This window comes from Mesorhizobium sp. WSM4983, assembly GCF_029625765.1.
In the GTDB taxonomy this organism is placed as follows: Bacteria; Pseudomonadota; Alphaproteobacteria; order Rhizobiales; family Rhizobiaceae; genus Mesorhizobium.
This window is the reverse complement of sequence record NZ_JARTVM010000010.1, coordinates 1-111224: the sequence shown is the minus strand read 5'-3', so window position 1 is coordinate 111224 and position 111224 is coordinate 1. Positions and strand designations below refer to the sequence as shown.

Sequence of the window (111224 nt, the reverse complement as noted above, 5' to 3'; positions counted from 1 at the left end):
GGCCGACGCGGTGTTCGATGTGATCCGTGACGAGAAGCTTGCGGTGCCGTTCACGCGGAAGGGCTGGATCCAGGCCGCGCACACCGAGACAGCGCTGGAGGCGGCGGCGAACCGGGATCGGCAATGGCGGGCGCGCGGCGCCGACGTCAAGCTGCTCGACCGGGCCGAGATCGCCGCGATGACCGGCGCCAAGGGCTATCTTGGCGGCTGGCTCGACCGCCGCGCCGGCGTCATCGATCCGCTGTCCTACACGCTCGAGCTTGCCCGCGTCGCCTCGGACGTCGGCGTCGGGATCGCCGAACAGCAGCGGGTGGTGAGGCTCACCAAGGAAGCGGGCGTCTGGCGGGTCTCCACGCAAGGCGGCGCCGAACTGCGCGCGAAGGCGGTCGTGCTCGCCACCAACGCCTATACGGACGGCCTGCTCCCCGGGCTTGCCCGGACGATTGTGCCTCTGCATTCCTTCCAGATCGCCACGGCGCCGCTGCCGGCCGAGCTTGCGGCAAGCATCCTGCCCGGCGGCCAAGCCGTTTCCGATTCCCGCCGCATCTTGGTCTATTACCGCAAGGGCCCTGACGGCCGGATGGTGTTGGGTGGACGCGGCCGCATGGCCCTGCCTTCAACCGCGGCCGACTGGGCCCATTGCGAACGCGCGCTGCTGCGCCTCTATCCGGCGCTTGCCGGCATCGCCGTCGAAAAGCGCTGGTTCGGCCGTGTGGCGATGACGCCGGATCATCTCCCGCACCTGCATGAGCCGGAAAAGGGCCTGCTCGCCGTGGTCGGTTGCCAGGGCAGGGGCGTCGGACTGATGAGCGCGCTGGGCAAGCGCATGGCGGGTTACCTCGCGACCGGCGATGTCAGTCGATTGCCTTTCCCGCTGTCGCCGATCCGGCCGATCCCGTTCCACGCCTTCCGCCAGGTCGGCGTTGCCGCCACCATCGCCTGGTATCGGATGCTGGATGCCTTCGAGCGCTGAAGTTGAACGCGGCAGCGCATCACCGATTTAGCTTGACAGTTTCAGGAATATGAAAAATCATTAGCTGATTTCAAAAATCCGATGGGCAGCTAGGAGATGTCCACCATCGTTGCAGCGCGACCATCGCCGGAAACCCGCATCTCGCCGGTTTTCCGCTTTGCCATGCTGTTGCCCGGCGGGGTGGTCACCTTCTTCCTCATCCTCTTTGCCCTCGGCCTTGTGCTCTTCCTTGCCTTCAGGAGCAATGACGGCTCGCTGCTCGGCGCCGGCCTGACGGCGGCAAACTTCGTAACTGTGGCCACCGATCCGCTCTACTGGACGGTGACGCTGCGCTCGCTGGTCATCGCCGGCCTGGTGACGCTCGCCACCGTCGCTACTGCATATCCGGTCGCCTACTACCTCGCCTTCCATGCCGGCCGCCGGCGCAACCTGCTGCTCTTCCTGGTCACGCTGCCGTTCTGGACCAGCTACCTTTTGCGTGTCTTTGCCTGGAAGATCGTGCTTGCCTATAACGGCGTCCTGAACTCGGCTTTCATCGAAAGCGGCCTCTGGTCGGAGCCGATGCTCGCCTTCCTCAACACGCCGGCCGCGGTGGTGGTGACGCTTGCGCACGCCTACGCGCCTTTCGCCATCCTGCCCATCTACGTGGCGCTGGATACCATCCCGAAATCGCTGCTCGAAGCCGCCTCCGATCTCGGCGCGCGCCCGTTCACATCGTTCCGCCGCGTCGTGCTGCCCAATTCGATGCCGGGCGTGCTGGCGGCGGCTCTCGTTGTCTTCGTGCCGACCGTCGGCGACTATGTCACGCCGGCTATGGTCGGCGGCCCGGCCAGCACCATGATCGGCACGCTGATCCAGTCGCAATTCGGCAAGGCCAATGACTGGCCGTTCGGCGCGGCCCTGTCGGTCTGCGTCATGCTGGTCATCCTGTGCGTGGTCCTGGTCGCGCGCGGCGCCGACCGCCGGTTTGGCAGCCGCACATGAGCGCGGCGCGCAAAGAGGCAAATGCGGGCGGTCGCTGGCTCGGCCTCTATGTGCTTGCCTATCTCGTCTTCCTCTATCTGCCTATCCTTTTGATCCCGCTGTTTTCCTTCAACGATTCCATCCAGGCGGCGTTTCCGCTGCAGGGCTTCACGCTCGGTTGGTACGAGACCCTCTACGGCAATCCGGTGCTGTCCGGCGCTTTGGCCAACAGTCTCGTCATCGGTGTCGTTGCTGCCTCGGGGGCAACGCTTTGCGGCATCACCGTTTCCTATATGGACCTTTACGGCCGCTCGCCGCTCGCGGCTACGATCAGTGCCATAGCCCGGCTGCCGATCCTGATCCCCGGCGTCATCGTCGGCATCTCGCTCTTGATCCTGGTCAATCTCATTGGCCTCGGCCCGTCGCGCGTTGCAATCGTGCTCGGCCATATCCTGGTGGCGCTGCCGACGACGGTGGTGGTGATGCGCAGTCGATTCGCCGCGATCCCAAAGACCATTCGCGAGGCGGCGCTCGACCTTGGGGCGTCGGACTGGACAACGTTCCGGCGCGTCATGCTTCCGCTCAGCCTGCCGGCGGTGCTGTCGGCCTTCATGCTCGCCTTCCTGACCTCCTTCGACGAGTTCATCGTCGTCTTCTTCCTCGCCGGCACCGAGCCGACGCTGCCGCTCTACATTTGGAGCCAACTGCGCTTCCCGCGTTCGCTGCCGACGGTGATGGCGCTCGGAACGGTGATCCTGGCCGTGTCCTTCGTCATCGCCACCCTCGCCGAGATCCTGCGCCATCGCGGCCTCGGCGCCGCGCGCCGCAATCTAGCCTGAACCACAACAAAGAAAGAGGAGAACGAAAATGACAGTCCACCTGAAATCGATCACGGGATACAAAGCCCGCGCAGGCCTAGCCGCACTCGCCCTGGCGCTGTCGTCGACCGTCGCTTTGGCTGCCGACAAGCTGCAATATTTCACCTGGTCGGGCTACGAGCTGCCCGACTTCAACAAGAGCTTCCTCGCCGCGCATCCGGACGGCGTCGAGGCGACGATCTTCGGCGATGACGACGATGCCTTCACCAAGGTCAAGGCCGGCTTCCGGCCCGACATCGCCCATCCCTGCTACGACAAGGTGGCGCGCTGGAACAAGGAAGGCCTGCTGCAGCCGATCGACACCAAGCGCATCAAGAACTGGGATTCGATCTTTCCGGTGTTCAAGAACCTGCCCGACCTGCAGGCCGGCGACGGCAAGGTCTGGATGGTGCCGTGGGACTGGGGCAACACCTCGATCCTCTACCGGACCGATCTGGTGAAGAACCCCGAGGCGAGCTGGAACCTTTTGTGGGACAAGCAATATGCCGGCCGCATGGCGACCATCGACGCCGTGCACGACACGCCGATCGTCGCGGCACTTCTGGCTGGCGTGAACCCCTTCGACATGACGCCGGAGCAGATGGAAAAAGTCGCGGCGAAACTGCGCGAGCAGCGGCCACTGCTGTCGAGCTACACCACCGACATGACCTCGGTCGAGCAGGCGCTGGCCAGCGGCCAGTTGGTCGCCGCCATGACCTGGAACGCGTCGGCCACGTCGCTCAAGAAGCAGGGCGTGCCGGTCGAGTTCATGAAGCCGAAGGAAGGCATGCTCACCTGGGCCTGCGGCTTCGTCATGCTGAAGGACGCCAAGAACGTCGATCTCGCCTATGACTTCATCAACAGCCGGCTCGACGCCGATTCGGGCAAGTACCTCATCCAGTCCTACGGCTATGGCAGCTCGCTTTCGACCGCCTTCGCCGGCGTGTCGAAAGACGAGCTGGACAAGCTGCAGCTGCCGGCGGATCCCGACGTGATGCTGAAGAGCACGATCTTCACCGGACCGATGAAGCAGAACGACGACGTCGCCAAGATGTTCGAGAAGGTGAAAGCCGGCGGCTGAGCGCACTTGCCTTCTCCGCCTGTGGGAGAAGGTGGATCGGCGCGCAGCGCCGAGACGGATCAGGGGTGATCCAGGGAACGCCGACGTCTCACTTCGCTGGAGCACCCCTCATCCGTCGCCTTCGGCGACACCTTCTCCCACAAGGGGGGAAGGGGGGGCCTGGCGGCGCTGCGCCGCACCGGTGGAAAGACAACAAGGACTATTTGATGGACATTGTTGACGAAGCAAAACCGAAGGACGATGCCGACGTGCGTGTCGGCCGGCGCGTGCGGGCGCTGAGGCTCGAGCGCAAGCTGTCGCTGGCCGAGCTCGCCGCCAAGGCCGGCATATCGATCGGCGCGCTCAGCCAGATCGAGCGCGGCATGTCCTCCCTGCGCGTCAAGGTGATCTGGCCGCTGGCCGCCGCCCTCGACATCGAGCCCTCGGCCCTGATCGCCGACGGCGATGAAGCGGTCAACGACCTCTATTGCGTGCGCGCCGACAAGCGGCGCGCAATCCCGGTCAAGTCCGAGGGCATCGCCAAGGCGCTGCTCTCGCCGCCCGCCGCCACACTCACCGGAATGCTGGTGACGGTCGAGGCCGGCGGCGGCACCGCCGAAGCTTATGCCCATGCCGGCCACGAATTCGGCTTCGTGATGACGGGCGAGGTCGAGCTGGTGGTTGACGCCACGGCCTATGTGCTGAAGGCCGGCGACAGCTTTGGCTTCAAGAGCACGCTGCTGCATGCCTTCCGCAATCCGGGCGCCGAGCGCTGCCAGATCCTGTGGGTCAACACGACAAAACCCTCCGAGGTGCGCGATGGCGCCTGACGCGCTCGTTCGTCTAGAGAACGTCTCGAAGGTCTTCCCGGGCGGCGTGGTCGGGCTCGATGCGGTCGATCTCGACATTGCGGCGGGCGAGTTCCTGACCCTGCTCGGCCCCTCAGGCTGCGGCAAGACGACGAGCCTGCGCGTCATCGCCGGCTTCGAGAGCCCGACCAGCGGCAACGTGCTGCTCGAAGGCGGTGACATCACCGGTCTGAGGCCCTTCGACCGTCCGGTCAACACCGTCTTTCAGGACTATGCGCTGTTCCCGCATATGGACGTCGCGGCGAATGTCGGCTTCGGCCTCTCGCTGCGCAAACTGTCCGGCACCGAGCAGGCCAAGCGCGTCGGTCAGGCGCTTGACATGGTCGGCCTAGCCGACAAGCTGCGCGCCCGCATCTCCGAACTGTCGGGCGGTCAGCGCCAGCGCGTCGCGCTTGCCCGCGCCATCGTCTGCGAGCCGCGTGTGCTCTTGCTCGACGAGCCGCTGTCGGCGCTCGACGCGCATCTGCGTGAGCAGATGCAGGTCGAGCTCAAGCGACTGCAGTCCCGGCTCGGCACCACCTTCGTCATGGTCACGCACGACCAGACCGAGGCGCTGTCGATTTCCGACCGCATCGTCGTCATGAACAAAGGCCGCATCGAGCAGATCGCGCCGCCCGCGACGCTTTACGACCGTCCGGCGACGCGGTTCGTCGCCTCCTTCATCGGCACCATGAATCTTCTGCAGTCACGCTTTGTCGGGCGCGACGGCGAGCGGCTGCGCTTTACCGCCGGCGAGCTGCCGCTGGTGGCCATACCGGAGACCGGCGAGATACCGGCTGTTGGCGACGCACGCACCATCGGCGTTCGTCCGGAGGATCTTGTGGCGGCCACCGAGGCCGCCGAAGGCACCGCGCCGGCGCGGGTGAGTGGCATCGTCTTCCACGGTCGCACGTTGCGCCTTCACGCCGAACTGGGGCAGGGGACTGCAATTGTCATCGATGCTCCACGCCGCGCCGACGGTTTTCGATTCAGCATCGGCGACGTAGCGCACGTCAGCCTGCGGCGTGGCGCCAACTGCCCTGTGCTCTCGAACTGATCGCCGGCCTCACGAAGCCTTGGCGAAAAAGCCCTGATAATCGGACTTGGCCTGCAGCAGGCGCAGGATGTTCTCGCGCGAGCCGCGCACATGCGCGCGAGCGCGCTCGCCGGCCAAAGCGACATCACCGGCGCAGATCGCGTCGACGATGCCCGTATGCTCCTCGCGGGTGAGCTTCCACTCGTCCAGCCACAGAAGCTCGGTCCACACATATTGCTGGCATTTGTCGAGGATGCCGCAAAGCATGCCGTGCAGCATCTCGTTGCCGCTGATCTCGGCGATCACCCGGTGCAGATCGATGCCGACCTGCAGCTCCTCAAATTTCTCTCGTGTGCTGCGGTCGGGGATTGCCGCCAGCCGTTCGCATTCGGCGAGCATGTCGCGCAGCCGCGCCTTGTCGGCGGCGGTCGCGTTCGCCGCTGCCAGCTCGGTCGCGCGCCCGTCGAGCAGCTCGCGAATGTCGAAGGCCTCGCGGAACATGGTCAGGTTGAACTCGGCAACGATATAGCCCTGGCGCGGACGTCCGATCACCAGGCCGTCGCGCTCGAGACGGTTGAAGGCTTCGCGCACCGGCGTGCGGCTCACCTTCAGGCGCTCGGCGATCTCGTTCTCGGTCACGCGGCCGCCTGGCGGGATCTGGCCGGTGAGGATCAACGCCTTCAGCTTCTCGAACACCGAATCGCGCAGCGTGTTCTTTCTCTCCTTGCTCAAGCGTCCCGCCTCCAACGGTCAGTCACGGATTCGCAGTCTAGTGCCTTTTGGCTCCTGCTTGAAACAGGGCCGTGTCAAACGCTCCCGACCCGAAGCCTCAACTCATCGCCGCCCAAAATACGCTCGGCACATGTTGACATCGGCTTCCGGAGAATTACACTCAAAATTGTATACAAATTCGCATACCAAATCAACGATAATGGGAACACCGGTTGGAGAAGCGAAAATGACGAAGAGACTTTGCATTCACGGTCTGGCCGTAGCCGGCCTGCTGGCCTCGGCCGCCGTTCCGGCCTCGGCCGCCGACACCATCACCGTCGCCTCATGGGGCGGCACCTATCAGGAGGCACAGACCAAGGCCTTCTTCGATCCGACGGCCAAGGAGCTCGGCATCACCATCAAGCAGGACACCACCAACGGCCTCGACGACGTGCGCCTGCAGGTCACCGGCAATGCGGTGAAATGGGACATCACCGAGCTTGGCGCCGACGAATGCGCGCGCGGTTCCAAGGAGGGCCTGTTCGAAAAGCTCGACTACAACGTCATCGACAAGAGCGGCATCAACCCGAAGCTCGTCCATGACGACTGGGTTGGCATCTCTTATACGTCCGTCGTGCTGATCTACCGAACCGATGTTTTCGGCGACAAGGGACCGAAGACCTGGGCCGATTTCTGGGACGTGGAAAAATTCCCGGGCCGGCGGGCGCTCTCCGGCAGCCAGGCGACGGAGACACTGAGCGTCGCGGCGCTCGCCAAAGGCACTCCGATCGACAAGGTCTATCCGGTCGACATCGACGGCGCGCTGCAATCCGTCGACAAGGTCAAGGGTCACATCGACGCTTGGTGGACCTCGGGCGCGCAGGCCATGCAACTCGTCAAGGACGGTGAGGTCGATATGGCGAGCATCTGGAACGGCCGCGCCGGCACCCTGAGGAAGGAAGGCGCACCTGTCAGCTTCTCCTTCGACCAGGGTGTGCTTACCGCCGACTGCATGGTCATCCCGAAGGGCTCGAAGAACAAGGACCTCGCGATGAAAGCGCTGGCCAAGTTCGTCAGCCCCGACCTCCAGGCCAATCTGCCGCTCTATGTCGACAACGGCCCGGCCAACGAGAAGGCCTTCGAGACCGGCAAGATCCCGCAGGAGCGCATCAAGGACATCAACTCCGCGCCCGACAACGTCAAGAAGCAGGTGCTTCAGGATCCCGAGTTCTGGCGCGACAACCTCGTCGAGGCGACGGAGAAGTTCAACAACCTGATCCAGCAATAACGACTGCGCGGCGGAGCGGCGCGACGAGGCGCTGCTCCGCCGCGCTATCAATGATCCGGAGTTGAAGGAGATGCTCTTGTCTCTTGCGCCGACAGCGCTTCCCATCGGCATCCACGGTATCGAGAAGCGCTTCGGCGCGCTCTCCATCCTGAGCGATCTCAGCCTCGATATCGCGGCCGGTGAATTCCTGACGCTGCTCGGTCCGTCGGGGTCGGGAAAGACCACGCTGCTGATGATCCTGGCCGGCTTTGTGCGGGCCAATGCCGGCTCGATCAAGGTCGGCGGCGAGGAGATCATCACCATGCCGCCACACAAGCGCAACATCGGCATGGTGTTCCAGAACTATGCGCTGTTCCCGCATATGAACGTCTTCCACAACATCGCCTTTCCGCTGAAGCAGCGGCGCGTATCGGCGGCGGAAACGGCCGAGCGTGTCGAGCGGGCGCTGGACCTGGTGCAGCTGAAAGGTCTCGGCGAGCGCCGCGTCGACCAGCTTTCGGGCGGCCAGCGCCAGCGCGTGGCTTTGGCCCGCGCCATCGTCTTCGAGCCGCGCATCGTGCTGATGGACGAGCCGCTGTCGGCGCTCGACAAAGGCTTACGCGAGCACATGCAGATCGAATTGCGCAACCTGCATCGGCGGCTCGGCATGACGACGGTCTACGTCACGCATGACCAGCGCGAGGCGATCACCATGTCCGATCGCATCGCGGTCATGAATGCCGGACGCATCGAGCAGATCGACCAGCCCGAGGTGCTCTACGCCCGGCCTAAGACGAAGTTCGTCGCCGGCTTCATCGGCGAATCCAATTTCATCCCGGTCGAATGCCGCAACGGCAGCGTCTGGTATGAGGATCGGAAGCTGCGCATGAATGACCCGGCGCCGTCCGCCGGTCGGCACTTGATGGTGGTGCGGCCGGAGAAATTGCGGCTGCTCGCCGACGCGGATCAGGCACGTCCCGTCAACGCGCTGCCGGCAACGGTCGGCGATGTCATCTATCAGGGCGACAGCTTCATCTGCTATGCGACGCTTCGCGACGGCCGCCAGGTGACGCTGCGCGACTATTGTCGCAGCGACGTGCTGGCGAAGCTGCCGGCGCCGGGCGAGCCGATCGCGCTCGGCATCGATGCCCAGGACGTCGTGCTGGTGTCGGATCAATGAGCGTCGGGTCCGCCAGTCTTGGTCACGCCGTCGGGCAGGGCGGGGAACTCAACGCCTGGGCATTGCGCTCGGATGCCAGGCGCCAGGCGCTGGGGCTTCTGGCGCTGCTGTCGCCCGGGCTGTTCCTGGTATTCGCCGTCATCATCGTACCGATCGGCTGGCTGTTCTGGTTGTCCTTGTTCGACGAGAGCGGCCAGCTCAGCCTCGCCAATTACGCGCGCTTCTTCGAGCAGGCGTCCTACATCAAGACTTTCGCGACCACCTTCAAGGTTGCCTTTGTTGTCACCGGCGCCTGCGTGCTGTTCGGCTACCCGCTGGCCTATATGCTGTCGCAACTGCCGCGCCGCGCCGCCTCGATCTGCCTGATCTTCGTCATCCTGCCGTTCTGGACCTCGGTGCTGGTGCGCACCTATGCCTGGCTGGTCATCCTGCAGCGCAAGGGGCTGATCAACAATTGGCTGATCGATCTCGGCGTGATCGCCCAGCCGCTGCCGCTCGCCAACAATTTTGCCGGCGTCGTCATCGGCATGACCCACATCATGCTGCCCTTCCTGGTGCTACCGCTCTATGCTTCGATGAAGACCATCGATGTCGACTGCCTGCGCGCCGGCATGAATCTCGGCGCCAGCCCCGCCGCCACCTTCCGGCAGATCTTTTTCCCGCTGTCGCTGCCGGGCCTCGCCTCCGGCGTGGTCATCGTCTTCGTGCTTTGCCTCGGCTTTTTCGTCACGCCGGCGCTGATGGGCGGCGGCAAGGTCATCATGTGGGCGATGCGCATGGAGCAGGCGACCAGCCTCTACTCGAACTGGGGCGCGGGAGCTGCGCTCGGCGTCGTGCTGCTTGCCGTCACGCTGGCGCTGCTCGGCTTCTTCCAGTGGCTGCTCGGCGCGCGCGCCACCGGCGTTTGGAGCCAGCGATGAGCGCCGAAAGCAGCCTGCCTATAACGCATTGGCAACGCCTCTGGCTCTATCTGCTGGGCGGCCTCGTCATGCTGTTTTTGATCGCGCCCTCGGTGATTATTGTCATCATGTCCTTCTCCGGCTCGACGCTGCTGCAGTTCCCGCCCGAGCAATGGTCGCTGCGCTGGTATGAGAGCTATTTCGGTTCCGTCGAATGGCGCGACGCCACCATCGTCTCGGTGAAGGTGGCGGTGATGACCGCGATCGTGGCGACGCCGCTCGGCACCGCAGCTGCCTATGCCATCAACGCCGGCACGCTCAGGCTGACCGGCGCCATCAATGCGCTGCTCACGGCGTCGCTGATCATTCCGGTCATCCTGATCGGCATCGGCACTTTCTTTCTCTATGCCCGCATTGGCCTCAACAACACGCTGACCGGCCTCGTCATCGCCCACACCGTCCAGGCGTTGCCGCTGGTCGTGCTCACCGTCCTGTCGGGGCTGCGCTCTTACGACATGAACCAGGAGACGGTGGCGCGCAGCCTTGGCGCCGGCCGCTTCGCGGCCTTTTTCCAGGTGACCATGCCGCAGTTGCGCTTCTCAATCGTCTCGGGCGCGCTCTTTGCCTTCATCACCTCCTTCGATGAGGTGGTGGTGTCGCTCTTCATCTCGGGCGGTGAGACCACGACGCTGACGCGCCGCATGTTCAATGCATTGCGCGACCAGATCGATCCGACGATTGCCGCCATTTCGACTTGCCTGATCGTGCTATCGATCGTCTTGTTGTCCGCCGCCCAGCTTTTCGGCCGCGGACGTTGAGAATACAGGGATACCTCGAACAGAATGCGTGATTTCCAGTTTCCAGGCCGCTCGCCGGTCCGCGCCACCGAAGCCATGGCCGCGACCTCGCATCCGCTCGCCACACTTGCCGCCATCGACATGTTGCGGTCCGGCGGCAACGCCATGGATGCGGCTGTCTGCGCCGCGGCCGTGCAGGCGGTTGTCGAGCCGCAATCCACCGGCATCGGCGGCGACTGCTTCGTGCTCTACTGCCCGAAGGGAGAAGGCAATGTGATCGCCTTCAACGGCTCCGGCCGCGCGCCCCAGGCCGCTACGGTCGACTGGTATCTGGAGAGAGGTTTCAGCGAGCTGCCGAAGCAGGGCGCGCACGCGGTCACCATTCCCGGCGCCGTCGACGCCTGGTGTCGGCTGTTGGAAGACCATGGCCGAAAGGGCATAGCCGAAGCGCTCGCTCCCGCCATCCATTACGCCGAACAAGGCTACGTCGTACACGACCGCGTCGCCTTCGACTGGGAGGATCCGGAAACCGACCTGTCGGCCGACGAAGTGGCGGCGCGCATTTTCCTCCCGGGCGGCAAGCCGCCAAAGCCCGGCGACGTGCATCGCCAGCCGGAACTGGCGGAAACGCTGCGCATCATCGCTAAGCGCGGCCGCGCCGGTTTCTACGAAGGCGCTGTTGCGGAAGACATCGTCGGTCGGCTTCGCCAACTCGGCGGCCTTCATACGCTGGACGATTTCGCCGCGACGAAGGGCGACTACAAGACGCCGGTCAGCACCTCCTATCGCGGTCATGACATCCACCAGATGCCGCCGAACAATCAGGGCCTGACCGCGCTATTGATGCTGAACGTGCTCTCAGGCTTCGATCTCGGCGCGCTTGAACCGAATGGCGCAGCGCGCCTGCATCTGGAGATCGAGGCCGGCCGGCTGGCCTATCGCGACCGCGACAACCTGCTCGCGGATCAGGATCACGTTGCGGTGCCGGTGAAGGAACTCCTCTCCATCGCCTATGCCGACCGGCTGCGCGCCGAGATCGACCGGGAACGCGCCATGACGCATTTGCCGCGCGTCGATTTGCCGGGCAGCGACACGGTCTACATCACCGTCGTCGACCGCGACCGGAACGCGGTGAGCTTCATCAACTCGACCTATTATTCCTTCGGCAGCGGCGTCGTCGGTCCGAAGACCGGCGTCGTGCTGCAGAACCGCGGCACTTCGTTCCGGCTCGATCCGAAGCATCCGAACGCAATAGCGCCGGGCAAGCGGCCGATGCACACGATCATGCCGGGCATGATGGTGAGGGACGGCCGTGCCGTGATGCCCTTCGGCGTCATGGGCGGCGGCTATCAGCCCTTCGGCCATGTCCATCTTTTGACCAACATGATCGACTTCGGCATGGATCCGCAGCAGGCCTTGGATGCGCCGCGCGTCTTTTACAATCACGACGTCGTGGAAGCCGAGCGAAGCGTGCGTCCCGATACGGTCGAAGGCCTGCGCCGCCGCGGCCATCGTGTTGTCGAGCCAGACCATCCGCTCGGCGGCGGGCAGGCGGTGCTCATCGATTGGGAAAAAGGCACGCTGACCGGCGCCTCCGATCCGCGCAAGGACGGCTTGGCGCTCGGATACTGAGCAGCCCTTTGCTGGACATCGGCCGATCGTTCGAAACATAGTCTGGAACCATGACAACAAGCGAAAAACCCTTTGATCTTGCTCATCGCCTCGCGCCCGGCGCCGAAGATGCGCCAGCCATCGCCGCGCCCGACCGGACAGTCCTCTCGCATGTGGGGCTGCGCAGTCTGATCCAAGAGACCGTGAGCCGGCTCAACACGCTCGGCATCGGGCGTGGCGACCGCGTTGCCATCGTGCTGCCGAACGGCCCGGAGATGGCAACGGCCTTCATCGCGGTCGCCGCAGCCGCGTCCACAGCGCCGCTCAATCCAGCCTACCGGGCCGACGAGCTCGATTTCTATCTGAGGGACATCGGCGTCAAGGCGATCCTTGTCGGCAAGGACGAGCAAGGACCCTCGGTCGAAGTTGCCGAACGCCTCGGCATTGCGGTGCTGCGGCTGGCGGTGCCTGAAGGCGCGCCGGCCGGCATCTTCACCATCGAGGGCGGCCCGGTCGGGCCGCCGGTTGCCTCCGGCTTGGCTGAAGACAGCGACACCGCTCTCCTTCTGCATACCTCCGGCACTACATCGCGGCCGAAGCTGGTGCCGCTCAGCCACGCCAACCTCGCCGCCTCGGCCGCGCATATCGGCGCCACGCTGGGCCTGGGCTCGGCCGACCGCTGCCTCAACATCATGCCGCTGTTTCACATCCACGGGCTGATCGCGGCGGTGCTGTCCTCGCTCGCCGCCGGCGCCAGCGTCTTCTGCACGCCGGGCTTCAACGCGCTGCGCTTTTTCCAATGGCTCTCCGAAGCGAAGCCAACCTGGTATACGGCGGTGCCGACGATGCACCAGGCGATCCTGCCGCGCGCCGCGCGCAATCCCGGGCAACTGGCCGAAGCGAAGCTGCGTTTCATCCGCTCGTCGTCGGCCTCACTCCCGGCGCAGGTCATGGCAGAGCTGGAGGCGACTTTCGGCTGTCCGGTGATCGAGGCCTACGGCATGACCGAGGCTGCGCACCAGATGGCGTCCAACCGGCTGCCACCCGGACTGCGCAAGCCGGGCAGCGTCGGCGCCTCGGCCGGACCGGAAGTGGCCGTCATGGCGCCGGATGGAAGGCTGCTCGAGCCCGGCGAGATCGGCGAGATCGTCATTCGCGGCCCGAACGTCACCGCCGGCTACGAGAAGAATCCGGACGCCAACGCCAGCGCCTTCGCGCATGGCTGGTTCCACACCGGCGACCAGGGCGTGCTGGACGAGGACAATTATCTGCGCGTTACCGGCCGGCTGAAGGAGATCATCAATCGCGGCGGCGAAAAGATCTCTCCGCTCGAGGTCGATGGCGTGCTGATGGATCATCCGGCGGTGGCGCAGGTCGTCACCTTCGCCATGCCGCATGACAAGCTCGGCGAGGAAGTGGCTGCCGCTGTCGTGCTGCGGGAAGGCCAGAGCGCCAGCGAGGCCGACATTCGCGGCTTTGCCGCGACTCGGCTCGCCGATTTCAAGGTGCCGCGCAAGGTGGTGATCCTGGACGAGATCCCGAAGGGCGCCACCGGCAAATTGCAGCGCATAGGCCTCGCGGCAAAACTCGGTTTGAGCTGATGCGCATTACAGTCTTCGGCGCCGGCGCCATCGGCGGCTATCTCGCCGCCAAGCTGGCGATTGCCGGCCGCGTCGATCTGTCGATCGTCGCGCGCGGCGCGCATCTCGAAGCGATCGAGGCCGATGGCCTACGCCTGATCGAGGACGGCAAGGAGACGATCGCCCGGGTGAGAGCAGCGGCCACGGTCGAAGAACTCGGTATTCAGGATTACGTGGTGCTGGCGCTGAAAGCGCATTCTCTGGCGCCGGCGCTGGGCGAGATTGCACCGCTGCTGGGCGAGGGGACAGCCGTCGTCACCATGCAGAACGGCGTGCCCTGGTGGTACTTCTACAAGGCCGGCGGCGCGCTCGAAGGCACGCGGCTTGATGCGGTCGATTCCGGCGGAAGGATCTGGGAGACCATCGGGCCCGGCCGCGTCATCGGCTCGGTCGTCTATCCGGCCGTCGAGGTCGATGCGCCCGGGCGGATCCGCCATGTCGAGGGCACGCGCTTTTCGCTCGGCGAGCCTTCGGGCGAAAAGAGCGAGCGGGTGAGTGTGCTGGCGCGCGAGATGGTCAAGGCCGGGCTGCAGGCGCCGGTCCGCGAGGACATACGTTCGGAAATCTGGGTGAAGCTTTGGGGCAATCTTTCGTTCAACCCGATCTCGGCGCTGACCGGCAGCACGCTTGCGGCGATCGTCGCCGATGAAGGCACGCGGGCCGTCGCCCGCGCCATGATGCTGGAGGCGCAGGCGATTGGCGAGCGCCTCGGCGTGCGCTTCCTGATCCCCGTCGACCGGCGCATCAAGGGGGCCGGCGACGTCGGCGGGCACAAGACCTCGATGTTGCAGGACCTCGAACGCGGCCGCCCGATGGAGGTCGACGCGCTGGTAACGGCAGTGCAGGAGCTTGGCCGCCTGACCGGCCAGCCGACGCCCGCCATCGACACCGTGCTGGCGCTGGTGCGCCGGCTGGCGATCCAGCGCGGCTGCTGTTAGCAGACCGGCATTCGATCCTGACACGATTTGTCAGCTACCGACGCTTGGGCGATGGCAGGTCACGAGGGAGCTCCCTATCTCGGGTCTGTCCAAACCGGGAGGAAATCATGACCACTGCCGAAGTCGCCAAGCATTTCACCGAACTCCTCAAGCAGGGCGACAGCCGCGGCGCTGCCGCGAAATACAATGCCGATAACATCGTCAGCTACGAGGCGATGGAAGGGCCCATGGCCGTTTGCAGCGGCAGGGACGCCGTAAAGCAGAAGGGCGAATGGTGGGAAGCGAACCATGAGGTTCACGGCGGCTCGGTCGAGGGCCCCTACGTCAATGGCGACCAGTTCGCCTTGCGCTTCACCTTTGACGTGACGCCCAAATCTACCGGCGAACGCGTCAAAATGGATGAGGTTGGCCTCTATACGGTCAAGAACGGCAAGATCAGCGAAGAGCGCTTCTACTATTGAAGCCGATCGGCGTCTGGCATTCCGAATCTTCGTTGCAGGATCTGAAAATCAGACATGGCGGCCAAGATGATATTCCGGCCGCCATGGAGAGCGCCAAATCGTCTTCACGTAGTCACGCTGGCAAAGCGGGCAAGGCAAGCCTAGGATTCGGCCAGATTCGCAATCCATCCGCCCGAGGTCCGAATTGACGATCACCATGTACGGCATCACCACCTGCGACACGATCAAGAAGGCGCGCGTCTGGCTGGAGAGCCGCGACCTTCCCTACCGCTTCCATGACTATCGCGCCGAAGGGATCGAGGCGGAAAGGCTGAATGGCTGGGTCGATAAGGTCGGCTGGGAGAGACTGCTCAACAAGGGCAGCACGACTTTTCGCGAACTGCCGGAGAAGGATAAGGAAGCGCTCGACGAGAAGAAAGCGAAGAAGCTGATGCTCGCCAAGCCCACTATCATCAAGCGGCCCGTGCTGGAGGTGGGTGGCCGCATCTTGGTTGGTTTCAAGCCGGATGTTTATGAAGAGGCGGTGAAGTAGGATTCGGCAGGCGCGGCACACTATCCCTCGTCATCCTAGGGCGAGCAACGAGCGAAGCGACGCGCGCAGACCCTAGGATTCCATGCCGCGACGCTAAAGCGTTGTGGCGGTTTAAGAGTTCTGCTCCGTTGCGTCCTTCGGTGACAGTCACGGCATGGATCCTCGGGTCAAGCCCGAGGATGACGACGAGAGACAGGTTACTCCCTCCGCAAATACCCCATCAACGCCACCGCATTGTTATGCGCCTCGTGATGCGCGCCGAAGAGCAGCGTCACCTTGCCGTGGCGCAGCAGTTCTCGCAGGTGCGCCACAGCCTCCTCGTTGCCGTCCAGCTCGGCGCAGTACCGCTTCTGGAACTCCGGCCATCGTTCGAGATCATGCCCGAACCATTTGCGCAGTTCGGTGCTCGGCGCGATCTTCTTCAGCCAAAGGTCCAGCGCGGCGTCCTTCTTGGAGACGCCGCGCGGCCAGACGCGGTCTACCAGCACACGCTGGCCATCGCTCCTCTCCGGCGCTTCGTAGACGCGCTTTACCGCCACGTCCAAGGCTGTCTCCGCGTCGGGTCTCTCAGGCCCACTCGCCCTTGCGCATCACCGGCACGCGGCTGCCGTCCTTGCCGACGCCGTCGATGTCGATCTTGTCCGAGCCGATCATCCAGTCGATGTGGATGAAACTCTTGTTGCCGCCGCGCTCGGCAATCTCGTCCTGGCTGAGCGAGCCGCCGTTGACGAAGCACTTCGAATAGCACTGTCCGAGCGCGATGTGGCAGGCGGCGTTCTCGTCGAACAGCGTGTTGAAGAACAGCAGGCAGCTCTTCGAGATCGGCGAGGAATGCGGCACCAGCGCCACTTCGCCGAGCCGGCGCGCGCCCTCGTCGGTGTCCAGCACCTTCTTCAGAACGTCCTCGCCCTTCGAGGCCTTGGCCTCGACGATCCGACCGCCCTCGAAGCGCACCGAGATCTCGTCGATCAGCGTGCCCTGGTAGGAGAGCGGCTTGGTCGAGGAGACATGGCCTTCGACGCACCTCGCATGCGGCGTGGTGAAGACTTCCTCGGTCGGGATGTTCGGATTGCAGGTGATGCCGTTCTTCGCCGTCGAAGCGCCGCCCATCCATTCATGACCTTCCGCCAGGCCGACGGTGAGGTCGGTGCCCGGTCCGGTGAAATGCAGCGCGTGGAAATTGTGCTCGTTCAGCCATTTCGTGCGCTCGGCCAAGGCCGCGTTGTGCGCCTTCCAGTTGCCGATCGGATCCTCGACATCGACGCGCGAGGCCGAGAAGATCGCGTCGGCGAGCCTCACCACCGCGACATCGTCGGGCTCGCCCGGGAACACTTGGCGAGCCCAGGCAACATCCGGATATGCGACGATGTTCCAGTTGATGTCGAAACCGGTGATCTTTTCGAGCGCCGGCTGGTACGCCATCGAATTCGCCTTGTTGGCCCGCGCCACCTTGGCCGGGTCCTGCGCCGACAGCAGAGACGGATCCTCGCCGCGCACCGCAAGCCGCGCCGCATTGTTGGCGAAGGCTTTCGCCATGCCTTCGTAAAGCCAGCCGGCGGCGCGGTCGAAGCCGGCGTCGGCGCCATAGCGGAAACGCGCCAGCGTGATCTCGTCGTCGTTGAAGATCGGCGTCACCAGCCCGGCGCCGGCCTTATAGGCATGCTCGACGATGCGCCGGGTCAGCGGCAGCGCCGCGATCGAGGACGTCAGCACCAGGTCCTGTCCCGGCTGCAGCTGCAGCCCGACCTTGACGGCGACTTCGGCCAGCCTGTCGAGCTTCACCGGGTCGATGGTTGCCGAGACGCCGCGCGAATGTGTGGTCATGATCCTGCCTGCCGTGATTGTGGGGTCTGATCCTTACATAGACCGCTGCGCCCGGCCTTTCCACCGCGATCGACTGGGCCTCCAGGCATGATCGCGAAAAGTGCATGGCGGCGTTCGGACAAGATCATGCTCAAACGAGCTCAGGCGGCGCTGTCGAGTGCCCGGAACTGCGCCTTGGTCGCTTCGATCTCCTCGCGGACCCAGGCCTTGAAGTCGCGCACCTTTCGGCTTTCGCTTTTGGTGGCCGAGGTCACCATCCAGTAGCCGAGCCCGCTTTCAGCTCGCACGCCGAAAGGGGCGACCAGCCGGCCATCGGCCAGCGCATCGGCGGTCAGCAATTGCCAGGCGAGCATCACGCCATGGCCGGCGATTGCAGATTCCAGGCAGAGCATCGGATCGGTGAAGCGCGCGCCTTTTTGGAAAGTGACCGGCTCGACGCCGGCCGCCTTGAACCAACTATCCCAGCTGATCATTGCCCGCTCGTCGGTGATGGCGCAGGTCCGCGCCAGGTCCTCGATCGAGTTCAGCTTGGCCGCGATCGCTGGTACGCAGACCGGAAACACTTCCTGCGCCAAAAGCAGTTCCGCGTTTACTCCCGGCCAAGCGCCGTCGCCCATCCGAATCGCAATGTCGATATCGGAATGGTCGAGATCGGCGAGCCTGCCTGAAGCGTCTATGCGCAAGAGCACGTTGGGATGGCGGGCAAAATGCCGCGACAGCCTGGGCAACAGCCATTTCGAGGCGAAGGCGGGCGCCACCGACACCACCAGGGTGCATTCCGTTGCCTCGTCGGCCAACGCCACCGCTTGCGCAAGCTCGCGGAAGCCGGCGCTCAGCCGGGCCGTGAAAACGACGCCAAATTCCGTCGTCACGAGTCCGCCGGACGTCCGCTCGAACAGCGCCTGCCCCAGCTGTTTTTCCGTGCGCTTGATCTGCTGGCTGACGGCGCTGACCGAAACATTGAGTTCGGCAGCCGCCGCGGCAAGCGATCCAACGCGGGCAACGGTTTCGACGGCACGCAAGCCATTGAGGTGGACACGGTTCAGGATCGTCATCCAGTTTTTCTAAACTTGCTGGTCTCAAATCTCAATTGAAACGTGCCGAAGAAAAGCGGATTCTAGCGAGGCAAACCGGGCTTGGAGGCAGGTCGATGAAGATTTTCTCTTTGCTGAAGGGGCTTTCCGGCGCTGAGCCAAGACAGGCTTGGCAGGACGACGGCGAGATTGCCCGCTGGACGGTCGATCCTCTGTCGCATCCGGTGCTGGACTCCATGTCGGAGCGCGAGCTCGGCGATATGCCGTTCCGGCTCACGGCCGGCCGCACGGTGTACGAGACGGCTTGCCGCTGAAGGCGGGCCAAGCCGGCCTGGCCCAACGCAATCGCATTGTTTCGCACTTGCACACATTTATGCTGCGCTGCAATGAAAGCCGCTTCGCCATCTCCCTTGCGCCTTGCCCTCGCCGGCATGACGGCTCTCGCCGTCGCCATGGGCATCGGCCGCTTCGTCTACACGCCGATCCTGCCCGGCATGATGGAAGAGTTGCACCTGACGCCGGCAGACGCCGGCTGGATCGCTTCCGCTAACTATCTCGGCTATCTCATTGGCGCGCTCGCCGCGGCCAGCGGCTGGGCGCATGGCCGCGAGCGTCTGCTGATGTTCGCAAGCCTTGCCGCGAGCGCCGTGCTCGCGGCTCTGATGGGACTGAACGAGACGATGGCCGCTTTCCTCGCCATTCGTTTTCTCGCCGGCCTGGCCAGCGCCTTCGTCATGGTTTTCATGTCGTCGATCGTCTTCAGCCATCTTGCAAAGGCAGGCCGCGGCGATCTGCAAGCGCTGCATTTCGGCGGTGTCGGCCTGGGCATTGCGGCGTCCTCGGCGCTGCTGGCCATCCTCGTCACGGCCCATGCCGGCTGGCCCGCGGGCTGGCTATGGTCGGGAGCAATTTCCGCTGTCGGCCTGCTCCTCGTCGCGATCCTCGCGGGCTCCGCCACGCCCGCCAATTGCGTCGATGGGCCTGAACCGGCGTTGCCGAAGGATAGAGCGCTGACGAAGATAATCCTTGCCTATGGGCTGTTCGGCTTGGGCTATGTGGTGACGGCCACTTTTCTGGTCGCCATCGTTCGCCAGGACGGCGGCGGACGTGTCTTCGAGGCCTCGGTCTGGATGATCGCCGGTCTTGCCGGCTTCCCCTCGACCTGGTTCTGGCAAAAGCTCGCCGCCAGGATCGGGCTTTATACGGCCTATGCCGTGAGCTGCCTGGTCGAAGTGGTCGGCGTCATCGCCAGCGTCGTCGTCAAAGGTTTCAGCGGGCCGCTTCTGGCTGCCATATTGCTCGGCGGCACGTTCATCGCCATCACCGCGTTCGGCCTGCAGGCAGCAAGGCAGCTTGCGCCGCAGGCGCCGCGCCGCATCTTCGCGGTGATGACCGCCGCCTTCGGCCTCGGCCAGATCATCGGTCCGATTGCCGCCGGCTTGCTCGCCCAGGCCTCGGGCAATTATGTGCTCGCCTCGATCATGGCGGCTGCCGCTCTGCTGGTCTCCGGCGTCGTTGCCTGGTCGGCTGCACCAAAATCGCCATGATTTGTGGTCTTGTTCGGTGCCGAGCGCCGGGCCGGGCATTTTCTTTCCCAGTAATGTGTGACCTTATGCCCGCCGAACAGCAACGCCGCTGATTTGCGGTCAGACCGAGGAAACCCGCCACAGTGTTCGTATCCTTCTTCCCGCAGCCGAAGCTTTTCTTCACCTCGGCCGCCCTCTGGAGCCTTGCGGCGATCCTGTTCTGGTTCTTCGGCGGCGAACAGCTGGGCGCCATCCTCGGCATGCCGCCGGCGGCTGCGGGTGCGCCGCCCATCATCGGCATCGCGGTTCTATGGTCGAAGCCGTTCTTGTGGTTCTACATGTACTTCGTGGCCTGTGTGGCGATCTTCTACGCGTTCTGGAGCTGGTATGCTCCGCATCCGTGGCAGAACTGGTCGATCCTGATGACCGCCGTCATTCTCTTCTTCATCTATTTCAACGTGCAGGTCAGCGTCGCCGTCAACAACTGGTACGGACCTTTCTTCGATTATGTCCAGGGGCTGATGTCGGGAACGACGCCATCGACTGACATCGAGTTCTACAGGGGGTTGGCCGACTTCTCCTGGCTGGCGCTGGTCGGCATGAACGTGCAGGTGGTCAACGCCTTTATCGTCAGCCACTGGATCTTCCGCTGGCGCACGGCGATGAACGACTACTTCATGGCGAACTGGGGCCGGCTGCGCCACATCGAGGGCGCTTCGCAGCGCATCCAGGAAGATACGATGCGCTTCTCGCAGATCATGGAGGACCTGGGCTCGAGCTTCGTCCAGTCGATCATGACCCTCATCGCCTTCCTGCCGGTGATGATCCAGCTGCAAGCGCACATCACCGAGTTGCCGATCCTGGGCGCGGTGCCGCAGCCCCTGGTCGTTGCCGCGCTGGGGTGGTGCATATTCGGCACGGCCTCGGTGATGCTCGCCGGCATCAAGCTGCCGGGCCTCCAGTTCCGCAACCAGCGCGTCGAGGCCGCCTATCGCAAGGAACTCGTCTACGGCGAAGACCATCCCGACCGGGCGCAGCCGGCGACGACGACGGAACTGTTCGACAATGTGCGCCGCAACTACTTCAGGCTCTATTTCCACTACATCTATTTCAACGTCGTCCGGTACACCTACCTGCAGGCCGACAACATCTTCTCGCTGCTGATCCTCGGGCCCTCGCTGGTTGCGCACAAGATCACCTTCGGTGCGCTGAACCAGATTTCGAACGCCTTCGGCAAGGTGACGAATTCGCTGCAGTTCCTGTTGAATTCCTGGTCGACCATCGTCGAGCTGCAGTCGGTGCACAAGCGCCTGCGCGCCTTCGAGGCGACGCTGGAAGGCGAGCCGCTGCCAGACATCGACCAGCGTTATCTCGCGCGGCAGAGCGCGGAGGATCCGGCCTGAACTCGGAACAATTGCGGAGCGCCTTTCCGTCCGGAATTGCGCCCAGGCAAGAGTTGGGACGGGGCGGCTCAGCCGCCCACGGCAACCCGTGCATCGCCGGAGCGCTGCCGCTCGATATAGTCGCGGAAGCTGATGCATTCGACCTGCTCCATGACGCAGACTTCACCGGCAACGCGCTCCAGCGCGTTCCAGTAGGCGCCGGCATTCATCTGCGTGAAGTGGAAGCCGAGCCCCAGCGGAAGTCGTTTGCCGTTGTATTGCGCATCGAAGGCTGCGCGAAACGCCCGATAGGCGCGGTCGGCGAACACGCCCGCCATCGACGGCTTCTCGAAGTCGCCCGAATGGCGAACATAGAGGTTGTAGTCCATGGCGACCACCCGCTTCGACTTCGGCCCTTCCGGAATCTGCGGCAATGCAAAGCGGGTGGTGCCGTTCTTTGCGCGCGGCAGGGCAGGGCCGTTCGAGACACCGCTTGCGTCATATTGGAAGCCGGCCTTGGGCAGCGCTTCGTAAAGCGCCTTGCCGGTCGAGAGGTACGGCGCGCGAAAACCGATCACGGCATGGCGGGCGAATTCACGCCAGCCAGAGGGCTCGGGCGAAATGCCGTTGATCGCATAGGCGTTTTCGAGGACGCGGCGGAACGCTGAGAACTCGGCCAGCCAGTCGGCCTTGCTCCAGCCCTTGCCGTCGAAATGTCCGCAGCCATGACTGCCGATGTCGTGACCTTCGGCGGCCGCGAGCCGGATCTGTTGCAGCCGGTCCGCGACATCCTGCTCCGAGGCGGCGAAGCCGATATTCGATTTGCCTGCACCCTTGCCGGGCGCGACGTACTCGGCGCGCGTTTTCGGCGAGAGCAGGAAGACGCAGGACAGAAAATACGTGAAATGCGCGCCGGTGCGCTTTGCCAGCGCGCGGCTGCGCTCCCATTGCGAGATCTCGCGTGCGCTGTCGAAGGAGATAAGCACGATCTGCTTTGGTTTCGCCGCCATCGGTTTCGGCGGATCGGCAAGCCCCGTGCCAACGGAGCCAAGCCAGGCGAGGCTGAACGCAAGGACGCGGAACGAACGTGGCACTGGCAACCTTTTGGGCAACCTTTGGGGCTGTAGGAAAGCCGTCTATCGCCCAAATGTAGCATCGATGCGTTCCGGCAAGGCCTGTGGGGCACTGGGAGCCTCCGCCGATTTTCCGGCGATCCCTCTTCCATGCCGACGAAATTTCGCTAAAACGCGGGGCTCAAGAAGCGCTCCGTTCCGGGGCCGCAATGGTTTTTGATTGATGTCGGACGACAGTTTTATCCGCGAAGTCAACGAAGAGATTCGTCGCGAGCAGGCGCAGGCGCTGTGGGACCGCTTTGGTCCGGCCCTGCTCGGTGCCGCGATCCTGATCGTGGTGGCGACAGCCGCCTTCGTCGGCTACCGCTACTGGGACGAGACCCGCGCCAACCGGTCGGGCGATGCCTTCTCGCAGGCGCTCAAGCTCGCCAATGACGGCAAGAACGACGAGGCGATCGCCGCCCTCGATCAGCTGGAAAAGAATGGCTATGGCGCCTATCCGCTGCTCGCCCGCATGCGGGCCGCGACCGTCAAGGCCGACAAGGGAGACGTCGACGCCGCCGTCAAGGATTTCGATGCGGTCGCGGCCGACAGCGCCATTCCCGCAGGCATCCGCGACATGGCGCGATTGAGAGCGGCGCTGCTGCTGGTCGATCACGGCTCGTTTGCCGATGTCTCCAGCCGTGTCGAGGCGCTCACCGCCGACACCAATCCGCTGCGCAGCTCGGCGCGCGAGGCGCTCGGCCTTGCCGCCTGGAAGGAAGGCAAGTCGGCGGATGCGCTGAAACTGTTCGACCAGATCGCTTCGGATGACGGCGCCCCGCGCAATGCGCGCCAGCGGGCGCAGTTGATGTCCGAGCTGATCCGCGGGTCGGGCAACGCTTCGTGACCCCGGATGACGTTCAAAGTCGCCATCATCGGCCGGCCTAATGTCGGCAAATCGACTCTTTTCAATCGGCTGGTGGGAAAGAAGCTGGCGCTTGTCGACGACACGCCGGGCGTGACGCGCGATCGTCGCGTCCATGCCGCCAAGCTTTACGATCTTCACTTCGACGTCATCGACACCGCCGGCTTCGAGAATGCGGCGGCCTCGACGCTGCCCGGCCGCATGCGCCAGCAGACCGAGATCGCCATCCGCGAGGCCGACCTGATCTTCTTCACCGTCGATGCCAAGTCGGGCCTGATGCCCGACGACCGGACCTTCGCCGACGTGGTCCGCAAATCCGGCAAGCCGGTGGTGCTGGTGGCCAACAAGGCGGAAGCGCGAGGCGCGCAAGGCGGCATGCTGGAAGCCTGGGAACTCGGCCTCGGCGAGCCGATCCCCGTCTCGGCCGAGCATGGCCAAGGCATGCCCGATCTGCGCGATGCGGTGATCGCGGCACTCGGCGAGGAACGCGCCTTCGGCGAGGACGCGCAACAGCCGGGCGATGAGATCGCCGTGAGCGAGGTGCTTATCGGCGAGGATATCGCCGACCCCGACGCCGAGCCGGCCTATGACGAGACCAAGCCGCTGCGCATAGCCGTGGTCGGCCGCCCCAATGCCGGCAAGTCGACGCTGATCAATGCGCTGATCGGCGAGGAGCGGCTGCTGACCGGACCCGAGGCCGGCATCACCCGCGATTCCATCTCGGTCGACTGGGACTGGCGCGGCCGCCGGATAAAGCTGTTCGACACCGCCGGCATGCGGCGCAAGTCCAAAGTCCAGGAAAAGCTCGAGAAGCTTTCGGTGCAGGATGGCCTGCGCGCTATCCGCTTCGCCGAGATCGTCATCATCGTGCTCGACGCGACCATCCCCTTCGAGAAGCAGGACCTGCAAATCGCCGACCTGATCATTCGCGAGGGCCGCGCGCCGGTGATCGCCTTCAACAAATGGGATCTGATCGACAACCCGCAGGAGCTTCTGGCCGAGCTGCGCGAAAAGACCGAGCGGTTGCTTCCCCAAGTGCGCGGAATTCAGGCGGTGACGGTCTCTGCCGAGACCGGGCGCGGCCTCGATCGGCTGATGGACGCCGTCATCAAGACGCACAAGGTCTGGAACAGCCGCGTCTCGACCGGCAAGCTCAACCGCTGGCTGGAAGGCATTCTGGCGCATCATCCGCCGCCCGCCGTCGCCGGCCGCCGGCTGAAGATCAAATATGTCACGCAGGCAAAAACCCGGCCGCCGGGTTTCGTCGTCTCCTGCTCGCGCCCGGACGCGATGCCGCAATCCTATGTCCGCTACCTCTCGAACAGCCTGCGCGAGGCTTTCGACATGCCCGGCGTGCCGATCCGCATGGCGCTGCGCACCTCGGAGAATCCTTTCGCAGGTCGGGCGAAGAAGCGCTGAGCCCTTTGTGGGAAAGGGTCGGCAGCGCCCCTCCCGTCGTCATTCACGGGTCTGTGCCGTGTCGCTTCGCTCCTTGCTCCGCTCGAGGATGAAGAATAGCGTGGAATCCTACGCGACCGCTCGCAAGCCCTCGCCGAAACGCGCTCCCTCCGGCAGCGTATCCAGCGCCGCCTCCAGCAATATCTCTGCCAGCCGTGCCGCCACCGGATCGAGCTCGGCATCCTTCTGGTGCAGATGCAGCGCCATCATCGGCAGGAGTGGCAGCCCGAGCACGCCCGGCGCGATCGCCCTGACAGTGGCTGGCAGGCCGATATCGGTGCGGATCGTCAGCCCGAGACCCGCGGCGACCGCCGCCCAGATGCCGCCGAGGCTGGGACTCGAGAACGCCATGCGCCAGGCGAGGCCGGCGCGGTCGAGCGTCTCGGTCGCCACGGTGCGCAGCAGGCATGGCGCCTCGAACAACACCAGCGGCAGCGCTTCACCATCGTGGCCGGCTTGCATCGGTTTCGCCGGGCCGATCCAGCGCGCCTGCACCTCGGCGACATGCCGGCTGTAGGGCAGGATCGTGCCGTCGTGCCAGGCCAGCGCGATGTCGAGGCTGCCTGAGACGACGCGCTCGGCGAGCTCATGGCTGCGTCCGATCCGCGCTTCGATCCGGACCTTGGGATGCGCACGGGCAAACCGGCCGAGCACCTCCGGCAGCACGGCCTCGCCGAAGTCCTCCTGCAGGCCGAGCCGCACCCAGCCTTCCAGCTCGACGTCGCGGATAGCTGAGGCCGCCTCGTCATTGAGCTCGATGAGACGCCGCGCATAGCTGAGCATCGTCTCGCCGGCTTCGGTAAGCGCCAGGCCGCGCCCCGCCTTGCGGAAGACCGGGGTCGCCGCCTGTTCTTCCAGCTTCTTCAGCTGCGCGCTGACGGCAGAGGTCGAGCGGCCGAGCCGCTCGGCCGCCTTGGCGAAACTGCCAAGCTCCATGCCGGTGACGAAGGTCCTGAGCACGTCGAGGTCGAATGTGACGCGTCGCATGAGATCGTCCTTATTTTCAGGATTATCGATCAAAAACTTGCTGATTTTCTGGATGAAGCTATGGCGCTACATCCGACCGGTCAAGACCGATCGACCGGCGCAGAGGGAATACGAGATCATGTCCGCCATCGTAACTCGCAACGATTGCCGTCGGCCCGCGGCAGGCGCCGCCGCTTCGGCTGGCCGCGCCTTCGGGCCCACCCATCGATGGAAAGTGCTCGGCATCGGCGTCGCCGCCAATGCCGGCTTCTCCGCTACCTTCTCCGGCATCCCGGCGACGGCTGTGGTGATGCGCCAGGGTTACCATCTCGACAATGCCTCGCTCGGCGCTGCGCTCGGTCTGCTCGGCCTCGGCGTGGCGCTCAGCGAACTGCCCTGGGGCGTGCTTACCGACCGCTGGGGCGACCGCCGCGTGCTGCTGACCGGGCTCGGCGCGACCGCCATGTGGCTTTTTGCCATGGCAATCCTCGTCGTGCCGACGAAAACAGCCGCTCCCGGTGTCGTGCTGCTTTCGGCCAGCCTGCTCGTTGCAGGCCTGCTCGGCGGCAGCGTCAACGGCTCCAGCGGCCGCGCCATCATGGGCTGGTTCGGCGAAGACGAGCGCGGCTTCGCTATGAGCATCAGGCAGACGGCGGTGCCGCTTGGCGGCGGGCTCGGCGCGCTCGTCCTGCCGTGGCTAGCCTTGGGCTTCGGCTTCGCCGCCGTCTTCGGCCTGCTGGCGGCTCTCTCCGCGCTCTCGGCTTGCTTTGCCCGGCGCTGGTTGCACGAACCGCCGACGCAAGGATACGCGCATGCCGCCGCCGTCACGACCGGCCCGGCGCCGCTGCGCAACATCGAGGTCTGGCGCATCTCGGCAGCCATCGGCCTGCTCTGCTTCCCGCAGGTGGCGGTGCTCACCTTTGCCTCCGTCTTCCTGCACGACTTTGCCGGCACGGGCACATGGGTGACCAGCGCCACCCTCGCCGCCGTGCAGACGGGCGCCATGGTGATGCGTGTCTGGAGCGGCCGCTACACCGACCGCCACCGCAACCGAAGGCCGTTCCTGAGGTTCTGCAGCGCGCTGAGCGCGCTGGCCTTCCTGGTGCTATGGGTTCTGGCCATCGCTGCGGCCAGGCAGCCGTCGCTGCTGTTGCTCCTGCCCCTTATGGTGATCGTAGCCGGCATCTGCGTATCGGCCTGGCATGGCGTTGCCTATACCGAGCTTGCGACACTTGCCGGTGCCGGCCATGTCGGCACCGCGCTCAGCCTCGCCAACACTCTGGTCTTTGTCGGCTTCTGCCTGGTGCCGATCGCCATTCCCTGGCTTCTGCTTCTCTTCGCATGGCCGGGCGTGTGGCTGGCGGCCGCGATCTGCGCGGCGATCGCATGGCCGATTTTTCTGCGCACGGCCTGACGTTTTCGCCGGCTTTCCACAGCTGGCGGAGGCCGGCTTATCTGCAACATGAAAAAAACACGATCGGTGCCGTTAACCCCCCATCAAGGTTAATGCTTCATTTTGGCTCTCCGGGGTCAGTAGCGTTTCTGGAGAGTTCCGTGCATCGACGCGTTCTTACGCGGCTCGTCGCCGCCGCCGTTGCGAATAAACGTTCCTTCCTTCCTCCTTTGGTTCTGGGGCTCGGCTTCTGGGTCGGCTTTCCGTCCGTCGTCGCTTACCAGGATATGGCAAGCCTCGTGTCCGGGCTGGAGTCGCCCAGCCATCGCTGGAATGCCTATGTCGAAAAATCCGTCGCCGGCTCGGTGCATGCCGCCGAGATGCCGTTCGTCGATTCGGCCGCCACGGGCTCGATCTCCGGCTCCGGCGTGGACCTGCCTGGCGTCGGCACGGTGGCGCTCCGCGGCAAGGGCAATGTCGCCGGCGCTACGCCCGATGAGGACCGCGTCGTGCGCGCCGACAAGAAGGGCCGCCTCGTCCAGGTGTCGCCCGTTGCGCCGCCGAAGAATTTCAGCGCCGGCTCCATCTTCGAGCGCACCTCCTCGCTGCTCCGTCCGGCGATGGACAGCGGCCTGAAGCTGACTTTCGCCAAGCCCGGCATCAAGGGCAAGGAAATCCAGATCGCCCAGGCCTTCCACATCCGCGAGGACAAGAAGCCCGATCCGGATTTGCCGGCGGCTCTCGTCGCTCTCGTCAACAACGACAAGCCGGACATCCTCGCCACCGCCTATGCCCAGTCGGCGCCGGACTATGCCAAGGCCTCGCCCTTTGAGGCTCTGCTGCAGGACGATCCGAATGACGGCCGCTTCATCCCGCCGATGGGCAAGGGGGATCACGCCTGGATGCAGAATCCGCTGCCTGCGGCCGTCTTCTCCAAGCCGGAACAGGAATGCCTCGCCAAGGGCATCTATTTCGAGGCGCGCAGCGAACCGGTGCGCGGCCAGGCCGCGGTGGCGCAGGTGATCCTCAACCGCGTCCGCAACCCTGCCTATCCGAAGACGATCTGCGGTGTCGTCTACCAGAACGACAACTGGTTCAACCGCTGCCAGTTCTCCTTCGCCTGTGACGGCAGGAAGAAGCGCATCAACGACGCGGTCGCGTACAAGACCGCCCAGGATGTCGCCATGGCGGTGACCGCCGGCAAGATCTTCATCCCCGAGGTCGGATCCTCGACGCATTACTACGCCAATTACGTCCATCCGGGCTGGGCGCGCGCCATGCAGCGCATGACCAGGATCGGCCTGCATATCTTCTATCGCACCTATGGCGGCGGCTGGAGCTGAGCCGTTTAGGCGGCTCGAACTGAGCCGCTTGATCGGCACCCCGCGGCAACGCTCTTTCTCGTTTGCTGCGCGCACCGATCAGCGCGGCTTGTCGCCCGGATTCGCGCCGAGTCCTCGCACAGGCGTGACGGGCACGATGTCGCACCCGGATAAGCCATTGATTTGAAAGCGGAAAATACATCGCTTTGAAGTTCGGCCCGTGGCTTGACGGGCGCGGACCCGCTAACTATGTTGCCGGCGACTTTAGAAGCGGACGGACGGTGATCGTCTGCCCGGGCAGGGGGGTTGCGATGGCCGACAATAACGGGCCAGACGGAACCGGAGAAACCGGCCGCGGCAGGCAGCCAGAAGCCACCATCCGCGACGACGAACTTGAGCGCCGCCGGCGCGAGCTTGAAGCATCGCTTGCATCAAGACGCACGGACCGGCTCGAGGGGAAAGACGAAGCGAAAGCTGCGACCGGTTACGGTCAGGCCCTGAAACTGTCCAGCGAGTTCATCGCCGGAGTGGTGGTTGGTGTCGGCCTGGGCTGGATCATCGACCGCTTGGCGGGAATCGCGCCCTGGGGTCTGATCGTCGGCCTGCTGCTGGGTTTTGGCGCCGGTATACTCAATGTCCTGCGTTCGTCGGGACTTGCATCGGAATTCGGCCAGGGCGGCAAGCCGCCCGAACCGAAGGACTGAAGTAAGGCGCCGCAAGGCGCGAAAGAAACTTAAGAAGCCGGTTGTGGCTTTGACGGGGATTTAAAGTGGCTGCTGCTGACCAGGTCGATCCGATCCACCAGTTCCAGATCCATCCGATCATCCCGCTTCATATCGGCGGCTACGACATTTCTTTCACCAACTCCGCTCTGTTCATGGTCGTGACGATCGCCGTCGCTTCCGCTTTCCTCTACATGAGCACCGCCAGCCGCGCCCTCATTCCTGGCCGCCTGCAGTCGGTCTCGGAAATGGCCTATGAGTTCGTCGGCAACATGCTGCGCGATGCGGCGGGCAAGCAGGGCATGCAGTTCTTCCCGCTGGTGTTCTCGCTGTTCATGTTCGTGCTGGTCGCCAACCTGATCGGCCTGTTCCCTTATTTCTTCACCGTCACCAGCCACATCATCGTCACCTTCACGCTGGCGATCCTGGTCATTGGCACCGTCATCGTCTACGGCTTCGCCAAGCACGGCCTCGGCTTCCTCAAGCTGTTCGTGCCGCATGGCGTGCCTGGCTATCTGATGCCGCTGGTGGTGGCGATCGAAGTCATTTCCTTTGTCTCGCGTCCGGTCAGCCTCTCCGTTCGTCTTTTCGCCAACATGCTGGCCGGCCACATCACGCTGAAAGTGTTTTCGGGCTTCGTCGTCAGCCTCAGCGCGCTGGGTGCGGTCGGCATCGCCGGCTCGGTCCTGCCGCTCGCCATGGCGGTTGCCCTGACGGCGCTGGAACTGCTGGTCGCCTTCCTGCAGGCCTACGTCTTCGCGGTGCTGACCTGCATGTATCTGAACGACGCTCTGCACCCGAGCCACTGATCGATTTTCACCGGCGCCCCGGCGCCAGCATACCCAACGTACCAACCGCAACGATTACGAAAACCACAGGAGTTTTGAAATGGACGCAACTGCAGCAGCTGCTATCGGCGCTGGTATCGCCTGCATCGGCATGGGCGGCGCCGGCATCGGCCTCGGCAACATCTTCGGCAGCTATCTCTCGGGTGCGCTCCGCAACCCGTCGGCCGCTGACGGCCAGTTCGGCCGCCTGATCTTCGGCTTCGCCGTGACCGAAGCGCTGGGCATCTTCTCGCTCCTCATCGCGCTGCTGCTGGTCTTCAGGTAAGAACCACGCGCTGACGAAAGGGGCCGCATGGTGCGGCCCCGCCGTATGGACAGGGGAATGAGATGTTCGTGACATCTGCCTTTGCGCAAGAATCCGCGCCGGCCACGGCCGAGGGCGATACGCATGCGGGCACCGCCGTGCCTGCCGAGGAGCATGGCACGTTCCCGCCGTTCAATGCCGAGACCTTCCCGTCGCAGATCCTGTGGCTCGTCATCACCTTCGGGCTCTTCTATTTGTTCCTGAAGCGGGTTGTGATGCCGCGCATCGGCGGTATCATCGATGTCCGCAACGATCGCATCACCCAGGATCTCGACCACGCCGCCAGGCTGAAGGGCGAGGCGGACGCTGCCGTTGCCGCCTATGAGCAGGAATTGGCGGAAGCCAAGGCCAACGCCAACAAGATCGGCCAGCAGGCGAGCGACGCCGCCAAGAGCGAAGCCGAAAGCACGCGCAAGAAGCTCGAGGCGGAACTCGAGAAGAAGCTCGGCGAAGCCGAGGCGAGCATCGCCTCGATCAAGGCCAAGGCGATGAAGGAAGTCGGCACCATCGCCGAGGACACCACGTCGGCCATCGTCGAGGCGCTGGTCGGCGGCAAGACCGACAAGGCCGAGATTTCGGCCGCGGTCAAATCCGCGACCCGGTGAGGAGGCCATCATGGACGCCACATCACTTGCCACGCTCTGGGCCACCATTGCCCTGATCATCTTCCTCGGCGCCGTCATCTATCTGAAGGTGCCGGGCATGCTCGCAAAGTCGCTCGATTCCCGCGCGGCCAAGATCAGCAGCGAACTCGAGGAAGCGCGCCGCCTGCGCGAAGAGGCCCAGCAGCTGCTCGGCCAATACCAGCAGAAGCGCAAGGAAGCCGAGAAGGAGGCCGCCGACATCGTCGCCGCCGCCAAGCGCGAGGCCGAGCTCCTTGCTTCCGAGGCGCATAAGAAGACCGAGGACTACGTCGCCCGGCGCACGGCGCTTGCCGAGCAGAAGATCAGCCAGGCCGAGCGCGAAGCGATCGGCGAGGTGCGTGCCAGCGCCGTCGACATCGCCGTCGAGGCCGCCCGTGCGCTGCTTGCCGCCAAGGTCGACGCCAAGGCCGGCGCCGATTTGTTCAAGTCGGCGCTGCAGGACGTGAAGGCCAAGCTGAACTGAGCGGCTCTGCCGTTGCTGACATGAAGCCGCCTGGGCAACCCGGCGGCTTTTTTGTTTTGGGCGCGAATAATCTTCCCCCTTGAGGGGGAGATGTCGCCGAAGGCGACAGAGGGGGCCGTTGCGCGTAGAGCTCAACCCCTTGTGCGACTAAGAGGGCGTTGGCGCTTCACGCGCGACGACTCTCAGCCTGCCTTCAAGAGGGGAGATTAATCTATTCCCTCGAAGCTCTCTTCCGCTTCCGCCACCTCGACGCCGCCAAACCGGAACGGTGCGAACGACGCCCTATGCAGTCGCGCCACCGGGCCATGCGCCTCGATCGCGGTCCGGTGGCGGACCGTCGCGTAGCCCATATGCATTTCGAAGCCGTAATGCTCATGATGGCCGCCGCAGCCGCACATCATGCGGTCGCGCATCACCTTGGCGATGATCGAGGCGGCGGCGATAGATTGCGAGCGCTGGTCGCCCTTGATCAGCGCGCGTCCCTCGCAGGTGAGCCCTGGCGGCACGTCGCGGCCGTCCGCCAGCGCCAGTTTGGGCGGCAGCGACAGTCCGGCGGCGGCGCGGCGCATGGCTTCCAGGCTGGCTTTCAGAATGTTGCTGTTGTCGATGCCTTCGGCGCTGATCGAGGCCATCGAGACGCTGAGCGCCGAGCCCAGGATTTTGAGGAACAGCGCCTCGCGCTGCAGATGGGTGAGGCGCTTGGAATCGTCGAGCCCTTCGGGAATGTTGGCCGGGTTGAGCACCACGGCCGCGGCCACCACCGGACCGGCAAGCGGCCCGCGGCCCGCCTCGTCCATCCCCGCTACCGGCCACAGCCCCTCGGCCATCGCTTTCGTTTCAATCGAGAAGTCGGGCTTCTCGACCATTTCGAAGAGAAGCGGAGAATCGGAACGCGCGCGAGCCATGGTGCGGCGAGGTTCGCATCGGCTCCGATTCTCCGCAAGTCCCTCCGGGTCGGATGGGGCGTCGGACCGGGAGGGCACCGTCTCACGGCCGGGGGACTGGGCCGGACGGGATTCTTGAGCAATTCCAGGAAGAGTGCGTAGCGGGCCTTCCGTACGAAGTTACATCAAAACAGAGGTTAGCGGATCGCAATCCGGGCGCAAAACTCTGCCTCCCGAGTTGCCTTAGCCGCCGGCCTTCGCGGCCGGCATCATCTTCACAGCAGCATCAACTGCTCGCCGACGCCGGAGCCTGCGACGAATTGGTCGGTCCGAAGCTGCCGCCGCTCGGCATTGAGGCCGAGCCGCTTGGCGGCGATCTCGAAGCGCCGGCCGATCTGCCAGGCATAGGGTCCGGCGCCCTTTATGCGCCTGCCCCATTCCGAATCGTAGTCCTTGCCGTCGCGCATCGAGCGGATCAGCGACATCACATGCCGGTAGCGATCCGGATAATGGCGCAAGAGCCAGTCCTTGAAGATCGGCGCCACCTCGAGCGGCAGACGCAGCACGACATAGCCTGCCTCCCTGGCGCCGGCGGCACGCGCCGAATCGAGGATGCGCTCCATCTCCGGATCGGTGAGGCCGGGAATGATCGGCGCCACCATCACTGAGGCGGGGACGCCGGCATCCGAAAGCTGCCTTATCGCTTCCAGACGCTTTGTCGGCGTCGAGGCGCGCGGCTCCATGGTTCTCGCCAGCATGCGGTCGAGCGTCGTCACCGACAGCGCCACCTTGGCGAGGCCGCGTTCGGCCATGCGCGACAGGATGTCGATATCGCGCGTCACCAGTGCCGACTTGGTGACGATGCCGACCGGATGGCCGCGCGCCTCCAGCACCTCCAGGATCTCGCGCATGATCCGGTATTGCTTTTCGATCGGCTGGTAGGGATCGGTGTTGGTGCCGATGGCGATGGTGCGCGGCTGGTAGCCGGGCTTCGACAATTCCCTGTCCAGCATTCGCGCCGCATCGGGCTTGGCAAAGAGCTTCGATTCGAAATCGAGCCCCGGCGACAGGCCCATGAAGGAATGCGTCGGCCTGGCAAAGCAGTAGACGCAGCCATGCTCGCAGCCGCGATAGGGATTGATCGAACGATCGAAGGAAATGTCCGGCGACTCGTTGCGCGTGATGATGGTGCGCGGCTTCTCGACCTGCACCTCCGTCTTGAACGGCGGCAGTTCCTCCAGCGAGTTCCAGCCATCGTCGAACACATGCCGGCTGACCGGCTCGAAGCGGCCGGACGGATTGATGCCCGCGGAGCGTCCGCGATTGCGGTCCGGCCGCACGCGCATGCCGCTCTGTTCTATCATTGCATTTGCCATCTCGGCTCTGCCTGCTCCGAAAGCGGCAATGTCGGCGCGCACGATCTGTTCCATTTTCGCCCTCTCCCAGGGACTGTCGGCAGGCTGTCGAATCGCTCTGTTCATGAAACTATTCCTATTTTGCCAATGAGAACAAAGCAAGAACTTTTTCGTTCAGAACGCGCATCTGGCGCAGCGCCGCGCTTTCCGCTATTCGGCTAAAATGCTCAGCGTCCTCATCGAAACCAGGAACGACGAAGAAGGCCTTGCCCGCACGCTGGCCTCGCTGATCGGCGGCGCGGTCGAGGGCGTGGTGCGCGACGTCATCGTCTGCGACACCGGCTCGACCGACCAGACGCATCGCGTCGCCGAGCATGCCGGCTGCCACCTCGTCGCCGGCGGCATCGCAACAGGCATCGGCCAGGCCAAGGGCGACTGGCTCCTGCTTCTGGAACCCGGCGCCCGGCTCGCCGAAGGCTGGATCGACGACGTCGTCGCTCACGCGGCGAGGCAGACGATGCCGGCGCGTTTTTCACGCGCCCGCGGCAATCGCACGCCGTTTCTGGTCCGGGTTTTTTCGGGCAACCGGGCTCTGGAGGAAGGGCTTGTCATCAGCAAGCGCCAGGCCACGGTGCTGGCGAAAAGCGCCCGCAGCGCCGAAGCCCTGGCGCGCGGCCTCGCCACCAGAAGGCTGATTGCCGAAATCTGGGTGGCGCCGCCGAAGTGAGCGCATGCCCTCCTTCTCTCCAGAAGGCGAAAAGAGAGAAAAAGGCCGCGAACTTTGCCGGCCCATTCTATTGTGCATTGCACAAAAACCTGCAGTGGATTAGCATCTGCTTGAAGCGGGACAATCGGGATTGGGTGACGATGAAGCGGCAGACGGCTGGCGCTTCGTCGGACGCCATGCATACGAGGAACCCGATGAACCTTGGTACTCCAGACAATTCAGGCGCGGCCAGCCTGGAGGCGATCGCTCGTAATGGCAGCCTGTTTAGGCGCATCGCCGTGCGCATCCCGACCTATCTGAAAGATCTACGCGAAAATCCGGCCTGGCTGCCGATGTTCGTGCTGGCGCGCACCATGCCGGGGCGCCGCATGCACTGGCTAGGCGCCAGACGCGTTCGCCCGCTCGACAATGCGGGAGAGACGATGTTTGCCGGCGTCGATCGCGAGGCGGTGGTCGCGGCGCTTCGCTCCGATGGACTGTTTTCGGGGTTCACGCTGCCGTCGGCGATCCATGAGGAGATCGCCGTTTTTGCGCAACGCACGCCCTGTTTCGGCAATTTCGACCGCCGTCTCGAATTCATGCCGGGCGACCATGCCGAGGCGGAGAAGCGTTTCGGCCGCTCGCTGCTCAGCGGGCATTATTTCGAACGCATTCTCGATTGCCCGGCGGCGCTTGCCATCCAGCGGGATCCGCTGCTCCTCGAGGTCGCGCAGCACTATCTCGGCGGCCAGGCGAAACTGATCACGACGCGCGTGTGGTGGAGCTTTCCGACCGGCAAGGCCTCGGATGCCGACAAGAATCTCGCCTCGCTCGGCAAATACCATTTCGATCTCGACGATTGGCGGATGCTGAAATTCTTCTTCTATCTGGTGCCGGTCGACGCCGGCACCGGCCCGCATGTCTATGTCCGCGGCAGCCACAGGCGCCGCGCGCTCAAGCACCAGCTCACGCTTCTGGTCGGCCACCCCGCGGAAGACGTGCTGGACGTCTACGGTCCGGAAAGCGCTGCGACGCTGACGGGCGAGGCGGGCCTCGGCTTCGTCGAGGATCCGTTCGGCTTCCATATGGGAACGGTGCCGACGCATACGCCGCGGCTGATGATGGAAATCGGCTTCGGCGTCTCGCGGCCGTCGCGCCGCCGCTTCCACGGCGAGCCGGTCATCCGCTGAGCCGGACGGGGCCGCTACTCCGGCTTGCCGCCGCGCCTGAGGTGCTCGTCCAGCCGCGGCATGATCTCGACGAAGTTGCAGGGCATGTGCCGGTAGTCGAGCTGCGCCTTGATGATGCCGTCCCAAGCATCCTTGCACGCGCCGGGCGAGCCCGGCAGCACGAAGATAAAGGTGGCGTTGACGACGCCGCCGGTCGCCCGGCTCTGGATCGTCGATGTGCCGATCTTGTCATAGGAAATCCGGTGGAAGACTTCCGAAAAGCCGTCCATGCGCTTTTCGAAAATCGGCTCCAGCGCTTCCGGCGTTACGTCGCGGCCGGTGAAGCCGGTGCCACCCGTGGTGATAACGACGTCCACCGTTTCATCCCTCGACCAGGCGAGCACTTTTTCGCGGATCTTCTCGCGGTCGTCGGTGACGATGTCGCGAGCCACCAGTATATGGCCAGCCTCTGCGATGCGGTCGGCCAATATCTGCCCGGATTTGTCCTCGGCCAGGCTGCGCGTGTCGGAAACGGTCAGCACCGCGATGCGCACCGGGATGAAGGGGCGGCTTTCGTTGGCCATCAGTCGGTCTCCATGCTGCGCGTCGCGGCCACGAACCAACCGGGATGGCGGCGGCGGATGTCGATCGCCGCGCGCTTGGCGACATTGCCAGTCTCGAACAGGCCGAAGCAGGTAGCGCCGGAGCCCGACATGCGGGCAAAGGCGGCTCCCGCTTTTTCCAGCGCCTTGAGCGCATCGCCAATCGCCGGTTGGATGGCGCGAGCGGCAGGTTCGAGATCGTTCCGCGTCGTGTCCAGCCAATTGCGTATGCCGTGAAAATCGAGCCGGCCGGGCAGCGGCGGCAATGCCGCATTGTCAGGTCCGGAAAGCGCCTTGAATACTTCGGGTGTCGAAACGGCGACGCCCGGGTTGACGAGGACCAGCGCAAGCGCCGGAAACTCCGTCAGCGGCGACAGTTCATCGCCGATGCCGCGCGCAATGAGCGGCCTTGCCTTGAGGCACATCGGGAGATCGGCGCCGAGCGTCAGCCCGATCCGCGCCAGCCCCGCCTCCCCGATGTCGAGCTCCCAGAGGCGCGAAAGGCCGTTGAGCGCCGCCGCCGCGTCGCTCGAGCCGCCGCCGACGCCGGAAGCGACCGGCAGGTTCTTCTCCAGCCGGATGGCGACTGGTGGCGCCTGTTGCGCGCCGGCTTCCCGCCGCAACGCGTCGCGCGCTTTGAGTACCAGATTGTCGCCATCGATTGGCACGCCGGCGGCGAAGGGACCAGACGCCGAGAACGCATCGTCTTGCGCCAGCTCGATCTCGAGCCGGTCGCCGAAGCGCGTGAACACGGCAACGCTGTCGAGTAGGTGATAACCGTCGGCGCGCCGTCCGGTGACGTGCAGCGCGAGGTTGATCTTGGCAGGCGCAAGCCATGTCCGGGACTTGGCCTCGGCCTCCAGAATGTCGGCTGCTGGCGAGATGGTGTTCAGTCCTTAGCCAGACGGTACTCGCCGGTCTTCGGATCCTTGACCAGCGTTCCCATCGTGCCGTTGGCCGCCTGCTTCTCGGTGCGCCGGATCTTGGCCGTCACGCGCTCGGCCTCGCGTACGAAAGCGCGATAACCGAAATAGGCGGCGGCGCCGACGACAACGAAGAAAATGATCTGCGGCATCTCACAACTCCTCCCGCGTTTCTCGCGGCAAGGCCGGCCGGATGGGTCGGTCAAGCGGCCATGCTAGACGCAATCATGGCTTTTTCAAAGCCCGAAGCGCGCCCACAGCGCGCGCTCTTCCGCCGCATCGATGACGCCGCTGGCCGCGGCCGCGGCGATGTCCGGCGCCGAAAAACGCGATCCGAACAAGCCGAAACGGCCGAAAAGCCCGCGCGGCGCGGTGATCAGCCTGAGCTGCGTCTTTTCGCCGAAACGGGTCTTGAGCACGCTGCGCATGTCGCCCAGCGCATCGACGAGGCCGAGCTCGAGACCCTTTTTGGCGGTCCAGAACAGTCCGGTGAACAGATCCGGGTCGTCCTTGAGCTTGGTGCCGCGCCGTTCCTTGACGAGATCGATGAAGGTCTCGTGCACTTCGAGCTGCAAGGCTTTCAGCCGCTCGACGTCTTCCCTCTTTTCCGGCTTGAAGGGGTCGAGCACGGCCTTGTTCTGGCCCGCGGTGTGGACGCGCCGCTCGATGCCGATCTTCTTCATCAGCTCCGGGAAGCCGAAGGAGGCGGAGACGACGCCGATCGAGCCAACGATCGAGGAAGGGTCGGCGAAGATCTCGTCGCCGGCGATTGCGATCATGTAGCCGCCGGAGGCCGCCACATCCTCGATGAAGACGAGCACTCGTCTGTCCTTCTCTGCCGCCAAGTCGCGGATGCGCTTGAAGATCAGCCGCGACTGCACCGGCGAGCCGCCCGGCGAGTTGATCGAAATCGCAATCGCCGGCGCGTCGAAGCCGAACGCCTTCTCGATGAGCCCGGCCGTCGAGGCGAGCGACAGGCTTGGCCGGAACTGGCCGCCGCCGGGCATGATCGTGCCATGCAGCCGGATGACCGGAATGGTGACGACTGTCGAGCGCCAGGATTTCGGCAGCAGGCGGTTGAAGAAGCGTTTCACGAAAGCTTGTCTCCACAAGAGATGCTAGAGCAAGGTCAGACCTCATCCTTGCTCCCGGGCATGTAGGAATTCGCCGCGCAACGGCAATGCCGCATCGCCGGCCTCTGATCAATCGCCGAACAGCGACGCCAGCCCGTTGTTGATCATTTCGGTCCGCTCCGTCGGCTCGTTGCCGGATGCGCCGTGCAAGGTGAGCGGAGGCCGGATCGACAGTTTTCCGCGCGCGCCGAGCACCGCCCTGACGACGATGCGGATCGCCGCCGCGTCTGGGCGCGGGTGCACGCAGAGCATCTCGGCATCGCCGAAGCGGCCTTCCATCGCATCCAGGATGGCGACAAGCTGCTCCGGCCGCGCAATCGCCGCCAGTCCGCCGCGCGGCTTGACGACGGCGGCCGCACTTCTGATCCAGCGCTCGAACAGGCCGTCCTCCGCGACATGCGCTTCTCTGCGCAGCGCGTCCGGCGTTGCGCGGTCTTGTGCCGCGTTGAAGGGCGGGTTCATGACGACGAAGTCGAACGAATTGTCGGCAAGTCCGGCTCCGTGCCGTGCCCGTCCCGCAAGCGTGACGTCGGCCTTAAGCACCGAGGCGCGGTCGCCGAGATGCGCGTTGCCGGGGTGGGCAAGCGTGGCGGCGGCAAAGGCCGCCATCTCCTCGGAACGCTCGACCAGAACCGCGTGTGCCTCAGGGCAGCGCGACAGCACGGCGAGCGTCGCCGCACCGGCGCCCGCGCCGAAATCGGCGAGCCGGCCGGAAAAGCCGGACGGGACGGCAGCAGCCAGCATCATGGCGTCCATGCCGGCACGGTGGCCTTGTCGCGGCTGCACCAGCCAGAAGCGCCCGCGATGGAAGGCGTCGACCGTGTGGGCCGGCGTGTCCGGGGCGAGGGCGGTTGATGCTGCCATTATTGCCGGCGGATCTCGTTCTCGATGCCGGCATCCTTCAGGATGCGCCGCGCGGCATCGGCTTTCTCGGCATCGACCATGACGCGCCTGGGCAGGATGCCGATCGATCCGTCGAGCACGCTCATGTTCTGGTCGGCGACGAAGCAGGCGATGCCGGCGTCGCGCATGAGCGATTCGACGAAGGAGATGAGGACGGCGTCGTTGGTGCGGACAAGCTCGATCATGGAATGAAAATCGCAGGTTGCGGCGCTCATGTAAACGCCGGGGCCGCCCAGCGCCAGCCAAACCGCGCCAATTCGCCTCTTGCCGTGCGCGGTTGTGCCGACCTAGAGTCCCACCGGGACCAGGGTGTTGTCGGGCGCGTCAATGAGACGGGAGTGATCGTGGTGGGTGTCGTTCTGAATATCGAAGGCAAGCGGGAACCTGCTTCCATCCAGGATCTCATCGACCTGACGGCAGCCGACATGGGACGGGTCAACGAGCTGATCCTGTCGAAGGCCGGCTCCGACGTCGAGATGATCCCGGAGGTCGCCAACCACCTGATCTCGTCCGGCGGCAAGCGGCTGCGGCCGATGCTGACGCTCGCCGCCGCCCAGATGTTCGGCTATGCGGGCGAGGGGCACGTCAAGCTCGCCACCGCAGTCGAATTCATGCACACCGCGACGCTGCTCCACGATGACGTCGTCGACGAGAGCGCGCTTCGCCGCGGCAAGAAGACGGCGCGCATGATCTGGGGCAACCAGGCGAGCGTGCTGGTCGGCGACTTCCTGCTCGGCCAGGCTTTTCGCATGATGGTCGAAGTCGGCTCGCTGGAGGCTCTCGACATCCTGTCGAGCGCCGCCTCCATCATCGCCGAGGGCGAGGTGATGCAGCTTGCGGCTGCCAAGAATCTGGAGACCACCGAGGACGAGCACTTCGCCGTCATCAAGGCCAAGACCGCCGCCCTGTTCTCGGCCGCCGCCGAGGTCGGTCCGGTGATCGCGCTCGCTTCCCGCACCGACCGGGCGGCGCTGCGCTCCTATGGCATGAATCTCGGCCTTGCCTTCCAGCTCATAGACGACGCGCTGGACTATGGCGGCTCCAGCAAGGACCTCGGCAAGAATGTCGGCGACGATTTCCGCGAGGGCAAGGTGACGCTGCCGGTGATCCTCGCTTATCGGCGGGGCACCAAGGCCGAGCGCACCTTCTGGAAGCGCGCCATCGAGGAAAATGTCGCCGACGATGCCGGGCTCGAAAAGGCGATCGGTCTGATGACCCGCCATGGCGCCATCGCCGACACGATTGGCCGCGCCCGTCACTTCGGCGAGATCGCCCGCGACGCGCTCGCGCCGCTGGAGGCGACGCCGCAGAAATCGGCGCTGATCGACGTCATCGATTTCTGCATCAGCCGCGTCAACTGAGCGCCTGTCGGTTCTTCTTGGCATCGCCTGGCGTCCGCCGGGCGGGCGCCTGTGATTCCGCTCTGGCCGTCTCGACAAACGGCAGCTCAGCAAATTATCTATAAAACATGGCCACCACAGAGGACACGATCGCCGTCCGCATCAGCAAGGAACTGGCGGACCGCATCATTTCGGGCGTTATCGAGCCAGGATCGCGGCTGCGCCAGGACCATGTCGCTGAGGAATTCGGCACCAGCCACGTGCCGGTGCGCGAGGCCTTTCGCCGCCTCGAGGCGCAGGGTCTGGCGATCAGCGAGCCGCGCCGCGGCGTGCGTGTGGCCGCTTTCGACCTCGGCGAGGTCAGGGAAGTGGCCGAGATGCGCGCGGCGCTCGAAGTGCTGGCGCTGCGCCACGCCGCGCCGCATCTGACGCCGGCGATCCTCGACCGCGCCGAGGAGGCGACCAAGGCGGGCGACAAATCCCGCGATGTCCGCTCCTGGGAGGAGGCCAATCGCACCTTCCACCGCTTGATCTTGACGCCCTGCAACATGCCGCGCCTGCTTTCCACCATCGACGACCTGCATGCCGCAAGCGCGCGTTTCCTGTTCGCCGCCTGGCGCTCCGAATGGGAGACCCGCACCGATCAGGATCACCGGGCGATCCTGAGCGCGCTGAGGCAAGGCAACACGGAATCGGCCGCCGCCACGCTCGGCCGGCATGTGCAATGGATCGGCCAAAAACCGGTCAAGACCGCTTCCGGCAGGACTCGCGACGCCTTTGCCATTGTCGGCTAACGCGAGAACGCAGACACAGCTGCCTTTCTGCGCTCAATCGCACTCAAATGTCGGTTTTGCGCGCCCCAGAACCCGGTGAACGGCTCAGCTTCTTCGCTCCTGCGATCTGCCTCCGCGAAGGCAGCGCTTGCCATCTCCGCAAAAATATGGATTCGATAATAGATCGATTGCAGGAATTATCTATAATTTCAACTCAACCAGGGACCTCACCGTGACAAACATCGCCGTTTCGACCCGCCAGTCTTCCTTCAGCCCGCTCCAACTGCACAGCCGCTCCGTTGCCTGGCAGTTCGGCGCCGTCGTCCTCGGCTCGCTGTTCCTGGCGCTGTCGTCCTACATCGAGGTGCCGATGGTGCCGGTTCCGGTGACCATGCAGACCTTCGCGGTGACGCTGGTCGGTGCGCTCTATGGCTGGCGCTTCGGCGCGCTCACCATCGCGGCCTGGCTTGTCGAGGGTGCCGCCGGCTTCCCGGTTCTGGCCGGCGGTGCGGCCGGCGTGCAGCATTTTATGGGCCCGACCGGCGGCTATCTCTTCTCCTTCCCGATCGTCGGTGCGATCGTCGGCTGGCTGGCCGAGCGCGGCTGGAACGGCAATCGGGTGATGCTTGCCTTCGCCGCCATGCTCATCGGAAACCTTCTCTGCCTGGTTCTCGGCACGGCCTGGCTTGCCGCCATGATCGGCGCCGAGAAGGCCATCACCTTCGGCTTCCTACCCTTCATTGTCGGCGGCCTTCTGAAGTCGGCGCTGGGCGCCGCGACGCTGAAGCTCTTTTCCACCTATCGAGCCGAACCGCGCGACCGCTCGTCAAAGACGCAATGACTGTCAGGCTGCGCGCCCATCATCTGCTCTGCCTGCTGACCTATGTCGGCAAAGGCTACTCGCCCGCCTTCACCGCCAACTACGACAATGTGGTGAAGCGGCTGGGCGAGGGCGAGGCGGTCCTGATCGTGTCCGGGCCGGACGACATCTGCGCCCCGATGCTGGACGAGCGCGAGCCGCACTGCCTGGGCGAAGGCGCCGCCGAGCGCGACGGGCTCGGGGCGCGCGACGTCGGCGCTCTCCTCGGCCGGCCCGTCCGGGCCGGCGACCGGCTCGTGTTGGATGCCTCCAGCCTGGCGCCGATGCGCAAGGCGTTTTCCGCCGGCCTGACGCGTCAGGCGTGCTCGGGCTGCGAATGGTCCGACCTGTGCAGCGCGGTTGCCCTCAGCGGATTCCAAGATACGCGTCTTTAGGCGGCGCTGTCTGCGGCTTCCCGCGCCGGACTTTTTGGATGCACGCCGTATTTTTTAAGCCCGATGATTGCATTGTGATTCGCTGCGGATTGAAGCCTGACCCCAAAAAGGCCATGCTTTGTCGGGAAAACATCGACTCTATGGGCGGTCCGCCAAGGGGGGATCGCGTCTGGCTGAAAGGGATACAATGCGGCAAGGACGTGCGCGCTGGCTGACGAGGCTGGCATTTTTAGCGGGTGTGGCGCTGTCGGTGCTGCCTGCCCATGCCAAGGAAAACTCCCAACCGGTCCAGATCACGTCCTTTTCGGGCGCCTATCTTGCCGCCCATATTGCCGAAAGCGACAACGATCTCGACAATGCCATCGCCTATTACAAGCAGGCGCTGGCCTTTGCCCCCAATGACACCGAGCTGCAGCAGAGCCTCATGCTGGCGCTGGTCGCCCAGGGCCGCTTCGAGGAATCGCTGGTCTATGCCGACAAGCTCAAGGAAGTTCCCGATGTCGAGCGCTTCTCGCGTCTGGCGCTTGCCGTCGATTCCTTCCACAAGAAGGACTACGCCAAGGCTCAGTACTGGCTGAAGCTGTCGCTCGAATCCGATCTCGACCGGCTGCTCTCCGGCGTCATGGACGGTTGGGCCAAGGAAGGCGCGGGCGATGCCTCCGAGGCGATGGCTTCGATCGACAAGCTGAAGGGGCCGGACTGGTTCGGCCTGTTCAAGTCCTTCCATCGCGCCCTCATCGCCGACGCCGCCGGCCTTTCCGCCAAGGCCGATGAGATCTATGCCGCCACCCTGGCCGATACCGCCGCCGGCGGCTCCGCGCCCGAGACGTGGATGCGCAATGCCCAGGCCTATGCCTCGTTCCTCGCCCGCAAGGGCGACAAGACAAAGGCGATGGCGGTGCTGAACCAGGCCGAAGCCTTCGCGCCTGGCAAGCTCGAAATCACCACGCTGCGCGACAGGATCAGCAAAGGCGACAAGATCGAGCCCCTGGTCGCTACCCCGGCCGACGGCGCCTCGGAAATCCTGCTCGACCTCGCCACCGCGCTCAACCGTGGCGGCGGCGAGCCTTTCGTTAGGCTCTATCTGCAATATGCGCTGGCGCTGAAGCCGGACAGCGACGCCGCCCTCGTGCAGCTGGCCGCCGTCGCCGAGCAGCTGAAGGACGGCGAAGGCGCGATCGCGCTCTATCGGCGCATTCCGGCCTCCTCGCCATTGAAGGAGCTTTCTGAGCTGCAGCTTGGCCTGAACCTTGCCGACATCGACCGTCACGACGAAGCCATCGCGCATCTCAAGGGCTACGTCGATGCGCACCCGACCGACATGCGCGGCTACCTGGCGCTTGGCGGCGTCTACTCCTCCAAGGAGGACTACCGTTCGGCTGCCAATCTCTACGACAAGGCGGTCGAACAGCTGAAGACGCCGACTGCCGCCAACTGGAACATCTTCTACCAGCGCGGCATCGCCTATGAGCGGTTGAAGGAATGGCCGAAGGCCGAGCCCAATTTCCGCAAGGCGCTGGAGCTGCAGCCCGACCAGCCGCAGGTTCTGAACTATCTCGGCTATTCCTGGGTCGACATGAACACGAACCTCAAGGAAGGCCTGGCGATGATCCAGAAGGCCGTGGATCTCAGGCCAAGCGACGGCTACATCGTCGACTCGCTTGGCTGGGCCTATTACCGCCTCGGCCGCTTCGACGACGCCGTGCGCGAAATGGAGCGCGCCGTGTCGCTGAAGCCCGAGGATCCGGTTCTCAACGACCATCTGGGCGACGCCTATTGGCGCGTCGGCCGCAAGCTGGAAGCGACCTTCCAGTGGACCCAGGCACGCGACCTGAAGCCGGACCCGGATGTGCTCGCCACCTTGCAGCAGAAGCTGCTGAAGGGCCTGCCGCCGATCGAGTCCAACACGGCGCAGGAAACGCCGAAGGTGAAACCGGTCCCGCCCGCGGCGCCGAAGGGCTGAGGCGCACATTTCTGCAGTTTGGCGGGGCCCTTGGGAGCCCCGCAACGTTTCAAAACATCTTGCGGTAGACGACGAACCCCGAGCGCTCGCCGATCCTGTCATAGAGCTGCATGGCGGTGTGGTTGGTCTCGTGCGTCAGCCAGTAGACGCGACCCGAGCCCGCGGCTTTGGCGCGCTCGTAAACGCCTTCGATCAGCGCCCGGCCGACGCCTTGGCCGCGCGCGGCTTGTGAGGTGAAGAGATCCTGCAGATAGCAGTTCGGCCCGATCGCGGTGGTCGAGCGGTGGTAGAGATAATGGACGAGGCCGAGAAGCTTGCCGTCGCGCTCGGCCACCAGAGCATGCACCGGCTCGTAAGCGTCGAAGAAGCGCGACCAGGTCATCCGGGTGATCTCGCCGGCAAGCGCGGTCTCGCCCGAGCGGCCGTAGAATTCGTTGTAGCCGTCCCAGAGCGGCAGCCACTGCTCGTAATCCTGCTGGGTGACGGGGCGGACGGTGAGTTGACCGAGCATGGCGGGAACCTTTGTCGTTGCGGCTCGCCGAAGCAAACGGCCCGCGTGAGCGGCCGGCAATGGGCCACCCGCCGGCAAAGCGTTCAACCTCTCCTCGATGCGGCGCCCTGCCTTGACGCTTGCCGGCCCGGCAACTAGGGAAAGCCCACTCCCAGCGCTTTCCGAGGCCGCCGTGACCGTCGAGATCCCTGCCCACATGCATCCCAGCCGCTCCTTCCAGGGGCTGATCCTGACCTTGCACAACTACTGGGCAGCTTACGGCTGCGTCATCCTGCAGCCCTACGACATGGAAGTCGGCGCCGGCACCTTCCACCCCGCCACCACCTTGCGCGCGCTCGGCCCGTTGCGTTGGAACGCGGCTTACGTGCAGCCGTCGCGCCGGCCGAAGGACGGCCGCTACGGCGAGAACCCGAACCGGCTGCAGCATTACTATCAATATCAGGTGATCCTGAAGCCGAACCCGCCGAACCTGCAGGAACTCTATCTCGGTTCGCTGGAAGCCATCGGCGTCGATCCGCTGCTGCATGACATCCGCTTCGTCGAGGACGATTGGGAAAGCCCGACGCTGGGTGCCTGGGGCCTCGGCTGGGAGTGCTGGTGCGACGGCATGGAAGTGTCGCAGTTCACCTATTTCCAGCAGGTCTGCGGCATCGAATGCGCGCCGGTGGCGGGCGAGCTCACCTATGGGCTCGAGCGCCTCGCCATGTATGTGCAGGGCGTCGACAATGTCTATGACTTGAATTTCAACGGCCGCGAGGGGCCTGAGAAGGTCACCTATGGCGACGTGTTCCTGCAGGCCGAGCAGGAATATTCGCGCCACAACTTCGAATTCGCCAACACGGCGATGCTGCTTCGGCATTTCGAGGACGCCGAAGCCGAGTGCAAGGCGCTGCTCGCCGCCGGCGCGCCGGCGTCGAACGACAATTCGTCGATGCACCGTCTGGTTTTCCCCGCCTATGACCAGTGCATCAAGGCCAGCCACGTCTTCAATCTGCTTGACGCCCGCGGCGTGATTTCCGTGACCGAGCGCCAGAGCTACATTCTGCGCGTGCGCAACCTTGCCAAGGCTTGCGGAGAGGCGTTCCTGCAGACGCGCGCGGGCGGCCTGGCGACTTAGCCCAAAGTCACGCTGGCGATCTCGGCGGCGGCTGCCGTCGGCAACGTGATCTGGACTGTCGCGGCATCGATCGTCCGCAGTGCCTGTCGCACGCCCGGCATCGAGAATGTGCCATGCATCTGGGCGGCGAAGCAGGCGCTCAGTGCCAGGATCTGCAGGATTCTCGATGCCGTCTTCATGGTCGTGCAGCCAATAGTTCTCCGTCTGAGCGTTGGTCGCTTCAGCACTGTGTTTGGTTCATGGGGTGTCTGTTCCTATGACGGGTGGGCTCGTGTCGTCCCGACAAAGAACTGAAAATTTCCTGAAATAGCTCGAACTGCCGACCGGCAGGCAGGGTGACAGGCGCGAGCCGAGTTGCTATGCGCCCTCTACTTCCCCCTTGATGGGGGAGGTCGCCACGAAGCGGCGGGTGGGGTGACGGGCGCTTCCCTATGCCAAACTTGATCGGTTCAAGCTGCAGTCCGCACGAAGCGTGCGCGCGGCAATGACCGAGGAGGAACGCAGGCTGTGGCGGCACCTCTGGCGTATTCCGGTCGAAGGAACGCACTTTCGTCGACAAGCGTCGGTTGGCGGTTACTATCCTGACTTTATCTCCCATCGGCTGAAGCTGATCATCGAGGTGGATGGCTTCCAACATGGCTTTGATGGCCAGCAGAGCCATGATGCAGTCCGAACGAGATGGTTTGAGAGCCAGGGCTATCGCGTCGTCCGCTTCTGGAACCACGAGATAAAAAACGAACTGGATTCCGTTCTCGATACAATCTATGCGGCTGTGGAAAAACGAAAATCACACCTTGGTCTGCGCGATGGTGCCGAAGGTGCTGGCGGCTGAAACGCCGCCACCCCACCCCGGCGCTGCGCGCCGACCCTCCCCATCAAGGGGAGGGTAAGGAGCTAACTGATGCCTGACCTACTCCTAGAACTCCGCTCGGAAGAAATCCCCGCGCGCATGCAGCGCAAGGCGAATGGCGATCTTCGCAAGATGCTGACCGACGGCTTGGTCGAGGCGGGTCTGACCTATGAGGCGGCGCGCGAATACTGGACGCCGCGCCGCCTGGCGCTGGACGTGCGCGGGCTGACGGCGCGCTCGAAGGACATTCGCGAGGAGATCAAGGGCCCCTCGACCACCGCGCCCGACCAGGCGGTGCAGGGTTTTCTGCGCAAGGCCGGCCTTTCGTCGATCGCCGAGGCGCATGTCCATTCCGATCCCAAGAAGGGCGACTTCTACGTCGCCCACATCTCGAAGCCGGGCAGGGCGGCGGAAGAGATCATCGCAGAGCTGGTGCCGGGCATCATCAAGAACTTTCCCTGGCCCAAATCGATGCGTTGGGGCGCGGCCTCGGCCAAGCCCGGCTCGCTGCGCTGGGTGCGGCCGCTGCAATCGATCGTCTGCACCTTCGGCCCGGAGACCGAGGAGCCGGTGGTGGTCGACTTCGAGATCGACGGCATCCGCTCCGGCAACGTCACCTACGGCCACCGCTTCCATGCACCGGGCCCGATCACCGTGCGCCGCTTCGACGACTATGTGGCGAAGCTCGAAGCGGCCAAGGTCGTGCTTGATGCCGACCGGCGCAAGGAGATCATCCTGGCCGATGCCCGCAATGTCGCCTTCGCCAACGGCCTCGATCTCGTCGAGGACGAGGGCCTGCTGGAAGAGGTCTCTGGCCTGGTCGAGTGGCCGGTCGTGCTGATGGGCGAGTTCGAGCAGGATTTTCTCACCATCCCGGCCGAGGTCATTCGCCTAACCATTCGCGCCAATCAGAAATGCTTCGTCACGTCGCGCCCAACCTCCCCGCTAGAGGGGGAGATGTCGGCGAGGCCGACAGAGGGGGGTGCCGTCCCGCCGTTCTCTCAGCGCGAGGCACTCCCCTCTGCCCTGCCGGGCATCTCCCCCTCAACGGGGGAGATTGGCCAATCGCCACTCTCCGACCGCTTCATCCTGGTTGCCAATATCGAGGCGAAGGACGGCGGCAAAGAGATCGCCTACGGCAATGGCAAGGTGGTGCGGGCGCGTCTCTCAGACGCCCTCTATTTCTGGAAGACCGACCAGGGCGACCTGCCCGACCTCGGCACGCTGCAAGAGTCGGCGGCGAAGTTCGAGCTGGATCTAAAGAAGCCGCTCGACCAGCGCATGGCGCGCCTTGACCATCTCAATGTGACCTTCCATGCCAAGCTTGGCACGCAGGGCGCCCGGGTCGAGCGCATCAAGCGGTTGGCCAAGGAGCTGGCGCCGACGGTGGCGAAGTCGATCTCCCCGCTTGAGGGGGAGATGGCCGGCAGGCCAGAGGGGGTCGCTTCGGCTGGTGCGACGCATTCTGGCCTTTCGAAGAGGGAAGAGGTTGGCACTCCACGCGAGACGACCCCCTCTGTCGCCTCTGGCGACATCTCCCCCTCGAGGGGGGAGATTACCGCGCTCGTCGCCCGCGCCGCGGTGCTCGCCAAGGCCGACCTGCAGACCGAGGTGGTAGGCGAGTTCCCGGAATTGCAGGGCGCCATGGGCCGCAAATATGCGCTGCTCCAAGGCGAGCATCCGTCGGTGGCCGCGGCCGCCGAGGAGCACTACAAACCGCAAGGCCCGTCCGACCGGGTGCCGACCGACCCGGTGTCGATTGCTGTCGCGCTGGCCGACAAGCTCGACACGCTGACCGGCTTCTGGGCGATTGATGAAAAGCCGACAGGCAGCAAGGATCCGTTCGCGCTCAGAAGAGCTGCACTCGGCGTGGTCCGAATCCTGATCGAGAACCGCATTCGCCTCGGACTGACATCGGTCTTCGCCAACGCCTTTGCGAGCTTCGCCGGCGATGCCGCACAAATTTCGGATCTCCTAGGCTTCTTGCATGACCGCCTCAAGGTATATCTCCGCGAAAGCGGTGCACGATACGATCTTATCGACGCCGTCATCACGCCGCAGTCCGACGACCTTCTGCAGATCGTTCGCCGCGTCGAGGCGCTGGGCAAGTTCCTCGACACGGAGGATGGCAAGAACCTGCTTGCCGGTACCAAGCGCGCCGCCAACATCCTGGCTGCCGAGGAGAAGAAGAAAACACGGGTCGCCGAGATTGTTGAGCCGGCGCTGTTCCGCGAGGATGCGGAAAAGAAGCTGTCTGCCGCGGTGAATCAGGCCGAGAAGGAAGCCGGCCAAGCGATTCAAAACGAAGATTTTTCCGCCGCCATGCTGACGCTTAGCGTCTTGCGTGAACCGGTTGATTCATTCTTTGAAGGGGTTCTCGTGAATGATGAGGACCAGGCCGTGCGCGCCAACCGCCTGGCCCTGCTTGCTCGCATCCGCGCCGCCACCGACCAGGTCGCCGATTTTTCAAAGATCGTCGGCTGACAGCCAGAATGCCGGTCGGAAGCTGCATGCTCCGTAAGGCGCGGAAGACCGTCGCGCCTACATCGCCTTGCTGAACCGCGGCGGCGTCGAGGCAGCTTCCGGTTGGACTTCCGGTTGGGTCTCGCCGTCAGACGCGGTTGCCGTCGTGGCGGGGTTGTTCTCGGAAGCGTTGGTATCGCCGTTGGCGGCAGCCTGAGCCGTGCCGTTGGGGGGCGTGGCCGCAGCCGTGCCGTTGGGAGGCGTGCCGGCGGGCGCGGTGCCGTTTGCCGGTGTCGCGGCCTCCTTGGCCGGGGCAGTCGCCGCGGGCGTCGCCGAGGCGCCGCCGACGATGCCGCCGCGAATGATCGTCGGCGGCTGCGCGTGCCTCTGTCCGGATTTCTCCGGGATCGCGGCCACTTTCTCATCGGTGACGGCTGGCACCGGCTCGCCGAGCGCCACAACTGACGGTGTAGCCTTGCCGGGCTCGATCGCGGCCAGCCTGACAATGGATGGCGTCGAGGTCGCCGCGCCGAGCACGACGATGGACGAAGCCTGTGCCAAGCCGCTCGTCGTCAGAAGACCGATAACGACCGCTCCTAGAGCAATTCCAGGAAAGAGACGTAACAGCTTTCCGTCCGCAATTGCATCAAAGCAAGGCATACGCATCACGACAGCTCTCCGAGCCCACCAACCGGAAATCCGCACCCTAGCGTCGGCGAATTGATGCCGGCTTGCGCGGAAACTTAACATTTTAGGGATTGATAAATCGCCAATGCCCGCCCTTGCCCCTGCTTCCACGCCGTATTACGGGACCGGCATGTTCAGGATCGGTGGTGAATTTGGCTGAGATACTTGGCGTCGGCGAGGCGATGGAAAGGGCGCTGGCGCTGCTCGAAGGCGGCGATGTTGTCGCCATCCCGACCGAGACCGTTTACGGACTGGCAGGTGACGCCACCAATGGGGCTGCCGTGGCGCGTATCTTCGAGGCCAAGGGGCGCCCGCGCTTCAACCCGCTGATCGCCCATGTCGCCGACCTCGCCATGGCAAACCGCATTGCTACATTCGATCTATTGTCAACAAAGCTGGCGGAAGCTTTCTGGCCCGGTCCGCTGACGCTGGTGTTGCCGCAGCGCGCGGAAAACGGCATCCATCCGCTCGTCACAGCCGGGCTTGACACGATCGCGCTGCGCATGCCGAGAGGCTTCGGCGGCGAGCTGATCGCGAGATTGGGCCGGCCGCTCGCGGCGCCGAGCGCCAATTCCTCCGGCAGGATCAGCGCCACGACGGCCGAGGCCGTGTCGGCCGATCTCGGCGGGAAGATCAAGCTGGTGGTCGACGGCGGCGCGACGCCCGTCGGCCTGGAATCGACCATCGTCAAGATCGAGGACGGCAAGCTGCGTCTGCTGCGACCCGGCGGCATCGCTGCCGGGGACATTGAAGAGGCGGCCGGCGCAAAGCTGATGCGCGGTGCTGCCGGAATCCAGGCGCCCGGCATGCTCGCCTCGCATTACGCGCCCGGCGCATTGATGCGGCTCAACGTCGGCAAGATCGCAAGCGGCGAGGCGCTGCTCGCCTTCGGCCGCGCTCGCGCTGAAGGCTGGCAGGATGCCGTGGCGCTGCGCAATCTTTCCGAGGCGGGGGATCTGCGGGAGGCCGCCGCCAATCTGTTCGCCTATATGCAGGCGCTCGACCGCAGCGGCGCGCCCACTATCGCCGTCGAGCCGATCCCGGCCGACGGCTTGGGCGAGGCGATCAACGACCGGCTCGCGCGCGCCGCCGCCCCGCGTGACAAGATCGACTGAGCCTATCTCTTTGTTTTGACGCAATTCCGGACGGAAAACCGCTTCACACTTTTCCTGGAATTGCTCTAGGTTTGGGCGCATGAACGACCAGCCCTTCGACCTCGATCCTGCCCTCATCGACCGCTTCGCTGCCATCGTCGGCGACAGATACGCGCTGCGCGATCAGGCTGACATCGCGCCATACATCACCGAACGGCGCGGCCTCTGGCATGGCCGGACACCGCTGGTGCTGAGGCCAGGCAGCGTCGAGGAAGTGAGCCGTATCATGCGGCTCGCGACCGAGACCGGCACGCCGGTCGTGCCGCAGAGCGGCAACACCGGGCTGGTCGGCGCCCAAGTGCCGGACAAGTCCGGCCGCGACATCGTGCTCTCGCTGTCGCGGCTGAACCGCATCCGCGAAATCGATGTCCTGTCGAACACCATCACCGCCGAGGCCGGCGTCATCCTGCAGACGCTCCAGGAAGCGGCCGACGCTGCCGACCGGCTGTTCCCGCTGTCGCTTGCAGCCCAAGGCTCCTGCCAGATCGGCGGCAATCTCTCTTCCAATGCCGGGGGCACCGGCGTGCTTGCCTATGGCAATGCGCGCGAGCTTTGCCTTGGCGTCGAAGTGGTGCTGCCGACCGGCGAAGTGTTCGACGATCTGCGCAAGCTGAAGAAGGACAACACCGGCTACGATCTGAAAAACCTCTTCGTCGGCGCCGAGGGCACCCTCGGCGTCATCACCGCCGCGGTGCTGAAGCTCTTTCCGAAGCCGAAGGGCAGGGAGGTTGCCTTCGCCGGCCTGTCGTCGCCCCAGGCAGCGCTCTCGCTGTTCAGCTTGGCGATGGATCGCGCCGGTGCTTCGCTCACGGCTTTCGAGCTGATCGCCAAACGGCCTTACGACTTCACGCTTAAGCATGGGCAAGGGATCACCCGACCGCTGGCCGATGACTGGCCGTGGTATGCCCTGATGCAGGTCTCTTCAGGTCGCTCGGAAGAAGATGGCAAGGCGCTGATCGAGGAGATTCTTTCGGCCGGCCTCGAGCAGGGCATCGTCGGCGATGCGGTGGTGTCGGCAAGTCTTGCCCAGGGCGACGCCTTCTGGAATTTCCGCGAGACGCTGCCCGAATGCCAGAAGCCGGAGGGCGCCTCGATCAAGCACGACATCTCGGTGCCGATCGCCTCGATCCCGGAGTTCATCGAAAAGGCGGCAGGCGTGGTCCAGACTGTCTGTCCCGGCGCCCGCGTCGTCTGCTTCGGCCACATGGGCGACGGCAATCTTCACTACAACATCTCTCGCCCGCTGGATTGGCAGGACGACCCGTTCCTTGAGCTCTACCACCCGATGAACAAGGCCGTGCACGATGTCGTGCGTTCCTTCCAAGGCTCGATCTCGGCCGAGCACGGCATCGGCCAATTGAAGCGCGACGAGCTGATCGCCACGGCCCCGCCAATGGCGATCGATCTGATGCGCCGGGTGAAGGCGGCCTTCGACCCGGCCGGCATCATGAATCCCGGTAAGGTTATCTAATTCTTCCAACATCTTGTGGCTGGTCGCATTCCGATAACCATCGGCTCCGATCAGCAAAATTTAACTGACTTTCTTAAGCGCGGCGGTAAGAAGCGAGCGCTAATGTTTCCCGCATAACGAGGCCGGAAAAACCGGCCCGGAGAGAACCGGAAAACGGCCCTCAGGAGAAACAGGAAGGCATTCGATGAACACTGGACTGAAGCCAGTCTGGGCGGGGCGCAACATGCGTCTCGACCCGTTTCGCCTGCCGCAGATGGTAAGCTATGCCACGCGCGACGACTATGGCGATGTAACCTTCACCATCGACCCGCGCGGCGCCGTCATTCGCCGCACGCTGGAGATGAGCGGCGTGCCGGCGATCATCGCGCTGCCCGCCAATGCCTTCCGTGGTGTCGCCGCCCGCGCCATGGAGGATCCGGACGGCAATGTCACCGTGACTTTGGAACTTCTGCACAATGATCCGATGCTGTCGGTGCCGCTTTTGGTCGCCGACGATCTCGACGACGTCGCCGCCGACTGGCGCGCCTGGGCCGACGCCTATCGCCTGCCGATGCTTCTGATCGAGGCCGACGGCGTCGCCCGCACGCTGGAGGAATCGCTGGGCGCCGCAATCAAAGCGCTGCCGCCGCAGGAACGCCGCCAGGGCCGTGTCTCCAACATGCGCCGCCCGCGCTTCCTCGCCCGCCGCAGGACCGGCAATCTCGGCCTGCGTCTCGCCGTCGGCGGTGAGGAGATTATCGCGCGCGAATAGCAGCGACCCTTCCCTTCTCCCCCCTGTGGGAGAAGGTGTCGCCGAAGGCGACGGATGAGGGGTTCTCCAGGAAACGCCGAGCTCTCACTCCGCTGAAACACCCTCAACCGTCTCGGCACTGCGCGCCGATCCACCCTCCCACGACAAGGGGAGAAGGAGAGGCGCTACACCAGCGGCTTCAGCACCACCCAAAACGCCCCGCCGATCAGCCCCAGAAAAATCAGCCAGCCGACCTGGTTGTTCGACTTGAACAGCTTCAGGCACTGATCGGGATCGTTGATGTCGAGCCGGATGATCTGGCGCGCCATATGCGCGCCGGCGGCAATCAGCCCGGCCAGCGCCGGCATCGGCACTTGAGCCGAGGCAAAGGCGATGGCGAAGCAGGCAAGCGTGCCGCCATAGAGCCCGATGAGCCAGGTCTTGGTGTTGTCGCCGAACAGGCGTGCCGTCGAGCGCACGCCGACGATGGCGTCGTCTTCCTTGTCCTGATGCGCGTAGATCGTGTCGTAGCCGATCACCCACAGGATCGAGCCGATATAGAGCATGATGGCGGGGCCATCGAGATCGCCGAACTCGACCGCCCAGCCCATCAGCGCGCCCCAGGAGAAGGCGAGCCCGAGCACGAATTGCGGCCAATTGGTGATGCGCTTCATGAACGGGTAGATCGCGACAATGGCCAGCGAGGCGATGCCGAGCGGAATGGCGAAGCTGTTGAACTGCAAAAGCACTGCGAGCCCGACCAGCGCCTGGATGATCAGAAACGCCCAGGCCTGGCGGCGCTTCACCTTGCTGGCCGGCAGCGGCCGCGAGCGGGTGCGCTCGACCTGGTTGTCGATGTCTTCGTCGACGATGTCGTTGTAGGTGCAGCCGGCGCCACGCATGGCGACGGCGCCGATGAAAAACAGGAACAGGTACCAGGGCGCGGGCAACAGCGTCAGCAGCGGATCCGTCGGCCGCGGATAGGCGCTGGCCGCAAGAGCCGCCGACCACCAGCAGGGCCACAAGAGCAGCTGCCAGCCGATCGGCCGGTCCCAGCGCGCAAGCTGCGCATAGGGCCACAGCCAGCGCGGCAGCACCCGGTAAACCCAATGGCCGCTCGGCGCGTCCGCGACGCGGCCCTGGGCTGCTTTCGACTGGATGGTTTCCATCGTGCTGGAGTGGCAGCAGCGATGGGCGCCGTCAAGCAGCCGCGTTGTCGCTCAGGCAGTGAAAACATCGTGACTGGCGAACCATGCTTTCGCTGTCTCGATGAAGGCGAGTGCCGCCTTCGATAGGCGCAGGCGCGCGTCGTGGGCGAGAACAATGCGCTGCATGGGAAGCACATCAAGCCCGTTGAGAAGTTGCGCGAGGACTGGTTCCCTGTCGTTTTCCGGAGCTGAGTCGACTTTGGATTGGGCCGGGCGGGATCGGTTTCCCATCGGCAAATTGCCTCATTGCGTCTTGATGTGGGCAATCTTCCCGTGTGCAATCGCCCCCCGAAACGCCAAGATGCCTTGACCCGTCGCCCTTGGACCAATAGCGGGTTCGGGGAGACGATCAGCAAGAGGTGGCCATGAACGTTCTTCTTCTCGGCTCCGGCGGCCGCGAACATGCGCTTGCCTGGAAGATCGCTGCGTCGCCGCTGCTGACGAAGCTCTATGCTTCGCCCGGCAATCCCGGCATCGGCCGTTTCGCCGAACTGGTCAAGCTGGACATCGCCGACCACTCCACTGTGGCCGCCTTCTGCCAGGAGAAGAAGATCGACCTCGTCGTGGTCGGTCCGGAAGGGCCGCTGGTGGCTGGCATTGCCGATGATTTGCGCGCCTGGGGCATCCGCGTCTTCGGCCCCTCCAAGGCGGCGGCGCGGCTCGAAGGCTCGAAGGGCTTTACCAAGGATCTTTGCGCCAAGTTCAACATCCCGACCGCAGCCTATGGCCGCTTCGGCGATCTCGCCGCGGCCAAGGCCTATGTCGAAAAGATGGGCGCGCCGATCGTCATCAAGGCTGACGGCCTTGCCGCCGGCAAGGGCGTCACCATCGCCATGAAGCTGGAGGAGGCGCTTGCCGCGCTCGACGCCTGTTTCGACGGCGCTTTTGGCTCCGCCGGCGCCGAGGTCGTCGTCGAGGAATATCTGACCGGCGAGGAGGCGAGCTTCTTCTGCCTCTGCGACGGCGCCACCGCGCTGCCCTTCGGCACCGCGCAGGACCATAAGCGCGTCGGCGACGGCGATACCGGTCCGAACACCGGCGGCATGGGCGCCTATTCGCCGGCGCCGGTGATGACGCCCGAGATGACCGAGCGCACCATGCGCGAGATCATCGAGCCGACGATGCGCGGCATGGCCAATCTCGGCGCGCCTTTCGCCGGCATCCTCTTCGCCGGTTTGATGATCACCGACCAAGGCCCCAAGCTGATCGAGTACAACACCCGCTTCGGCGATCCCGAATGCCAGGTGCTGATGATGCGGCTGAAGGACGACCTGCTCGTCCTGCTCAACGCTGCCGTCGACGGCCAGCTCGCGCATATGTCGGCGCGCTGGAGCGACGAGGCGGCACTGACCGTGGTGATGGCGGCGAGGGGCTATCCCGGCACGCCGGAAAAGGGCTCGGTGATCCGTGGTCTCGACGAGGCCGCCAGCGACGGCGCCGAAATCTTCCACGCGGGCACCGCCATCAACGGCGGCGCGCTCGTCGCCAATGGCGGCCGCGTGCTCAACGTCACGGCAACCGGCACCACCGTCGGGGAGGCACAGAGACGAGCTTACGCCGCGCTCGACCGCATCGACTGGCCGCAGGGTTTCTTCCGCCACGACATCGGCTGGCGCGCCGTCGAGCGCGAGCAGACCGGCAAATAGGACATTTCACCGTTTCACGGAAACGGCGAAATGTCGTGTCTCTTTGTTTTGACGCAATTTCGGACGGAAAACCGCTTCACACTTTTTCTGAAATTGCTCTAATCAGGCAGCCTTGCTTTTGCCCGGTCGCGCCCAGGCCGGCAACCAGTCGCCATGCGCTGCAAGCAGGTCGTCGACCAGCGACCAGATCTGATCGAGATCGAGCTCGGCCGCCGTGTGCGGGTCCATCATCGCCGCGTGGTAGATGTGCTCGCGGCTCTCGCTCATCAGCGCTCGCACCGTCAATTCCTGAACATTGATGTTGGTGCGGATCAGCGCCGTCAGCTGCGGCGGCAGCTCGCCGATATAGGTCGGCTGGATGCCGGAAGCATCGACCAGGCACGGCACTTCCGCCGCGCAGTCTAAAGGCAGCGAGGTGATGCAGCCATTGTTGCGGATATTGCCGTAGATGACCGACGGCTCGCCGGTCCACACCGAGTTCATGATCGAGGAGGCATATTCCTTTGACTGCTCGACCTCGATCCGGTCGGCCGAGCGGTAGGCCTCCGCCTGACCCTTCCAGCGTTCGATCTGCTCGATGCACCGCTTCGGATATTCGTCAAGCGGGATGCCGTATTTCTCGATCAGGTCGGGGCGACCTTCCTTGATGAAATAGGGCGTGTATTCGGCGAAATGCTCCGAGCTTTCGGTGACGAAATAGCCGAGCCGGGTCAGCATCTCGTAGCGCACCTTGTTGGGGCAGCGCGGGTTCCAGCCGGGCTTCGGCGCGCGGCCTTCGCGATAGGCGCGGACAAGGTCGGGATAGAGGTCGCGGTAGGAGCCGTCCGGCTGGCGATGCTCGAACTTGAGGTAAAACGCCATGTGGTTGATGCCAGCTGCGCGGTAGCGGATCTCCTCATAGGGAAGGTCGAGGTCGTGCGCCAGCTCCATCGCCGTGCCCTGCACCGAATGGCAGAGCCCAACCTGTTTGATCTGGGGGAATTTCGCGGCGATCGCCCAGGTGTTGATCGCCATTGGGTTGACGTATTGCAGCATGATCGCGTCGGGGCAGACGGCGAGCATGTCCTCGCAGATCCTCCACAGATGCGGCACCGTCCTCAGGCCCCGCATGATGCCGCCGACGCCCAGCGTGTCGGCGATCGTCTGGCGCAGGCCATATCTCTTGGGCACCTCGAAGTCGGTGACGGTGCAGGGCTCGTAACCGCCGATCTGGAAGGCGACGACGACGAAATCGGCACCGGACAGCGCCTTGCGTTGGTCGGAATAGGTCTCGGCCTTCGCCTTCACGCCGAGGGTCGCGATCAGCTTGTTGACGACGATGGCGCTCTCTTCCAGCCGCTGCGGGTTGATGTCCATCAAAGCGATCGTCGCGCCCGACAGCGCCGGGCGCTGCAGCACGTCGCCGACAATGTTCTTCATGAACACCGTCGAGCCGGCGCCGATGAAGGTGATCCTGGGATTTCTTGCCACTGTGAGCCTCCGGAATATGGTCACGCCACGTCGAAAGCGGCCCGGACGAGCCGTTCGGTGTAGGCGGTCTTGGGACTGGTGAGGACCTCGTCTACGGGCCCCTGTTCGACGATCTTGCCGTGCTGCATGACGATCACGCGGTGGCAGAGCGCCCGCACCACCTTGAGGTCGTGCGAGATGAAGAGATAGCTCAAGCCGCGCTCGTCCTGCAGCTTGCGCAGCAGGTCGATGATCTGCGCCTGGACGGAAAGATCGAGCGCCGATGTCGGCTCGTCGAGCAGGATGAATTCCGGCTCCAGTGCGATGGCCCGCGCGATCGCGATGCGCTGCCGCTGGCCGCCCGAAAATTCGTGCGGAAACCGCGACAGGATATCGCCGGGCATGCCGGCGCTGACCAGCGCCTCACGCACCCGCTCGATCCGCTCGCGCCGTGTGGCCCCGATCCTGTTCACGACCAGGCCTTCCTCGATGATCTGGCCGATCGTCATGCGCGGGTTGAGCGAGGAGAACGGATCCTGGAAGACGATCTGCATGCGCGAGCGCAGCGGCCGCATCTCGGCGCGCGTGAGATCCTGGATCGGCTGGCCGTCGAAACGGATCTCGCCGCGCCTGGCGTCGACCAGCCGAAGCAGCGCCTGGCCGAAAGTGGTCTTGCCGGAACCGGATTCGCCGACCAGGCCCAGCGTCTCGTGACGGCAAAGTTTGAGGTCGAGATCGTCGACCGCGACCAGCTCGCGCCAGTCCGGCTTCAGGAACGTACCGTGCCGCAGCGTGAAACAGACGCGCACGCCGTTCGCCTCGAGGATCGTGCTGGACTTTTCGGGCAGCGGCTTCGGCCGGCCGTGTGGTTCGGATGCGAGCAGCCGCTTTGTGTAGGGATGCTGCGGATCGGCGAAGAGCCGCTCGGTGACGTTATGCTCGCGCATCTCGCCATGCTGCATGACATAGACATAGTCGGAGAATTTGCGCACGACGGCAAGATCGTGCGTGATCAGAACCACCGCCATCCGCATTTCTTTCTGCAGATTGCGGATCAGGTTGAGGATCTGCGCCTGGACGGTGACGTCGAGCGCGGTGGTCGGCTCGTCGGCGATCAGTACATCGGGCTCGTTGGCCAAGGCCATGGCGATCATGACGCGCTGCCGCTGGCCGCCGGAGAGCTGGTGCGGATACTGCTTGAGGCGTGCTTCGGGTTCGGGAATCTGGACATGCCGCAAAAGCTCGAGCGCTCGCGCCCAGGCCTCTTTGCGGCTCACCTTGCGGTGCACCCTGATCGCTTCGACGATCTGGCTGCCGACCGAATAGATCGGGTTGAGCGAGCTCATCGGCTCCTGGAAGATCATCGAGATGCGGTTGCCGCGCAGCTTGCGCCGGGCGCTCTCGGCGAATTTCAGAATGTTGTGTCCGAGATAGTCGACGCTTGACGTCGGCGATACCGTTGCCCGCCGCGACAAAAGCCCCATGACGGTGCGCGCCGTCACCGATTTGCCGGAACCGGATTCGCCGACGATCGCGATCGTCTCGCCGCGATAGAGCTGGAACGAGATGTCCTTCACCGCCTCGACGATGCCGTGCTCGACCTTGAAGGCGACTTCGATGTTGCGGGCGTCGATGACCGGCTGGTCGTGGCGTCCGTCATGGTCGAGCCGGACGGCGGGAGCGAAGGATTGGGCAAGCGCGATCGTCGTCATTCCTGCCACCTCAATAGGGATCGACGGCATCGCGCAGGCCGTCGCCCAACGCGTTGAAGGCAAAGACCGTGATCAGCACGAAGCCGACCGGCGACAGAATCCACGGATAGGTGCCGATGACCGAATAGGTCGCGGTGTCCTGCAGCATCAGGCCCCACGAGATCAGCGGCGGCTTCACCGCGAAGCCGAGGAAGCCGAGGAAGGATTCCAGAAGCACCACCGTTGGGATCGCCAGCGTCACGGCGACGATCACATGGCTCATCACATTGGGAAAGATGTGCTGGATGATGATCCGCCGATCGGTGGCGCCCACCGCCATGGCCGCGCGCACATAGTCGATGCGCGCCAGCGCCAGCGTCTTGCCGCGTACCTCGCGCGACATCTGCGCCCAGCCAAGCGCCGACATGACGATGATGACGAAGGCGAGAAAGACATTGGTCGGCGCGGTGACCGGGATCAGCGTCGTCAGCGCCAGGTAAAGCGGCAGTTGCGGGAAGGCGAGCACCAGTTCGACGAAGCGCTGCATCCAGACATCGAACCGGCCGCCGAAATAGCCGGACACCATGCCGACACTGGTTCCGATCAGGGTGATGATGAAGACCACCGTCAGCGCGATCATCAGTGAGACGCGCGAACCATGGATGGCGCGCGACAGCACATCACGGCCGAACTTGTCGGTGCCGAGGAAATGCACCGGCTGGCCGTCCATCGAGCCGAAGAAATGCCGGTTCGCCGGGATGAGGCCGAAGAGTTTGTAGGGCGCGCCCTCGACGAAGAAGCCGAGCAGTCGTGGATGATCGTAATCGGGGCCGACGATCGGCTGGAAGGTCACGGGGTCGAGGTCGGTCGATTCGGCCAGCGCGTAAATTCTTGGCCGCGCGACGAAGTTGCCGTCCTTGTCGTGAAAGCTAGCCATCTGCGGCGGCGCGAAGGCGATATCGGTCGCTTTCGGGTCGAGAGGCGCGAGGAATTCCGCGAAAAGGGTCATGAGAAGCAGCAGCACCACCAGGCACAGCCCGGCCATGCCGGTCCAGGAGCGCTGCAGCCGTCGCCAGACAAGCGCGATGTAGCTCTCGTTGCCATGCGCGGCCGAAATCGCGGCTCCTTCGGCGGGTGGCGGGGGTGAGGGATCGCGGGCCAGCATCTAGTGCTCCCCAAACTGGCGCACGCGGGGGTCGAGCAGGACCAGCAGCATGTCGGCGATGATGTTGCCGACGATCAGCGTCGCCGACAGAACCATCATGAAGGTTGCCGTCACATAGACGTCGCCCACCGCCATCGAGCCCACGATCGCCGGCCCGACGGTCGGCAGCGCGAAGATGATCGCCGTCTCGATCTCGCCGGTCAGCATGTAGGGCAGCACCACGCCTTGATACATGACCAATGGATGCAGCGCGTTGGGCACGGCATGGCGCATCACGACGGCGCCGCCGGTCAGGCCCTTTGCCTTCGCCGTCTCGACATATTGCGCGTTGAGCGTGTCGAGCAGGTTGCCGCGCATGACGCGCATATTGTAGGCAAGGCCGCCAAAGGTCGCGATCGCCACCACCGGCCAGACATGCTTGACCAGGTCGAGGAATTTCGCCCACGACCATGGCGCGCCGCCATATTGCGGCGAGAAGAAGCTGCCGATCTCCGACACGTTGAACTGGAAGACCAGCAGGTAGACGATGATCAGCGCCATCAGGAAGCGCGGCACCGTCATGCCGAGGAAGGAGATGGCCGAGAGCGTCGAGTCGATCCAGGAATACTGGCGGGTCGCCGCCCAAATGCCGAGGCTTATGCCCAGCACCGAGGCGAGCAGGTGGCAGACCAGCGCCAGGAGCAGCGTGCGCGGCAGGCGCTCGCCGACCACGTCCGCCACCGGCCTGTTGTAGTAGAGGCTGTAGCCGAAATCGCCGCGCGTGACGATGCCGCCGATCCAGTTGAGATACTGAACGGGCAGCGGCTTATCGAGGCCGTGTTCTTTCCCGTAGGCCTGGGCCTGTGCATCCGCCTCGGCATAGGAGGCGCCGCCCTGGTTGATGAGCTGCGATTTGATGTAGTCGGCATAGTCGCCCGGCGGCGCCTGGATGATGGCGAAGGTGACCAGGCTCAAGATGGCGAGCACGGGAAGCGCCGACGCTATGCGCATGAGCAGGAATCGCAACATGGATGGTCGGCTTCCTTTGCTGGCCGGTCGCGCCTTGGGCGCACCGGAGATTTGGCTTTGTCCGGCCGCGCCAGCTGGCGCGACCGGAGTTCTCTTCGTCAGGGAGGTTAACTAGTTCATCGGCCCCTTGTCTCCGGGCTTGCCGGGAAGCTCGTCGGGGAAGAGCTCATATTTCGCCTGTTTGTCAGCTGCGACGAAGACGCGTTCGCGGATGATCGAATCCTCGGCCCAGTTGAACATGAAGATCGGCGTTCCCTGCGGGATGTTGGAGAAGCGCTTGTTGACGATCAGCGCGCCGGGATATTCCGTCAGCCCGACATTGTAGACGTGCTCGGTCGAGATCTTCTGGAACTTCTTCATCAGGTCGGCGCGCTGGTCGTTGTCCTGCGTCGTGACGAACTTGTTCACGATGTCGACGAGGTCCTTCTCGAACGGCATCAGATCGACTTCGCCGCTTTCAGGCGCGCGATGGTTCCAACTGGTCTTGGGACCGACCGGAGCGAGTTGCTCCGTGTTCTGCACAACGGAGGTGAGCTCCTGGTCATTGCGCCGGATCAGCCAGTCGAAGCGGCCGGAATACTGGATCGCGTCGCGCTGCGTGCCGTTGACCCCGTTGAGCACGACCCTCAGCCCAAGCTTCTCCATCTGCGCCACGACGCCCTCGGCAAGGCTCTTGTCGGTGGTGTAGTCATTGTTGACCAGCATCACGATCTCGACATTCTTGCCGCCGGCGGTGCCCGCCGGGAAGTTCACGAAGCCGTCGCCGTCGGTATCCTTGAGACCGGCCTTGGCGAGCTCGGCCTTGGCCCCTTGGAGATCGAACGGGTAATAAACCGTCGACTTGCGGTCATAGAAGCTGGTGCCGGAGGAGAAGCCGCCGGGATAGATGGCGGTGAACGGTCCCTTGACCAGCGAGTCGCCGAGCGCCTTGCGGTCGATCGCCATGGTCACGGCCTTGCGGAAATCCTCGTCGCGGTTCAATTCGCGGATCGCTTGGCCTCGCTCGTCCGGGTTGCCCCAGCCATTGGCGGAAAAATTCATACGCAGATTGTAGCCGATGAGCCGCGGACCGAAGGCAAGCCGTGCCGGCGCGTTCTTGTCAGCCGCGCGCTTCAGCGAGGCGACGAAGTTCTCGGGCTGCTCGAGATTGGAGAAGTCGCCCGAGCCTGCGACGGCCTGGACGTCGCGATCTGCCCAGGTCGAGAGCTTGTATTGCAGCTCGTTGAGATATGGCAGTTGGTTGCCCTTCTCGTCGACCTTCCAGTAGTAAGGATTGCGCCGCATGACGATGATGTCGTCCGGGCGGTATTCGACCGGCACCCAGGCGCCCATCACCGGCATGTTCATGTATTCGGGCGGGAAGGCGTTCTTGAACTGGTCGTAGGTGTTCTTCGAATATTTCGGATGCTGCGGCTTCAAAATGTGCGCCGGGCCGGGGCAGAAGGTGCCGTAGGCCATTGCGTAGAGATATTGCCTCGGAAACGCTTCCTTGAACGTCCATTCGACGGTGTAGTCGTCGATCTTCTTGAGCGTCGTGCCGACGCCGAAGGTTTCGGGCGTCGCCCCGTTGAGCGGCGACACGTTGGGGTCGACGACCTCGTCGTCCCAGTAGAACATGACGTCGTCGGCGTTGAAGGGCACGCCGTCCGACCATTTGGCGCCTTCGACGAGATGCATGGTGAGCTTGTGGCCGTCTTTCGACCATTCCCAGCTCTTGGCGAGGTTCGGCAGCGGCTCGGTGTCCTCGGCGTCGACCTGGAACAGCGGCGCGGTGCGTGTCAGGCATTCGGAAAGCGCGATGTCGATGCCGCCCCAGCCTTGCGTCTGGCCGGCACCGTAGTTCCAGCCTTCCGGCCTGCCGCCGATGACATGGCGCATCGTGTCACCATAGACGCCGATGCCGTCCGGCATGTTGGCGGTCTTGAAGACCAGCGGTTCCTTGGGCAGCCTGTCCTTGAGCGGCGGCAGCTTGCCGGTCTTGACGTATTTCTGCGTCACCCAGTCCGGCTCGTGGTAGTCGGGCAGCGCCTTGAACTCCAGGATGGAGTCGCGCGCCACATAATGGATCTTGCCCTCGGCCGGGAATGTCGCCGGCTCGGGCGGGATCGTCGGTTCAGAAGCGAAAGCGGTGAGCACCGGAATAGAAACGCCGAGCGCCAGTCCGGCGGCAATGCCAATTCTATGTAAGTTTCTCATTGTCTCCTCCCAGATGTTTTGAACGTCTGCTGCTTGCCCGCCGCTTGATCTTTATTTTGGGGGCCGTTTTCGGCTGATCTGCCTCCTGCAGGTCCGCCTGCCCGAAATCTCAGCCGGCCTGTTTCAGTCCCGCCTTTTCGGCGCGCAGTTCCTCGATCGAGCGCACGTTGCGCCGCGCCGCGCCCGCCCATTCGCGGGTCTTGACCTTCGACTTCGCAAGCCGCTCCTTTGCCGCCGGCACAGCATCGGCATATTGCGGCAGCCAGGCGGCCTGGGCGACGACCATCTCGTCCACCATCTGCCAGACCTCCTCCGGCGTCGACACCGCGCCGACCAGCGGATCGTGCAGCATGGCGAGCTTCAAGAGATCGATGTCGCCGGCGATCGCGGCATGCACCGACATGCGCTGGACGTTGATCGATGACATGCACGTGGCGGCGCATGCCTCCGGCAGTGTGATGCCGGCGGCCATGTTGATGCCGAAGCGATCGACGAAGCCGGGCGACTCGATGATGGCGTCCTGCGGCAGGTTGGTGATCACGCCGTTGTTCTTGACGTTGAAATGGCCGCGGTAGACGCGGTTTGTTTCCAGCGCCTCGAGGATGTGGCTGGCATGCTCGTTGGAGCGTTTGGCCGGGTCGATCGGCTTCGAAGCCGCTTCGAGGAACTGCGGATACTCGGTCTCGAACCAATTGCGGGTCTCGGTCGAGTAGCGCAGATAGCCGCCCGTTTCGCCATGGATCCAGTCCGACATGTCGATCCAGCGTGTGATCTCGTCGGGGCGTTTGCGGTACCACGGCAGGTATTCGGACAGATGCCCGTTGCTTTCGGTCGAATAGACGCCGAAGCGCTTCAGCACGTCGATGCGCAGCTTCTCCTGCTTCGAATAGACCGGGTGCGCTTCGAAGGCGGCGACCAACTCGTCCTTGCCGATCGCGCGGCCGTTCAGTCTGAGCTCGATGAACCAGGTTTGGTGGTTGATGCCGGAGCAGACATAGTCGAGCTCCCTGGGCGATTTCGCGCCGAGCACCTCGGCGATCTGTTCGGCGCCGTGCTGCACGCCGTGGCAGAGCCCGACCGTGTCAACCTTGCCGTATTCGATCGCGGCCCAGGTGTTCATCGCCATCGGGTTGGCGTAGTTCAGGAACTTGGCGTCGGTCTCGGCTACCTCGCGGATGTCCTTGCAGAAGTCGAGGATCACCGGGATGTTGCGCTGGCCGTAGAGGATGCCGCCGGCGCAGATCGTGTCGCCGACGCATTGGTCGATGCCGTATTTCAGCGGGATGCGGATGTCGTCGGCATAGGCTTCGAGACCGCCGACGCGCACGCAGCTGATGATGTAGCGCGCGCCTTCCAGCGCCTTGCGGCGGTCGGTCGTCGCCGTCACTTTGGTCGGCAGCCCGTTTGCTTCCACGATCCGATCGAGGATCGCCTGGATCATCCCGAGATTGTGCTCGCTGATGTCGGTCAGCGCGAATTCGATGTCCTTGAATTCGGGCACGCAGAGAATGTCGGTGAACAGCTTCTTGGTGAAGCCGACGCTGCCGGCGCCAATAATAGCGATTTTGAAGCTCATCACCTTCACCTCGATCCAATCGAATGTTAGGCAAGGAGCAGCAAGGGAGGATATGGCCGCGCGCCGGCAGGCGCGCTCGCCATGTGGAGCCGGAAATCCAGCTCTTTCTCCTCCCGCCCGCTCCTCGACCGCGGGTCTTTCCCGTTCTTGAGTGAGCCGGATTATGCGCTTATTCGCCAGCGCGGCCAGAGAAGGATTATGCTTTCGAGGGTAATTTTGTGCTGCAGGATCTGATCGCCAATGGAAAGCTGATGCGCACGATTTCGCTGCCGCGCGGGCGCCAGCGCCTGCACGCCATGCCGACCAGCACCGGCTACGAAGTGCGCGAGGACGAGACTTACGACTGGGACGGGCGAAAGCGCGGCCAGACCCCGTTTACCGTGCTCCAGCATACGATCAGCGGCACCGGGCGATTGCGCTATGAAAGCCGCAATTACCGCCTGCAGGCGAACGATACGCTGCTGGTGCTGGTGCCGCACAACCATCGCTACTGGCTGGCCAAGGGCGACCGGTGGGAATATTTCTGGATCTCGATGAACGGCGAGGAGGCACTGCGCGTCCACAAGTCGATCCTCAGCGTCTCAGGTCCCGTGTTCCGGCTGCAGCCGGCAACCATCGATCACCTTGCCGATTGCAGCCTGCGGCTCATCAAGGGCGCCGCCTCGCCCGGCGCGGCGTCGGCGATCGCCTATGAGGCGGCGATGGCGCTTTACGACGATGTCTTCGGCTCGCACGCCTTCGCCGAAAAGCAGAGTGCCATGCAGCCGGTCATCGATCACATAAGCGCCAATCTCGACAAGCCGCTGCCGGTGGCGGAGCTGGTCGAAATCAGCGGCCTCAGCCGCGCCCATTTCTCGCGCTGCTTCGCCGAGAGCGAAGGATTGCCGCCGGCCGAATTCGTCCTGCAGCAGCGGCTGCAGCGCGCCGCCAAGTTGCTGACCAAGGCCGATTTCCTGCCGGTAAAGGAAGTCGCTGTTCTGTGCGGTTTCGACGACCCCAACTATTTTTCCAAGGTGTTTCGCCGCTGCTACGGCATCACGCCCACACAGTTCCGCACCACCGGCATGTATGCCAGCCTGGGCAATCATCGTTGACGCTGCCGTTGACTACTGCCTGCGGTGGTCGAGCGTCGTCGATGCAGTGCTGACCGGATCGGCGGCCGCGAAGGCGGCGTCGAGCTGTTCGGGCGTGCGCTGTCCGGCTCGTTTCCAGGCGACATATTGCACGATGCCGAAGCTCGGGCGCTGCGGCACGGTCTTGACCACCGGCATTCGGAATCCGTCGCGGAATTTCTCCCAGCGCGCGCCGAGCACCGCGACCATTTCCTCGATGGTCGGCGGCGTCGCCACATCGGCATAGGTGATGGTGACCTTGCCGGCGAGGCCCGCTTCGCGCGGGATCGGCACCGGGATCGAGGCGAGGTAATCCGCCGGCACGTCGATCAAGCCGCCAAAGGCCCATTGCTGGCGCAACGCATCGGCTTTCATCGGCGCGACGCTGACGTCGATGTCGTTGGGCGTGCCCGGCACGCGATAGGGGCAGCTGAAGCGGCCGCAATTCGCCTTTGCCGCGAACTGCCAGAGCGCGTAACCCTGCCAGTTGCCCATCGGGAAATGCACGTCGATGTCCGGCTTGTAGCGCGCATACCAGAGCGGCAGCCGCGACAACAGCCGGTAGGTGTAACGGTTGTCGGCGATGTACTGGGCGGTCTTGCCGTTCGAGTAGAGCACCGGGAAGCGACCGAGGCGGCGATGCACCTGGCGCACGAATTCTTCCGCGTCCTCGAGCGACATCCATTGCGCGGGATCGATGCCCTCGATGTCGAGGGCAATGAGATCGTCCGGCGCCGGCTCGGCGAAATCGATGAAATTGTTGGCCTGCTCGACCGGATTGCCGGGGCGGGCGAGGTGATAGGCGCCCCATTTCAGGCCGAGCGCCTTCGCCACCACCTTGCGCGTCTGGAAAAGCTCGCGCGTCACCGCATGGCGCTTCCACAGCGCCTTGCAGAGCTTCTCCTCTGTCTCGTCGCCGAAGCAGAAATAGGGCGGCGGCAGCCCGTCGGACGCCTTGTTGATGAAGCCGACGATGCGCTTGTCGGTGGCAAGCTCAGCCCAATCGATGGAGTTATATTCGTAGGCGTCGATCACCAGCGCGCGGTCGGCATTCTTCCACGGCTCGGAGAAATCCGAGGCCTTTGCCGCCGTGCCCAGCGCAACCGCAGCCGCGAGAAGCGCCAGGCGGCGAAGAGGGCGCGCCGGCTTTTTCAATCAGGGTGTCCCCACTGACCAGAGGACGATCCTGAACCGCTATGGTTAAGGAAGTGCTGTCAACCCGCGCGCCGGAACAGCGACTGAATCTCGAACTGATCGGGCCCGGCTCCTGCGGCAGCGTGCCGTCGGCCGGCGCGCTTCTTGTGACGCGCCAGCGACCATTCTGGTGGTTCACCGGTGGGAAGGGACCGGGCCATGCCACGGCCTGTCCGCAAGTACGACCAGGGATCCACTCGGGTCCCCTTCCCACTTCAAACCAGACACCGGACCAACACACACGATCCTCGGGTGGTACGCGTCCGCTTCGCTCCCGCTCCACCCGTGGATGACGAAGTCTACGCTTGCAAAATCCGCGTGTTTGACGTTTACGTAAAAAGAAGGGCGTAGGCCGCCCGAAGAATGGATGGCCTCGCTTCGGCTGCGCGACTACGGTTGGCCGCACTGGAGGAGAAGCAGGCACGATGTATCGCGCACCGGTCGAGGACATCGCCTTCACGCTGAAGCAGGTGGCCGGCCTGAAGCCGGCGCTGGACGCCGGCACCTTCGGCGACCTCGGCGAGGACCTGGTCGACGCGATCCTGGCCGAGGCCGGGCGCTTCGCCAGCGAGGAGGTTGCGCCGCTCTACAAGATCGGCGACGAGCATGGCGCGGTGCTTGTGGATGCCGCCGTCACCACGCCGCCGGGCTGGAAGGAGCTTTACCGGCGCTGGATCGAAGGCGGCTGGAACGCGCTGTCCGGGCCGGCCGAATATGGCGGCCAGGGCCTGCCCACCATGCTCGGCGTCGCCGCGCTCGAAATGTGGAACTCCGCCGCCATGGCCTTCGGCATCGGTCCGACGCTCACCATGGGCGCGGTCGAGGCGCTCGACAAGCACGCCTCCGAGGCGCTCAAGGCCAAATACCTGGCGAAGCTCGTCTCGGGCGAGTGGATGGGCACGATGAACCTGACCGAGCCGCAGGCGGGCTCGGACCTCGCCGCTTTGCGCACGCGTGCCGAGCCTGCCGCCGACGGCACCTACCGCATCTTCGGCCAGAAGATATTCATCACCTATGGCGAGCACGATTTCACCGACAACATCGTGCATCTGGTGCTGGCGAGGCTGCCCGACGCGCCCGCCGGCACGCGCGGCATCTCGCTCTTCCTGGTGCCGAAGTTCCTGGTCGATGACGATGGCTCGCTCGGCGCCCGCAACGACGTCTTCTGTTCCGGCCTCGAGCACAAGCTCGGCATCCATGCATCGCCGACCTGCACCATGATCTATGGCGACGGTTTTGAGGGCATGAGGCCCGGCGCCATCGGCTGGCTGGTCGGCGAGGAGAACAAAGGGTTGGCCTGCATGTTCACGATGATGAACAACGCTCGTCTCGCGGTGGGCATGCAGGGCGTTGCGGTGGCCGAAACCGCCACGCAGAAGGCGATCGCCTATGCCAATGAGCGCCGGCAGGGCAAGGCATCTGATTATTCAGGGTCCGGCATGGCGCCGATCGTCCGTCACCCGGACGTGCAGCGCAATCTTCTCACCATGCAGGCGCTGACGCAGATCGCGCGTGCTATCGCCTATACCTGTGCGCACGCCATCGACCGTGCCCGTGTCGCCGAGGGCGAGGCCGCCGCCAACTGGCGCGACCGCGCCAATCTCTTGACGCCGCTGGCAAAAGCCTTTTCAACCGATGTCGGCGTCGAGGTCGCTTCGCTGGGGATCCAGGTGCATGGCGGCATGGGCTTCATCGAGGAGACGGGCGCGGCGGCGCTCTATCGCGACGCCCGCATCGCGCCGATCTATGAAGGCACCAACGGCATCCAGGCGATCGACCTCGTCTCGCGAAAACTGCCGCTCGGCGGCGGCGCGCACGTGCATCGCTATATCGGCGAATTGAAAGCGATGGCCGATGCGGTGCGCACCTCCAACATCGAAGGTTTTGGCCGCACCGCCGACAATCTCGATCGCGCGCTTGCCGATCTCGACGAGGCAACGCGCTTCTTGCAAAGGCTGTTGGCCGACGGCAAGGCCGATGCCGCGATGGCCGGCGCCACGCCCTATCTGCGCCTAATCTCGCTCGCCGCCGGCGGCGCTTATTTGGCGCAAGGCGGCCTAGCCGACCGCGGCCGCGTCGCGCTTTGCCGCTTCTTTGCCGAGAACCTCCTAGGCGAGACGCGCGCGCTCAAGGAGCGCGTCATCGACGGCGCCGAAAGCCTCGCCGCCGCCGGCAAGGCGCTGATCGCCTGAACAGCCAGTCAGCCGAAGGAACCGACCGTGACCGACCATATCCTCATCGAGCGCTGGGGCGCCGTGCAGATCATCCGTATGAATCGGCCGGACAAGAAGAACGCGCTGACGCGTGCCATGTATGCGAAAATGTCGGCCGCCCTTTCTGAAGGGGATGCCGACCCGACCGTTCGCGTCCATGTCTTTCTCGGGGTGCCCGGTGCCTTTTCTTCCGGCAACGACCTTGCGGACTTCCTGGTGATCGCCACCGGCGGCGAGGGGGGGAATGAGGTGTGGGATTTCCTGATGGCGCTGGCCAAGGCGGAGAAGCCGATGGTCTCGGGTGTCGATGGCATAGCGGTGGGCATCGGCACCACGCTCAATCTGCATTGCGACCTGACCTTCGCCACGCCGCGAACGCTCTTCCGCACGCCCTTCGTCGACCTCGGCCTCGTGCCGGAGGCCGGCTCGAGCCTGCTCGCGCCGCAGGTCCTCGGCCGCCAGGGCGCCTTCGCGCTGCTCGGTCTCGGCGAAGGTTTTTCGGCTGAGCGCGCCAAGGCCGCCGGCCTGATCTACGATGTGGTCGCGGAAGACGAGCTGGAAGGCACGGTGCTGGCTGCGGCGGCCGAGATCGCCGCCAAGCCGCCGCAGGCGCTTAAGATTGCCCGCGATCTGATGCGTGAGCCGCGCAAGGAAATCGTCGCCCGCATCAAGGTCGAGAGCGAGCATTTCCGCGAGCGGCTGAAGTCCGACGAGGCGCGCGCGGCGTTGACCGCCTTCATGACCCGCAAGAAAGGCTGAACTCTTCGCTCTCGGCGATCTCAGGGGTAGAGCCGCGTCTTGTCCCAGCCGCCGGCGTCGTTTCTCGAGAACACGATGCGGTCATGCAGCCGGAACGGGCGGTCGTGCCAGAACTCGATCGTCTGCGGCAGGATGCGGAAGCCCGACCAGTGTTTCGGCCGGGGGATTTCGCCGATCGCATAGCGCGCCGTGTATTCGGCCACCGCCTTCTCCAGCGCGAAACGGCTTTCCAGCGGCCGCGACTGTTTGGAGGCCCAGGCGCCGATGCGGCTGCCGCGCGGCCGCGTCGCATAATAGGCGTCAGCCTCGGCGTCGCTGACGATCTCCACCGGCCCGCGCACGCGCACCTGGCGGCGCAGCGATTTCCAGTGGAAGCACATCGCCGCCTTCATGCTGCCAAGAATCTCGCGGCCCTTGGCGCTCTCGAAATTCGTGTAGAAGACAAATCCCCTTTCGTCGAACCCCTTGAGCAGCACCATCCGCACATCCGGCATGCCGTCGGCGTCGACGGTTGCCAACGCAACGCCGTTGGGGTCGTTGATCTCGCTCTTGACGGCGTCGTCCAGCCACTCGGCAAACAGCCGGAACGGCTCCAAAGCCTCGGCGAAGTCACCGCTTGTTAACTCGCTTTCGTTCATAGTTTTCCAAATTTTTAACGTTGCGGGAGGAGTTCGCCGATTGTCGCGTATCGCGCAAGCTTTTGACAGCGGGCAATGGAGCGTTATTGCTTCGGCCAGCGCCAAGGCTGCGTTGCTGACATTGGCGCTTCCGCTCGCGGCCTGTGGCGCCGGCGGCTTCAGCCTCGAGAAGGCGGAGGTTGACCGCTCGATCATCACCTCCAGCGCGCCGTCCGCGCCCGCCGTGCCGGCAAGCAGCGACAACGACTCGGACCAGACCACGATCGGCAATGCGGTGTCTTCCGCCGACATCCAGGAGCTCGGCGGCCAGGCGGTGCCATGGGCCAATGCCGGCACCGGCTCCCGCGGCTCGATCACCGAGCTGGTGGAACTCAAGGATGGCGGCTTGACCTGCCGCCGCTTCAACGCGACGCGGGAAAGTTTCGACGGCGTCGCCATGTATCAGGGCGAGCTGTGCATTGCCGACGCCGGAGGCTGGCGCATGCAGGAGTTCAAGGCGCTCTAATTTCAGTCTCCATTGGCATCTTGCACCACTGGAATTTCTTCCTATGCGAGCGCATATAGAGGGCAACTGTGGACCCAATCTCTCTTTCAGGCAGGAAGCATGCGCGACCCCTATGAGGTGCTGGGCGTTGCCAAGAACGCCTCGGCCAAGGAAATAAAATCGGCGTACCGCAAGCTCGCCAAGCAGCATCATCCGGACCAGAATCCGAATGATCCGAAGGCGAAAGAGCGTTTTGCGGCCGCCAACCAGGCCTATGAGATCGTCGGCGACGAGAAGCGCCGCGCAGCTTACGATCGCGGCGAGATCGACGCCGACGGCAAGCCGAGATTCCAGGGCTTCGAGGGCGCGGCCGGTGGCGATCCGTTTGCCGGATTCCGCCGTCAGCAGGGCCCCGGCGGGGCGCATTTCGAATTCCGCACCGGTCGTCCGGGCGGCGATCCTTTCGACGGCAACAGCGACATCTTCAGCCAGATCTTCGGCGAGGCCTTTTCGGGTGGGCGCGGTCCAGGCCGTGGCGACCGTCGCCAGCCGGTCCAGGCGCCTGACCTCAATGTCACGCTGGACATCACCGTCGAAGAGGCGGCCACCGCGGAGAAGGTGACGGCGATGTTCCCTGACGGCCGCAAGATGGCGGTCAAGCTTCCCACCTATGTCGAGGAGGGCCAGACCATCCGCCTGAAGGGTCAGGGCGAGCAGGGGCCCGGCCAGCCGGGCGACGCGCTGGTCAAGATCCACATTCGCCGCCATCCGCGCTATCGCATCGAGGGCCGCGACCTGCATGTCGACCTGCCTATCGAACTCGCCGACGCGGTGCTCGGCGCCAAGGTGGCCGTCGAGACGCCGACCGGCAAGCTCGCGGTCAACGTTCCCGCATGGTCGAGCTCGGACAAGGTGTTGCGCCTGAAGGGCAGGGGCCTGCCGGAAAAAGTAGGTGGCCATGGCGATCTCTACGCCCATGTGCGGCTGATGCTGCCGGAGGGTGGAGACGCCGATCTCGAAGCCCTGATGCGTAAGCGGAAAGGCTGATCGAAGCAGTTTTCTCCTCAAGCCAGTCTGTTATCGACGCTTGAAGGGGCCCTGTGCCTGTGCGATAGGGCTCCACAAAGCAGACATTCTTGCGGAGAATTGCGCACATGGCGGGTGGACAGGGCCTAATGGCCGGTAAGCGAGGCCTCATCCTTGGCGTCGCAAACAATCGGTCGATCGCTTTCGGCATCGCCAAGGCTTGCGTCGATCACGGCGCCGAAATCGCGCTGACCTATCAGGGCGAGGCGTTCAAGAAGCGCGTCGAGCCGCTGGCGGCGGAACTCAACGCGCATGTCGCCGGCCATTGCGACGTGACCGATCCGGAAAGCCTGGACGCAGTCTTTGCCGACATCGCCAAGCACTGGGGCAAGCTCGACTTCCTCGTCCATGCCATCGCCTTCTCGGACAAGGACGAGCTGACCGGCCGTTATGTCGAGACGACGCGCGATAATTTCCTGCGCACCATGGATATTTCGGTGTTTTCCTTCACCACCATCGCCAAGCGCGCCGAGCCGCTGATGAGCGAAGGCGGCTCGCTGCTGACGCTGACCTATTACGGCGCCGAGAAGGTTATGCCTCACTACAACGTCATGGGCGTCGCCAAGGCGGCGCTCGAGGCCAGCGTGCGCTATCTGGCCGTCGACCTCGGCTCCAAGAAGATCCGCGTCAACGCCATCTCGGCCGGCCCGATCAAGACCCTTGCCGCCTCCGGCATCGGCGACTTCCGCTACATCCTCAAATGGAACGAGTACAACGCGCCGCTTAAGCAGACGGTGACGCAGGAAGAAGTCGGCGATTCCGGCGTCTACTTCCTGTCGGACCTGTCGCGCGGCGTGACCGGCGAGGTCCATCACGTCGATTCCGGCTACCATGTGGTCGGCATGAAGGCGGTCGACGCGCCCGACATCTCGACCGTCAAGGACTAGTTCTCTCCGCCTGTCTATTCGTCCAGGCCCTGGCCCGACCTCCGGAGACCTGATGTATCCGCTCGTCTACATCGCCCGCCACGGCCAGACGCAGTGGAACGCCGAGGGTCGGCTGCAGGGGCAGGCAGACACCGATATCAACGAACTTGGCCGCGAGCAGGCGACGCAAAACGGCCGACGGTTGGTGGACCTTATCGGAAACGCCGCGGATTTCGATTTTGTCGCCAGCCCGATGCGCCGCACGCGTGAGACGATGGAACTGATGCGCGCGGCGATGGGTCTCGACCCGCTCGCCTATCGCACCGATCCGCGCTTGGTGGAGCTAAGCTTCGGCGACTGGCAGGGTTTCACCTTTGCCGAACTCGAAAAGCGTGTCCCGGGTTCGACCAAAAGCCGCCGCGCCGCGAAGTGGGATTTCCAGCCGCCCGGCGAGGGCGCCGAAAGCTACGAGATGCTGCTCGAGCGGATAAAACCCTGGTTCGACGCGCTTCGCCAGCCGACCGTCTGCGTCACCCATGGGGGGGTCATGCGCTGCTTCTTCCGCTTCGTCACCGGCATTTCCAAGCAGGAAGCCGCCAGCCTCGACATGCCGCAGGACCGCCTGCTACGGCTCGAGGGGCGCAGCCTGGAGTGGCTGTAGGGCCTGCATTTTAGGCCGTGTGTTGGAGGTCGGCCGAAGGCCTCGAACGTCGCCGTCCTGGAATCTGCGTTGCGTCGCTGCGCCCCTTGCTTCGCTCCAGGATGACGAAGCCTTCGGCGCTCCGGACAATTGCCAAGGTGTCCTCTACCAACGCACTGCGCCGTCCGCCAAGACCTCGCAACGCAGATGATTCTAGTCGCTGTCCGGCAGCTGCATATCGGTCACGACATTCTCGCCATTGGTCACGTCGTAGGCGAGGACGATATCCATGCCGGGCTTCAGCGCGTCGAGATCGGTTTCGGCGTTGAGCTTGTAGGACTTTCCGTCGTCCAGCGTCAGCGTCAGCGTGTCCTTGTCGACCTTCTTGATCAAGCCTTCGGTCTGGCCGGCGAACGCGGCAGCGGTGGAAATGAGCAACATGGCGCAGGCGGCGCCAATCAGGGTACGCATCGTCGTCCTCTTTGGTCATTGCGCCGGCATGAGCAACGGCGGATCCTCAACGGCGGATGGAAGAGAGCAGAAACCAACCGAATGTGTCAAAACTAAATCCTCCAGATCACAGATTGATGCATCCGATCACCGTTTGACCGCTGTGGAAAACGCCAATAGAAGGCACGCTTGAACCGGCGAACCGGGTCCGCGCCGGGCAGGGCGTTTTTTCCATGTCTCACAACACCTTCGGCCATCTTTTCCGCGTCACCACCTGGGGTGAAAGCCATGGCGCCGCTCTTGGCTGCGTTGTCGACGGCTGCCCGCCCGGGATCCGCTTCAAGCGCGAGGACATCCAGGCCGAGCTCGACCGGCGCCGCCCGGGCCAGTCGCGCTTCGTCACCCAGCGCCGCGAGCCGGACGAGGTCAAGATCCTCTCCGGCTTCATCCTCGGCGAGGACGGCGAGACGATGATCACCACCGGCACGCCGATCTCGATGCTGATCGAAAATGTGGATCAGCGCTCCAAGGATTACGGCGAGATCGCCCGCCAGTACCGGCCGGGCCATGCCGATTACACCTATGAGATCAAATACGGGTTGCGCGACCATCGCGGCGGCGGCCGCTCCTCGGCGCGCGAGACAGCAGCCAGAGTGGCGGCCGGCGCGCTGGCACGCAAGGTGGTGCCGGGCATGGTGGTGCGCGGCGCCCTGGTCTCGATGGGTGAAAAGTCGATCGATCGCGCCAATTGGAACTGGAATTTCATCGGCGATGCGGAAAACCCGTTTTTCACCCCCGACCCGGCCTCGGTTCCGGTCTTTGCCGCCTATCTCGACGGCATTCGCAAGGCCGGCTCGTCGGTCGGCGCGGTGATCGAGATCGTCGCCGAAGGTGTGCCGGCGGGCCTCGGCGCGCCGATCTATGCCAAGCTCGACCAGGACATCGCCTCCGGCCTGATGTCGATCAACGCCGTCAAGGGCGTCGAGATCGGCAACGGCTTCGAAGCCGCTCGCATCACCGGCGAACAGAATGCCGACGAGATGCGGATCGGCAATGACGGCAAGCCGGTGTTTTTGTCCAACAATGCCGGCGGCATCCTCGGCGGCATCTCGACCGGCCAGGCGATCGTCGCACGCTTCGCCGTCAAGCCGACCTCCTCGATCCTGACGCCGCGGAAATCGATCGACAAGGACGGCAAGGACGTCGAGGTCATGACCAAGGGCCGCCACGATCCCTGCGTCGGCATCCGCGCCGTGCCGATCGGCGAGGCCATGGTTGCGTGCGCGATTGCGGATCATTATCTGCGCCATAGAGGACAGACGGGAAGGGGAGGAGGGCAGTAAGGCAGCAGGAGAGTATGTTACGTCGCATTCGGCGACGCCAAACTTTTTCCGTTCCCCTACTCCCTTACCGTCCTATTCCCCAAGCGAGCTAGCGAGCGTCCATGCCATACGACCAGAAGAAGATCGTCGAAGCGATCCGCGCTTTCGAGCGCGGCGAGATCGTCGTCGTCATGGACGATGATGGGCGCGAGAACGAGGGCGACCTGATCGTTGCCGCCGTCCACTGCACGCCGGAAAAGATGGCCTTCATCGTCCGCAACACCTCCGGCATCGTCTGCACGCCGATGCTGCGCGAGGACGCAAGGAGGCTAAACCTTGCGCCCATGGTGGCCGACAATGATTCCGCCCACACCACGGCTTTCACCGTCAGCGTCGACTTCAAGCACGGCACCACGACGGGTATTTCGGCGGACGACCGCACGCTCACCGTGCGTAACCTCGCCAATGGCAATGTTGGTGCCTCCGACTTCGTGCGGCCCGGCCACATCTTCCCGCTGATCGCGCGCGAAGGCGGTGTCTTGATGCGCTCGGGCCATACGGAAGCCGCGGTCGACCTGTGCAAACTCGCCGGGCTGCCGCCGATCGGCGTCATCTCCGAACTGGTCAACGACGACGGCACCGTCAAGCGTGGACCTGAGGTGCAGGCTTTCGCCGCGCAGCACGGGCTGAAGCAGGTTTCGGTCGCCGATCTCATCGCCTATCGCCAACGCAAGGAAACGCTGGTCGAGCGCGTCGCCTGCTCCGACATCGAGACGCCCGGCGGCAAGGCGCAGGTCTTCACCTACACGCTGCCCTGGGATTCCATGCACCATGTCGCGGTCGTCTTCGGCGACATCCGCGACGGCGAGGAGGTGCCGGTGCGGCTGCATTCGGAAGACGTCGTCACCGACGTCTTCGGCACCAGCCACCGCTTGGACCACATCATGAAGGCGATGGGCGAGCGCAAGCGTGGCGTCATCGTCTACCTGCGCGAAGGCTCGGTCGGCGTCGCCCATCAGGAGCGCAAGCGGCCACAAAGCGGCGACCGCGAGGATCACGAAGAGGCGCGCCGGCGCGAGAACGAGTGGCGCGAGATCGGGCTCGGAGCGCAGATCCTCAAGGATCTCGGCATCTCCTCGATCAACCTGATCGCCTCGCGCGAGCGCCACTATGTCGGGCTCGAAGGATTCGGCATTCACATCGCCAAGACGGAAATTCTCTGACGTTTCGGCCGACAGGGCGACGGAGAAAAACGATGGCCGCGCCATTGCCTGTCAGCCAGCAGACCGAACGACTGCTGCTGCGCCGGCCCAAACAGGCGGATCTGGAGTTTCTGGCCGATCTTTTCTCGCGCCCCGAACTGGTGGCGCATCGCCCCGACCCGAAGCCGGACACGCCGCAGCAGAGTGCCGCAAGGCTCGCTCGCGACATCGATCATTGGGACAGGCGCGGATTTGGTCGCTGGGCGGTCGAAGCCAACGAGAGGCTGATCGGCTTCGGCGGTGTCACCTTATCGAGCGATTTCGATGGGCTGAACCTGTCCTATCATCTTCATCCCGAGACTTGGGGGCATGGCTACGCGACGGAACTGGTCCGGGGGACCTTGCACGCGGCTTTCGGCCCCTTGCGCGCCGATCGGGTGATCGCACTGGCGCGTCCCGCCAATCCGGCATCGCGGCGCGTGCTGGAGAAATGCGGCTTCGTCTTCGAGCGGGAGATCATGCTCCATGGCGCGCCGACGGGGCTTTACGCATTCCCGTCGGCGAAGTTCGTTCGACAGCAGGACGTATAGCCAGCCAGAGCCGGATGCATCGGTATCATCCAGCCGGAGCAATCGCCGCTTCGCATTCATTCGGGTCGCAGTCCGGCGTCGCCAGCCGACACTGGCCGGCGAGCACGGTGACCAAAGCGACTGAGCCTGCCGCCACCGACACCCAGAACCCGTTCTGCGGTCCAAAAGTGTCGACCATCCAGCCGGCGGCGAAGGAGCCTAGCGCCATGCCGATGCCGATCCCGGTGGCCACCCAGGTCACGCCTTCCGTGAGCATTGCCGGCGGCACGTGGCGTTCGATCAGGCCAAAGGCGGTGATGAAGGTCGGCGAGATGGCAACGCCGCTGACGAAGACGGCTAGCGCCAGGGTCGGCACCGTGTCGGCAAAAAGCAGCGGCAGCGTGGTGAGCGCGATGACGGCGACCGCTATCGCGAGTTGGCGTTGCAGCGGCGTGCGCAAACTGAGCGCGCCGACGATGATGCCGAGCACGAAGGATCCCAGTGCATAGACGCCGATGACGAGGCTGGCTGCTTCGGGCTGGCCGAGCTCTTCGGTAATGGCAACGGTGGTGACTTCCGTGGTTGCGAAGGTCGCGCCGACAAAGATCAGCGCGATGGTGATGATCTGCACCGGCCGCAGGCGGATCGCCGAACCGGCCGCGCCATCCTCGGCCGGACGGATGGGCGGTTCCGTCGAACGCTGCAGCAGGAATGCCGCCGAGCCGAAGGCGAGCAGCAAGGTGCTCACCACCATCCCGGCTTCCGGGAACAGCGCGGCACTCAAGCCTACCGACAGCGATGCCCCAGCGACATAGACCAGCTCGTCCGCGGCCGATTCGAAGGCGAAGGCGGTATTGAGCTCGGGGCGGTCGCGAAAAATCTCGGTCCAGCGCGCCCTGACCAGCGCCGGGATGCTGGGCATTAACGCGGCAAGCAGCGCGGATAGGAACAAGGTCCACACCGGCCAGTGCTGGTTGGCCGCGACGATCAAGGTTGCGAAGGCAAGCACCGAGACAAGTGTCGTCGGCACGGCAATCCGGCTCTGGCCGAGGCGGTCGACCAGCCGCGAGACCTGCGGCGACAGGAAGGCGTTGAATAAAGCGTATGTGGCCGAGACCGCGCCGGCCAGCCAGTACTCGCCATGCGTTTGCGACAGCATCGCCACAATGCCGATCGGCGCCATGGCGATCGGCAGCCGCGCGATGAAGGCTGCCGCGGCGAAGCTCTTCGTGCCAGGAGCCCGAAAGATTTCCGAATAGGGGTTTCGCATGGTCCTGTTCCTCGACAAGGGAAGGCGCCGCAATTACATACGCAGCGTATGAATGTCAGATAGTTCATACGTCGCGTATGTCAATTAGCATACGACGCGTATGTGAATAAGGCCAGGAGCCATGCACAAACCCCGCAAGGAGATGATCGCCGAAACGCGCGCCAAGCTGATCGCGGCCGCGCGCCATGCCTTCGGCACGATCGGCTATGCCAAGGCCTCGATGGACGATTTCACCGCTTCGGCGGGTCTGACGCGCGGCGCGCTCTATCATCATTTCGGCGACAAGAAGGGGCTCCTGCAGGCAGTGATCGCCGAGATCGACGCCGAGATGGCGGCGCGGGTGAACGAGGTGGCCTCGCGGGCGCCTACTCGCTGGCAGCATTTCGTCGACGAATGCACCACCTATATCGAGATGGCGCTTGAGCCGGAAATCCAGCGCATCATGTTCAGGGACGGCCCGGCCGTGCTCGGCGATCCGGCTCAGTGGCCCAACGCCAGCGCCTGCACGGCTTCAATGGCCGATCACCTGTCAAAGCTGCAGGAGGAGGGCGTCGTCGTTCCCGATCTCGATCCCGAGACCGCAGCGCGGCTCATCAACGGCGCCAGTAGCCAGGCCTCGCAGCGCATCGCCAATGCCAAGGATCCGGAAGCGACGTCGAAGAAGGTTGTGGCGGCGTTCAAGCAGCTGCTGGAAGGCCTGAAAACCAAATAGCATCCGGTCGCGGCGTTCCGGGCAATCACTCGGGTCCGCGCTGCCTCAGACAATTGTCCCCCGCTCAAAATCCCTCCGACATTGACTTTGGCAGGAGCGAGCGCATCCTCTCCCGCCAATTCTCTGAGGCGGAGGGTCGGGGCCATGTGGGACTTCAGCATCGGCCGGTCGGTGTCCATCATGATGCGGACGTGGCCGTTCATCGTCTTTCGCATCATCGTCTATTTCGGCATCACGGTGGCCTACACAACAGCGACCGGCACCGGCGCCAGCGTCGGTTACGGCGTCGGCCACATCTCGACCGATCCGGACGGGCCGATGTCCTTTGCCTTGTGGGGTGGGGTCGTCGGCTTCGGCGTGGTCTCGATCGCCGTCTACTGGATCCGCGAATACATTCTCTATGTGCTCAAGGCCGGCCATATCGCCGTCATGGTCCATCTGATCGACGGGCAGGAAGTTCCCGACGGCCAGGGCCAGATCGCCTATGCGCGCGAAGTGGTCACGAAGCGCTTCGCCGAGGCCAACATCCTTTTCGTCGTCGACCAGCTGGTGAAAGGCGCCATCCGCGCCATCACCGGGCTGATCGGCGGCATTGCTGCGTTCCTACCCATTCCAGGCTTGAGCGGTCTGGTGAGCTTCATCAACACCGTCATCCGCCTGTCGCTGACCTATGTCGACGAGATCATCCTCGGCTACAACATCCGCACCAATTCCAACTCGCCTTTCGAGACCGCCAGACAAGGCGTCGTGCTCTATGCGCAGAACGGCAAGTTGATGGTCAAGAACGCCGTCTGGCTGGCGGTGATCATGTGGGGTGTTTCCTTCGTCATCTTCCTTTTGATGCTGGCGCCCGCCGCCGCGATCCTCTGGGCCATGCCGGGCCAGCTTGCCGGCTGGGCCTTCGTGTTGGCCATCGTCTTCGCCTGGGCCTTCAAGGCGGCTTTCATCGAGCCCTTCGCCATCGCTTCGCTGATGCAGGTCTACTTCGCCACCATCGAGGGCCAGGTCCCCAATCCGGAATGGGACCGGCGCCTGGCCGAAGCCTCGTCCAAGTTCAGGGAATTGCGCGACAAGGCGCTCAGCCCCTTCGGCGGCTCGCGCTGGGATTCGCCAAGGACCGCTTGACTAGAGTCAGAGGAGATGCCCCGCCAATGGAAGGATCGCCGCCAGCATCTGGCGCGAACGCCAGCCTAGCAGCGGCCTTGTCAAGCTACTTGGGCGCCGCGAGTGCTCGGGCGAGCTATTCACGTGCAGGGCTGGCGTCAGGAGTGCTTGAGTTAGCGCGGTCCATATGCGCCCCAGTAACGCCACCGGCAGGTAGCGTATCGATGTTTGACGCCGCAGAGAACACCGTCGACGATCAACGCTAGATCGCCGATGCTCGGCTTCTATCGAGATAAATTTGTCGCAACCGCCGGGTGACTACGCCCGGCAGCCCGTTGCCGATCGGCGCACCATCCATCCTGACCACCGGGTTCACCAGCCCGGATGATGACGTTGAAAACGCCTCCGTCGCAAGTCTGGTCTCTACTACCGTGAATGGGCGCTCCTCCACCCGCAGATGAAGTTCACTTGCGCACTGCAGAACGACTGCCCGGGTAATCCCGTGCAGGATATCGCTCGAGAGATCCCGCGTGACGATCGTCCCATCCGAAGTCACGATATGGGCGTTGTTGGAAGAGCCTTCCGTGACGTAACCATCCCTCACTAGCCATGCGTCATCGGCGCCGCGTGATTTCGCCTGCATTTTGGCCATGGAGGGATACAGGAGTTGCACCGTTTTGATGTCGCAGCGCCGCCACCGGAGATCTTCCACGGTTATGACGTGCTGACCGCGTATGGCGACCGGATTTTCGACAAGTGCCTTCTCTTGTGTGAAGAGCACCACGGTGTTCGGCGTATCCCGAGTAGGAAATATGAAATCGCGGTCGGCCGCGCCCCGGGTGATCTGCAAATAGACAAGTCCCTCGGATACATTGTTCCGTCCAATGAGCTCCCTGTGGATCTTCAAAAGATCTGCTTCGGTCAGGGAGAACGGCATATCGAGCTCACGGAGCGATCGCCGCAGGCGCGCCATGTGACTGGCAAAATCGACGAGCTTGCCATCAAGAACGAGCGTGACCTCATAGACTCCGTCGGCGAACAGGAAGCCCCGATCGAAGACCGAGATACGGGCCTCGCTTTCCGGTAGATAGGATCCACTCACATAGACTTGGCGCATTGATAGACCTCAAAAATGCAGACCACGCTCACGGCCTTGAGCGAAACTATTGAACTCTTGTCAGGGTGCAGGCCTAGGCAGCTTCAAGCGCAATAGCGGCGCTGCCATCCTGCACCCCTCGACTGCGAAAACGCTATTCGCCAGACAGCAGGCGGCTAAGGTCAGGCACAGCCCCGAGAAATTCGTCGGTTCACTCCACAGCGCTTCGCAGCGCGGCGACAAAGGCATCAAGATCGCGCTTAAGCATGTAAATGTGTGGCGAAACCCGCAAACCCTCGACGTGCTCGACCTTGCGGTATTTCACGTGGACCTGGTGTTTCTCGCGAAGGTCGCGCTCGAGTTGCTGCATGTCGATGCTGTCGATCGAAAACAGACTTATCGCAGCGAGGCTGTCCGTGTCGGTCGGCGTATGGAGCCTGAAACCGGGAATGTCCTGGACGAGACCTACCCAATATCGGGTGAGTTCGCGCAGTCGCGCATGCATCCGTTCCGCGCCGATCGCCTTGTGGAATTGAATTGCGGGCGCGATTCCTGCCTGGACAGCGGAATTGTAGGTGCCGAGATTCCAATGGTCGAACCTGTCTATGTGCACCGCGGGCTGGTCGAAAGGTGCAAGCAATGGCCAGGTGGTATCGATCCGGCGTTCGCTCACGACCAGCATACCGTTGCCGATAGGAGCACCGAGCCACTTGTGCAGGCTGGTGACAAAAAAATCGCAATCGAGTTCGCGGAAGCTGACCGGCATCTGAGCAAAAGTCTGGGCACCGTCGACGACGGTCATGATGTCGCGCTCCCGCGCGATTTCGCAGAGCCGGTTCACCGGCAGGACACGCCCGTTCCAGTGGTACATGTGAGTCAGCTGCAGGACGCGGGTACGCGGGGTCATCGCCTGAACATAGGATTCGATGATGTCGTCGTCGCTGTCCATGAGGTCGAAGGTGCAGTTTACAACCTCGATGCCCTCGCGCTGTTGCCGCTGCAGCCAGCCCGCACGAACGCTGGGGTAGTCCCAAGGCGAGATCAGCACTTGATCGCCCTTAGTCAGCGGTATTCCGAAGATCGCTGTCGAAAGACCCTCCGACGAATTCCGGTTCAGCGCGATCTCTCCGGGGCTGCAATCGATTAGTTCCGCCAGCTCGCGTTTGATATGAGGAAGTGCTGTGTCGAGCTTGCTCCACATATTGTAGTCGGGATTGCGACTGATGAAGCGGTAGGCGTCAATCGTCGCTTCCTCGACAACAGTCGGTGGGGGACTGACCGCGGCGTTGTTCAAGTTGAGGAATGGTTCTTGCGGCGGGTATTTTGCGCGGATGCGCTCCCATTCCGCTTCGCCCTCATGTTCGGCGGACCGATCTATTGCAAAAAAGTTCATGGGAACGCGCCGGGTCTCATCTATCGCCCGACAATAAGCGCCGAAGCCCAGCTCAATCTGCCTATTCACATGAGAAGACAGAATTTAATTCCGAACGCCGGTGAATTCACCAGACGTTGAAGCCCGAGAACTACATCGCTTGGCACAGGGTTAGCAGTGAGGAAGCGAGTGCGGAGATCCGGCCCAACCACGCCAAGAAGAACCGTCACGTTGTCAAGCGATGCGCGAACAATCCCCGGTTTTCTGAGAGCGGGCAACGACGGTCAGGCCTGCCAATGCGCCATTGCGCAAACGCGGAGCGCGATGGCGCGTTGCGGTTGGTGCGGGTCTATGGAACGCCGAGCGGTTCTAAGGCTTCAATCGTTCTCCGAGACGAGCGATCGCCGATTTGAGCGGCGCCTCGCCGGCGCCGCAAAAGGTCTCGCTCATCACCAGCTCGGGCAGCGGCAGGCGCTTGCCCCAGCCATGCGCTTCGAGGTCGGGCCTTGGAGCGAATTCCGAGACGCGGCCGACGCAGAGATAGGCGATCGGCGTGACGTGCTCGGGGATCGACAGCAGTCGCTTCAGCGCTTCGGGCTCGATGATGCTCACCCAGCCGACCCCGACGCCTTCCGCCCGCGCCGCGAGCCAGAAATTCTGCACCGCGCAGACGGTGCTGTAGAGGTCCATCTCCGGATTGTGCCAGCGCCCGAGCGGCGAGTTCTTCGAGCGCTGGCGGTCGCAGGTGATGCACAGGTTGAGCGCGCTTTCGCAGATGCCCTCGAGCTTCAGCTTGCGGTAGAGCGCCTGCCGGTCCGCCTCGATCGCCGGCAGTTCCTGTTCGCGCGCGGCCAAAAACAGGTCGCGCACCTGCCGCCGCCTTGTGGCGTCCCGGATGACGATGAAGTTCCAGGGCTGCATGTAGCCGACCGACGGCGCGTGGTGTGCCGCGGTGAGCAGCCGCGCCAAAACGCCGTCTTCGAGATCGTCGGCAAGGAAATGGCTGCGCACGTCGCGCCGGGTGAACATGGCCCGGTAGACGGCGTCGCGCGCCAATTGGTCAAAGTCATCGCCGCCGGCGGCGGCTGTTCGTGCCTGCATCGCTTGTCCCCTTGCGATAAGCAGTCCTCCGCCTGACCATGCGGATGACCATGTCTGCCGGGCCGGTCTTCTGGCTCGGGATCGACCCGCATCCGGCGCCTTCCCGTCTGGGACAGTGGCGTTTGCCGGCGCGGTCCCCCTCACAGCGTTGGGCACGCCACGGATTTCAACCGTGTTCCCGATTCTCCCGCGTTGCGGGCACCAGGCAGCGACGCGACCTTATCGCGAAGCCGAAGCCGGGCCAATGCCGCCAGCGACACGATTGGGCGCGATTTCCCCAATCATTCGGCGCTGGAACATGGCTATCCGTGCGACAGGTGCCTAGATTAGGCGCCATGACCACTCGTCTTTACACTCATCCGGTATTCCTGGAACACCTCACGCCGCCCGGCCACCCCGAGCGGCCCGACCGTTTGCGCGCCATCGAGCGCGTGCTCGACGACGAGGCTTTTTCGGCCCTCGACCGCGTCGAGGCGCCGGAAGGCGACGAGGCGACTATCCTTTACGCGCATCCGGAGGATTTCGTCGGCCGTGTCCGCGCTGCGATTCCCGAGACGGGGATCGTCTCGATCGATGCCGACACCAGCGCCAGCCCGAAAAGCTGGCAGGCCGCGGTGACGGCGATCGGCGCGGCGAACGCCGCCGTCGACGATGTGTTCGAGGGCCGTGCCGCCAATGTCTTCGTTGCCGCGCGTCCGCCGGGCCATCACGCCGAAAAAGCGACCGCGATGGGCTTTTGCCTGTTCAACACCGCGGCGATCGCCGCCCGTTATGCGCAGGAGAAGCACCAGGCCGAGCGCGTCGCCATCGTCGATTGGGATGTGCATCACGGCAACGGCACGCAGGACATTTTCTGGGACGATCCGTCGGTGCTCTATTGCTCGACCCACCAGATGCCGCTCTATCCGGGCACCGGTGCCAAGAGCGAGACCGGCGCCGGCAACATCGTCAACGCGCCGCTTGCGCCGAGCACCGGCAGCGACACGTTCCGCGACGCCTTCCTGTCGCGCGTGCTGCCGTCGATCGACGCCTTCCAGCCGGATCTGATCATCATTTCCGCCGGTTTCGATGCGCACCATCGCGATCCGCTGGCCGCGATCAACCTGACCGAGGATGATTTCGACTGGGCGACCGGCCAGCTGATGGAGCGCGCCGGGCGCCACAGCGGCAACCGGCTCGTCAGCCTGCTGGAGGGCGGTTACGATCTGCAAGGATTGGCATTTTCGGTCGCCGCCCATGTCGGGCGGCTGATGAAGGGATGAATGATGGCTGATGAAGCTAACCAAGACGTCAAGGCGATGAGCTTCGAACAGGCGCTCGACGCGCTGGAGAAGATCGTCGATGATCTGGAGCGCGGCGACGTTCCGCTCGACCAGTCGATCAAGATCTACGAGCGCGGCGAGGCGCTGAAGGCTCATTGCGACCGCTTGCTCAAGGCCGCCGAGGACAAGGTCGAGAAGATCAGGCTCTCGCGCGACGGCAAGCCGGTTGGAACGGAGCCGCTCGACGCCGAGTGAGGTGTATTGATATTCAGGTGAGGCCGCCTGCAAACGCGGCTTTCTGCGGTTCCGGTGCTCACGTCCTTCAAGTACGCTCCGGTCCGGTTCTCGGAACCCGCCATTTTCGGCTCGGTCTGACCTGAATCTCAACACACCTCGGTGCACAATGTCAGACCGGTTCGGGCAGAAAGCAGGTAAGGAGTTAAAGCATGTGCCGAAACATCAAGACCCTGTTCAACTTCGATCCGCCGGCGACCGACGACGAGGTCCATGACGCGGCGCTGCAGTTCGTTCGCAAGCTGAGCGGCGCGACCAAGCCGTCCAAGCGCAACGAGCATGCCTTCAACCACGCCGTCGAGGCGATCGCCGCCGCCGCGCGCGAGTTGCTTGACAGCCTCGAAACCACCCAGCATCCGCGCAACCGCGAGGAAGAGGCCGCCAAGGCGAAGGCCCGATCCGCGCTCCGCTTCGCCTGACGCCGGTCATGAGCTTCTTTCCGGGCAACGATCCTGAGGCCGGCGACGACTTCGCCTGCGACCAGATCGAGTTGATGGTCATTCCGAACGCCAAGGACATTGGCGGCTTCGAGGTTCGCCGCGCCTTGCCGACGGCGAAGCGCAGGCTGGTCGGTCCGTTCATCTTCTTCGACCGCATGGGTCCGGCCATCCTGCGCGCCGGCCATGCGATCGACGTGCGCCCGCATCCGCATATCGGGCTTTCCACCGTCACTTATCTGTTCGACGGCAAGATCAGGCATCGCGACTCGCTCGGCACCGAAATGGTGATCGCGCCGGGCGACGTGAATTTGATGACCGCCGGCCGCGGCATCGTTCATTCCGAGCGCACGCCCGAGGAATTGCGCCGCGCGCCGATGTCGATTTCCGGCCTGCAAACCTGGCTGGCGCTGCCGGACAGCAAGGAAGAAATCGCCCCGGTGTTCGCGAACACGTCGGTCGTCCAACTGCCCGAAATCGATGCCGAGGGCGTTAGCGGCCGCGTCGTCATCGGCGAATTTTCCGGGCTGCGCTCGCCCGTCGCGACCGCCTCGGAAACGCTCTATGCCGATCTGCGGCTGGCGGCGGGCGCCAGCGTCAAAATCCCCGGCGACGCCGAGGAACGCGCCATCTACACGCTGGAGGGCGAGGTTTCGATTGCCGGCGACCGTTTCCCGGCCGAGCGGCTTTTGGTGTTCAAACCGGGCGAGGAAATCGTCGTGTCGTCCGAGCGCGGCGCGCATTTCATGCTGTTCGGCGGAGCGTCGCTGGGCTCCAAGCGCTATATCTGGTGGAATTTCGTTTCGTCCTCGAAAGAACGCATCGAGCAGGCCAAGGAAGAATGGAAGACGGGCCGCTTCGATATCGTTCCTGGCGATGAGGAAGAATTCATTCCGCTGCCGGAAGGTTAGCGAAGGATGGACATTCTGCGCCAGGCGCGTCACTGACACGCATTTACATTGGCGCGCCGTCAGCCTATCTCGCGCATAGCAAAGCGCATATTTGAAGGTTAACCCAAGGTTAAGTTGACAGGCCGTCCCAGAGTGAACCCGAAGCCTGACACGCCGCTCCTCGACAAAGTCCGCATCCCCGCGGATTTGCGGACGCTTGATGAAAGCGAGCTGCCGCAGCTGGCGACCGAACTGCGCGCGGAGCTGATCGATGCGGTGTCGCACACCGGCGGCCATCTTGGCGCCGGTCTCGGCGTCGTCGAGCTTACGGTTGCGCTGCACTATGTCTTCAACACGCCGGAAGACCGGCTGATCTGGGACGTTGGCCACCAGGCCTACCCGCACAAGATTCTGACCGGCCGCCGCGACCGCATCCGCACGCTTCGCCAGGAAGGCGGTCTCTCCGGCTTCACCCGGCGCGCAGAGAGCGAATACGACCCCTTCGGCGCAGCGCATTCCTCGACTTCGATTTCGGCCGGCCTCGGCATGGCGATGGGCCGCGACCTTGCGGGCGGCCGCAACAATGTCATCGCCGTCATCGGCGACGGCGCCATGTCCGCCGGGATGGCCTATGAGGCGATGAACAACGCCGGCGCGCTCAATGCCCGCCTGATCGTCATCCTCAACGACAATGACATGTCGATCGCCCCGCCGACCGGCGCGATGAGCGCCTATCTGGCGAGGCTTGCCTCCGGCAAGACCTATCTCGGCCTGCGCGATTTCGGCAAGAAGCTGACCTCCTATCTCGGCAAGCGCGCCGACAGCGCCATCACCCGCGCGGTCGAGCATGCGCGCGGTTACGTCACCGGCGGCACGCTGTTCGAGGAGATGGGATTCTTCCACATCGGCCCGATCGATGGACACAATTTGGAGCACCTGATCCCGGTGCTGAAGAACGTCCGCGATAATGGCGACGGTCCCATTCTGATCCATGTCGTCACCCAGAAGGGCAAGGGCTACGCGCCGGCGGAGGCCGCCGCCGACAAGTATCACGGCGTCAACAAGTTCGACGTCATCACCGGCGCGCAAGCGAAAGCGCCGGCCAACGCGCCGAGCTACACCAAGGTCTTCGCCGAGAGCCTGATCCAGGAGGCGCGCGAGGACGAACGAATCGTGGCGATCACCGCCGCGATGCCGAGTGGCACCGGCCTCGACCTCTTCGGCGAGGTGTTCCCGGCCCGAACCTTCGATGTCGGCATTGCCGAGCAGCACGCGGTGACCTTCGCCGCCGGCCTCGCCACCGAAGGCTACAAGCCCTTCGCCGCCATCTATTCGACCTTCCTGCAGCGCGCCTACGATCAGGTGGTGCACGACGTGGCAATCCAGAAACTGCCGGTGCGCTTCCCGATCGACCGCGCCGGCTTCGTCGGCGCCGACGGCGCCACGCACTGCGGCGCCTTCGACACGACCTTCCTCGCCTCGCTGCCTGGCTTCGTCGTCATGGCCGCCGCCGATGAGGCGGAGCTTCGCCATATGGTGCGCACGGCAGCCGACTACGACGGCGGCCCGATCGCCTTCCGCTATCCGCGCGGCAACGGCGTCGGCGTCGACATGCCGGAGCGCGGCTCAGTGCTCGAGATCGGCAAAGGCCGCATTCTCAAGGAAGGCACCAAGGTGGCGCTGCTCTCGTTCGGCACGCGGCTGCAGGATTGCCTGCTGGCCGCCGAGGAGCTCGGCGCCGCGGGCCTTTCGACCACCGTTGCCGACGCTCGCTTCGCCAAGCCGCTGGACGAGGATCTCATCCGCCGCCTGGCGCGCTCGCATGAGGTTCTCGTGACGGTCGAGGAGGGCGCGGTCGGCGGCTTCGCCAGCCAGGTGCTGCATTTCCTCGCCCATGAAGGCCTGTTGGAAAACGGCCTCAAGGTGCGCCCGCTGGTCTTGCCGGACGAGTTCACCGATCACGCCAAGCCTGAGAAGATGTATGCCGACGCGGGCCTCGACACGACCGGCATCGTGCGGACGGTTTTCGCCGCACTCGGCCATGGAATGCAGGCGCAGCGCGCCTGAATCGAAACCTCAGCTCTCCGATTGAGTTTGCTGGCTGCGGCTGCAACTGTTTGTTTACGTTTTCATTTGGCCGTTCGGTTACCTTGTCTTTTGGCCGATTTTCAACGGGCGCCCTGCTAAAACCCTGGTCCTAGGCAGGGGATAAGAACAATGAATTCGTTCCTTTGCGGCATGGCCCTGCTGAGTGCCATGGCCGCGCCGGTGGCAGCCGAAACGCGTTACGACCGCAACCTCGAAAAGGCGGTGATGGACATCGTTGCCGGCAAGATGGGCAACATCCGCGGCGGCTTCTCCTACAAGCAGGCTCCCCAACTGGTGGTGCCGCAGGAAGCCGCGCCGACGGCGCCGGCTCCTGCTGAGCCGCGCGAGCAGGCCTCCCACAATGACGGCCTGATGCCGGCGGTCGAGCGCCCGGTCTCGCGGACTATTTTCTAAAACCACATATCGCGCACGCAGCGGCCGTCGCGCGGCAGGTCGTCGAACGTTTCGAGGCCGTCGAAATGCTCGATCGGCAGGTCGGCGACCGCCTCCGGCGGGGCCAGCCTGACATTGACGGCGATGCGAGTGCGGCCGCTCGAGCCGGGAAGCAACCCGCGCCAGGCGAGCACACAGGCGCATTTCGGACAGAACAGGATTTCCAGCGCGGGCTCGGCCACCTCGACCCTCCTGTAGGAGCTCGTCGGACCTGCGATGCGGATACGCTCGTCGACATAGTCATAGGCCCAGAGCGTGCCGTAGCGGCGGCAAAGGGTGCAGTTGCAGGCGGTGATCGATCCCGGATCGCCTTCCAGCGTCCAGTGCGCAGCGCCGCAATGGCAGGTTCCCTTCAGCATGGCTCTTCCTCGCCCGGGTGAGCGGACTATAGGCACCGGCATTCTGCCGTGCCCCGCGCCATATTCAACAGGGCTGCCATTGCCTTCGCCGCCGGCTTTCGCCAATGAAGGCCGATGAGTTCCTCTTTGCCCGCCAGCGCGCGTCCGCGTCTCGACGAACTGCTCGTCGCACGTGGCCTGTTCGCCAGCCGTTCCCGCGCCCGCGACGCGATCGAACGCGGCACCGTCACTGTCGACGGCGCAGTCGCCCGCAAGCCGGGCCAGCCCGTCGCGCCACACTGTGTCGTTGCTGTCGACGATCCGGCGCAGGCCTATGTGTCGCGCGCGGCGCTGAAGCTGATTGCCGGCCTCGACCATTTCGGCTTCGATCCCTCTGGGCATGAGGCGCTCGATATCGGCGCCTCGACCGGCGGCTTCACCCAGGTGCTGCTCGAGCGTGGCGCTACCCATGTCACGGCGATCGATGTCGGTCACGGCCAGATGAACCCGGAAATTGCCGCCGATCGGCGGGTCACGGTCATTGAAGAGCTGAATGCGCGGGACCTGACCGCCGCCGATCTTGGCGACCGCGTTCCGGACTTCCTGGTCTGTGATGTCAGCTTCATCTCGCTGAAGCTGGCGCTGCCGCCGGCGCTGGCCTTGGCGGGCGAGGGCGCCAGGGCGCTGCTTCTCGTCAAGCCGCAATTCGAGGCGGGTCGCGAGGCGATCGGCAAGGGCGGACTGCTCAAGGACCCGAGCGAGGCCGAGCGCATCGCCGCCGGTTTGCGCGACTGGCTTGCCGGCATGCCGGGCTGGCGCGTGCTCGGGCTGCATCCATCGCCGATCGAGGGCGGCGACGGCAACCGCGAGTTCCTGCTCGCCGCGATCAAGGACGCGGCATCGCCATGAGCGCGCGCTTCACCATCACAAGGCTCGGTTCGCAGGGCGACGGCATCGCCGGTGCCGATGGCGGCGAGGTCTTCATCCCGTTCACGCTGCCTGGCGAGACGGTCACCGCCGCGCGCCAGAAGGACCGCGGGACGCTGATGTCGGTTGTTGAGGCTTCACCGCGTAGGGTTGATCCGCCCTGCCGCCACTTCACCGAATGCGGCGGCTGCGCGTTGCAGCATTTCGAGGCCGACGGCTACCGGCAGTGGAAACGCGAACGGGTGGTGCAGGCGCTCAAGATCAAGGGCATCGCTGGTCAGATCGACGCGCTGGTGCCTTGCGCGCCGCACACGCGCCGCCGCGTCGTCTTCAGCGCTCGGCGCACCGAGGCCGGCATGCTGCTCGGTTTCGTGCGCGCGCTCTCCTCCGAGATCATTCCTATCGAGGAATGCCCGATCTCGCTGCCGGCAATCGTTGATGCGCTCGATCCTTTGCGAAGACTGGCAGGACTGGTCTGCGCGACGCCGAAAGCCTTCCACATGACCGTCACCGCCACGGCGTCCGGCCTCGATGTCGCCGTCCATGACGCGGGCAAGCTCGGCGAAAACCAGCGCCGCATCGCTTCCAATTTTGTGATGGCCGCGGGCTTGGCGAGGCTTTCGATCGACGGCGAGGTGATCGTGGAGCCGAAGAAGCCGGTGGTGCAGTTCGGCTCGGTCGCCGTCGCCCTGCCGCCTGGCGCCTTCCTTCAGGCGACGGAGGCCGCCGAGCAGACGATGGCCGGTCTCGTCTGCCAGCACCTGTCGCGTGTCAAGAAGATCGCCGACCTGTTCGCCGGCTGCGGCAGCTTCGCGCTCCGGCTGGCGGCGAAGTCGGAAGTGCATGCCGTGGAGGGAGACGCCCCAGCGCTGGCCGCGCTCGACCGTGCTTTCCGCTTCGCCAGCGGCTTGAAGCGCGTGACCAGCGAGCGTCGCGACCTCTTCCGCAGGCCGCTGACCTTCAAGGAGTTGAGCGGCTTCGACGGCCTCGTCTTCGATCCACCGCGCGCCGGCGCGGAGGATCAGTCCAAGCAGATCGCCCGCTCAGACGTGCCGCTGGTCGCGGCCGTCTCCTGCAATCCGACGACGCTGGCGCGGGATCTGCGCATCCTCATCGACGGCGGCTATCAACTGAAGAGCGTGACGCCGATCGACCAGTTCCTGTGGTCGCCGCATGTCGAGGCCGTCGCGCTGCTGGAGAAGCCGAAGCGGCGCCGGTAGTCCGCGAGAGCCGGTTCGCAAGAAACTTGAAGCCTCTCTTTTCCGAAATTTGCGCCCTAAAGCCGCCTTCTTGCAGGTCTTAGTTTTGCGCTGTTAGGGAAACATTCCTGCTCTTTCGGCGTTACTGAAATAAGCGGATGGCGGATGGCGGATAACGGATAACGGACAGCGCATTGCCATGCAGACGCTTCTAAAATTCCTCAGCCTCATCGTTCTCATCGCTTTTGGCGCCGCGTCCGCGACCGGTGCGCTCGCGCAAGAGCAAAAACGCCTCGCCTTCGTCATCGGCAACGGCGCCTATCAGTCCGGCGAGCTCGCGACTGCCGCCAATGACGCCGGCCTGATCGCGCAGACCTTGCAGGCGGCAGGGTTCGACGTCGTCGGCGCGCGCGATGTCGATCAGGACTCGCTGCGCGGCGCGCTGCGCGATTTTCTCGGCAAGGTTTCCGCCGCCGGTCCCGATGCGGTCGTCTTCGTCTATCTTGCCGGCCACGGCGTGCAGTTCGAGGGGGAGAACTACTTTCTTCCAGTCGATGCCCAGATCGCCAGTCCCGCCGACGTGCCGCTTCAGGCGATGCGGCTCTCCGATGTCACCCGGTCGTTGGCCGGATTGCCGACGAAGGTAAACATCGTCGTGCTCGACGCGGCGCGGCCCAATGCCTTGCCGAAGATGAGCCAGCCCCTGGCCGGTGGTCTCGCGCTTGTCGATCCCGACCCGAACATGCTGATTGCGTTCAACGCGGCTCCGGGAACGGTCGCGCCGAAAGGCAAGGGCCCTTACGGCGCCTATGCCCAGGCGCTCGCCGAAATGATACGCGAGGGCGGGTTGTCGCTTGACGAGGTGTTCGACCGCACGCGGCTGCGCGTCAACGAGATGACGCAAGGCGCGGAAGTGCCGTGGCATGCCTCGAAGATCACCGCGCCTTTTGTCTTCTTCGACCGTGCCGCGGACGCGCCCGCGCCAAAGGTTTCGGAGGCCGAATCCCGCTCCAACCGGACCAGGGCGATCCGCGATTTCAACGCTCGTGACGCTTATGTCGCGGCTCTCGACCGCGACACGATGCGCGGCTACGAGGATTTCCTAGTCGCCTATCCACATGATCCGATGGCTGAGCGCGTGCGCGCCATTGTCGCTGCGCGGCGCGAGGCGATCACCTGGCGCGAGACCTGGCTGCAGGACACGCCGGAGGCCTATTGGTCGTATCTGCAGCGCTATCCGCGTGGCCCGCATGCCTGGGACGCGCGACGGCGGCTCGAACAGTTCGACGCTGCCCTGGAGCCGCCGGAGGAGTTCACCGTCTATGAGTATGATTTGCCGCCGCCGCCGGAGGAGGAAATCATCTATATCGACCGTCCGGTGCTCTATTTCGACGATCCCGATTTCGACTTCGAACCGCCGCCGCCGATCACGGTGATCTTCCTGCCGCCGCCGCCGCCGGTTTTCATCGTGCTTCCGCCACCTCCGCCGCCGGTCGACGTCTTCATCCTGCCGACGCCGGTCTTCGTGCCGATCCCCGTATTCATCAACCCGCCGCGCCACGTCGTGCCGCCGCCGAACGCCATCATCTTCAAAAACATCCACAACACGACCGTCATCAACACCATCAACACCACGATCAAAAACGAGACCGTCAATCGGGCCGCGCAGCCGAGCGCCGGTGTTCAGCTTGACCGCCGTACAGCCCGGAAAACGATGGAAGGCGCCGTTGGTGGCCGCGCCGATGCGCTGGCGGCCAAGGTCCCCCTGCCGCCGCTTCTGCAGAAGAGGGCGGCCAAGTTCCGTCAGGCCACATCCAATCAGCAGCAACAGGGCGCCCTGCCGCCGAAGCCTGGTCAGCGTGTTATCCAGCGCCAGCAGCCTGACACCTCGCCGGAGACCTCGTCCAGAACCGGCAAGCTCTCAACCGAACACGCTTTGCCTGGAGCCGATGGCAAGAGGCTGCCGCTGGTCAACGGCAAGCCGGCGCCCGACGGCCAGAACTTGCCCGGCAACAAGTTGAAGAGGCAACCCGGCAGGCAAGGCGTCTCGGGCGGCAACCAAGAGGCGATCGGAAATGCCGGTCCTGACCGGACCGGGAAGCAGGACACGGATCGGAAGAGGGGTAAAAAGCTCCGCAACCTGCCCGCCGTCAACGGCACGCCGGCCGACAACGGGCAGAGCGCGCGGGAGAAGTTCAGGCAGAACAATCCCAAGGCTTTATCCGAACGGAGCGGTGGCAAGCCGAGGAAGCTGACGCGCAAGGATTTGTCCGCAGGCCAGTCCGTGGTCGAACCGAACGAACAAGGTTCGGCCGCCGCGAGCGACAAGGGCAGGAAGGTCCGCAAGCTGCCTACCGTCAACCGGATGCCGGCCGAGAACCGGCCGAGCGTGCGCGAGCGGCTCAGAAAGAACACCCCCGAAATGTTCTCCGATGACAACCAGGGCTCGGCCAAGAGCAAGAAGTTCCGCAGACTGCCGAGCGTTAGTGCTGGGCCAACCGACAATGGACCGGCCGTGCAGAAGCGGCTCAGGAGGAACAATCCGACCGTGTTCTCCGACGAGAATCAGGGCTCGGCCAGCGGGAACGACAGGCGCAGGACGTTGCGCCGGCTGCAGAACGAAGAAGGTTCCGCCGGCCGGGATGTCACCGTCCAGCGCAACTTCAAAGTCAACAGGCCGAACGACAATGCGCAGCGCCAGTTCAGGCAGGAAAGGCCTAACGAGCAAGTGCTGCGGCGGCAGAGATCGGAGCCTCGCCCGGAATTGCGTTCGCAGCCGAGGCCGCAGATGCAAGAGCGGAGTGTCCCCCGGGAGAAGCCGCAGCGCAAGAAGAAGCTCTCTTGCGGACAGCAGGGCGAGCCGGCCTGCAACCAGTAGGCCGGCGCGTACCTCTGCGAGCCGATTTTTCGGCCATGAACGTGGAAGGCAGAGGCGCCGGTCCGCGCGTATCAATCGTCAGAAACGGAATGCCTCGGCTGTCGAGGCCGCTCGGTTGAGCCTGGCGGCATCCGTCAGGTTTTCGGCGTGCCGCCGCGCTGATTGATCGATACCCAAATATTCGGGTTCTGCTGCGACTGGCGCTTCAGGAAATAATAGCCGGTCGCGTTCCAGGGCCGGACTTCGTCGACCAGATTGTCGAGCACGAGATCGCCCTTGTCGGTCTTCACGGTCAGGATGGTGTGGCCTTCGTTGTTCAGGTCGCGCACGACCGTCATCAGCAGCGCCTGGCGGGGAAATCCCGCTTCCATGAGAAGCTTGCGCTTGTAGAGCGCGTAGATCTTGCAGTCGCCCTTGCCGTCCACCGGATAGTCCCAGTGGTCCATCATCGTGCCCCAGTGATCATAGTTGCTGACGGGCTTGATGGCGCGGTTCGCCTTCTGGTTTATGCGCTTGAGGGTTCGCATGTTCTGCGCGGTCAGCTTGACGTTCGCCGGCTGCAGGGCAGGCACTTTGCACTCATTCGGCCGGCGGTGGCAGAAATCGATCCAGCCATAAGGGACGCTAGTACGTCCTCCCACTGTGGCGGAGCGCAGGTCGACCGGACTCGATGGCCGCTTGAACAATGTCGACTGCGCCGCCGCCGTGTCGACGCAAAGCGACGTCACACCGATCAATGAGCAAAGGCCAAGGAGGAATAAAGAGGTCAGGACGCCAGGGGAACGCAGCACTGCCAACACCACCGCAACGAGAAGACTGCTGATAGTTAAGTCGGAAGCGTCGGCCAAGGCAATTGAACAATTAATAATCTGCTAACACGATTGTGTTCGCGCTCCGGCGGGTAGCTAGGTGTGAGCTTTCCGGCCGGATCGAGGTGACCGTTCAGGATGGTCGTTCGTCAGGTATCTGACGACAAGGTTGGGATCAATTGCGAGCATGGCGCCGCCGCGCTTCGGCAAAGACACTCGCGTTCATCTCTTCAAGCGTCTTCTGCTTGCCGCGGTGCGGCAGCAGGCCAACCACGTCTTCCGGTTGCGTCGGGGTGAAGGCCGGCACTTGCTTCAGAAGAACACCGTCTGGTGTGTCTTCGACCTGCAGACGTGTGCCGGCACCCCAGTCCCTCCGTTTCCGGATCGCGCTGGGGAGGATCACTTGTCCCTTGGTCGAGACGGTGGTTATGAGTTTTTCGGCACCAGCTATCGCAAGCTTACCCCATGTAAGACACAGGTAAGATACTCAAGCGGCGGAGTGCTATTCAAATCTGCCGGATTGAGCGTGCTCAAACCCTAGTGCCGCCCACCGTCATCTGGTTCATCCTCAGATGCGGCTGGCCGACCCCGACCGGCACGCCCTGTCCGGCCTTGCCGCACATGCCGATGCCGTTGTCGAGTTTCATGTCGTTGCCGACCATGGTGACGCGGTGCATGGCGTCGGGCCCGTTGCCGATCAGCATTGCGCCCTTGATCGGCTGCGTCACCTTGCCGTCCTCGATCATGTAGGCCTCGGTGCAGCCAAACACGAACTTGCCTGAGGTGATGTCGACCTGGCCGCCGCCGAAGGAGACGGCATAGATGCCGTTCTTGACCGAGGCGATGATCTCTTCCGGCGCGGTATCGCCCGAGGTCATGTAGGTGTTGGTCATGCGCGGCATCGGCTGGTGGGCATAGCCTTCGCGCCGGCCGTTGCCGGTCGCCTTCATGCCCATCAGCCGCGCATTCTGGCGGTCCTGCATGTAGCCGACCAGCTTGCCGTCCTCGATCAGCACATTGCGCGCCGAAGGCGTGCCTTCGTCGTCCACGGTAAGCGAGCCGCGCCGCTCGGCGATGGTGCCGTCGTCGACGACGGTGACGCCCTTTGCCGCTACTTGGCTGCCCATCAGGCCGGCGAAGGCGGATGTTTTCTTGCGGTTGAAGTCGCCCTCGAGGCCATGGCCGACAGCCTCGTGCAGCATCACGCCCGGCCAGCCGCTGGAAAGCACGATGTCGAATGTGCCTGCCGGCGCCGGGACGGCTTCGAGATTGACCAGCGCCTGTCGCAGCGCCTCGCGCGCGGCGTGCTTCCAACTCTCCTCGGTGAGGAACTCGCCAAAGCTCTTGCGGCCGCCCATTCCGTAGGAGCCGCTCTCCTGGCGGTCGCCATCGCCGACCACCACCGAGACGTTCATCCTGACCAGCGGGCGGATATCGCGCACCACTTGGCCGTCGCCGCGCACGATCTCGACATGCTGCCACGAGGCGGCCAGCGAAGCCGTCACCTGGCGCACGCGCGGATCGGCGGCGCGCAGCCAGGCGTCGATCTCCTGCAACAGCTTCGCCTTGGCCTCGAAACTGGGCGAGGGGATGGGATTCTCGTCGCCGTAAAGGTGGCGATTGGTGCGCGCGGGCGCTGCGGCAAGCGTTCCGGAATAGCCGCCCTTGACCGCGGAGACGGCATCGGCGGCGCGCAGCAGAGAGGCTTCCGACAGGTCGCTCGAATGGGCATAGCCGCTCGCCTCGCCGGCGACGGCGCGCAGCCCGAAACCCTGGTCGGTGTTGAAATTCGCCGTCTTCAGCCGGCCGTTGTCGAACATCAGCGCTTCGTTCTCGCTGTATTCGAGGAACAGTTCGCCGTCGTCGGCGCCCTTGATGGTATCGGCGACGATCTCTTTGACGCGGTCGTCGGAAATGTCGAATTGGCCGATCAGGCTGTTCATGGCAGGGCTGTCCGCTGGCGGTTTCGCATTCCCCCGATGTAGGGGCGAAGTGAGGTCAAGACAATCGCCGGCCTTCACACGCGATCGTCATCGCCCCGAGCCGACTGGCGGCCGCGTTGCCGCCGCTGGACTTAGGGCAGAGCCGAGAAGCCTTCGGCGAATCCCTTCAGATCGACCGGAATGCCGATGCCTTCCTCCGGCGTCTGGAACACGATGAAGGTGGCCGACGTGCCGTTCTTCAGCGTGTCGAGCAGTGGCTTCTCGAGGATCACTTCCGCGTAGCAGCCGTCCTGGAAGCAGCGCACGAAATAGGCGCGGCCGATGTCCTTGCCGTCGACATTGAGGCCGAGCCCGTTGGGCAGGAGCACGCCGAGCGGTGCCAGCACCCGCAGGATCTCCGCCTTGTTGTCGGCGGTGCGCAGCACCACGACGGAAAGCCCCATCTCCGGACGGTCCTCGGCGACGACGTTCTGCATCATCACGCATTGCTCGGAGGTCGCGCCGGCCGGCGTGTCGCAGATGATCGACCACGCGCCATGCGTCGACTTGACCGTGCCGCTGGGCGGCGCCGCGGTCTGCGGCGGCGCGGCGTTCGCCACGCTGGCGCTAAGCGAGGCGGCAAGGAAGATAACCTTCGCCAAGGGTCTCGAAAGCCAGGAAGTCATAACGGCTCCATTGCGAATCACGGCACTTTAAGCTGCGCCAAGGCCAAGTAAAGGACGAGACCGTCGCCAGCCCGCCGAGATACCGGCAATTACGCGCTTTTCCAGAGCAAATTCGCCCGAATTGCGACCACCCGGCGCGGGGGCGGCGATGGTCGGGGATGCCCTTCGGGCTGCGCGCAAAAATGCCGCACGGTTTCGCCCGCTCCTTCCTTGCGGAGGGAAATAGAGTATGGTTTGAACCACCTTAGGGACAGACCGGGATTCCCCATCCCGGCGTCGTTCGTTATTGGTGCGATCCGATTGCAGGAAGTGGGAGACGAGAGGGCGATGAGAAAATTCATGGCAAGCGCCAGACTTCTGGCAGGTGCTGCGGCGGCGGGCACGCTCCTCTCCAGCGCATCCGCCTATGCGGATCAGCCGCGGCCATGGGAAACCGCCTTCCAGGCGCCTGCGACCGACATGATGCGGCAAATCGAATGGTTCGGAAACTACACCTTCGTATTCATCGTGGTCATCACCCTGCTGGTGCTGGTCCTGCTCGCCTATGTCATCCTGCGGTTCCGCGCGAGCGCCAACCCGGTTCCTTCCCGGACCAGCCACAACACGCTGATCGAGGTGATCTGGACCGTCGGCCCGGTCATCGTGCTGCTGCTCATCGCCATCCCCTCGTTCCAACTGCTCACCGCGCAGTATACCCCGCCGGAAGAAGCCAAGCTGACCGTCAAGGCGACCGGGAACCAATGGAATTGGGACTACGAATACCAGGTCGACAAGAGCTTCTCCTTCAACTCGGCGATCCTTCAGGACGGTGACCGCGCCAAGGCCGGCAAGGAAGACCGCAATCTCTATCCGCGCCTGCTCGCCGTCGACAATGAGCTGGTGGTGCCGGTCAACACCATGACCCGCGTGCTGATCACCGCCACCGACGTCATCCACTCCTTCGCCGTGCCGTCCTTCGGCATCAAGATGGATGCCGTGCCCGGCCGCACGAACGAGACCTGGTTCAAGGCGGAGAAGGAAGGCCTCTATTACGGCCAGTGCTCGCAGCTCTGCGGCAAGGATCACGCCTTTATGCCGATCGCGGTTCGCGTCGTCTCCGACGCGCAGTTCAAGACCTGGCTGGAGACGGCCAAGACCGACGTGCCCGCCGCCAACAAGGCGCTGATGGCCGAGATCGATGGTACCAACAAGGTAGCGGCCGCCGGCAACTGACGCCGCGGGTTAGCAAGAATTAGGGAACGGAGCGGAATATGGCAGAGGCTGCAGCTCACGACCACCACGACCACAGGCCGCATGGCTGGGTCCGCTGGGTCTACTCGACCAACCACAAGGACATCGGCACGCTCTACCTGATCTTCGCGATCATGGCCGGGATTATCGGCGGCGCGCTTTCGGTCGCCATCCGCATGGAGCTGCAGGAGCCCGGCATCCAGATCTTCAGCGGTCTGGCGCAGATGGTCTACGGCATGCAGGGTGATGCCGCCATCGACGGCGGCAAGAGCATGTACAATGCCTTCGGCGCCGCGCACGGCCTGATCATGATCTTCTTCATGGTGATGCCGGCGCTCATCGGCGGCTTCGCCAACTGGATGGTGCCGATCATGATCGGCGCGCCGGACATGGCCTTCCCGCGCATGAACAACATCTCTTTCTGGCTGCTGCCGCCGGCCTTCCTCCTGCTGCTCGGCTCGATGTTCGTACCGAGCGCGCCCGGCGCCTTCGGCGTCGGCGGCGGCTGGACGATCTATCCGCCGCTCTCGACATCCGGCCAGCCTGGCCCCGCGATGGACCTTGCGATTCTGTCGCTCCACATCGCCGGCGCCTCGTCGATTCTCGGTGCGATCAATTTCATCACCACCATCTTCAACATGCGCGCGCCTGGCATGACCATGCACAAGATGCCGCTGTTCGCCTGGGCGGTGCTGATCACGGCCTTCCTGCTGCTCTTGTCGCTGCCGGTCCTGGCGGGCGCCATCACCATGCTGCTCACCGATCGCAACTTCGGCACCGCCTTCTTCGTGCCGGACCAGGGCGGCGACCCGCTGCTCTTCCAGCACCTGTTCTGGTTCTTCGGCCATCCCGAGGTGTACATCCTGATCCTGCCGGGCTTCGGCATCGTTAGCCATATCGTCTCGACCTTCTCGAAGAAGCCGGTCTTCGGCTATCTCGGCATGGCCTACGCCATGGTCGCGATCGGCGCGGTCGGCTTCATCGTCTGGGCGCACCACATGTACACGACCGGCCTGTCGCTCGACACGCAGCGCTATTTCGTGTTCGCCACCATGGTCATCGCGGTTCCGACGGGCGTGAAGATCTTCTCCTGGATCGCCACGATGTGGGGCGGCTCGATCTCCTTCAAGCCGCCGATGCTGTGGGCGCTGGGCTTCATCTTCCTGTTCACGATCGGTGGCGTCACCGGCGTTCAGCTGGCAAATGCCGGCCTCGACCGCTCGCTGCACGACACCTATTTCGTGATCGCCCACTTCCACTACGTGCTGTCGCTGGGCGCCGTGTTCGCCATCTTCGCCGGCTGGTACTACTGGTTCCCGAAGATGACCGGCTACATGTACTCGCCGGTGATCGCCAACACCCACTTCTGGGTCACCTTCGTCGGCGTCAACCTGATCTTCTTCCCGCAGCACTTCCTCGGCCTTGCCGGGATGCCGCGCCGCACTGTCGACTATCCGGATGCGTTTGCCGGCTGGAACATGATCTCGTCCTACGGCTCCTACATCGCCGCCGTCGGCGTTGCGATCTTCCTCTATGGCGTGTTCGAGGCCTTCCAGAAGAAGCGCGTCGCGGGCGCCAATCCGTGGGGCGAGGGTGCCACCACGCTCGAATGGCAGCTGCCGTCGCCGCCGCCGTTCCACCAGTGGGAACAGCTGCCGAAGATCAAGTAAGGCCGCAGATACAGGACCGCCTGCTCGCCCGGCGGTCTTGGCCAACGGAATGATGGACTTTAAGTACGCATGGCCCTTGCCGACCACAAACTGATGGAGGAAGTTGGCTTTCGCATGTCGGAAGCCACCGCGGGCGATTTCTTCGCCCTCCTCAAGCCGCGCGTGATGTCGCTGGTCGTCTTCACGGCCTTTGTCGGCATGGTCGCGGCGCCGGTCGCCATCAATCCGCTGCTGGCGGTGATCGCGATCCTGGCGATTGCCATCGGCGCCGGCGCCTCGGGCGCGCTCAACATGTGGTACGACGCCGATATCGACGCGGTGATGACCAGGACAGCGAGCCGTCCGGTGCCGGCCGGGCGCGTCACGCCGGGTGAGGCGCTGAGCTTCGGCCTCGTGCTCTCCGCGCTGTCGGTGATGACGCTGGGCGTGCTCATCAACTGGCTGTCGGCGGCGCTTCTTGCCTTCACCATCTTCTTCTACGCCGTCATCTACACGATGTGGCTAAAGCGCTGGACGCCGCAGAACATCGTCATCGGCGGCGCCGCCGGCGCCATCCCGCCGGTGATCGGCTGGGCGGCGGTGACCGGATCGGTCAGCCTCGAAAGCCTGATTCTTTTCCTGATCATTTTCCTTTGGACTCCGCCGCATTTCTGGGCGTTGGCGCTGTTCAAGTCGGACGACTACGCCCGCGCCGGCATCCCGATGATGCCGAACGTCGCCGGACACGCCTCGACCCGCCGCCAGATCTTTGCCTACGCGCTAGTCCTGGCGCCGGTCGGCGTGTTGCCATGGCTGCTCGGCTACACCACCGCCGCCTATGGCGCGGTTTCCGTCCTGCTCGGCCTGGGCTTCGTCTGGTATGCCTGGAAGGTGCTGGGCATGAGCGATGCCGACCGCGCGATGAAGCCGGCCAAGGCGCTGTTCGGCTATTCGCTGCTCTATCTCTTCGCAATCTTTGCCGCCTATCTCGTCGACAGCGTGGTCGGGCGTGCCCTCGTCATGGGGGGAGCATGACCGTGGCCGACAAGAACCTCGAACTGGTCACCTTGACCGAACGCCAGCGGAAGGCGCGGCGCAGCCGCTCCGTTGCCATCGGCGTCGCGCTGGCCGCGCTCGTCATCATCTTCTACATCGCCACCATCGTGCGCTTCGGCCACCATGCCTCCGGCCTGATACCGACGAATTTGATGTGAGGCGGCGATGAGCGGCGAGACCGGACCCATCGGGAAGAACAGCAACCGTATCGTCGTGGCGGTCTGCCTTGCCTTCTTCACCGGCATGGTCGGCATGGCCTATGCGGCAGTCCCGCTCTACAAGATGTTCTGCCAGGTGACCGGCTATGGCGGCACGACGCAGCGCGTCGAGAAGCAATATGCCGGTCGCGTGCTCGACCGCGACATCACCATCCGCTTCGACGCCAACACCAACGGCATTCCGTGGCAGTTCGAGCCCGTCGCGCGCTCGGTGACGATCAAGATCGGCGAGACCACGCAGGCGCATTACAGCGCCACCAACAAGTTCGATCGCCCCATCACCGGGCGCGCCTCCTTCAACGTGCAGCCGGAAATGGCCGGCGCCTATTTCAACAAGGTGGAGTGCTTCTGCTTCACCGACACGACGCTCAAGCCCGGTGAGACGCTGGACATGCCGGTCGTGTTCTATGTCGATCCAGACATCGTCAACGTGCCGGAACTGAAGGACTTGAAGACCATCACCCTGTCCTACACCATGTTCCCGGTCGAAAAGAAGCAGCCAGTCGCGTCGTCCGCGCCGGCCGCTGGCAGCAGCAACAAAGTTCCAGATTCCGAAGCAAGCCTCGGGGGTTGATATGGCAGACGCGCACGCAAAACCGAACCACGACTACCATCTCGTCAATCCCAGCCCTTGGCCTTTCCTGGGCTCGATCGGCGCATTGGTCACGGCCGTCGGCGGCGTTTGCCTGATGCAGTATCTGAAGGCCGGCAGCTTCCCAATATTCGGCCACAACATCGCCAATCCGTGGCTGTTTTTCATCGGCCTGATCATCGTGCTCTACACGATGTTCGCCTGGTGGTCGGACACCATCAAGGAAGCGCATGAGGGCCACCACACGCGCGTCGTTTCGCTGCACCTGCGCTACGGCATGATCATGTTCATCGCCTCCGAGGTGATGTTCTTCGTCGCCTGGTTCTGGGCCTTCTTCGACGCCAGCCTATTCCCGGGCGAGGCCGCGCAATATGCCCGCACCACCTTCACGGGCGGCGTTTGGCCGCCAAAAGGTCTGGAGGTTCTCGATCCCTTCCACCTGCCGCTCTACAACACCATCATCCTGCTTTTGTCGGGCACGACGGTGACCTGGGCGCACCACTCGCTGCTGCACGGCGACCGCAAGGGCCTGATCAACGGCCTGATCCTGACCGTCGGCCTCGGCATGCTGTTCACCATGGTGCAGGCCTACGAGTACATGCACGCTCCGTTCGGCTTCAAGGACTCGATCTACGGCGCCACCTTCTTCATGGCGACCGGCTTCCACGGCTTCCACGTCATCATCGGCACCATCTTCCTGCTCGTCTGCCTGATCCGGGCGATGCGGGGCGATTTCACCCCGAAGCAGCATTTCGGCTTCGAGGCGGCCGCCTGGTACTGGCATTTCGTCGACGTGGTCTGGCTGTTCCTGTTCACCGCGATCTATGTCTGGGCCTCGAGCGGCGCGGTAATCGAAGCCCACTGAGACCCTTTGGATTGAGTTCACGAGGCGGCTGCGGCGACGTGGCCGCCTTATCTTTTTGACCGAACGGGTCTACGGTGCGGACATGAGCGAAGACAAGGCAATCTGGCCACCCGTCGACCCGATCTCGGCCGGGCTGCGCGGCCACTGCCCGCGCTGCGGCGAGGGCAAGCTGTTTTCCGGCTTCCTCACCGTCGGCAAGCGCTGCTACAGTTGCGGCCTCGACTATTCCTTTGCCGATGCCGGCGACGGTCCGGCGGTCTTCGTCATCCTCATCATCGGCTTCATCGTCGTCGGCCTGGCGCTGTGGATGGAAGTGTCGCTGAGCCCGCCGCTCTGGCTGCATTTCATTTTGTGGATACCGCTGGCGCTGGTGCTGAGCCTGGCGGCGCTGCGCCTGGTCAAGGGCGTGCTGATCACCCTGCAATATTCCAAGAAGGCCGCGGAAGGCAGGCTGGACAGCGGCCAATGAGCGATGCGACCTCCTCGACTGCCGGCGCTTCGCGGCCGCGCTCGGCGCTGCTGCTTGGGATCGGCCTTGTCCTGTTCGCCATTCTCCTCGGCCTCGGCACGTGGCAGGTCCAGCGCTTGCACTGGAAGGAAGGGCTGATCGATACCATAGACAAGCGCACCCATGCGGCACCTTTGCCACTGACTGATGTCGAGAAAGAATTCGCCGCCACACACGATGTCGACTACACGCCGGTGACTGTAACCGGCACTTTCCTGCACCAGGGCGAGCGCCATTTCTTCGCCACTTGGGAAGGCGACACGGGCTTCAATGTCTACACGCCCCTGCGGCTCGACGACGGCCGTTTCGTGCTCGTCAACCGCGGCTTCGTCCCTTACGATCTCAAGGATCCGGCCAAGCGGAAGCAGGGCGAGGTCGCCGGCACGGTGACGGTGACCGGGCTTGCCCGCAATCCGCTGCCTGAAAAACCCTCGATGATGCTGCCCGACAACGACGTCGCCAAGAACATCTTTTACTGGAAGGACCGCGACGTCATGGCCTCGAGCGCCGGTCTGCCAGCGGGAGCCGTGCTGGTGCCCTTCTTTATCGATGCCGACAAGACTCCTAACCCCGGCGGTCTGCCGGTCGGCGGCGTCACCATCATCGATCTGCCGAACAACCACCTGCAATATGCCGTCACCTGGTATGGCCTTGCCGCCGCCCTTGCCGCGGTGCTGATCCTCAGGCTTCGCCGCCCGGCGAAGGAGGAGTGAGCGCCGCTCTTGACAGGGCAGGGGTGCACGCCTCATTTCGCCTTCAGCTTTCCGACTGAACCGGCCCGTTTTGATGATTGAAAAAAAGCCACCGCTGACGATCAGGCTTTGCCAGCCGCGCGGCTTCTGCGCCGGCGTCGACCGCGCCATTCAGATCGTCGTGCTGGCGCTGAAGAAATACGGCGCGCCGGTCTATGTCCGCCATGAGATCGTGCACAACCGCTACGTCGTCGAGGGGCTGCAGAGCCTGGGCGCGGTGTTCATCGAGGAATTGTCCGAGATCCCGCCCGAGCATCGTCAGTCGCCGGTCGTCTTTTCCGCGCATGGGGTGCCGAAATCGGTGCCGGCCGACGCCGAGGCGCGCAACCTGTTCTACCTCGATGCCACCTGTCCGCTGGTGTCGAAGGTGCACAAGCAGGCGATGCGGCACCAGCGGCTCGGCCGCCATGTGCTCCTGATCGGCCATGCCGGCCATCCGGAAGTGATCGGCACGATGGGCCAGTTGCCGGAAGGAGCCGTGACCCTTATCGAGACGGAGGCGGATGCGGCAAGCTTCGTGCCGGCAGACCCGGCGGCGCTTGGCTTCGTCACCCAGACGACGCTGTCGGTCGAGGACACCGCCGGCATCATCCGGGCGCTGCAAGAGCGTTTCCCCGAGCTTCACGCCCCGGCCGCCGAATCGATCTGCTACGCCACCACCAACCGCCAGGAGGCGGTGAAGGAGACGGCCGCCGGCGCCGACCTTTTCCTCGTCGTCGGCGCGCCGAACTCGTCCAACTCGCGGCGTCTTGTCGAAGTGGCGGAGCGCGCGGGCGCCGCGATGTCGCTTCTCGTGCAGCGCGCCTCCGAAATTCCGTGGGATGAGATCGGCAGGATTTCGACGCTCGGCCTGTCGGCCGGCGCCTCGGCGCCGGAAATCATCGTCGACGAGATCATCGACGCGTTCCGGCAACGCTTCGACGTCACCATCGATCTGGCCATCACGGCCACGGAAACGGAGGATTTTCCGGTGATGCGGGTGTTGCGCGATGTCGAACTGACGGCGGCCGACATGGCCTTCGTCAACGGAGCCGCGTAAACCCAGATGGCCGTCTACACCGACGTCAACGAAAACGAGCTCAGCGCGTTTCTGAAAGCCTATCCGGTGGGCGAGCTCCTGTCCTACAAGGGCATCGCCGAAGGGACCGAGAACTCGAATTTTCTCGTCCATGCTTCCACCGGTTCCTACATATTGACGCTCTACGAGAAGCGCGTCGACAAGGCCGATCTGCCCTTTTTCCTCGGCCTGATGGGCCATCTCGCGCGAAAAGGCATTTCCTGCCCGCTTCCGGTCACCGCGCATGACGGAACCGTCATCGGCACTCTCGCCGGGCGCCCGGCGGTCATCATCACCTTCCTCGAGGGCCTGTCGCTGAGGCGCCCGACGGCAGCGCATTGCGGCGAGGTCGGCAAGGCGTTGGCCGCGCTCCATCTCGCCGGGCGGGATTTCCCGATGAAGCGGCCGAACGCGCTTGCCATCGACGGCTGGCGCAAGCTCTGGGCGGCGTCGCGCGACCGCGCCGACGAGGTCGAGCTGGGGCTCGCGGCCGAAGTCGACGCGGACTTCCTCGATTTTGGGCGCAACTGGCCGACCCGCCTGCCACAAGGCATCATCCACGCGGATCTCTTCCCGGACAATGTCTTCTTCCTTGGCGAGAAGCTGTCGGGGCTGATCGATTTCTATTTCGCCTGCGACGACCTCTATGCCTATGATGTCGCCACGTGCCTCAACGCCTGGTGCTTCGAGAAGGACTTTTCCTTCAACCTGACCAAAGGGGCCGCGCTGCTTGCCGGCTACCAGTCGGTGAGGCCGCTTGAGGGCGAGGAAAAAGCGGCGCTGCCGATGCTGGCGCGCGGCTCGGCGCTACGCTTCATGCTGACCAGGCTCTATGATTGGCTGACCATTCCCAACGGCGGGCTGGTGATGAAGCGCGATCCGACCGAATATATCCGCCGCATGCGCTTCCACCGGGCGATCAAGTCTCCATCCGAATACGGACTGACATGAACAAGCAAATCGAGATCTTCACCGACGGCGCCTGCTCGGGCAATCCCGGGCCGGGCGGTTGGGGCGCGGTGCTGCGCTATAACGGCGTCGCCAAGGAGCTGTCGGGCGGCGAGGCCGAGACCACCAACAACCGCATGGAGCTGCTTGCCGCCATTAGCGCGCTCGATGCGCTGAAGGAGCCCTGCACGGTCGATCTCTATACGGACAGCAAATACGTCATGGACGGCATTTCCAAATGGATCCATGGCTGGAAGAAGAACGGCTGGAAGACCGGCGAGAGGAAGCCGGTCAAGAACGGTGAGCTCTGGCAGGCGCTCGACGAGGCCAACAGGCGACACAAGGTTATCTGGCATTGGGTGAAGGGCCATGCCGGCCACCCGGAGAACGAGCGCGCCGACGAACTGGCAAGGCAAGGCATGGCGCCGTTCAAGCCGAAGCAGGCGCGGCCGGCACCGGTTGCGGCTGCGCCGCAGAAGGCTGGTGCTCCGGCCAGGAAGCCCGCGCCCCGACGCTCGACCCAGAGCTATTGACGCGCCTGACGTTCTCTACCGGATCGCCAGCGCCGTGAAGAACAGGCCGAGGGCGAAGACCGTGTGCGAGACGAGGTTGAGCGCGCGCACCAGCATCGGGTTGGGCGTCCTCGACGCTGCCCAGCCGGCGCCCATGCCGGGCGCCAGCAGGAACCAGCCGGCGCCGACGGTGACGATGCCGAGGATGAAGGCCGGCAGGAAGGTCGGCGCTGCCAGCCAGCCCGTTCCCGCCAGCACGACCAGGATCACGCCGTAGAGAATTCCGACGAGATAGTGGAACGCCCAGCCCAGCGCCTTTTCATGCGTGTAGAGGGCGGCCTGACTGATATCGTCATGGAAGACCTTCTCGGGCAGATGCCGGACCCAGCGGCCGACCATGCCCCAATTCGGCCGCGGCAGCCCGAACGCCTTGTTGAGGATAATCGCCCAGACGTCCATGAAGACCGTGGCGCCGATGCCGATCGCGATGGCGCGCCAGACGATGTCGAGCATCAGAGCTGCTCGAGGATCTTGGCCGCCCCACTCTCGTCGACACCCGGCTTGGCTTCGACATTGAGCGCTACGACCTTGCTGTCATCGACGATCATCGAAAAGCGCTTCGAGCGCAGCCCCATGCCGTTCGCGGAAAGGTCGTTGTCGAGTCCGACCGACTTGGCGAAGTCTCCGCTGCCGTCGGCGAGATAGAGGATCTTGCCTTCGCCACCGGTGAAGCGTGCCCAGGCGCCCATGACATGGACGTCGTTGACCGAGACGACCGCGATAGTGTCGACGCCGCGCGCCACGATGGCGTCGTGGTTCTCGAGATAGCCCGGCAGATGATTGTTGCTGCAGGTCGGCGTGAAGGCGCCGGGAACGCCGAACAGCACCACCTTCTTGCCGGCGAAAATCTCGGCGCTGGTCATCGGCTTGGCGCCATCGGCGGTCATCACCTTGAAAGTCGCCTCGGGCAGTTTTTCGCCAACCGAAATGGTCATGGTTTCCTCGTTCGGGAGATTGGGAAGGATCTGTGCCTGCGATATCGAACCGGGCCGCATTCCGCAACCGTTCAGAGCAATGCCAGGAAAAGTGCCCAGCGGTTTTCCATTCGGAATTGCGGCTCCACGACGAATTGGCTCAAGGGAAAGGCAGCAACCCGTCCACCGCACCTTCGGCGCTTGTCAGCGTGTAGTAGAGCCCGCCGTCCGTGGGCGTCGCTGACGGCCGGTCGAGGATCGGCACGGTGAAAACAAGCTTGCCGTCCTTCTCGCTGCGCACCGGCGCGCCGAACATATAGTCGCGCTCCCCCGCGATGAAAAAGTCGACGGACTCGGCATCGCCGGGCGAATGCGCCTCGACGATGAGCGTCTCGTGATCGCCGGGCAGCACGCGGATGCCGAAATCAGGTCGCGCCGGGGCAGGGAGCGTTGCAAGCGCCGTCTTCACCAGTGCCGCGTCGGTGGGGTTGTCCGGATCGGAAGCAGGATCGAGGCTGAGCCGCGTCTGCACCGGAATGCAGATCGTCTCGCAAATGCCGAGAAAGACATTGGCATCGATCGTCGCCGGCTGGTCGGGCGCCGACAGCGTGAAGGTCACCGGCAGCGATACGGGACGGTCATAGCCGGCCCATTTGCCGTAGCCGTCGTCGTGGCGCTGCGGCGGCGGAAACGACAGCTTTGCATCTGCGATGTTGGTGCTGGCCGAGATGTCGATCTGCGGCGGCACACCGGCGTCGCCGGGATCGCGCCAATAGGTTTTCCAGCCTGGCTTCAGCGCGATGTCGAGCACGCCGTGGATCTTGCCCGCCTCGTCCGGCTTGCCGCTGGTCACCAGCCGCACCTTGCCGCCTTCGCTGTTGTACCAGGCCGAGGATGATGCCTCGGCCGGCTGCCCCGCTGCCAGGCCGACGACGGCACCGAGCGCCACAATATTCAGGTATCGCATGACGGTGATTTGATCGCCCGTTCTTGGCCGCGCAATGATTTCATGTTCCTGCAGGTATCATATTTGCGTGACATCGGGCAGCCTGACCATCTTTTCGGCGCCGCGGAAACGGGTTACCCTCAGCTCCATGGACTTGTTGCGTCACAAAAAGAAGACGGCCGGACGCGGCTTTCTCGACGATCAGTTCCTGATTGCCATGCCTGGCATGAAGGACGACCGCTTCACGCGCTCCGTCATCTATATCTGCGCCCACAGCGACGAGGGCGCCATGGGCCTGATCATCAATCAGACGCAGCAGATGCTGTTCCCGGACCTTCTGGTGCAGCTTGGCATCGTGAACGAGCAGGAAGCAATCCGCTTGCCGGCGCATGCCCGCGATTTCGTCGTGCGCAATGGCGGGCCCGTCGACCGCAGCCGCGGCTTCGTGCTGCATTCCGGCGACTATCGCGTGGAATCCTCGCTCAACGTCTCCGACGACATCTGCCTGACCGCCACGGTCGACATCCTGCGCGCCATCTCGACGGGTCGCGGGCCGCGTCATGCGCTGATGGCGCTCGGCTATTCCGGCTGGGGCGCAGGCCAGCTCGAAAGTGAGATCGCCGAGAATGGCTGGCTGACCTGCCCGGCGACGCCTGAGCTGCTGTTCGACGCCGACATCGAGCGCAAATACGATCGCATCCTTGCCTCGATCGGCATCGATCTCGCCCATTTGAGCGCCGCCGCGGGGCACGCTTAAACGCCTTTGCCGACCTGCGGGACTGGTCGAACCCGCCTTGGCTTCGTCATCAGCTCTGAGGAATGGCGACGCTCTGAGCGATTAGGGTGATGACGAGTTGGAAGGTCACCGCAGTTCGTAAGCGCCGAAGCAACGCCCTCTAGGGCGGCGGATTTTCATGTGAGTCCATAGCCTGCGGCAGTGAAGTAGTTTCTGCATTCTGTTGGGGAGAACAGATTGCA

At 64.2% G+C, this 111224-nt stretch carries 113 protein-coding genes and 1 riboswitch (1 of these 114 running past the window's edge); of the genes, 74 read left to right on the top strand and 39 right to left on the bottom strand.

The window, feature by feature from the left end; translation table 11 throughout:
- From P9254_RS23290 to P9254_RS23265, 6 genes are all read left to right on the top strand, one after another.
- Positions 1-973, top strand: the 3' portion of a protein-coding gene (locus P9254_RS23290) for an NAD(P)/FAD-dependent oxidoreductase (protein WP_442920340.1). Its footprint begins 359 nt before the window's first position; the window shows 973 of its 1332 coding nt (coding positions 360-1332); the start codon falls outside the window, past its left edge; it ends in the stop codon at positions 971-973.
- 96 nt (positions 974-1069) lie between these two features.
- On the top strand, positions 1070-1957 hold the full coding sequence (locus tag P9254_RS23285; RefSeq protein ID WP_278057170.1) for an ABC transporter permease: 888 nt from the start codon (positions 1070-1072) through the stop codon (positions 1955-1957).
- Positions 1954-2775, top strand: coding sequence for an ABC transporter permease (locus P9254_RS23280; RefSeq protein WP_278057169.1), 822 nt, complete (start codon positions 1954-1956; stop codon positions 2773-2775). Before P9254_RS23285 ends, P9254_RS23280 begins: the two co-directional genes overlap by 4 nt.
- Positions 2776-2803: 28 nt before the next feature.
- A complete protein-coding gene (locus P9254_RS23275) occupies positions 2804-3874 on the top strand; it encodes an ABC transporter substrate-binding protein (RefSeq protein ID WP_278057168.1) in 1071 nt (356 codons plus the stop codon).
- 206 nt (positions 3875-4080) lie between these two features.
- A complete protein-coding gene (locus P9254_RS23270; protein WP_066988889.1) occupies positions 4081-4683 on the top strand; it encodes a cupin domain-containing protein in 603 nt (200 codons plus the stop codon).
- Positions 4673-5758, top strand: coding sequence for an ABC transporter ATP-binding protein (locus P9254_RS23265; protein WP_067327789.1), 1086 nt, complete (start codon positions 4673-4675; stop codon positions 5756-5758). The genes P9254_RS23270 and P9254_RS23265 overlap by 11 nt, the downstream gene beginning before the upstream one ends.
- A gap of 9 nt (positions 5759-5767) precedes the next feature.
- Here the strand turns inward: P9254_RS23265 and P9254_RS23260 are convergent, their stop codons facing one another.
- Positions 5768-6469 carry a GntR family transcriptional regulator gene (locus tag P9254_RS23260; protein WP_278057167.1) on the bottom strand — a complete coding sequence of 234 codons (702 nt, stop codon included), beginning with the start codon at positions 6467-6469 and terminating at the stop codon, positions 5768-5770.
- 226 nt (positions 6470-6695) lie between these two features.
- On the opposite strand from P9254_RS23260, the gene P9254_RS23255 reads away from it, so the two are divergent.
- The 9 genes from P9254_RS23255 to P9254_RS23215 all read left to right on the top strand — a co-directional run bounded on the left by P9254_RS23255 (position 6696) and on the right by P9254_RS23215 (position 15773).
- Positions 6696-7736 (top strand): ABC transporter substrate-binding protein, encoded by a 1041-nt coding sequence (locus P9254_RS23255; RefSeq protein ID WP_067327790.1) that lies wholly within the window; start codon positions 6696-6698, stop codon positions 7734-7736.
- 76 nt (positions 7737-7812) lie between these two features.
- Positions 7813-8895: an ABC transporter ATP-binding protein gene (locus P9254_RS23250; RefSeq protein WP_278057228.1), complete on the top strand. Its 1083-nt coding sequence runs from the start codon at positions 7813-7815 to the stop codon at positions 8893-8895.
- A complete protein-coding gene (locus P9254_RS23245; RefSeq protein ID WP_278057166.1) occupies positions 8892-9815 on the top strand; it encodes an ABC transporter permease in 924 nt (307 codons plus the stop codon). Before P9254_RS23250 ends, P9254_RS23245 begins: the two co-directional genes overlap by 4 nt.
- On the top strand, positions 9812-10612 hold the full coding sequence (locus P9254_RS23240; RefSeq protein ID WP_278057165.1) for an ABC transporter permease: 801 nt from the start codon (positions 9812-9814) through the stop codon (positions 10610-10612). Before P9254_RS23245 ends, P9254_RS23240 begins: the two co-directional genes overlap by 4 nt.
- A gap of 24 nt (positions 10613-10636) precedes the next feature.
- Positions 10637-12223, top strand: coding sequence for a gamma-glutamyltransferase (gene ggt / locus P9254_RS23235; RefSeq protein WP_278057164.1), 1587 nt, complete (start codon positions 10637-10639; stop codon positions 12221-12223).
- Between the two features lie 50 nt (positions 12224-12273).
- The gene (locus P9254_RS23230; protein WP_278057163.1) at positions 12274-13803 is read left to right on the top strand and encodes an acyl--CoA ligase; all 1530 of its coding nucleotides are present in this window, start codon (positions 12274-12276) and stop codon (positions 13801-13803) included.
- The gene (locus P9254_RS23225; RefSeq protein ID WP_278057162.1) at positions 13803-14780 is read left to right on the top strand and encodes a 2-dehydropantoate 2-reductase; all 978 of its coding nucleotides are present in this window, start codon (positions 13803-13805) and stop codon (positions 14778-14780) included. The genes P9254_RS23230 and P9254_RS23225 overlap by 1 nt, the downstream gene beginning before the upstream one ends.
- A 107-nt stretch (positions 14781-14887) precedes the next feature.
- The gene (locus P9254_RS23220; RefSeq protein WP_278057161.1) at positions 14888-15241 is read left to right on the top strand and encodes a nuclear transport factor 2 family protein; all 354 of its coding nucleotides are present in this window, start codon (positions 14888-14890) and stop codon (positions 15239-15241) included.
- Between the two features lie 196 nt (positions 15242-15437).
- Positions 15438-15773 carry an ArsC family reductase gene (locus P9254_RS23215; protein ID WP_067327796.1) on the top strand — a complete coding sequence of 112 codons (336 nt, stop codon included), beginning with the start codon at positions 15438-15440 and terminating at the stop codon, positions 15771-15773.
- A 197-nt stretch (positions 15774-15970) separates the two neighbouring features.
- On the opposite strand, the gene P9254_RS23210 is transcribed toward P9254_RS23215, so the two are convergent.
- The 3 genes from P9254_RS23210 to P9254_RS23200 all read right to left on the bottom strand — a co-directional run bounded on the left by P9254_RS23210 (position 15971) and on the right by P9254_RS23200 (position 18652).
- Complete coding sequence (locus tag P9254_RS23210; RefSeq protein WP_278057160.1) at positions 15971-16318, bottom strand: DUF488 domain-containing protein; 348 nt, start codon at positions 16316-16318, stop codon at positions 15971-15973.
- A gap of 22 nt (positions 16319-16340) precedes the next feature.
- A complete protein-coding gene (locus P9254_RS23205) occupies positions 16341-17597 on the bottom strand; it encodes an aminopeptidase (protein WP_278057159.1) in 1257 nt (418 codons plus the stop codon).
- Positions 17598-17737: 140 nt separating this feature from the next.
- Positions 17738-18652, bottom strand: a complete 915-nt coding sequence (locus tag P9254_RS23200) for a LysR substrate-binding domain-containing protein (protein ID WP_095823837.1) — start codon at positions 18650-18652, stop codon at positions 17738-17740.
- Positions 18653-18747: 95 nt separating this feature from the next.
- Here P9254_RS23200 and P9254_RS23195 point away from each other — a divergent pair, with 95 nt between their 5' ends.
- The 3 genes from P9254_RS23195 to sbmA all read left to right on the top strand — a co-directional run bounded on the left by P9254_RS23195 (position 18748) and on the right by sbmA (position 21560).
- On the top strand, positions 18748-18945 hold the full coding sequence (locus P9254_RS23195) for a hypothetical protein (RefSeq protein ID WP_095800927.1): 198 nt from the start codon (positions 18748-18750) through the stop codon (positions 18943-18945).
- A 72-nt stretch (positions 18946-19017) separates the two neighbouring features.
- Positions 19018-20178, top strand: a complete 1161-nt coding sequence (locus tag P9254_RS23190; RefSeq protein ID WP_278103905.1) for a YbfB/YjiJ family MFS transporter — start codon at positions 19018-19020, stop codon at positions 20176-20178.
- A gap of 122 nt (positions 20179-20300) precedes the next feature.
- Positions 20301-21560: a peptide antibiotic transporter SbmA gene (gene sbmA / locus P9254_RS23185; protein ID WP_066999060.1), complete on the top strand. Its 1260-nt coding sequence runs from the start codon at positions 20301-20303 to the stop codon at positions 21558-21560.
- A 68-nt stretch (positions 21561-21628) separates the two neighbouring features.
- On the opposite strand, the gene P9254_RS23180 is transcribed toward sbmA, so the two are convergent.
- Complete coding sequence (locus P9254_RS23180) at positions 21629-22633, bottom strand: polysaccharide deacetylase (RefSeq protein ID WP_278103904.1); 1005 nt, start codon at positions 22631-22633, stop codon at positions 21629-21631.
- Between the two features lie 202 nt (positions 22634-22835).
- On the opposite strand from P9254_RS23180, the gene P9254_RS23175 reads away from it, so the two are divergent.
- Positions 22836-23501: a tetratricopeptide repeat protein gene (locus tag P9254_RS23175; RefSeq protein ID WP_278057156.1), complete on the top strand. Its 666-nt coding sequence runs from the start codon at positions 22836-22838 to the stop codon at positions 23499-23501.
- Between the two features lie 6 nt (positions 23502-23507).
- A complete protein-coding gene (gene der / locus P9254_RS23170) occupies positions 23508-24938 on the top strand; it encodes a ribosome biogenesis GTPase Der (protein ID WP_278057155.1) in 1431 nt (476 codons plus the stop codon).
- A 108-nt stretch (positions 24939-25046) separates the two neighbouring features.
- Here der and P9254_RS23165 read toward each other — a convergent pair whose 3' ends face one another.
- Positions 25047-25964: a LysR substrate-binding domain-containing protein gene (locus P9254_RS23165; protein ID WP_127246443.1), complete on the bottom strand. Its 918-nt coding sequence runs from the start codon at positions 25962-25964 to the stop codon at positions 25047-25049.
- A 118-nt stretch (positions 25965-26082) separates the two neighbouring features.
- Between P9254_RS23165 and P9254_RS23160 the strand changes: the two genes are divergently transcribed.
- The 7 genes from P9254_RS23160 (at position 26083) to P9254_RS23130 (ending at position 31639) form a co-directional block, all read left to right on the top strand.
- A complete protein-coding gene (locus P9254_RS23160; RefSeq protein WP_278057154.1) occupies positions 26083-27357 on the top strand; it encodes an MFS transporter in 1275 nt (424 codons plus the stop codon).
- A 140-nt stretch (positions 27358-27497) separates the two neighbouring features.
- Positions 27498-28679 (top strand): cell wall hydrolase, encoded by a 1182-nt coding sequence (locus tag P9254_RS23155; RefSeq protein WP_278057153.1) that lies wholly within the window; start codon positions 27498-27500, stop codon positions 28677-28679.
- Positions 28680-28969: 290 nt separating this feature from the next.
- Positions 28970-29362 carry an AtpZ/AtpI family protein gene (locus tag P9254_RS23150; RefSeq protein WP_278057152.1) on the top strand — a complete coding sequence of 131 codons (393 nt, stop codon included), beginning with the start codon at positions 28970-28972 and terminating at the stop codon, positions 29360-29362.
- A 65-nt stretch (positions 29363-29427) separates the two neighbouring features.
- Positions 29428-30189: a F0F1 ATP synthase subunit A gene (locus P9254_RS23145; RefSeq protein WP_066999043.1), complete on the top strand. Its 762-nt coding sequence runs from the start codon at positions 29428-29430 to the stop codon at positions 30187-30189.
- A 79-nt stretch (positions 30190-30268) separates the two neighbouring features.
- Positions 30269-30493, top strand: coding sequence for a F0F1 ATP synthase subunit C (locus P9254_RS23140; RefSeq protein ID WP_066999040.1), 225 nt, complete (start codon positions 30269-30271; stop codon positions 30491-30493).
- A 62-nt stretch (positions 30494-30555) separates the two neighbouring features.
- Complete coding sequence (locus tag P9254_RS23135) at positions 30556-31137, top strand: F0F1 ATP synthase subunit B (protein ID WP_066999038.1); 582 nt, start codon at positions 30556-30558, stop codon at positions 31135-31137.
- A gap of 10 nt (positions 31138-31147) precedes the next feature.
- Positions 31148-31639 (top strand): F0F1 ATP synthase subunit B, encoded by a 492-nt coding sequence (locus tag P9254_RS23130; protein WP_066999035.1) that lies wholly within the window; start codon positions 31148-31150, stop codon positions 31637-31639.
- 206 nt (positions 31640-31845) lie between these two features.
- Here the strand turns inward: P9254_RS23130 and P9254_RS23125 are convergent, their stop codons facing one another.
- Complete coding sequence (locus tag P9254_RS23125) at positions 31846-32544, bottom strand: ribonuclease HII (protein WP_067327805.1); 699 nt, start codon at positions 32542-32544, stop codon at positions 31846-31848.
- Positions 32545-32798: 254 nt separating this feature from the next.
- On the bottom strand, positions 32799-33953 hold the full coding sequence (locus tag P9254_RS23120; RefSeq protein WP_278057151.1) for a PA0069 family radical SAM protein: 1155 nt from the start codon (positions 33951-33953) through the stop codon (positions 32799-32801).
- Positions 33954-34101: 148 nt separating this feature from the next.
- On the opposite strand from P9254_RS23120, the gene P9254_RS23115 reads away from it, so the two are divergent.
- On the top strand, positions 34102-34605 hold the full coding sequence (locus P9254_RS23115; RefSeq protein WP_278055362.1) for a glycosyltransferase family 2 protein: 504 nt from the start codon (positions 34102-34104) through the stop codon (positions 34603-34605).
- Positions 34606-34799: 194 nt separating this feature from the next.
- Positions 34800-35774 (top strand): hypothetical protein, encoded by a 975-nt coding sequence (locus P9254_RS23110; protein ID WP_278055479.1) that lies wholly within the window; start codon positions 34800-34802, stop codon positions 35772-35774.
- 14 nt (positions 35775-35788) lie between these two features.
- Here the strand turns inward: P9254_RS23110 and moaB are convergent, their stop codons facing one another.
- The 6 genes from moaB to P9254_RS23080 form a co-directional block, all read right to left on the bottom strand.
- On the bottom strand, positions 35789-36337 hold the full coding sequence (gene moaB / locus P9254_RS23105; protein ID WP_067327808.1) for a molybdenum cofactor biosynthesis protein B: 549 nt from the start codon (positions 36335-36337) through the stop codon (positions 35789-35791).
- Entirely contained in the window at positions 36337-37218 is an 882-nt protein-coding gene (locus P9254_RS23100; RefSeq protein WP_278057227.1) for a 4-(cytidine 5'-diphospho)-2-C-methyl-D-erythritol kinase, read from the bottom strand. Before P9254_RS23100 ends, moaB begins: the two co-directional genes overlap by 1 nt.
- A gap of 26 nt (positions 37219-37244) precedes the next feature.
- Positions 37245-37430, bottom strand: coding sequence for a hypothetical protein (locus P9254_RS23095; protein WP_066999017.1), 186 nt, complete (start codon positions 37428-37430; stop codon positions 37245-37247).
- Positions 37431-37514: 84 nt separating this feature from the next.
- On the bottom strand, positions 37515-38372 hold the full coding sequence (locus tag P9254_RS23090; protein ID WP_067327810.1) for a S49 family peptidase: 858 nt from the start codon (positions 38370-38372) through the stop codon (positions 37515-37517).
- Between the two features lie 108 nt (positions 38373-38480).
- Positions 38481-39275 (bottom strand): tRNA1(Val) (adenine(37)-N6)-methyltransferase, encoded by a 795-nt coding sequence (locus P9254_RS23085; protein WP_067327811.1) that lies wholly within the window; start codon positions 39273-39275, stop codon positions 38481-38483.
- Positions 39275-39499, bottom strand: a complete 225-nt coding sequence (locus tag P9254_RS23080; RefSeq protein ID WP_066999078.1) for a putative signal transducing protein — start codon at positions 39497-39499, stop codon at positions 39275-39277. The genes P9254_RS23085 and P9254_RS23080 overlap by 1 nt, the downstream gene beginning before the upstream one ends.
- A gap of 162 nt (positions 39500-39661) precedes the next feature.
- Between P9254_RS23080 and P9254_RS23075 the strand changes: the two genes are divergently transcribed.
- From P9254_RS23075 to P9254_RS23055, 5 genes are all read left to right on the top strand, one after another.
- Positions 39662-40675: a polyprenyl synthetase family protein gene (locus P9254_RS23075; protein WP_095801112.1), complete on the top strand. Its 1014-nt coding sequence runs from the start codon at positions 39662-39664 to the stop codon at positions 40673-40675.
- A 107-nt stretch (positions 40676-40782) separates the two neighbouring features.
- Positions 40783-41448 carry a GntR family transcriptional regulator gene (locus tag P9254_RS23070; protein WP_066999005.1) on the top strand — a complete coding sequence of 222 codons (666 nt, stop codon included), beginning with the start codon at positions 40783-40785 and terminating at the stop codon, positions 41446-41448.
- Positions 41449-41659: 211 nt separating this feature from the next.
- Complete coding sequence (locus P9254_RS23065) at positions 41660-42268, top strand: biotin transporter BioY (RefSeq protein ID WP_095830456.1); 609 nt, start codon at positions 41660-41662, stop codon at positions 42266-42268.
- A complete protein-coding gene (locus tag P9254_RS23060) occupies positions 42265-42681 on the top strand; it encodes a DUF1284 domain-containing protein (RefSeq protein ID WP_278057150.1) in 417 nt (138 codons plus the stop codon). The genes P9254_RS23065 and P9254_RS23060 overlap by 4 nt, the downstream gene beginning before the upstream one ends.
- Before the next feature lie 187 nt (positions 42682-42868).
- Entirely contained in the window at positions 42869-44644 is a 1776-nt protein-coding gene (locus tag P9254_RS23055) for a tetratricopeptide repeat protein (protein WP_127241110.1), read from the top strand.
- A gap of 49 nt (positions 44645-44693) precedes the next feature.
- Here P9254_RS23055 and P9254_RS23050 read toward each other — a convergent pair whose 3' ends face one another.
- The gene (locus P9254_RS23050) at positions 44694-45155 is read right to left on the bottom strand and encodes a GNAT family N-acetyltransferase (protein ID WP_278057149.1); all 462 of its coding nucleotides are present in this window, start codon (positions 45153-45155) and stop codon (positions 44694-44696) included.
- Positions 45156-45327: 172 nt separating this feature from the next.
- Between P9254_RS23050 and P9254_RS23045 the strand changes: the two genes are divergently transcribed.
- Positions 45328-46272, top strand: a complete 945-nt coding sequence (locus tag P9254_RS23045; protein ID WP_082954005.1) for a glycine--tRNA ligase subunit alpha — start codon at positions 45328-45330, stop codon at positions 46270-46272.
- Here the strand turns inward: P9254_RS23045 and P9254_RS23040 are convergent.
- Complete coding sequence (locus P9254_RS23040) at positions 46269-46451, bottom strand: hypothetical protein (RefSeq protein ID WP_095827080.1); 183 nt, start codon at positions 46449-46451, stop codon at positions 46269-46271. The genes P9254_RS23045 and P9254_RS23040 overlap by 4 nt on opposite strands.
- Before the next feature lie 275 nt (positions 46452-46726).
- On the opposite strand from P9254_RS23040, the gene P9254_RS23035 reads away from it, so the two are divergent.
- Together P9254_RS23035 and glyS are read left to right on the top strand one after the other, a co-directional pair.
- Complete coding sequence (locus tag P9254_RS23035; protein ID WP_278057226.1) at positions 46727-47104, top strand: endonuclease domain-containing protein; 378 nt, start codon at positions 46727-46729, stop codon at positions 47102-47104.
- A gap of 69 nt (positions 47105-47173) precedes the next feature.
- Complete coding sequence (gene glyS / locus P9254_RS23030; RefSeq protein ID WP_278057148.1) at positions 47174-49606, top strand: glycine--tRNA ligase subunit beta; 2433 nt, start codon at positions 47174-47176, stop codon at positions 49604-49606.
- Positions 49607-49663: 57 nt separating this feature from the next.
- On the opposite strand, the gene P9254_RS23025 is transcribed toward glyS, so the two are convergent.
- On the bottom strand, positions 49664-50146 hold the full coding sequence (locus P9254_RS23025; RefSeq protein ID WP_127241105.1) for a hypothetical protein: 483 nt from the start codon (positions 50144-50146) through the stop codon (positions 49664-49666).
- A gap of 278 nt (positions 50147-50424) precedes the next feature.
- Here P9254_RS23025 and P9254_RS23020 point away from each other — a divergent pair, with 278 nt between their 5' ends.
- The 3 genes from P9254_RS23020 (at position 50425) to P9254_RS23010 (ending at position 53648) form a co-directional block, all read left to right on the top strand.
- Entirely contained in the window at positions 50425-51387 is a 963-nt protein-coding gene (locus tag P9254_RS23020) for an L-threonylcarbamoyladenylate synthase (RefSeq protein WP_278057147.1), read from the top strand.
- A gap of 79 nt (positions 51388-51466) precedes the next feature.
- Positions 51467-52897, top strand: coding sequence for an FAD-binding oxidoreductase (locus P9254_RS23015; RefSeq protein WP_278057146.1), 1431 nt, complete (start codon positions 51467-51469; stop codon positions 52895-52897).
- 184 nt (positions 52898-53081) lie between these two features.
- Positions 53082-53648 carry a DUF6101 family protein gene (locus tag P9254_RS23010; protein WP_278057145.1) on the top strand — a complete coding sequence of 189 codons (567 nt, stop codon included), beginning with the start codon at positions 53082-53084 and terminating at the stop codon, positions 53646-53648.
- A 164-nt stretch (positions 53649-53812) separates the two neighbouring features.
- Here the strand turns inward: P9254_RS23010 and ubiA are convergent, their stop codons facing one another.
- On the bottom strand, positions 53813-54796 hold the full coding sequence (ubiA, locus tag P9254_RS23005; RefSeq protein ID WP_278057144.1) for a 4-hydroxybenzoate octaprenyltransferase: 984 nt from the start codon (positions 54794-54796) through the stop codon (positions 53813-53815).
- A gap of 404 nt (positions 54797-55200) precedes the next feature.
- Between ubiA and purD the strand changes: the two genes are divergently transcribed.
- A complete protein-coding gene (gene purD / locus P9254_RS23000; protein ID WP_278057143.1) occupies positions 55201-56481 on the top strand; it encodes a phosphoribosylamine--glycine ligase in 1281 nt (426 codons plus the stop codon).
- Positions 56482-56583: 102 nt separating this feature from the next.
- On the opposite strand, the gene P9254_RS22995 is transcribed toward purD, so the two are convergent.
- From P9254_RS22995 to P9254_RS22970, 6 genes are all read right to left on the bottom strand, one after another.
- On the bottom strand, positions 56584-57951 hold the full coding sequence (locus P9254_RS22995) for an alpha-glucosidase/alpha-galactosidase (protein WP_095823822.1): 1368 nt from the start codon (positions 57949-57951) through the stop codon (positions 56584-56586).
- A gap of 20 nt (positions 57952-57971) precedes the next feature.
- Positions 57972-59642: an ABC transporter ATP-binding protein gene (locus tag P9254_RS22990; RefSeq protein WP_278057142.1), complete on the bottom strand. Its 1671-nt coding sequence runs from the start codon at positions 59640-59642 to the stop codon at positions 57972-57974.
- Between the two features lie 10 nt (positions 59643-59652).
- Entirely contained in the window at positions 59653-60786 is a 1134-nt protein-coding gene (locus P9254_RS22985; protein ID WP_127216578.1) for an ABC transporter permease, read from the bottom strand.
- Positions 60787-61794, bottom strand: coding sequence for an ABC transporter permease (locus P9254_RS22980; RefSeq protein ID WP_278057141.1), 1008 nt, complete (start codon positions 61792-61794; stop codon positions 60787-60789). It lies immediately after the preceding gene.
- Positions 61795-61905: 111 nt separating this feature from the next.
- Positions 61906-63990, bottom strand: a complete 2085-nt coding sequence (locus tag P9254_RS22975) for an ABC transporter substrate-binding protein (protein ID WP_278057140.1) — start codon at positions 63988-63990, stop codon at positions 61906-61908.
- Positions 63991-64099: 109 nt separating this feature from the next.
- Positions 64100-65566, bottom strand: coding sequence for an alpha-glucosidase/alpha-galactosidase (locus P9254_RS22970; RefSeq protein ID WP_127246428.1), 1467 nt, complete (start codon positions 65564-65566; stop codon positions 64100-64102).
- A 251-nt stretch (positions 65567-65817) separates the two neighbouring features.
- On the opposite strand from P9254_RS22970, the gene P9254_RS22965 reads away from it, so the two are divergent.
- Positions 65818-66660, top strand: coding sequence for an AraC family transcriptional regulator (locus P9254_RS22965; protein WP_278057225.1), 843 nt, complete (start codon positions 65818-65820; stop codon positions 66658-66660).
- A gap of 12 nt (positions 66661-66672) precedes the next feature.
- Here the strand turns inward: P9254_RS22965 and P9254_RS22960 are convergent, their stop codons facing one another.
- Positions 66673-67833 (bottom strand): glycoside hydrolase family 25 protein, encoded by a 1161-nt coding sequence (locus P9254_RS22960; protein ID WP_127215592.1) that lies wholly within the window; start codon positions 67831-67833, stop codon positions 66673-66675.
- A gap of 464 nt (positions 67834-68297) precedes the next feature.
- On the opposite strand from P9254_RS22960, the gene P9254_RS22955 reads away from it, so the two are divergent.
- Both P9254_RS22955 and P9254_RS22950 read left to right on the top strand, forming a co-directional pair.
- Positions 68298-70064, top strand: a complete 1767-nt coding sequence (locus P9254_RS22955; protein WP_278057139.1) for an acyl-CoA dehydrogenase family protein — start codon at positions 68298-68300, stop codon at positions 70062-70064.
- Positions 70065-70091: 27 nt separating this feature from the next.
- Entirely contained in the window at positions 70092-70844 is a 753-nt protein-coding gene (locus P9254_RS22950; protein WP_278057138.1) for a crotonase/enoyl-CoA hydratase family protein, read from the top strand.
- A 20-nt stretch (positions 70845-70864) separates the two neighbouring features.
- On the opposite strand, the gene pdxH is transcribed toward P9254_RS22950, so the two are convergent.
- Positions 70865-71482 carry a pyridoxamine 5'-phosphate oxidase gene (gene pdxH / locus P9254_RS22945; protein WP_067327835.1) on the bottom strand — a complete coding sequence of 206 codons (618 nt, stop codon included), beginning with the start codon at positions 71480-71482 and terminating at the stop codon, positions 70865-70867.
- A gap of 40 nt (positions 71483-71522) precedes the next feature.
- Between pdxH and P9254_RS22940 the strand changes: the two genes are divergently transcribed.
- The 4 genes from P9254_RS22940 (at position 71523) to P9254_RS22925 (ending at position 74579) form a co-directional block, all read left to right on the top strand.
- Entirely contained in the window at positions 71523-71987 is a 465-nt protein-coding gene (locus P9254_RS22940) for an RT0821/Lpp0805 family surface protein (RefSeq protein ID WP_067327836.1), read from the top strand.
- A gap of 99 nt (positions 71988-72086) precedes the next feature.
- On the top strand, positions 72087-73013 hold the full coding sequence (locus P9254_RS22935) for a DnaJ C-terminal domain-containing protein (RefSeq protein WP_066998086.1): 927 nt from the start codon (positions 72087-72089) through the stop codon (positions 73011-73013).
- Between the two features lie 107 nt (positions 73014-73120).
- Positions 73121-73939: an enoyl-ACP reductase FabI gene (gene fabI / locus P9254_RS22930; protein WP_067327837.1), complete on the top strand. Its 819-nt coding sequence runs from the start codon at positions 73121-73123 to the stop codon at positions 73937-73939.
- Between the two features lie 52 nt (positions 73940-73991).
- Positions 73992-74579, top strand: a complete 588-nt coding sequence (locus tag P9254_RS22925) for a histidine phosphatase family protein (RefSeq protein WP_127241115.1) — start codon at positions 73992-73994, stop codon at positions 74577-74579.
- Positions 74580-74771: 192 nt separating this feature from the next.
- Here P9254_RS22925 and P9254_RS22920 read toward each other — a convergent pair whose 3' ends face one another.
- Complete coding sequence (locus P9254_RS22920; protein ID WP_066998075.1) at positions 74772-75029, bottom strand: DUF1344 domain-containing protein; 258 nt, start codon at positions 75027-75029, stop codon at positions 74772-74774.
- A 212-nt stretch (positions 75030-75241) separates the two neighbouring features.
- Between P9254_RS22920 and aroC the strand changes: the two genes are divergently transcribed.
- The 3 genes from aroC to P9254_RS22905 all read left to right on the top strand — a co-directional run bounded on the left by aroC (position 75242) and on the right by P9254_RS22905 (position 78122).
- Positions 75242-76351 (top strand): chorismate synthase, encoded by a 1110-nt coding sequence (gene aroC / locus P9254_RS22915; protein ID WP_127246421.1) that lies wholly within the window; start codon positions 75242-75244, stop codon positions 76349-76351.
- A 101-nt stretch (positions 76352-76452) separates the two neighbouring features.
- Complete coding sequence (gene ribB / locus P9254_RS22910) at positions 76453-77553, top strand: 3,4-dihydroxy-2-butanone-4-phosphate synthase (protein ID WP_067327840.1); 1101 nt, start codon at positions 76453-76455, stop codon at positions 77551-77553.
- A gap of 32 nt (positions 77554-77585) precedes the next feature.
- A complete protein-coding gene (locus tag P9254_RS22905) occupies positions 77586-78122 on the top strand; it encodes a GNAT family N-acetyltransferase (protein WP_278057137.1) in 537 nt (178 codons plus the stop codon).
- A 25-nt stretch (positions 78123-78147) separates the two neighbouring features.
- Here the strand turns inward: P9254_RS22905 and P9254_RS22900 are convergent, their stop codons facing one another.
- Positions 78148-79371 carry an MFS transporter gene (locus P9254_RS22900; RefSeq protein WP_278057136.1) on the bottom strand — a complete coding sequence of 408 codons (1224 nt, stop codon included), beginning with the start codon at positions 79369-79371 and terminating at the stop codon, positions 78148-78150.
- 121 nt (positions 79372-79492) lie between these two features.
- Between P9254_RS22900 and P9254_RS22895 the strand changes: the two genes are divergently transcribed.
- On the top strand, positions 79493-80083 hold the full coding sequence (locus P9254_RS22895) for a TetR/AcrR family transcriptional regulator (RefSeq protein ID WP_067327843.1): 591 nt from the start codon (positions 79493-79495) through the stop codon (positions 80081-80083).
- A 144-nt stretch (positions 80084-80227) separates the two neighbouring features.
- The gene (locus P9254_RS22890) at positions 80228-81208 is read left to right on the top strand and encodes a hypothetical protein (RefSeq protein ID WP_278057135.1); all 981 of its coding nucleotides are present in this window, start codon (positions 80228-80230) and stop codon (positions 81206-81208) included.
- A 241-nt stretch (positions 81209-81449) separates the two neighbouring features.
- Here the strand turns inward: P9254_RS22890 and P9254_RS22885 are convergent, their stop codons facing one another.
- From P9254_RS22885 to bluB, 3 genes are all read right to left on the bottom strand, one after another.
- Complete coding sequence (locus P9254_RS22885; RefSeq protein ID WP_067327845.1) at positions 81450-82304, bottom strand: D-amino-acid transaminase; 855 nt, start codon at positions 82302-82304, stop codon at positions 81450-81452.
- Positions 82305-82494: 190 nt separating this feature from the next.
- Positions 82495-83676 carry an aminotransferase class V-fold PLP-dependent enzyme gene (locus tag P9254_RS22880; protein ID WP_278057134.1) on the bottom strand — a complete coding sequence of 394 codons (1182 nt, stop codon included), beginning with the start codon at positions 83674-83676 and terminating at the stop codon, positions 82495-82497.
- A gap of 348 nt (positions 83677-84024) precedes the next feature.
- Positions 84025-84756, bottom strand: coding sequence for a 5,6-dimethylbenzimidazole synthase (gene bluB / locus P9254_RS22875; RefSeq protein WP_278057133.1), 732 nt, complete (start codon positions 84754-84756; stop codon positions 84025-84027).
- A 43-nt stretch (positions 84757-84799) separates the two neighbouring features.
- A riboswitch (cobalamin riboswitch) is annotated at positions 84800-84977 on the bottom strand.
- 114 nt (positions 84978-85091) lie between these two features.
- On the opposite strand from bluB, the gene P9254_RS22870 reads away from it, so the two are divergent.
- The 6 genes from P9254_RS22870 to P9254_RS22845 all read left to right on the top strand — a co-directional run bounded on the left by P9254_RS22870 (position 85092) and on the right by P9254_RS22845 (position 90141).
- Positions 85092-86018, top strand: coding sequence for a histone deacetylase family protein (locus P9254_RS22870; protein ID WP_095827094.1), 927 nt, complete (start codon positions 85092-85094; stop codon positions 86016-86018).
- A gap of 3 nt (positions 86019-86021) precedes the next feature.
- Positions 86022-86273, top strand: a complete 252-nt coding sequence (locus tag P9254_RS22865) for an exodeoxyribonuclease VII small subunit (protein ID WP_095778033.1) — start codon at positions 86022-86024, stop codon at positions 86271-86273.
- Positions 86274-86464: 191 nt separating this feature from the next.
- Positions 86465-86731, top strand: coding sequence for a DUF2277 domain-containing protein (locus P9254_RS22860; protein ID WP_066998050.1), 267 nt, complete (start codon positions 86465-86467; stop codon positions 86729-86731).
- 8 nt (positions 86732-86739) lie between these two features.
- On the top strand, positions 86740-87660 hold the full coding sequence (locus P9254_RS22855; protein ID WP_278057132.1) for a pirin family protein: 921 nt from the start codon (positions 86740-86742) through the stop codon (positions 87658-87660).
- A gap of 132 nt (positions 87661-87792) precedes the next feature.
- Positions 87793-89706 (top strand): 1-deoxy-D-xylulose-5-phosphate synthase, encoded by a 1914-nt coding sequence (dxs, locus tag P9254_RS22850; RefSeq protein ID WP_095823807.1) that lies wholly within the window; start codon positions 87793-87795, stop codon positions 89704-89706.
- A gap of 150 nt (positions 89707-89856) precedes the next feature.
- The gene (locus P9254_RS22845; protein ID WP_067327851.1) at positions 89857-90141 is read left to right on the top strand and encodes a hypothetical protein; all 285 of its coding nucleotides are present in this window, start codon (positions 89857-89859) and stop codon (positions 90139-90141) included.
- Here the strand turns inward: P9254_RS22845 and P9254_RS22840 are convergent.
- Complete coding sequence (locus tag P9254_RS22840) at positions 90138-90539, bottom strand: GFA family protein (RefSeq protein ID WP_095823806.1); 402 nt, start codon at positions 90537-90539, stop codon at positions 90138-90140. The genes P9254_RS22845 and P9254_RS22840 overlap by 4 nt on opposite strands.
- Before the next feature lie 114 nt (positions 90540-90653).
- Here P9254_RS22840 and P9254_RS22835 point away from each other — a divergent pair, with 114 nt between their 5' ends.
- From P9254_RS22835 to P9254_RS22825, 3 genes are all read left to right on the top strand, one after another.
- Positions 90654-91427 (top strand): TlyA family RNA methyltransferase, encoded by a 774-nt coding sequence (locus tag P9254_RS22835; RefSeq protein WP_278057131.1) that lies wholly within the window; start codon positions 90654-90656, stop codon positions 91425-91427.
- Positions 91424-92665 carry a class I SAM-dependent RNA methyltransferase gene (locus tag P9254_RS22830; protein ID WP_278057130.1) on the top strand — a complete coding sequence of 414 codons (1242 nt, stop codon included), beginning with the start codon at positions 91424-91426 and terminating at the stop codon, positions 92663-92665. Before P9254_RS22835 ends, P9254_RS22830 begins: the two co-directional genes overlap by 4 nt.
- A gap of 178 nt (positions 92666-92843) precedes the next feature.
- Positions 92844-95522 (top strand): caspase family protein, encoded by a 2679-nt coding sequence (locus P9254_RS22825; protein ID WP_278057129.1) that lies wholly within the window; start codon positions 92844-92846, stop codon positions 95520-95522.
- 134 nt (positions 95523-95656) lie between these two features.
- Here the strand turns inward: P9254_RS22825 and P9254_RS22820 are convergent, their stop codons facing one another.
- The 4 genes from P9254_RS22820 to P9254_RS22805 all read right to left on the bottom strand — a co-directional run bounded on the left by P9254_RS22820 (position 95657) and on the right by P9254_RS22805 (position 98939).
- On the bottom strand, positions 95657-96163 hold the full coding sequence (locus tag P9254_RS22820; protein ID WP_278057224.1) for a transglutaminase-like cysteine peptidase: 507 nt from the start codon (positions 96161-96163) through the stop codon (positions 95657-95659).
- A 343-nt stretch (positions 96164-96506) separates the two neighbouring features.
- Entirely contained in the window at positions 96507-96782 is a 276-nt protein-coding gene (locus P9254_RS22815; protein WP_127215067.1) for an AbrB/MazE/SpoVT family DNA-binding domain-containing protein, read from the bottom strand.
- A 79-nt stretch (positions 96783-96861) separates the two neighbouring features.
- On the bottom strand, positions 96862-98274 hold the full coding sequence (gene tldD, locus P9254_RS22810) for a metalloprotease TldD (protein WP_067327853.1): 1413 nt from the start codon (positions 98272-98274) through the stop codon (positions 96862-96864).
- Between the two features lie 131 nt (positions 98275-98405).
- On the bottom strand, positions 98406-98939 hold the full coding sequence (locus tag P9254_RS22805; RefSeq protein ID WP_066998026.1) for an invasion associated locus B family protein: 534 nt from the start codon (positions 98937-98939) through the stop codon (positions 98406-98408).
- 327 nt (positions 98940-99266) lie between these two features.
- Here P9254_RS22805 and coxB point away from each other — a divergent pair, with 327 nt between their 5' ends.
- The 11 genes from coxB (at position 99267) to rnhA (ending at position 108347) form a co-directional block, all read left to right on the top strand.
- Complete coding sequence (gene coxB, locus P9254_RS22800; RefSeq protein ID WP_082954010.1) at positions 99267-100151, top strand: cytochrome c oxidase subunit II; 885 nt, start codon at positions 99267-99269, stop codon at positions 100149-100151.
- Between the two features lie 38 nt (positions 100152-100189).
- Positions 100190-101839, top strand: coding sequence for a cytochrome c oxidase subunit I (gene ctaD, locus P9254_RS22795; protein WP_066998019.1), 1650 nt, complete (start codon positions 100190-100192; stop codon positions 101837-101839).
- A 69-nt stretch (positions 101840-101908) separates the two neighbouring features.
- The gene (locus tag P9254_RS22790) at positions 101909-102853 is read left to right on the top strand and encodes a heme o synthase (protein WP_095823801.1); all 945 of its coding nucleotides are present in this window, start codon (positions 101909-101911) and stop codon (positions 102851-102853) included.
- On the top strand, positions 102850-103032 hold the full coding sequence (locus P9254_RS22785; RefSeq protein ID WP_067327855.1) for a hypothetical protein: 183 nt from the start codon (positions 102850-102852) through the stop codon (positions 103030-103032). The genes P9254_RS22790 and P9254_RS22785 overlap by 4 nt, the downstream gene beginning before the upstream one ends.
- Before the next feature lie 7 nt (positions 103033-103039).
- A complete protein-coding gene (locus P9254_RS22780) occupies positions 103040-103666 on the top strand; it encodes a cytochrome c oxidase assembly protein (RefSeq protein ID WP_127246407.1) in 627 nt (208 codons plus the stop codon).
- A 1-nt stretch (position 103667) separates the two neighbouring features.
- On the top strand, positions 103668-104549 hold the full coding sequence (locus P9254_RS22775) for a cytochrome c oxidase subunit 3 (protein ID WP_066998007.1): 882 nt from the start codon (positions 103668-103670) through the stop codon (positions 104547-104549).
- Between the two features lie 82 nt (positions 104550-104631).
- Positions 104632-105018, top strand: a complete 387-nt coding sequence (locus P9254_RS22770; RefSeq protein WP_095800294.1) for a DUF983 domain-containing protein — start codon at positions 104632-104634, stop codon at positions 105016-105018.
- A complete protein-coding gene (locus P9254_RS22765; protein ID WP_164748251.1) occupies positions 105015-105770 on the top strand; it encodes an SURF1 family protein in 756 nt (251 codons plus the stop codon). The genes P9254_RS22770 and P9254_RS22765 overlap by 4 nt, the downstream gene beginning before the upstream one ends.
- A gap of 73 nt (positions 105771-105843) precedes the next feature.
- Positions 105844-106848: a 4-hydroxy-3-methylbut-2-enyl diphosphate reductase gene (gene ispH, locus P9254_RS22760; RefSeq protein ID WP_067327859.1), complete on the top strand. Its 1005-nt coding sequence runs from the start codon at positions 105844-105846 to the stop codon at positions 106846-106848.
- Positions 106849-106854: 6 nt separating this feature from the next.
- On the top strand, positions 106855-107817 hold the full coding sequence (locus P9254_RS22755; protein ID WP_067327860.1) for a homoserine kinase: 963 nt from the start codon (positions 106855-106857) through the stop codon (positions 107815-107817).
- Positions 107814-108347, top strand: coding sequence for a ribonuclease HI (gene rnhA, locus P9254_RS22750; RefSeq protein WP_278057128.1), 534 nt, complete (start codon positions 107814-107816; stop codon positions 108345-108347). The genes P9254_RS22755 and rnhA overlap by 4 nt, the downstream gene beginning before the upstream one ends.
- 15 nt (positions 108348-108362) lie before the next feature.
- On the opposite strand, the gene P9254_RS22745 is transcribed toward rnhA, so the two are convergent.
- The 3 genes from P9254_RS22745 to P9254_RS22735 all read right to left on the bottom strand — a co-directional run bounded on the left by P9254_RS22745 (position 108363) and on the right by P9254_RS22735 (position 110267).
- Complete coding sequence (locus tag P9254_RS22745) at positions 108363-108839, bottom strand: DUF2938 domain-containing protein (RefSeq protein ID WP_278057127.1); 477 nt, start codon at positions 108837-108839, stop codon at positions 108363-108365.
- On the bottom strand, positions 108839-109321 hold the full coding sequence (locus P9254_RS22740; RefSeq protein WP_066998201.1) for a peroxiredoxin: 483 nt from the start codon (positions 109319-109321) through the stop codon (positions 108839-108841). Before P9254_RS22740 ends, P9254_RS22745 begins: the two co-directional genes overlap by 1 nt.
- A 139-nt stretch (positions 109322-109460) precedes the next feature.
- Positions 109461-110267 carry a protein-disulfide reductase DsbD domain-containing protein gene (locus P9254_RS22735; RefSeq protein WP_067327863.1) on the bottom strand — a complete coding sequence of 269 codons (807 nt, stop codon included), beginning with the start codon at positions 110265-110267 and terminating at the stop codon, positions 109461-109463.
- Positions 110268-110394: 127 nt separating this feature from the next.
- On the opposite strand from P9254_RS22735, the gene P9254_RS22730 reads away from it, so the two are divergent.
- Positions 110395-111003 (top strand): YqgE/AlgH family protein, encoded by a 609-nt coding sequence (locus tag P9254_RS22730; RefSeq protein WP_066997984.1) that lies wholly within the window; start codon positions 110395-110397, stop codon positions 111001-111003.
- Positions 111004-111224 lie beyond the last annotated feature (221 nt).

What these genes read in the sequence shown, in the direction of transcription:
- fabI (WP_067327837.1), top strand. Translation starts at nt 73,121, where the DNA reads ATGGCGGGTGGACAGGGCCTAATGGCCGGTAAGCGAGGCCTCATCCTT.
- P9254_RS22765 (WP_164748251.1), top strand. Translation starts at nt 105,015, where the DNA reads ATGAGCGATGCGACCTCCTCGACTGCCGGCGCTTCGCGGCCGCGCTCG.
- rnhA (WP_278057128.1), top strand. Translation starts at nt 107,814, where the DNA reads ATGAACAAGCAAATCGAGATCTTCACCGACGGCGCCTGCTCGGGCAAT.
- P9254_RS23265 (WP_067327789.1), top strand. Translation starts at nt 4,673, where the DNA reads ATGGCGCCTGACGCGCTCGTTCGTCTAGAGAACGTCTCGAAGGTCTTC.
- P9254_RS22920 (WP_066998075.1), bottom strand. Translation starts at nt 75,029, where the DNA reads ATGCGTACCCTGATTGGCGCCGCCTGCGCCATGTTGCTCATTTCCACC.
- P9254_RS22970 (WP_127246428.1), bottom strand. Translation starts at nt 65,566, where the DNA reads ATGAGCTTCAAAATCGCTATTATTGGCGCCGGCAGCGTCGGCTTCACC.
- tldD (WP_067327853.1), bottom strand. Translation starts at nt 98,274, where the DNA reads ATGAACAGCCTGATCGGCCAATTCGACATTTCCGACGACCGCGTCAAA.
- P9254_RS22780 (WP_127246407.1), top strand. Translation starts at nt 103,040, where the DNA reads ATGAGCGGCGAGACCGGACCCATCGGGAAGAACAGCAACCGTATCGTC.
- P9254_RS23125 (WP_067327805.1), bottom strand. Translation starts at nt 32,544, where the DNA reads ATGGCTCGCGCGCGTTCCGATTCTCCGCTTCTCTTCGAAATGGTCGAG.
- P9254_RS22880 (WP_278057134.1), bottom strand. Translation starts at nt 83,676, where the DNA reads ATGAACTTTTTTGCAATAGATCGGTCCGCCGAACATGAGGGCGAAGCG.
- P9254_RS23225 (WP_278057162.1), top strand. Translation starts at nt 13,803, where the DNA reads ATGCGCATTACAGTCTTCGGCGCCGGCGCCATCGGCGGCTATCTCGCC.
- pdxH (WP_067327835.1), bottom strand. Translation starts at nt 71,482, where the DNA reads ATGAACGAAAGCGAGTTAACAAGCGGTGACTTCGCCGAGGCTTTGGAG.
- P9254_RS22895 (WP_067327843.1), top strand. Translation starts at nt 79,493, where the DNA reads ATGCACAAACCCCGCAAGGAGATGATCGCCGAAACGCGCGCCAAGCTG.
- P9254_RS23275 (WP_278057168.1), top strand. Translation starts at nt 2,804, where the DNA reads ATGACAGTCCACCTGAAATCGATCACGGGATACAAAGCCCGCGCAGGC.
- ribB (WP_067327840.1), top strand. Translation starts at nt 76,453, where the DNA reads ATGCCATACGACCAGAAGAAGATCGTCGAAGCGATCCGCGCTTTCGAG.
- P9254_RS23055 (WP_127241110.1), top strand. Translation starts at nt 42,869, where the DNA reads ATGCGGCAAGGACGTGCGCGCTGGCTGACGAGGCTGGCATTTTTAGCG.
- P9254_RS23160 (WP_278057154.1), top strand. Translation starts at nt 26,083, where the DNA reads ATGTCCGCCATCGTAACTCGCAACGATTGCCGTCGGCCCGCGGCAGGC.
- glyS (WP_278057148.1), top strand. Translation starts at nt 47,174, where the DNA reads ATGCCTGACCTACTCCTAGAACTCCGCTCGGAAGAAATCCCCGCGCGC.
- P9254_RS22935 (WP_066998086.1), top strand. Translation starts at nt 72,087, where the DNA reads ATGCGCGACCCCTATGAGGTGCTGGGCGTTGCCAAGAACGCCTCGGCC.
- P9254_RS22885 (WP_067327845.1), bottom strand. Translation starts at nt 82,304, where the DNA reads ATGCGCCAAGTCTATGTGAGTGGATCCTATCTACCGGAAAGCGAGGCC.
- P9254_RS22805 (WP_066998026.1), bottom strand. Translation starts at nt 98,939, where the DNA reads ATGACTTCCTGGCTTTCGAGACCCTTGGCGAAGGTTATCTTCCTTGCC.
- P9254_RS22980 (WP_278057141.1), bottom strand. Translation starts at nt 61,794, where the DNA reads ATGTTGCGATTCCTGCTCATGCGCATAGCGTCGGCGCTTCCCGTGCTC.
- P9254_RS22975 (WP_278057140.1), bottom strand. Translation starts at nt 63,990, where the DNA reads ATGAGAAACTTACATAGAATTGGCATTGCCGCCGGACTGGCGCTCGGC.
- P9254_RS23010 (WP_278057145.1), top strand. Translation starts at nt 53,082, where the DNA reads ATGAACACTGGACTGAAGCCAGTCTGGGCGGGGCGCAACATGCGTCTC.
- P9254_RS22985 (WP_127216578.1), bottom strand. Translation starts at nt 60,786, where the DNA reads ATGCTGGCCCGCGATCCCTCACCCCCGCCACCCGCCGAAGGAGCCGCG.
- P9254_RS23195 (WP_095800927.1), top strand. Translation starts at nt 18,748, where the DNA reads ATGAAGATTTTCTCTTTGCTGAAGGGGCTTTCCGGCGCTGAGCCAAGA.
- P9254_RS22735 (WP_067327863.1), bottom strand. Translation starts at nt 110,267, where the DNA reads ATGCGATACCTGAATATTGTGGCGCTCGGTGCCGTCGTCGGCCTGGCA.
- der (WP_278057155.1), top strand. Translation starts at nt 23,508, where the DNA reads ATGACGTTCAAAGTCGCCATCATCGGCCGGCCTAATGTCGGCAAATCG.
- P9254_RS22830 (WP_278057130.1), top strand. Translation starts at nt 91,424, where the DNA reads ATGAGCGCGCGCTTCACCATCACAAGGCTCGGTTCGCAGGGCGACGGC.
- P9254_RS23190 (WP_278103905.1), top strand. Translation starts at nt 19,018, where the DNA reads ATGAAAGCCGCTTCGCCATCTCCCTTGCGCCTTGCCCTCGCCGGCATG.
- P9254_RS22965 (WP_278057225.1), top strand. Translation starts at nt 65,818, where the DNA reads ATGCGCACGATTTCGCTGCCGCGCGGGCGCCAGCGCCTGCACGCCATG.
- P9254_RS22730 (WP_066997984.1), top strand. Translation starts at nt 110,395, where the DNA reads ATGGACTTGTTGCGTCACAAAAAGAAGACGGCCGGACGCGGCTTTCTC.
- coxB (WP_082954010.1), top strand. Translation starts at nt 99,267, where the DNA reads ATGAGAAAATTCATGGCAAGCGCCAGACTTCTGGCAGGTGCTGCGGCG.
- P9254_RS23110 (WP_278055479.1), top strand. Translation starts at nt 34,800, where the DNA reads ATGAACCTTGGTACTCCAGACAATTCAGGCGCGGCCAGCCTGGAGGCG.
- P9254_RS23130 (WP_066999035.1), top strand. Translation starts at nt 31,148, where the DNA reads ATGGACGCCACATCACTTGCCACGCTCTGGGCCACCATTGCCCTGATC.
- P9254_RS23050 (WP_278057149.1), bottom strand. Translation starts at nt 45,155, where the DNA reads ATGCTCGGTCAACTCACCGTCCGCCCCGTCACCCAGCAGGATTACGAG.
- P9254_RS23215 (WP_067327796.1), top strand. Translation starts at nt 15,438, where the DNA reads ATGTACGGCATCACCACCTGCGACACGATCAAGAAGGCGCGCGTCTGG.
- P9254_RS23085 (WP_067327811.1), bottom strand. Translation starts at nt 39,275, where the DNA reads ATGGCAGCATCAACCGCCCTCGCCCCGGACACGCCGGCCCACACGGTC.
- P9254_RS22755 (WP_067327860.1), top strand. Translation starts at nt 106,855, where the DNA reads ATGGCCGTCTACACCGACGTCAACGAAAACGAGCTCAGCGCGTTTCTG.
- P9254_RS23095 (WP_066999017.1), bottom strand. Translation starts at nt 37,430, where the DNA reads ATGCCGCAGATCATTTTCTTCGTTGTCGTCGGCGCCGCCGCCTATTTC.
- P9254_RS23240 (WP_278057165.1), top strand. Translation starts at nt 9,812, where the DNA reads ATGAGCGCCGAAAGCAGCCTGCCTATAACGCATTGGCAACGCCTCTGG.
- P9254_RS23165 (WP_127246443.1), bottom strand. Translation starts at nt 25,964, where the DNA reads ATGCGACGCGTCACATTCGACCTCGACGTGCTCAGGACCTTCGTCACC.
- P9254_RS22775 (WP_066998007.1), top strand. Translation starts at nt 103,668, where the DNA reads ATGGCAGACGCGCACGCAAAACCGAACCACGACTACCATCTCGTCAAT.
- P9254_RS23060 (WP_278057150.1), top strand. Translation starts at nt 42,265, where the DNA reads ATGACTGTCAGGCTGCGCGCCCATCATCTGCTCTGCCTGCTGACCTAT.
- P9254_RS23150 (WP_278057152.1), top strand. Translation starts at nt 28,970, where the DNA reads ATGGCCGACAATAACGGGCCAGACGGAACCGGAGAAACCGGCCGCGGC.
- P9254_RS23270 (WP_066988889.1), top strand. Translation starts at nt 4,081, where the DNA reads ATGGACATTGTTGACGAAGCAAAACCGAAGGACGATGCCGACGTGCGT.
- P9254_RS22990 (WP_278057142.1), bottom strand. Translation starts at nt 59,642, where the DNA reads ATGACGACGATCGCGCTTGCCCAATCCTTCGCTCCCGCCGTCCGGCTC.
- P9254_RS23175 (WP_278057156.1), top strand. Translation starts at nt 22,836, where the DNA reads ATGTCGGACGACAGTTTTATCCGCGAAGTCAACGAAGAGATTCGTCGC.
- P9254_RS22740 (WP_066998201.1), bottom strand. Translation starts at nt 109,321, where the DNA reads ATGACCATTTCGGTTGGCGAAAAACTGCCCGAGGCGACTTTCAAGGTG.
- P9254_RS22840 (WP_095823806.1), bottom strand. Translation starts at nt 90,539, where the DNA reads ATGCTGAAGGGAACCTGCCATTGCGGCGCTGCGCACTGGACGCTGGAA.
- P9254_RS22790 (WP_095823801.1), top strand. Translation starts at nt 101,909, where the DNA reads ATGGCCCTTGCCGACCACAAACTGATGGAGGAAGTTGGCTTTCGCATG.
- bluB (WP_278057133.1), bottom strand. Translation starts at nt 84,756, where the DNA reads ATGCAGGCACGAACAGCCGCCGCCGGCGGCGATGACTTTGACCAATTG.
- P9254_RS23140 (WP_066999040.1), top strand. Translation starts at nt 30,269, where the DNA reads ATGGACGCAACTGCAGCAGCTGCTATCGGCGCTGGTATCGCCTGCATC.
- P9254_RS23200 (WP_095823837.1), bottom strand. Translation starts at nt 18,652, where the DNA reads ATGACGATCCTGAACCGTGTCCACCTCAATGGCTTGCGTGCCGTCGAA.
- P9254_RS23080 (WP_066999078.1), bottom strand. Translation starts at nt 39,499, where the DNA reads ATGATCGAGCTTGTCCGCACCAACGACGCCGTCCTCATCTCCTTCGTC.
- P9254_RS23255 (WP_067327790.1), top strand. Translation starts at nt 6,696, where the DNA reads ATGACGAAGAGACTTTGCATTCACGGTCTGGCCGTAGCCGGCCTGCTG.
- P9254_RS22745 (WP_278057127.1), bottom strand. Translation starts at nt 108,839, where the DNA reads ATGCTCGACATCGTCTGGCGCGCCATCGCGATCGGCATCGGCGCCACG.
- P9254_RS23070 (WP_066999005.1), top strand. Translation starts at nt 40,783, where the DNA reads ATGGCCACCACAGAGGACACGATCGCCGTCCGCATCAGCAAGGAACTG.
- P9254_RS23285 (WP_278057170.1), top strand. Translation starts at nt 1,070, where the DNA reads ATGTCCACCATCGTTGCAGCGCGACCATCGCCGGAAACCCGCATCTCG.
- P9254_RS22860 (WP_066998050.1), top strand. Translation starts at nt 86,465, where the DNA reads ATGTGCCGAAACATCAAGACCCTGTTCAACTTCGATCCGCCGGCGACC.
- P9254_RS22905 (WP_278057137.1), top strand. Translation starts at nt 77,586, where the DNA reads ATGGCCGCGCCATTGCCTGTCAGCCAGCAGACCGAACGACTGCTGCTG.
- P9254_RS22890 (WP_278057135.1), top strand. Translation starts at nt 80,228, where the DNA reads ATGTGGGACTTCAGCATCGGCCGGTCGGTGTCCATCATGATGCGGACG.
- P9254_RS22865 (WP_095778033.1), top strand. Translation starts at nt 86,022, where the DNA reads ATGGCTGATGAAGCTAACCAAGACGTCAAGGCGATGAGCTTCGAACAG.
- ubiA (WP_278057144.1), bottom strand. Translation starts at nt 54,796, where the DNA reads ATGGAAACCATCCAGTCGAAAGCAGCCCAGGGCCGCGTCGCGGACGCG.
- moaB (WP_067327808.1), bottom strand. Translation starts at nt 36,337, where the DNA reads ATGGCCAACGAAAGCCGCCCCTTCATCCCGGTGCGCATCGCGGTGCTG.
- P9254_RS22900 (WP_278057136.1), bottom strand. Translation starts at nt 79,371, where the DNA reads ATGCGAAACCCCTATTCGGAAATCTTTCGGGCTCCTGGCACGAAGAGC.
- P9254_RS23040 (WP_095827080.1), bottom strand. Translation starts at nt 46,451, where the DNA reads ATGAAGACGGCATCGAGAATCCTGCAGATCCTGGCACTGAGCGCCTGC.
- P9254_RS22855 (WP_278057132.1), top strand. Translation starts at nt 86,740, where the DNA reads ATGAGCTTCTTTCCGGGCAACGATCCTGAGGCCGGCGACGACTTCGCC.
- ispH (WP_067327859.1), top strand. Translation starts at nt 105,844, where the DNA reads ATGATTGAAAAAAAGCCACCGCTGACGATCAGGCTTTGCCAGCCGCGC.
- purD (WP_278057143.1), top strand. Translation starts at nt 55,201, where the DNA reads ATGAACGTTCTTCTTCTCGGCTCCGGCGGCCGCGAACATGCGCTTGCC.
- P9254_RS22785 (WP_067327855.1), top strand. Translation starts at nt 102,850, where the DNA reads ATGACCGTGGCCGACAAGAACCTCGAACTGGTCACCTTGACCGAACGC.
- P9254_RS23205 (WP_278057159.1), bottom strand. Translation starts at nt 17,597, where the DNA reads ATGACCACACATTCGCGCGGCGTCTCGGCAACCATCGACCCGGTGAAG.
- P9254_RS22870 (WP_095827094.1), top strand. Translation starts at nt 85,092, where the DNA reads ATGACCACTCGTCTTTACACTCATCCGGTATTCCTGGAACACCTCACG.
- P9254_RS22955 (WP_278057139.1), top strand. Translation starts at nt 68,298, where the DNA reads ATGTATCGCGCACCGGTCGAGGACATCGCCTTCACGCTGAAGCAGGTG.
- P9254_RS23280 (WP_278057169.1), top strand. Translation starts at nt 1,954, where the DNA reads ATGAGCGCGGCGCGCAAAGAGGCAAATGCGGGCGGTCGCTGGCTCGGC.
- P9254_RS23245 (WP_278057166.1), top strand. Translation starts at nt 8,892, where the DNA reads ATGAGCGTCGGGTCCGCCAGTCTTGGTCACGCCGTCGGGCAGGGCGGG.
- P9254_RS23230 (WP_278057163.1), top strand. Translation starts at nt 12,274, where the DNA reads ATGACAACAAGCGAAAAACCCTTTGATCTTGCTCATCGCCTCGCGCCC.
- P9254_RS22770 (WP_095800294.1), top strand. Translation starts at nt 104,632, where the DNA reads ATGAGCGAAGACAAGGCAATCTGGCCACCCGTCGACCCGATCTCGGCC.
- P9254_RS22835 (WP_278057131.1), top strand. Translation starts at nt 90,654, where the DNA reads ATGAGTTCCTCTTTGCCCGCCAGCGCGCGTCCGCGTCTCGACGAACTG.
- P9254_RS23115 (WP_278055362.1), top strand. Translation starts at nt 34,102, where the DNA reads ATGCTCAGCGTCCTCATCGAAACCAGGAACGACGAAGAAGGCCTTGCC.
- P9254_RS22925 (WP_127241115.1), top strand. Translation starts at nt 73,992, where the DNA reads ATGTATCCGCTCGTCTACATCGCCCGCCACGGCCAGACGCAGTGGAAC.
- aroC (WP_127246421.1), top strand. Translation starts at nt 75,242, where the DNA reads ATGTCTCACAACACCTTCGGCCATCTTTTCCGCGTCACCACCTGGGGT.
- ctaD (WP_066998019.1), top strand. Translation starts at nt 100,190, where the DNA reads ATGGCAGAGGCTGCAGCTCACGACCACCACGACCACAGGCCGCATGGC.
- P9254_RS23135 (WP_066999038.1), top strand. Translation starts at nt 30,556, where the DNA reads ATGTTCGTGACATCTGCCTTTGCGCAAGAATCCGCGCCGGCCACGGCC.
- P9254_RS22825 (WP_278057129.1), top strand. Translation starts at nt 92,844, where the DNA reads ATGCAGACGCTTCTAAAATTCCTCAGCCTCATCGTTCTCATCGCTTTT.
- ggt (WP_278057164.1), top strand. Translation starts at nt 10,637, where the DNA reads ATGCGTGATTTCCAGTTTCCAGGCCGCTCGCCGGTCCGCGCCACCGAA.
- P9254_RS23220 (WP_278057161.1), top strand. Translation starts at nt 14,888, where the DNA reads ATGACCACTGCCGAAGTCGCCAAGCATTTCACCGAACTCCTCAAGCAG.
- P9254_RS22845 (WP_067327851.1), top strand. Translation starts at nt 89,857, where the DNA reads ATGAATTCGTTCCTTTGCGGCATGGCCCTGCTGAGTGCCATGGCCGCG.
- P9254_RS23015 (WP_278057146.1), top strand. Translation starts at nt 51,467, where the DNA reads ATGAACGACCAGCCCTTCGACCTCGATCCTGCCCTCATCGACCGCTTC.
- P9254_RS23120 (WP_278057151.1), bottom strand. Translation starts at nt 33,953, where the DNA reads ATGGAACAGATCGTGCGCGCCGACATTGCCGCTTTCGGAGCAGGCAGA.